The organism is Pseudomonas sp., from assembly GCF_035512415.1.
Lineage (GTDB): Bacteria > Pseudomonadota > Gammaproteobacteria > Pseudomonadales > Pseudomonadaceae > Aquipseudomonas.
In genome coordinates, this window is the sequence record NZ_DATKDZ010000004.1 from 1 (window position 1) to 113,281 (window position 113,281).

Annotated in this window: 107 protein-coding genes, 1 tRNA gene, 1 other RNA gene and 4 pseudogenes; 49 read left to right on the forward strand and 64 right to left on the reverse strand. The window is 60.0% G+C overall.

Going from position 1 to position 113,281, the window contains the following annotated elements; translation table 11 throughout:
- Window positions 1-917: pseudogene (locus VMP31_RS00760) on the reverse strand (formate dehydrogenase); the annotation flags it as partial.
- Window positions 914-1,408, reverse strand: a complete 495-nt coding sequence (locus VMP31_RS00765; RefSeq protein ID WP_325503082.1) for a formate dehydrogenase subunit gamma — start codon at window positions 1,406-1,408, stop codon at window positions 914-916. The gene VMP31_RS00765 and the pseudogene VMP31_RS00760, both read right to left, overlap by 4 nt.
- A gap of 183 nt (window positions 1,409-1,591) precedes the next feature.
- Here VMP31_RS00765 and VMP31_RS00770 point away from each other — a divergent pair, with 183 nt between their 5' ends.
- Window positions 1,592-2,683 (forward strand): substrate-binding domain-containing protein, encoded by a 1,092-nt coding sequence (locus tag VMP31_RS00770; RefSeq protein ID WP_325503084.1) that lies wholly within the window; start codon window positions 1,592-1,594, stop codon window positions 2,681-2,683.
- A 103-nt stretch (window positions 2,684-2,786) separates the two neighbouring features.
- Here the strand turns inward: VMP31_RS00770 and VMP31_RS00775 are convergent, their stop codons facing one another.
- On the reverse strand, window positions 2,787-3,641 hold the full coding sequence (locus VMP31_RS00775; protein WP_325503086.1) for an oxygenase MpaB family protein: 855 nt from the start codon (window positions 3,639-3,641) through the stop codon (window positions 2,787-2,789).
- Window positions 3,642-3,721: 80 nt separating this feature from the next.
- Between VMP31_RS00775 and VMP31_RS00780 the strand changes: the two genes are divergently transcribed.
- The 6 genes from VMP31_RS00780 to VMP31_RS00805 all read left to right on the forward strand — a co-directional run bounded on the left by VMP31_RS00780 (window position 3,722) and on the right by VMP31_RS00805 (window position 9,728).
- Window positions 3,722-4,342: a TetR/AcrR family transcriptional regulator gene (locus tag VMP31_RS00780; RefSeq protein WP_325503088.1), complete on the forward strand. Its 621-nt coding sequence runs from the start codon at window positions 3,722-3,724 to the stop codon at window positions 4,340-4,342.
- Between the two features lie 101 nt (window positions 4,343-4,443).
- The gene (locus VMP31_RS00785; RefSeq protein WP_325503090.1) at window positions 4,444-4,923 is read left to right on the forward strand and encodes a GNAT family N-acetyltransferase; all 480 of its coding nucleotides are present in this window, start codon (window positions 4,444-4,446) and stop codon (window positions 4,921-4,923) included.
- Between the two features lie 70 nt (window positions 4,924-4,993).
- Window positions 4,994-6,010 carry a class I SAM-dependent rRNA methyltransferase gene (locus VMP31_RS00790; protein WP_325503092.1) on the forward strand — a complete coding sequence of 339 codons (1,017 nt, stop codon included), beginning with the start codon at window positions 4,994-4,996 and terminating at the stop codon, window positions 6,008-6,010.
- A gap of 102 nt (window positions 6,011-6,112) precedes the next feature.
- Window positions 6,113-9,085 carry a DUF748 domain-containing protein gene (locus VMP31_RS00795; protein WP_325503094.1) on the forward strand — a complete coding sequence of 991 codons (2,973 nt, stop codon included), beginning with the start codon at window positions 6,113-6,115 and terminating at the stop codon, window positions 9,083-9,085.
- 11 nt (window positions 9,086-9,096) lie between these two features.
- The gene (locus tag VMP31_RS00800; protein ID WP_325503096.1) at window positions 9,097-9,393 is read left to right on the forward strand and encodes a DUF2845 domain-containing protein; all 297 of its coding nucleotides are present in this window, start codon (window positions 9,097-9,099) and stop codon (window positions 9,391-9,393) included.
- 35 nt (window positions 9,394-9,428) lie between these two features.
- Window positions 9,429-9,728, forward strand: a complete 300-nt coding sequence (locus VMP31_RS00805) for a DUF2845 domain-containing protein (protein WP_325503098.1) — start codon at window positions 9,429-9,431, stop codon at window positions 9,726-9,728.
- Between the two features lie 244 nt (window positions 9,729-9,972).
- On the opposite strand, the gene VMP31_RS00810 is transcribed toward VMP31_RS00805, so the two are convergent.
- From VMP31_RS00810 to rlmE, 16 genes are all read right to left on the reverse strand, one after another.
- Window positions 9,973-10,170 (reverse strand): CsbD family protein, encoded by a 198-nt coding sequence (locus VMP31_RS00810; RefSeq protein ID WP_325503100.1) that lies wholly within the window; start codon window positions 10,168-10,170, stop codon window positions 9,973-9,975.
- Between the two features lie 60 nt (window positions 10,171-10,230).
- Entirely contained in the window at window positions 10,231-10,599 is a 369-nt protein-coding gene (locus VMP31_RS00815; RefSeq protein WP_325503102.1) for a BON domain-containing protein, read from the reverse strand.
- Window positions 10,600-10,922: 323 nt separating this feature from the next.
- Window positions 10,923-13,028 (reverse strand): polyribonucleotide nucleotidyltransferase, encoded by a 2,106-nt coding sequence (gene pnp, locus VMP31_RS00820; RefSeq protein ID WP_325503104.1) that lies wholly within the window; start codon window positions 13,026-13,028, stop codon window positions 10,923-10,925.
- 208 nt (window positions 13,029-13,236) lie between these two features.
- Window positions 13,237-13,506, reverse strand: a complete 270-nt coding sequence (gene rpsO, locus VMP31_RS00825; RefSeq protein WP_275961681.1) for a 30S ribosomal protein S15 — start codon at window positions 13,504-13,506, stop codon at window positions 13,237-13,239.
- A 150-nt stretch (window positions 13,507-13,656) separates the two neighbouring features.
- The gene (gene truB, locus VMP31_RS00830) at window positions 13,657-14,574 is read right to left on the reverse strand and encodes a tRNA pseudouridine(55) synthase TruB (RefSeq protein ID WP_325503108.1); all 918 of its coding nucleotides are present in this window, start codon (window positions 14,572-14,574) and stop codon (window positions 13,657-13,659) included.
- A gap of 4 nt (window positions 14,575-14,578) precedes the next feature.
- Window positions 14,579-14,983, reverse strand: a complete 405-nt coding sequence (rbfA, locus tag VMP31_RS00835) for a 30S ribosome-binding factor RbfA (protein ID WP_325503110.1) — start codon at window positions 14,981-14,983, stop codon at window positions 14,579-14,581.
- A gap of 119 nt (window positions 14,984-15,102) precedes the next feature.
- Window positions 15,103-17,589 (reverse strand): translation initiation factor IF-2, encoded by a 2,487-nt coding sequence (gene infB / locus VMP31_RS00840; RefSeq protein WP_325503112.1) that lies wholly within the window; start codon window positions 17,587-17,589, stop codon window positions 15,103-15,105.
- A gap of 27 nt (window positions 17,590-17,616) precedes the next feature.
- Complete coding sequence (gene nusA, locus VMP31_RS00845) at window positions 17,617-19,098, reverse strand: transcription termination factor NusA (RefSeq protein ID WP_325503114.1); 1,482 nt, start codon at window positions 19,096-19,098, stop codon at window positions 17,617-17,619.
- Window positions 19,099-19,166: 68 nt separating this feature from the next.
- Window positions 19,167-19,628, reverse strand: coding sequence for a ribosome maturation factor RimP (gene rimP / locus VMP31_RS00850; protein ID WP_325503116.1), 462 nt, complete (start codon window positions 19,626-19,628; stop codon window positions 19,167-19,169).
- A gap of 303 nt (window positions 19,629-19,931) precedes the next feature.
- Window positions 19,932-20,017 (reverse strand) — tRNA-Leu (locus VMP31_RS00855).
- Between the two features lie 22 nt (window positions 20,018-20,039).
- Window positions 20,040-20,423, reverse strand: coding sequence for a preprotein translocase subunit SecG (gene secG / locus VMP31_RS00860; RefSeq protein ID WP_325503284.1), 384 nt, complete (start codon window positions 20,421-20,423; stop codon window positions 20,040-20,042).
- Between the two features lie 4 nt (window positions 20,424-20,427).
- Window positions 20,428-21,183, reverse strand: a complete 756-nt coding sequence (tpiA, locus tag VMP31_RS00865; RefSeq protein WP_325503118.1) for a triose-phosphate isomerase — start codon at window positions 21,181-21,183, stop codon at window positions 20,428-20,430.
- 65 nt (window positions 21,184-21,248) lie between these two features.
- Window positions 21,249-22,586: a phosphoglucosamine mutase gene (gene glmM / locus VMP31_RS00870; RefSeq protein WP_325503120.1), complete on the reverse strand. Its 1,338-nt coding sequence runs from the start codon at window positions 22,584-22,586 to the stop codon at window positions 21,249-21,251.
- Window positions 22,587-22,606: 20 nt separating this feature from the next.
- Window positions 22,607-23,458 (reverse strand): dihydropteroate synthase, encoded by an 852-nt coding sequence (folP, locus tag VMP31_RS00875; protein WP_325503122.1) that lies wholly within the window; start codon window positions 23,456-23,458, stop codon window positions 22,607-22,609.
- Window positions 23,459-23,466: 8 nt separating this feature from the next.
- Entirely contained in the window at window positions 23,467-25,383 is a 1,917-nt protein-coding gene (ftsH, locus tag VMP31_RS00880) for an ATP-dependent zinc metalloprotease FtsH (RefSeq protein ID WP_325503124.1), read from the reverse strand.
- A gap of 199 nt (window positions 25,384-25,582) precedes the next feature.
- Window positions 25,583-26,206, reverse strand: a complete 624-nt coding sequence (gene rlmE / locus VMP31_RS00885) for a 23S rRNA (uridine(2552)-2'-O)-methyltransferase RlmE (RefSeq protein WP_325503126.1) — start codon at window positions 26,204-26,206, stop codon at window positions 25,583-25,585.
- Between the two features lie 103 nt (window positions 26,207-26,309).
- Between rlmE and yhbY the strand changes: the two genes are divergently transcribed.
- Window positions 26,310-26,621: a ribosome assembly RNA-binding protein YhbY gene (yhbY, locus tag VMP31_RS00890; RefSeq protein ID WP_325503128.1), complete on the forward strand. Its 312-nt coding sequence runs from the start codon at window positions 26,310-26,312 to the stop codon at window positions 26,619-26,621.
- A 5-nt stretch (window positions 26,622-26,626) separates the two neighbouring features.
- On the opposite strand, the gene VMP31_RS00895 is transcribed toward yhbY, so the two are convergent.
- The 8 genes from VMP31_RS00895 to grpE form a co-directional block, all read right to left on the reverse strand.
- Window positions 26,627-27,148, reverse strand: coding sequence for a DUF4149 domain-containing protein (locus tag VMP31_RS00895; RefSeq protein WP_325503130.1), 522 nt, complete (start codon window positions 27,146-27,148; stop codon window positions 26,627-26,629).
- Entirely contained in the window at window positions 27,081-27,557 is a 477-nt protein-coding gene (gene greA, locus VMP31_RS00900; protein ID WP_325503132.1) for a transcription elongation factor GreA, read from the reverse strand. Before greA ends, VMP31_RS00895 begins: the two co-directional genes overlap by 68 nt.
- Window positions 27,554-30,775 carry a carbamoyl-phosphate synthase large subunit gene (gene carB, locus VMP31_RS00905; protein ID WP_325503134.1) on the reverse strand — a complete coding sequence of 1,074 codons (3,222 nt, stop codon included), beginning with the start codon at window positions 30,773-30,775 and terminating at the stop codon, window positions 27,554-27,556. The genes greA and carB overlap by 4 nt, the downstream gene beginning before the upstream one ends.
- Window positions 30,776-30,811: 36 nt before the next feature.
- Window positions 30,812-31,960 carry a glutamine-hydrolyzing carbamoyl-phosphate synthase small subunit gene (gene carA / locus VMP31_RS00910; RefSeq protein WP_325503136.1) on the reverse strand — a complete coding sequence of 383 codons (1,149 nt, stop codon included), beginning with the start codon at window positions 31,958-31,960 and terminating at the stop codon, window positions 30,812-30,814.
- 209 nt (window positions 31,961-32,169) lie between these two features.
- The gene (gene dapB / locus VMP31_RS00915) at window positions 32,170-32,973 is read right to left on the reverse strand and encodes a 4-hydroxy-tetrahydrodipicolinate reductase (RefSeq protein WP_325503138.1); all 804 of its coding nucleotides are present in this window, start codon (window positions 32,971-32,973) and stop codon (window positions 32,170-32,172) included.
- A gap of 72 nt (window positions 32,974-33,045) precedes the next feature.
- Window positions 33,046-34,173 carry a molecular chaperone DnaJ gene (dnaJ, locus tag VMP31_RS00920; protein ID WP_325503139.1) on the reverse strand — a complete coding sequence of 376 codons (1,128 nt, stop codon included), beginning with the start codon at window positions 34,171-34,173 and terminating at the stop codon, window positions 33,046-33,048.
- A 122-nt stretch (window positions 34,174-34,295) separates the two neighbouring features.
- The gene (dnaK, locus tag VMP31_RS00925; RefSeq protein WP_325503141.1) at window positions 34,296-36,212 is read right to left on the reverse strand and encodes a molecular chaperone DnaK; all 1,917 of its coding nucleotides are present in this window, start codon (window positions 36,210-36,212) and stop codon (window positions 34,296-34,298) included.
- A 99-nt stretch (window positions 36,213-36,311) separates the two neighbouring features.
- Window positions 36,312-36,881, reverse strand: a complete 570-nt coding sequence (gene grpE, locus VMP31_RS00930; protein ID WP_325503143.1) for a nucleotide exchange factor GrpE — start codon at window positions 36,879-36,881, stop codon at window positions 36,312-36,314.
- Window positions 36,882-37,036: 155 nt separating this feature from the next.
- Between grpE and recN the strand changes: the two genes are divergently transcribed.
- Window positions 37,037-38,710 carry a DNA repair protein RecN gene (gene recN, locus VMP31_RS00935; RefSeq protein WP_325503145.1) on the forward strand — a complete coding sequence of 558 codons (1,674 nt, stop codon included), beginning with the start codon at window positions 37,037-37,039 and terminating at the stop codon, window positions 38,708-38,710.
- Window positions 38,711-38,772: 62 nt separating this feature from the next.
- On the opposite strand, the gene fur is transcribed toward recN, so the two are convergent.
- On the reverse strand, window positions 38,773-39,177 hold the full coding sequence (fur, locus tag VMP31_RS00940) for a ferric iron uptake transcriptional regulator (RefSeq protein WP_325503147.1): 405 nt from the start codon (window positions 39,175-39,177) through the stop codon (window positions 38,773-38,775).
- A gap of 97 nt (window positions 39,178-39,274) precedes the next feature.
- Between fur and VMP31_RS00945 the strand changes: the two genes are divergently transcribed.
- Window positions 39,275-39,793 (forward strand): outer membrane protein assembly factor BamE, encoded by a 519-nt coding sequence (locus tag VMP31_RS00945; RefSeq protein WP_325503149.1) that lies wholly within the window; start codon window positions 39,275-39,277, stop codon window positions 39,791-39,793.
- A gap of 60 nt (window positions 39,794-39,853) precedes the next feature.
- On the opposite strand, the gene VMP31_RS00950 is transcribed toward VMP31_RS00945, so the two are convergent.
- Genes VMP31_RS00950 through VMP31_RS00960 form a run of 3 tightly spaced genes read right to left on the reverse strand, consistent with a single transcriptional unit; the run spans window position 39,854 to window position 42,036 of the window.
- Window positions 39,854-40,174 (reverse strand): RnfH family protein, encoded by a 321-nt coding sequence (locus tag VMP31_RS00950; RefSeq protein ID WP_325503151.1) that lies wholly within the window; start codon window positions 40,172-40,174, stop codon window positions 39,854-39,856.
- Window positions 40,167-40,601, reverse strand: a complete 435-nt coding sequence (locus VMP31_RS00955; RefSeq protein ID WP_325503153.1) for a type II toxin-antitoxin system RatA family toxin — start codon at window positions 40,599-40,601, stop codon at window positions 40,167-40,169. The genes VMP31_RS00950 and VMP31_RS00955 overlap by 8 nt, the downstream gene beginning before the upstream one ends.
- A gap of 31 nt (window positions 40,602-40,632) precedes the next feature.
- Entirely contained in the window at window positions 40,633-42,036 is a 1,404-nt protein-coding gene (locus VMP31_RS00960; protein WP_325503155.1) for a sodium-dependent transporter, read from the reverse strand.
- 166 nt (window positions 42,037-42,202) lie between these two features.
- On the opposite strand from VMP31_RS00960, the gene smpB reads away from it, so the two are divergent.
- Window positions 42,203-42,685, forward strand: coding sequence for an SsrA-binding protein SmpB (smpB, locus tag VMP31_RS00965; RefSeq protein ID WP_325503157.1), 483 nt, complete (start codon window positions 42,203-42,205; stop codon window positions 42,683-42,685).
- Window positions 42,686-42,747: 62 nt separating this feature from the next.
- Here the strand turns inward: smpB and VMP31_RS00970 are convergent, their stop codons facing one another.
- Window positions 42,748-43,377, reverse strand: coding sequence for a LysE family translocator (locus VMP31_RS00970; protein WP_325503159.1), 630 nt, complete (start codon window positions 43,375-43,377; stop codon window positions 42,748-42,750).
- A gap of 82 nt (window positions 43,378-43,459) precedes the next feature.
- Between VMP31_RS00970 and VMP31_RS00975 the strand changes: the two genes are divergently transcribed.
- The 4 genes from VMP31_RS00975 (at window position 43,460) to VMP31_RS00990 (ending at window position 46,830) form a co-directional block, all read left to right on the forward strand.
- Entirely contained in the window at window positions 43,460-44,428 is a 969-nt protein-coding gene (locus tag VMP31_RS00975) for a 2-hydroxyacid dehydrogenase (protein ID WP_325503161.1), read from the forward strand.
- Between the two features lie 28 nt (window positions 44,429-44,456).
- Window positions 44,457-45,455 (forward strand): class I SAM-dependent methyltransferase, encoded by a 999-nt coding sequence (locus VMP31_RS00980; RefSeq protein WP_325503163.1) that lies wholly within the window; start codon window positions 44,457-44,459, stop codon window positions 45,453-45,455.
- 237 nt (window positions 45,456-45,692) lie between these two features.
- Window positions 45,693-46,277: a TMEM165/GDT1 family protein gene (locus VMP31_RS00985; protein ID WP_325503165.1), complete on the forward strand. Its 585-nt coding sequence runs from the start codon at window positions 45,693-45,695 to the stop codon at window positions 46,275-46,277.
- A gap of 109 nt (window positions 46,278-46,386) precedes the next feature.
- The gene (locus VMP31_RS00990) at window positions 46,387-46,830 is read left to right on the forward strand and encodes a ketosteroid isomerase-related protein (protein WP_325503167.1); all 444 of its coding nucleotides are present in this window, start codon (window positions 46,387-46,389) and stop codon (window positions 46,828-46,830) included.
- A gap of 61 nt (window positions 46,831-46,891) precedes the next feature.
- Here VMP31_RS00990 and VMP31_RS00995 read toward each other — a convergent pair whose 3' ends face one another.
- Complete coding sequence (locus VMP31_RS00995) at window positions 46,892-47,704, reverse strand: M48 family metallopeptidase (protein WP_325503169.1); 813 nt, start codon at window positions 47,702-47,704, stop codon at window positions 46,892-46,894.
- Between the two features lie 1,312 nt (window positions 47,705-49,016).
- On the opposite strand from VMP31_RS00995, the pseudogene VMP31_RS23320 reads away from it, so the two are divergent.
- A pseudogene (locus VMP31_RS23320) lies at window positions 49,017-49,217 on the forward strand (HAMP domain-containing protein); the annotation flags it as partial.
- A gap of 129 nt (window positions 49,218-49,346) precedes the next feature.
- On the forward strand, window positions 49,347-50,075 hold the full coding sequence (locus VMP31_RS23325) for a methyl-accepting chemotaxis protein (protein ID WP_414705413.1): 729 nt from the start codon (window positions 49,347-49,349) through the stop codon (window positions 50,073-50,075).
- 17 nt (window positions 50,076-50,092) lie between these two features.
- On the opposite strand, the gene VMP31_RS01005 is transcribed toward VMP31_RS23325, so the two are convergent.
- From VMP31_RS01005 to VMP31_RS01015, 3 genes are all read right to left on the reverse strand, one after another.
- Window positions 50,093-50,710: an SOS response-associated peptidase gene (locus VMP31_RS01005; RefSeq protein WP_325503173.1), complete on the reverse strand. Its 618-nt coding sequence runs from the start codon at window positions 50,708-50,710 to the stop codon at window positions 50,093-50,095.
- A gap of 69 nt (window positions 50,711-50,779) precedes the next feature.
- Complete coding sequence (locus VMP31_RS01010; protein WP_325503175.1) at window positions 50,780-51,040, reverse strand: putative signal transducing protein; 261 nt, start codon at window positions 51,038-51,040, stop codon at window positions 50,780-50,782.
- A complete protein-coding gene (locus VMP31_RS01015; RefSeq protein ID WP_325503177.1) occupies window positions 51,040-51,222 on the reverse strand; it encodes a CPXCG motif-containing cysteine-rich protein in 183 nt (60 codons plus the stop codon). The genes VMP31_RS01010 and VMP31_RS01015 overlap by 1 nt, the downstream gene beginning before the upstream one ends.
- Window positions 51,223-51,365: 143 nt before the next feature.
- Here VMP31_RS01015 and VMP31_RS01020 point away from each other — a divergent pair, with 143 nt between their 5' ends.
- A complete protein-coding gene (locus VMP31_RS01020) occupies window positions 51,366-52,529 on the forward strand; it encodes a 1-acyl-sn-glycerol-3-phosphate acyltransferase (protein WP_325503286.1) in 1,164 nt (387 codons plus the stop codon).
- A 182-nt stretch (window positions 52,530-52,711) separates the two neighbouring features.
- Here VMP31_RS01020 and VMP31_RS01025 read toward each other — a convergent pair whose 3' ends face one another.
- Complete coding sequence (locus VMP31_RS01025) at window positions 52,712-52,999, reverse strand: hypothetical protein (protein WP_325503179.1); 288 nt, start codon at window positions 52,997-52,999, stop codon at window positions 52,712-52,714.
- A gap of 258 nt (window positions 53,000-53,257) precedes the next feature.
- On the opposite strand from VMP31_RS01025, the gene VMP31_RS01030 reads away from it, so the two are divergent.
- Entirely contained in the window at window positions 53,258-53,464 is a 207-nt protein-coding gene (locus tag VMP31_RS01030; protein ID WP_325503181.1) for a hypothetical protein, read from the forward strand.
- Between the two features lie 78 nt (window positions 53,465-53,542).
- Here the strand turns inward: VMP31_RS01030 and VMP31_RS01035 are convergent, their stop codons facing one another.
- Entirely contained in the window at window positions 53,543-54,124 is a 582-nt protein-coding gene (locus tag VMP31_RS01035; protein WP_325503183.1) for a YajG family lipoprotein, read from the reverse strand.
- A 169-nt stretch (window positions 54,125-54,293) separates the two neighbouring features.
- Here VMP31_RS01035 and VMP31_RS01040 point away from each other — a divergent pair, with 169 nt between their 5' ends.
- Window positions 54,294-54,527: a hypothetical protein gene (locus tag VMP31_RS01040; protein ID WP_325503185.1), complete on the forward strand. Its 234-nt coding sequence runs from the start codon at window positions 54,294-54,296 to the stop codon at window positions 54,525-54,527.
- A gap of 463 nt (window positions 54,528-54,990) precedes the next feature.
- Window positions 54,991-56,502: a malate dehydrogenase (quinone) gene (gene mqo, locus VMP31_RS01045; RefSeq protein ID WP_325503187.1), complete on the forward strand. Its 1,512-nt coding sequence runs from the start codon at window positions 54,991-54,993 to the stop codon at window positions 56,500-56,502.
- 340 nt (window positions 56,503-56,842) lie between these two features.
- On the opposite strand, the gene VMP31_RS01050 is transcribed toward mqo, so the two are convergent.
- From VMP31_RS01050 to VMP31_RS01060, 3 genes are all read right to left on the reverse strand, one after another.
- The gene (locus VMP31_RS01050) at window positions 56,843-57,199 is read right to left on the reverse strand and encodes a PilZ domain-containing protein (protein ID WP_325503288.1); all 357 of its coding nucleotides are present in this window, start codon (window positions 57,197-57,199) and stop codon (window positions 56,843-56,845) included.
- A 66-nt stretch (window positions 57,200-57,265) separates the two neighbouring features.
- Complete coding sequence (locus VMP31_RS01055) at window positions 57,266-57,688, reverse strand: DUF4124 domain-containing protein (RefSeq protein WP_325503189.1); 423 nt, start codon at window positions 57,686-57,688, stop codon at window positions 57,266-57,268.
- Window positions 57,689-57,758: 70 nt separating this feature from the next.
- Window positions 57,759-58,133, reverse strand: a complete 375-nt coding sequence (locus VMP31_RS01060; protein ID WP_325503191.1) for a tetratricopeptide repeat protein — start codon at window positions 58,131-58,133, stop codon at window positions 57,759-57,761.
- Between the two features lie 146 nt (window positions 58,134-58,279).
- Between VMP31_RS01060 and VMP31_RS01065 the strand changes: the two genes are divergently transcribed.
- Together VMP31_RS01065 and pyk are read left to right on the forward strand one after the other, a co-directional pair.
- On the forward strand, window positions 58,280-59,086 hold the full coding sequence (locus tag VMP31_RS01065) for a tetratricopeptide repeat protein (RefSeq protein ID WP_325503193.1): 807 nt from the start codon (window positions 58,280-58,282) through the stop codon (window positions 59,084-59,086).
- Window positions 59,087-59,367: 281 nt separating this feature from the next.
- Window positions 59,368-60,819: a pyruvate kinase gene (gene pyk, locus VMP31_RS01070; RefSeq protein WP_325503195.1), complete on the forward strand. Its 1,452-nt coding sequence runs from the start codon at window positions 59,368-59,370 to the stop codon at window positions 60,817-60,819.
- 166 nt (window positions 60,820-60,985) lie between these two features.
- Here pyk and VMP31_RS01075 read toward each other — a convergent pair whose 3' ends face one another.
- The 3 genes from VMP31_RS01075 to VMP31_RS01085 are packed head-to-tail and all read right to left on the reverse strand — an operon-like array spanning window position 60,986 to window position 63,852.
- A complete protein-coding gene (locus VMP31_RS01075; RefSeq protein ID WP_325503197.1) occupies window positions 60,986-61,759 on the reverse strand; it encodes an enoyl-CoA hydratase in 774 nt (257 codons plus the stop codon).
- Between the two features lie 31 nt (window positions 61,760-61,790).
- Window positions 61,791-62,732 carry an iron-sulfur-binding ferredoxin reductase gene (locus VMP31_RS01080; RefSeq protein ID WP_325503199.1) on the reverse strand — a complete coding sequence of 314 codons (942 nt, stop codon included), beginning with the start codon at window positions 62,730-62,732 and terminating at the stop codon, window positions 61,791-61,793.
- The gene (locus VMP31_RS01085; protein WP_325503201.1) at window positions 62,725-63,852 is read right to left on the reverse strand and encodes a GGDEF domain-containing protein; all 1,128 of its coding nucleotides are present in this window, start codon (window positions 63,850-63,852) and stop codon (window positions 62,725-62,727) included. Before VMP31_RS01085 ends, VMP31_RS01080 begins: the two co-directional genes overlap by 8 nt.
- A 383-nt stretch (window positions 63,853-64,235) precedes the next feature.
- Here VMP31_RS01085 and VMP31_RS01090 point away from each other — a divergent pair, with 383 nt between their 5' ends.
- The 4 genes from VMP31_RS01090 (at window position 64,236) to VMP31_RS01105 (ending at window position 67,522) form a co-directional block, all read left to right on the forward strand.
- Entirely contained in the window at window positions 64,236-65,759 is a 1,524-nt protein-coding gene (locus VMP31_RS01090; protein WP_325503203.1) for a fumarate hydratase, read from the forward strand.
- A gap of 254 nt (window positions 65,760-66,013) precedes the next feature.
- A complete protein-coding gene (locus VMP31_RS01095) occupies window positions 66,014-66,592 on the forward strand; it encodes a TetR/AcrR family transcriptional regulator (protein WP_325503205.1) in 579 nt (192 codons plus the stop codon).
- Window positions 66,593-66,613: 21 nt separating this feature from the next.
- A complete protein-coding gene (locus VMP31_RS01100) occupies window positions 66,614-66,913 on the forward strand; it encodes a hypothetical protein (protein ID WP_325503207.1) in 300 nt (99 codons plus the stop codon).
- A gap of 3 nt (window positions 66,914-66,916) precedes the next feature.
- Window positions 66,917-67,522 carry a DNA-3-methyladenine glycosylase I gene (locus tag VMP31_RS01105; protein ID WP_325503209.1) on the forward strand — a complete coding sequence of 202 codons (606 nt, stop codon included), beginning with the start codon at window positions 66,917-66,919 and terminating at the stop codon, window positions 67,520-67,522.
- A 177-nt stretch (window positions 67,523-67,699) separates the two neighbouring features.
- On the opposite strand, the gene VMP31_RS01110 is transcribed toward VMP31_RS01105, so the two are convergent.
- Window positions 67,700-68,392: a response regulator gene (locus VMP31_RS01110; protein WP_325503211.1), complete on the reverse strand. Its 693-nt coding sequence runs from the start codon at window positions 68,390-68,392 to the stop codon at window positions 67,700-67,702.
- Complete coding sequence (locus VMP31_RS01115; RefSeq protein WP_325503212.1) at window positions 68,389-71,043, reverse strand: sensor histidine kinase KdpD; 2,655 nt, start codon at window positions 71,041-71,043, stop codon at window positions 68,389-68,391. The genes VMP31_RS01110 and VMP31_RS01115 overlap by 4 nt, the downstream gene beginning before the upstream one ends.
- Window positions 71,044-71,380: 337 nt before the next feature.
- Here VMP31_RS01115 and VMP31_RS01120 point away from each other — a divergent pair, with 337 nt between their 5' ends.
- Together VMP31_RS01120 and VMP31_RS01125 are read left to right on the forward strand one after the other, a co-directional pair.
- Window positions 71,381-72,709 (forward strand): TrkH family potassium uptake protein, encoded by a 1,329-nt coding sequence (locus VMP31_RS01120; RefSeq protein WP_325503214.1) that lies wholly within the window; start codon window positions 71,381-71,383, stop codon window positions 72,707-72,709.
- Entirely contained in the window at window positions 72,699-73,394 is a 696-nt protein-coding gene (locus VMP31_RS01125; RefSeq protein WP_325503216.1) for a TrkA family potassium uptake protein, read from the forward strand. The genes VMP31_RS01120 and VMP31_RS01125 overlap by 11 nt, the downstream gene beginning before the upstream one ends.
- Before the next feature lie 45 nt (window positions 73,395-73,439).
- Here the strand turns inward: VMP31_RS01125 and VMP31_RS01130 are convergent, their stop codons facing one another.
- Window positions 73,440-73,781: an FKBP-type peptidyl-prolyl cis-trans isomerase gene (locus VMP31_RS01130; protein WP_325503218.1), complete on the reverse strand. Its 342-nt coding sequence runs from the start codon at window positions 73,779-73,781 to the stop codon at window positions 73,440-73,442.
- Between the two features lie 48 nt (window positions 73,782-73,829).
- A complete protein-coding gene (locus VMP31_RS01135) occupies window positions 73,830-74,342 on the reverse strand; it encodes a MarR family transcriptional regulator (RefSeq protein WP_325503220.1) in 513 nt (170 codons plus the stop codon).
- Window positions 74,343-74,424: 82 nt separating this feature from the next.
- On the opposite strand from VMP31_RS01135, the gene VMP31_RS01140 reads away from it, so the two are divergent.
- Together VMP31_RS01140 and VMP31_RS01145 are read left to right on the forward strand one after the other, a co-directional pair.
- Window positions 74,425-75,363 carry a DMT family transporter gene (locus tag VMP31_RS01140; RefSeq protein ID WP_325503222.1) on the forward strand — a complete coding sequence of 313 codons (939 nt, stop codon included), beginning with the start codon at window positions 74,425-74,427 and terminating at the stop codon, window positions 75,361-75,363.
- A gap of 20 nt (window positions 75,364-75,383) precedes the next feature.
- Window positions 75,384-76,396 (forward strand): annotated as a pseudogene (locus tag VMP31_RS01145) (DUF4917 family protein).
- Here the strand turns inward: VMP31_RS01145 and VMP31_RS01150 are convergent.
- The 4 genes from VMP31_RS01150 to VMP31_RS01165 all read right to left on the reverse strand — a co-directional run bounded on the left by VMP31_RS01150 (window position 76,393) and on the right by VMP31_RS01165 (window position 79,029).
- On the reverse strand, window positions 76,393-76,695 hold the full coding sequence (locus tag VMP31_RS01150) for a ribbon-helix-helix domain-containing protein (protein ID WP_325503224.1): 303 nt from the start codon (window positions 76,693-76,695) through the stop codon (window positions 76,393-76,395). The pseudogene VMP31_RS01145 and the gene VMP31_RS01150 overlap by 4 nt on opposite strands.
- A 113-nt stretch (window positions 76,696-76,808) precedes the next feature.
- Window positions 76,809-77,390, reverse strand: coding sequence for a DJ-1/PfpI family protein (locus VMP31_RS01155; RefSeq protein ID WP_325503226.1), 582 nt, complete (start codon window positions 77,388-77,390; stop codon window positions 76,809-76,811).
- Between the two features lie 296 nt (window positions 77,391-77,686).
- The gene (locus tag VMP31_RS01160) at window positions 77,687-78,100 is read right to left on the reverse strand and encodes a hypothetical protein (protein ID WP_325503228.1); all 414 of its coding nucleotides are present in this window, start codon (window positions 78,098-78,100) and stop codon (window positions 77,687-77,689) included.
- 158 nt (window positions 78,101-78,258) lie between these two features.
- On the reverse strand, window positions 78,259-79,029 hold the full coding sequence (locus VMP31_RS01165) for an FCD domain-containing protein (protein WP_325503230.1): 771 nt from the start codon (window positions 79,027-79,029) through the stop codon (window positions 78,259-78,261).
- 315 nt (window positions 79,030-79,344) lie between these two features.
- Here VMP31_RS01165 and VMP31_RS01170 point away from each other — a divergent pair, with 315 nt between their 5' ends.
- From VMP31_RS01170 to VMP31_RS01190, 5 genes are all read left to right on the forward strand, one after another.
- On the forward strand, window positions 79,345-81,039 hold the full coding sequence (locus VMP31_RS01170; RefSeq protein WP_325503232.1) for an L-lactate permease: 1,695 nt from the start codon (window positions 79,345-79,347) through the stop codon (window positions 81,037-81,039).
- A 76-nt stretch (window positions 81,040-81,115) separates the two neighbouring features.
- A complete protein-coding gene (gene lldD, locus VMP31_RS01175) occupies window positions 81,116-82,261 on the forward strand; it encodes an FMN-dependent L-lactate dehydrogenase LldD (RefSeq protein WP_325503234.1) in 1,146 nt (381 codons plus the stop codon).
- 138 nt (window positions 82,262-82,399) lie between these two features.
- Window positions 82,400-85,207 carry an FAD-binding and (Fe-S)-binding domain-containing protein gene (locus VMP31_RS01180; protein ID WP_325503236.1) on the forward strand — a complete coding sequence of 936 codons (2,808 nt, stop codon included), beginning with the start codon at window positions 82,400-82,402 and terminating at the stop codon, window positions 85,205-85,207.
- Between the two features lie 273 nt (window positions 85,208-85,480).
- A complete protein-coding gene (locus tag VMP31_RS01185; RefSeq protein WP_325503238.1) occupies window positions 85,481-85,759 on the forward strand; it encodes a hypothetical protein in 279 nt (92 codons plus the stop codon).
- A gap of 129 nt (window positions 85,760-85,888) precedes the next feature.
- Window positions 85,889-86,134, forward strand: coding sequence for a hypothetical protein (locus tag VMP31_RS01190; protein WP_325503240.1), 246 nt, complete (start codon window positions 85,889-85,891; stop codon window positions 86,132-86,134).
- A 61-nt stretch (window positions 86,135-86,195) separates the two neighbouring features.
- Here the strand turns inward: VMP31_RS01190 and VMP31_RS01195 are convergent, their stop codons facing one another.
- Complete coding sequence (locus VMP31_RS01195; protein ID WP_325503242.1) at window positions 86,196-89,111, reverse strand: ATP-binding protein; 2,916 nt, start codon at window positions 89,109-89,111, stop codon at window positions 86,196-86,198.
- Window positions 89,112-89,256: 145 nt separating this feature from the next.
- On the opposite strand from VMP31_RS01195, the gene ssrA reads away from it, so the two are divergent.
- Window positions 89,257-89,647, forward strand: a transfer-messenger RNA (tmRNA) gene (ssrA, locus tag VMP31_RS01200).
- A 188-nt stretch (window positions 89,648-89,835) separates the two neighbouring features.
- Entirely contained in the window at window positions 89,836-91,092 is a 1,257-nt protein-coding gene (locus VMP31_RS01205) for an integrase domain-containing protein (protein ID WP_325503245.1), read from the forward strand.
- A 187-nt stretch (window positions 91,093-91,279) separates the two neighbouring features.
- Here VMP31_RS01205 and VMP31_RS01210 read toward each other — a convergent pair whose 3' ends face one another.
- Both VMP31_RS01210 and VMP31_RS01215 read right to left on the reverse strand, forming a co-directional pair.
- Window positions 91,280-91,894: a hypothetical protein gene (locus VMP31_RS01210; RefSeq protein WP_325503247.1), complete on the reverse strand. Its 615-nt coding sequence runs from the start codon at window positions 91,892-91,894 to the stop codon at window positions 91,280-91,282.
- Window positions 91,866-92,798 carry a hypothetical protein gene (locus VMP31_RS01215; RefSeq protein ID WP_325503249.1) on the reverse strand — a complete coding sequence of 311 codons (933 nt, stop codon included), beginning with the start codon at window positions 92,796-92,798 and terminating at the stop codon, window positions 91,866-91,868. The genes VMP31_RS01210 and VMP31_RS01215 overlap by 29 nt, the downstream gene beginning before the upstream one ends.
- A gap of 1,342 nt (window positions 92,799-94,140) precedes the next feature.
- Between VMP31_RS01215 and VMP31_RS01220 the strand changes: the two genes are divergently transcribed.
- From VMP31_RS01220 to VMP31_RS01245, 6 genes are all read left to right on the forward strand, one after another.
- Complete coding sequence (locus VMP31_RS01220) at window positions 94,141-95,541, forward strand: YfjI family protein (protein ID WP_325503251.1); 1,401 nt, start codon at window positions 94,141-94,143, stop codon at window positions 95,539-95,541.
- Window positions 95,525-95,884 (forward strand): hypothetical protein, encoded by a 360-nt coding sequence (locus tag VMP31_RS01225; protein WP_325503253.1) that lies wholly within the window; start codon window positions 95,525-95,527, stop codon window positions 95,882-95,884. Before VMP31_RS01220 ends, VMP31_RS01225 begins: the two co-directional genes overlap by 17 nt.
- Entirely contained in the window at window positions 95,862-96,842 is a 981-nt protein-coding gene (locus VMP31_RS01230) for an integrase domain-containing protein (protein WP_325503255.1), read from the forward strand. Before VMP31_RS01225 ends, VMP31_RS01230 begins: the two co-directional genes overlap by 23 nt.
- On the forward strand, window positions 96,839-97,114 hold the full coding sequence (locus VMP31_RS01235) for a hypothetical protein (protein WP_325503257.1): 276 nt from the start codon (window positions 96,839-96,841) through the stop codon (window positions 97,112-97,114). Before VMP31_RS01230 ends, VMP31_RS01235 begins: the two co-directional genes overlap by 4 nt.
- 600 nt (window positions 97,115-97,714) lie before the next feature.
- The gene (locus tag VMP31_RS01240; RefSeq protein ID WP_017136943.1) at window positions 97,715-97,939 is read left to right on the forward strand and encodes a DUF2188 domain-containing protein; all 225 of its coding nucleotides are present in this window, start codon (window positions 97,715-97,717) and stop codon (window positions 97,937-97,939) included.
- A 36-nt stretch (window positions 97,940-97,975) separates the two neighbouring features.
- Complete coding sequence (locus VMP31_RS01245) at window positions 97,976-98,341, forward strand: hypothetical protein (RefSeq protein ID WP_325503258.1); 366 nt, start codon at window positions 97,976-97,978, stop codon at window positions 98,339-98,341.
- A gap of 66 nt (window positions 98,342-98,407) precedes the next feature.
- Here VMP31_RS01245 and VMP31_RS01250 read toward each other — a convergent pair whose 3' ends face one another.
- From VMP31_RS01250 to VMP31_RS01260, 3 genes are all read right to left on the reverse strand, one after another.
- Window positions 98,408-99,451: a DUF4062 domain-containing protein gene (locus tag VMP31_RS01250; protein WP_325503260.1), complete on the reverse strand. Its 1,044-nt coding sequence runs from the start codon at window positions 99,449-99,451 to the stop codon at window positions 98,408-98,410.
- 232 nt (window positions 99,452-99,683) lie between these two features.
- Complete coding sequence (locus tag VMP31_RS01255; RefSeq protein ID WP_325503262.1) at window positions 99,684-100,673, reverse strand: Fic family protein; 990 nt, start codon at window positions 100,671-100,673, stop codon at window positions 99,684-99,686.
- Window positions 100,670-101,002 (reverse strand): 5-methylcytosine restriction system specificity protein McrC, encoded by a 333-nt coding sequence (locus tag VMP31_RS01260; protein WP_414705412.1) that lies wholly within the window; start codon window positions 101,000-101,002, stop codon window positions 100,670-100,672. The genes VMP31_RS01255 and VMP31_RS01260 overlap by 4 nt, the downstream gene beginning before the upstream one ends.
- A 140-nt stretch (window positions 101,003-101,142) precedes the next feature.
- Between VMP31_RS01260 and VMP31_RS01265 the strand changes: the two are divergent.
- From VMP31_RS01265 to VMP31_RS01280, 4 genes and pseudogenes are all read left to right on the forward strand, one after another.
- Window positions 101,143-101,511: pseudogene (locus VMP31_RS01265) on the forward strand (integrase); the annotation flags it as partial.
- A complete protein-coding gene (locus tag VMP31_RS01270; protein ID WP_325503264.1) occupies window positions 101,508-101,783 on the forward strand; it encodes a hypothetical protein in 276 nt (91 codons plus the stop codon). The pseudogene VMP31_RS01265 and the gene VMP31_RS01270, both read left to right, overlap by 4 nt.
- A 598-nt stretch (window positions 101,784-102,381) precedes the next feature.
- Window positions 102,382-103,530, forward strand: a complete 1,149-nt coding sequence (locus VMP31_RS01275; protein WP_325503266.1) for a hypothetical protein — start codon at window positions 102,382-102,384, stop codon at window positions 103,528-103,530.
- Entirely contained in the window at window positions 103,527-105,491 is a 1,965-nt protein-coding gene (locus VMP31_RS01280) for a DEAD/DEAH box helicase (RefSeq protein ID WP_325503268.1), read from the forward strand. Before VMP31_RS01275 ends, VMP31_RS01280 begins: the two co-directional genes overlap by 4 nt.
- A 47-nt stretch (window positions 105,492-105,538) precedes the next feature.
- Here VMP31_RS01280 and VMP31_RS01285 read toward each other — a convergent pair whose 3' ends face one another.
- Window positions 105,539-107,206 (reverse strand): DNA (cytosine-5-)-methyltransferase, encoded by a 1,668-nt coding sequence (locus tag VMP31_RS01285; protein ID WP_325503270.1) that lies wholly within the window; start codon window positions 107,204-107,206, stop codon window positions 105,539-105,541.
- A gap of 992 nt (window positions 107,207-108,198) precedes the next feature.
- Between VMP31_RS01285 and VMP31_RS01290 the strand changes: the two genes are divergently transcribed.
- The gene (locus VMP31_RS01290) at window positions 108,199-108,636 is read left to right on the forward strand and encodes an Arm DNA-binding domain-containing protein (protein ID WP_325503272.1); all 438 of its coding nucleotides are present in this window, start codon (window positions 108,199-108,201) and stop codon (window positions 108,634-108,636) included.
- A 157-nt stretch (window positions 108,637-108,793) separates the two neighbouring features.
- On the opposite strand, the gene VMP31_RS01295 is transcribed toward VMP31_RS01290, so the two are convergent.
- From VMP31_RS01295 to VMP31_RS01315, 5 genes are all read right to left on the reverse strand, one after another.
- A complete protein-coding gene (locus VMP31_RS01295) occupies window positions 108,794-109,081 on the reverse strand; it encodes a hypothetical protein (protein WP_325503274.1) in 288 nt (95 codons plus the stop codon).
- A 270-nt stretch (window positions 109,082-109,351) separates the two neighbouring features.
- The gene (gabD, locus tag VMP31_RS01300; protein WP_325503276.1) at window positions 109,352-110,794 is read right to left on the reverse strand and encodes an NADP-dependent succinate-semialdehyde dehydrogenase; all 1,443 of its coding nucleotides are present in this window, start codon (window positions 110,792-110,794) and stop codon (window positions 109,352-109,354) included.
- A gap of 75 nt (window positions 110,795-110,869) precedes the next feature.
- Window positions 110,870-112,513: an acetolactate synthase large subunit gene (locus VMP31_RS01305; RefSeq protein ID WP_325503278.1), complete on the reverse strand. Its 1,644-nt coding sequence runs from the start codon at window positions 112,511-112,513 to the stop codon at window positions 110,870-110,872.
- 215 nt (window positions 112,514-112,728) lie between these two features.
- Complete coding sequence (locus VMP31_RS01310) at window positions 112,729-113,040, reverse strand: antibiotic biosynthesis monooxygenase (RefSeq protein WP_325503280.1); 312 nt, start codon at window positions 113,038-113,040, stop codon at window positions 112,729-112,731.
- A 41-nt stretch (window positions 113,041-113,081) separates the two neighbouring features.
- A partial coding sequence (locus VMP31_RS01315; protein WP_325503282.1) for a zinc-binding dehydrogenase occupies window positions 113,082-113,281 on the reverse strand: 200 nt, incomplete at its 5' end.

Consider the following 113,281-nt stretch of genomic DNA (forward strand, 5'->3'; position numbering starts at 1 on the left):
GTAGGCCTGCCGAAGAGGCCTTTTATCGCGGGCAGCGGCGGGCGATAACGGATAAGGCCCTTCTTGCCCTCCAGGCTCTCCAGCAGGGCCGTCTCCTCGCCGCATATGTACGCGCCCGCCCCCACGCGCACCTCCATGTCAAAGGCCTTGCCCGAGCCGAGGATGCTGGGGCCGAGGTAACCGTGGCCGCGCGCGCCTTCGATGGCGCGGGTCAGCGCGTCGTAGGCGTGCGGGTATTCGGAGCGCAGGTAGACGTAGCCCTTGTCGGCGCCCACGGCCAGGCCTGCGATAGTCATGCCCTCGATCAGCGTGAATGGGTCGCCCTCCATGAGCATGCGGTCGGCAAAGGTGCCCGAGTCGCCCTCGTCGGCGTTGCAGACGATGTACTTCTGCGCAGCCTCACAGCCGGCCACGGTGCGCCACTTGATCCCGGTGGGAAAGGCCGCGCCGCCGCGCCCGCGCAGGCCGGAGTCGAGCACTTCGGAGATAATCGCCTCTGAGCCAATTTCCAGCGCGCGCTTAAGGCCGCGGTAGCCGTCATGCTCGATATAGTCGGCCAGCGACAGCGGATCGGTGATCCCGGCGCGGGCGAAGGTCAGGCGTTCCTGGCGCTTGAGGTAGTCGATTTCCTCGGTCAGGCCGAGCCCGAGCGAATGCTCGCCGCCGTCGAGAAAGCCGGCGTCGAACAACCCGGCGACGTCGCGGGACTTGACCGGACCATAGGCGACGCGCCCGGCCGGAGTGGCGACCTCGACCAGCGGCTCCAGCCAGAACAGCCCACGCGAACCGTTGCGCACCAGACGCACCTCGATATTACGCGCAGCGGCCTCGGCGACTATGGCCCGGGCCACCTTGTCGGCCCCCAGGCTCAGGGCGCTGGCGTCACGCGGTACGTAAACGGTAATTGGCGAATTCATGGGCGCGCCTCCTGCTCTTCCACCAGCTCCAGCAGATCCTCGACATCGACCCGACCGTGCAGCTCGCCATTGAGCATGGCGTTCGGCGCACAGGCGCAGTTGCCCAGGCAGTACACCGCCTCCAGAGTCAGGCTGCCGTCGGCGCGGGTCTCGCCCAGTTGCAGGCCGAGTTTTTTCTGCAGCTCATGGGTCAGCGCCTTGGCCCCCATCGACTGGCAGGCCTCGGCCTGGCACAGCTTCAGGTGCACACGCCCCGGCGGGCTGGCGCGAAAATCATGGTAGAAGCTGACCACGCCGTGCACCTCGGCACGCGACAGGCACAGATCTTCGGCGATCAGCGCCAGCACCTCGGGCGGCACCGCGCCAAGACGATCCTGAATATCGTGAAGAATGGGCAGTAGCGCACCCGGTTCGTCGCGGTGCGCCGCCAGCACCTCACGGGTGACGGCCTGGTACTGCGGTAAGTCGGCGTGCTGGGCAAGCTTGGCCATGTTCGAGGCTCCGGCCGCTGTGCGGGGTGGCGGCCAACCACCGCCGAAATGATCCGGCGAGCGATTGAGCGACCTCTCAGGCGCACAACATATGAAATTGAGTTCTTATTTGTAAGGCATGAAAATCACGGAAAGCCAAGCTAACATGCGGATACGCCCGATCAAATATGAAGCAGAGAACATATGATCCGTATCGAAATCCAACCGCGCTGGCGCTTTCACCAGACCGATGGCAGCAGCCTCGATCCCCAGGGCCTGAGCCTGCTGCAGAACGTCCACGACTGCGGCAAGCTGACCGAGGCCGCCGCCCGCAGCGGTTACTCCTACCGGCATGCCTGGAACCTGCTGGGCAAGTGGGAAGCCTTCTTCGGCAGCCCGCTGATCGCCCTGGAGCGCGGCAAGGGTGCGCACCTCACCAGCCTAGGAGAAAAACTGCTGCGCGCCGACCAACGCATCCGCGCACGCCTGACCCCGCAACTGGACAACCTCGCTGGCGAGCTGGAAGTCGAACTCAACCGGGCGCTGCAGGAAACCCGTCCCGGCCTGCGCATCCACGCCAGCCATGGCTTCGCCGTGGCGGCGCTGCGCGAATGGCTGGAACAGGACAACCGCTGGCAGTGGGAGCTGCAGTTTCGCAGTGGGGTCGAGGCGATGCTCTCGCTGCAACGCCGCGACTGCGAGCTGGCCGGCCTGCACGTGCCGGCCGGGCCGCTGGGCAGCCTGAGCATGGCGCGCATCCAGCCCTGGCTGCGCGCCGAGCACCGGGTAATCACCTTCGTCGTGCGCACCCAGGGGCTGATCCTCGCCCCCGGCAACCCGCTGGGCATCACCGGCCTGGCCGACCTGCAGCGCAGCGGCTTGCGCCTGGTCAACCGTGAACAGGGCTCGGGCACGCGCATGCTGCTGGAAAGCCTGCTGCAACAGGCGCAGATCGACAGCGCCGGGATCAACGGCTTCCACAATGAGGAATACACCCACGCCGCAGTGGCCGCCTACGTCGCCAGCGGCATGGCCGATGTCGGTTTCGGTGTGGAGGCAGCGGCGCGCATGTTCGGCCTGGCCTTTATCCCCATGGCCCGCGAGCACTACTGTTTGCTCTGCCATCAGGACAGCCTGGCGCTGCCGGCCATGGGTGCCCTGCTTGAGGTGCTGCAACACCCGGAATTCCAGGCGCGCATCGGCCAGCTGCCCGGCTACGCCCTGAGCCGCCCCGGCGAGGTGTTGCCGCTAAGCCAGGCGCTGGAGCTATGGAGCCGCGAGAGCCTGCTGGAGTAGTTTTTTAGACGCGTGTTGCAAGGCGATAAGCCGTAGGTTGGCGTTGAGCGCAGCGAAGCCCCACCGCCAGTGACATGTCTCGTGGGCTTCGCTGCGTTGCGCCTCAACCCAGCCCTTGAGCCCTGCACATCGCGGCGTGCGCCTGGGGGAAATAGCGCCAGCGTTGTGGTAGCACCTTCCACAGGTTCCGGACCACAAAGGCCAGGCCCTTCAGACGCCGCTGGTCCTTCGCGGTCCACGGCAGTTCCAGACGCTGGCGCAGGTCCACAGGCAAGGTGCCCACCGCCAGCCAGCGTGCGCCACGGTCGAATATGGGCCGCAGAACCCACCACAGCGGGCCACGCATCCAGGGGTAGGGAGGCGGCAGATTCGGGTTGCCGGCGAGAAACCAGCGGGCCACTTCGGTCATTTCCAGGCGGTTATCGAGCATGCCTTGCCAGTAAACCCTGAACGCCGCGTAGTCAGCCGGCACGGTCGCCATCGGCAACCCGTAGAGGGCATACCACTGGATCGACTCCTGATAGAGACGCTCCTGCGTGGCCTGATCCAGAGGCGTGCCAAAAACGGCCTGCATGGCGATCTGCCCTTCGAAGAAGGTGGCATGGGCCCAGTAGAAGAGCTCCGGGCTGAGGGCGTGATAGCGCTGACCATGGGCGTCCACGCCCTTGATCTGGCGGTGCCAATCGCGGATCTGCTGGCCGGTCGCCGTCGCCTGCTTGCCGCCATAGACCACCGCGAGAATCGGTGGAATAGAGCGAAACAGGCGGTTCCAGGGATTGAGGAACAGGTCGGAATGATCCTGCACGCCAGCGGCGAGGCTCGGGTGCAGGTTCTGCAACAGGCCGACGCGGCTGATCAGTAGCAGCCCGCGCAGATCACCGAAACATCGCCACGTCAGCGACTCCGGCCCCAGGGGTTGTATCTGCTGCTCGGTTGGAATGGAACAGGTGGCCTGCATGCTCGGTCGCTCCCATGCGATTGTGTGCCACCGATGTTAATGCGAGTATTGGCTCGCATTAAATTCGCAATGGAGCAGTCATGCGCAAGCGACCCGGCCAACAACGTTCGCAACAGATGGTGGATATCCTTCTGGAGGCCAGTGGCCGGGTGATCGCACGTCAGGGGCTGGCCAACCTGACCACCAACAGGGTGGCCGCCGAGGCAGACGTGAGCATTGGCTCGCTGTACCAGTACTTCGCGAACAAGCAGGAGTTGCTGGAGGGGCTGCTCGAACGCATGGCGCTGGACATGACGCGCCTGATCGATGCGCGCATGACGCAGCTGCTGGCAGCCGATGTCAGAACGGCGGTGAAGATGTTGTTGGGCGAAATGCTCGCATTTATCCGCGGCGGCGACGGCCGCTACCTGGAGGTGGTGCGTCACTGGCAGCAGCTCCAAACCCTGCGCGTGGTTGATCGGCTGGAACAGCACCTGTCTGAGGTGTGCCGACGCTATCTGCTGCGCCATGTTCGCGAGTACCCCATCGAAAACCCCATCCCGGTACTGTTCGTGATCATCAACGGCACCCTGATGACGCTGGTTCGTTACCTGGCGCTGGATAACCCACCCCTGAGCGAAGAGGAATTGATCGATAGCCTGACCGATATGCTGGCCGCCTACCTGGCCTGCGCGGCAGGCCAGCGCCCAGCACATGGGTAGCTCGCCGGAGAGGATCAGGGGGCACCCGCGTAACCGTTACCATAAGCTCGGCGGCGCAAACGCCCCGAGACAAGTAAAACCAGACCTTTCAGGAGTACTCCGTGACCTTTGACATTCGCCAGGCCGTGCCCAGCGACGCCGCGCTTATCCATACCTTTATCACTGACCTGGCGATCTACGAGAAGGCCGAGCACGAAGTGCTGGCCAGCGTCGCCGATATCGAGCAAAGCCTGTTTGCCGAGAGCTCACCCGCCCATGCGCTGATCTGCAGCCGCGACGGCGTACCGATTGGCTATGCGGTGTATTTCTTCAGCTACTCGACCTGGCTCGGCCGCCAGGGCCTGTACCTGGAAGACCTGTATATCGCCCCCGAACAGCGCGGTGGCGGTGCCGGCAAGCAGCTGCTGCGCCATCTTGCGCAACTGGCCTGCGCCCGCGGCTGCGCGCGCCTGGAGTGGAGCGTGCTGGACTGGAACGAGCCGGCCATTCAGTTCTACCAAAGCCTGGGGGCCAAGCCTCAGGACGAGTGGATTCGCTATCGCCTGGCCGGCGAGGAGCTGCGCAGCTTCGCCGAAGGCTAAGACTATGCCGGGCAAACCCCGACGCTTTTCTTGCTAAACTGCGCGCCTTCCTTTTTCCGAGTCGCCGCGCATGCCTGCTCTCGACCAGGCGCTGCGCGCCGCCCTCACCCACCGCCAGCCCCTGCTCGCAGAGCTGCACAGCCAGGGCACCAACTGCTACCGCCTGTTCCACGGCAGCCAGGAAGGTGCCGGCGGCCTGACCATCGACCGCTACGGCCGGCAATTGCTGGTGCAAAGCTTTCACCAGCGCCTTGAGCGCGACCAGTTGCTGCAGCTGGCCGAGCAGTGTCAAGCCAGCCTCGGCGAGCAACTGCTGCTGGTCTACAACGACCGTTCCCAGGGCAATTCGCGGGTCGACCGCAGCGACCCGGTCTATCAGGCCACAGCCGAGGCACTGGAAGACCTGGTCGGCCATGAATGGGGCCTCAACTACCGCATACGCGGCCGCCACGCCGGGCAAGACCCGCTGCTGTTTCTCGACCTGCGCAACGCCCGCGGTTGGGTCAAACAGCACAGCGCCGGCAAGTCGGTGCTCAACCTGTTCGCCTACACCTGTGGCGTCGGCCTGAGCGCCGCGGCCGGTGGCGCGCGGGAAGTGCTCAATCTGGACTTTGCCGAGGGCAACCTGGCGGTGGGCCGCGAGAATGGCGCGCTCAACCCCGAGCTTGCGCCCATGCAGTTTGTTCAATCGGACTATTTTCCGGCGATCCGCCAGCTGGCCGGCCTGCCGATCAATGCGCGGCGCGGGCAGAAGCTGCCGCACTACCCGCGCCTTGAACAGCGCCAGTTCGACCTGGTGCTGCTCGACCCGCCCGCCTGGGCCAAGAGCGCTTTCGGTACGGTCGACCTGCTGCGTGACTACCAGAGCCTGCTCAAGCCGGCGATTCTCGCCACCGCCGCCAATGGCGTACTGATCTGCTGCAATAACCTGGCAAAGGTCACCCTGGCCGACTGGCGCGAACAGGTGCTGCGTTGCGCGGAAAAGCTCGGCCGCCCGGTGCGCGACTGGCAGGTGCTGGCACCGGCGGCGGACTTCCCCTCCCTGGATGGCCAGCCGCCGCTGAAAACCCTGATCCTGCAGTTCTGATCGACCCCGCAGAGGCATAGAAAATCCCCCGCAGGGCCTCTGTGGAACCCGATGGGCATGCCATACTCCAAGGCATTTCTCGTCGGGATAGATGACGTTCTTATGCTTAAAGGATTAAAGCGCGCTGCCAGCGCAATCGTTATTGCCGTTGCCCTCTACAGCCTGCTGGGCTTTCTGATTTTGCCCGGCATCGGTCTGCGCATCGCCAACCAGCAACTGGCCCAGTACGCCGAAGTACCTGCCACGTTGCAACGCCTGCAACTCAACCCCTTCAGCCTGGAACTCAGCCTGTGGGGCCTGCAGATCGGCGAAGCCGAGCAGCAGCAGATCGCCTTCGAGCGCCTGTACGCCAACCTGCAACTCGACAGCCTGTGGACCGGCGTATTGCACCTGGCCGATATCGAACTGGATAAGCCGCACAGTGAAGTGCTGTTTGGCAAGGACGGTCGGCTCAACCTGACCCAGCTGTTCAAGCTGCCCAGCAGCCCGCAACCTGCGACTGAAGAGCCGGCCAGTGATCCGTTCCCACTGCGTATCGCGCGGATCAAACTCAGCGGTGGCAACGTTCACTTCCAGGATCTGCGGCCCAGCGAGCCCATCGAGTTTGTCTACGACGACCTCAGTTTCGAACTGCACAATCTCAGCACCCTGCCCGACGACAGTGCCGAGATGACTCTTATCGCCACCGGCCCCAAAGGCGGGCGCATCGACTGGACCGGCAACCTCAGCCTGGTCCCGATCAGTTCCAGCGGCAGCCTGAAAGTCACTGACGGCAAGCTGAAAGCCATCTGGCCCTATGTGCGCGATGCCGTACCGCTGGTCCTGGAGGACGGCAGTATCAACCTCAGCAGCGACTACAGCCTGAACCTGGCCAAAGGCACCGAGCTGCTGCTGAACAACACCCAGCTCAGCGTCAGCAACTTCGCCATCAAGAGCCCGGCGGGCAAACCGCTGCTGCGCCTGGAAAGCCTGGATATCAGCGAAACCAGCGTGGACCTGGTCAAACAGCAGATCATCGTCGGCAAGATTCGTAGCCAGAAACTGGAAACCTGGGCCGCCCGCGAGGCCGATGGCCAGCTCGACTGGCAGAAGCTGCTGGCCAGCCAGCCGGCCAAACCGGCTGCCGCGGCAAATGAGAGCGGTACAACAGCGACAGCATCCGAGCCGGTGAAAGACACGACCACCGCGGAGCAATCGGCTGCTCTGCAAACAGCCAGCGCCGGCCAGCCAGAAGCGCCGAGCAAACCCTGGCAGGTACTGCTACGCGATACGCAACTGCGCGACTATAAAGTGCATCTGGCCGACCGCGTACCGGAGCAGGCGGTGGCCATCGAGCTCGGCCCGCTCAACCTCGACCTGCAGGACTTCGACAGCCTCGGCACCTCGCCCTTCAAGCTCAAGCTGGATACCGGCGTCGGCAAGCAGGGCAAGCTGCAGGCCAGCGGCCAGGTCCAGCTGAGCCCGACCACGGCCAGCCTGAATGTCATCAGCAGCGCCATCGACCTGCGCGTGGCCCAGGCCTACCTCAGCCCCTTTGTGCGTATCGAATTGCGCAGCGGCCTGCTCGGCAGCGACCTCGACGTCCAGCTGAACGGCACCGAGCCCCTGGCCCTGAGCATCAGCGGCAAGGCCCAGGTCAACCAGCTGCATAGCCTGGACACCCTCAAGGAGCGCGACTTCCTGCGCTGGCAACAACTCGACCTGCTCGGCCTGAACTACCAGCACGGCACCAGCCTGAGCATCGACAAGGTGCAGCTGGACCAGCCCTATGCGCGCTTTATCATCAACGAAGACCTCAGCACCAACGTCAGCGACCTGATCATTCCGCAACCGGCCGCGCCGCAAAGCGCTTCCACCCCAGCGGCCAAGCCACTGGCGATTCGTATCGGCGAAATCAGCTTCAAGGACGGCTCGGCCAACTTTGCCGACTTCAGCCTGACCCCCAACTTCGCCACCGCCATCCAGCAGCTCGAGGGGCGTATCGGCACCCTCGACAGCCAGACGCAGAAACCCGCCAGCGTGGATATCGCCGGCAAGATCGACCGCTACGCCCCGGTCAGCGTCAAGGGCCAGCTGAACCCCTTCGATCCGCTGGACAGCCTGGATATCCATACCCAGTTCAAGCAAGTCGAACTGACCACCCTGACCCCCTACTCCGGCAAGTTCGCCGGCTATCGCATCCGCAAGGGCCGGCTCAACCTGGATCTGCATTACCAGATCAGCAAGGGCCAGCTGACGGCGGAGAACAGCGTGGTAGTGGAACAGTTACAGCTCGGCGAGCGCGTCGACAGCCCCAGCGCGGTGGACCTGCCGATTCGCCTGGCGGTGGCCCTGCTCAAGGACAGCGAAGGCAAGATCGCCATCAACCTGCCGGTTAGTGGCGACCTGAATAGCCCGCAATTCAGCGTGATGCCGATCGTCTGGCAAACCCTGCGCAACCTGGTGCTGCGCGCAGCCCAGGCCCCCTTCAAGTTTATCGGTGGGCTGGTCAGCGGCGGCACCCAAATGGACCTGAGCACCGTGCATTTCGCCCCTGGCAGCAGTGCCATCGACGAGGAGGCGCAAAGCGCCCTGAAAACCCTAGCCAGCGCCCTGCAGGCGCGCCCCGCCCTGCGCCTGGAGGTCGAGGGCATGAGTGCCCAGAGCAGCGACGGCCCTCCCCTGGCCGAGCAGCGCCTGCAGCGCGAATACCAGAGCATCTACTACCGCATCCTGCAACGGCGGGGCGATGCCGTGCCGGCGGAAACCAGCCAGTTGCAGGTACCCGAGGATGAACAGGGCGCACTGCTCGAAGGCATTTACCGCGCCCGCCTGAAGCAGCAGCCGCCAGCCGAATGGAAGGAGCTGGACAACGACGAACGCGTGGCCAAACTGCGCGAGGCCGTGATGCAGTCCTGGGGGCAGAGCCAGTTGTTGCAACGCCAGCTGGCTCAGACCCGAGCCGCGGCAATCAAGGACTATCTGGTCGATCAGGGCGGACTGGCGGGCGAGCGCATCTACCTGCTCGATGTTAGTCTGGGCCAGGCAGACAGCGATGGCCGCGTGGCCACGCCACTGCATCTGGACAGCGAATAAGGTAAGCCCCCATGCGTCGCTCACTGGCAATCCTGACCCTGCTCGCGCTCTGCACCCCATTTGCGGCCTTGGCCGACACCCTGCGCTGCGGCAGCCAGCTGATTTCCGTAGGCGACCGCAGCTTCGAGGTGCACCAGAAATGTGGCGAACCGGCCTTCCGCGACCTGGTCGGCTATAGCCTGGGGGCCTATGAGCGGCGCGAATACAAGATCGAGGAATGGGTCTACGGCCCCGACAACGGCATGCTGAGCATCCTCACCTTCGAGGGTAACCGCCTGCGCTCGATCGAGCGCAGGCGCAACAACTGAACCCTGTTGGTCATCACTCTGGATATGGATCACCCATGCAACGACTGCTCAGCGCCCTGCTGATACTCCTGCCCTTCTGCGCCCAGGCCTCTTCGACCCTGCGCTGCGACAATGGCCTGATCAGCACCCAAGACTCGACCAGCGTGGTCAGCAGCAAATGCGGCGAGCCCCTGGCCCGCGACTTTCTCGGTTACCGCGAGGTGATCGACGAGTACGGCTTTCGCAATGAGGTCAGCGTCGAAGAATGGTCCTACGGCCCGCGCAACGGCATGTACTACTACCTGCGTTTCGAAGGCAATCGCCTGATCAAGATCGACAGTAAGCGCGGTAATTAAATGGCTATGTACCCGTTATGCGTTGCACCGCGGTCTCTTGGAGGAGGCGCGACTCCGCGGCAAATGCTCCCCTCACCCTAACCCTCTCCCCAGAGGGGCGAGGGGACTAATCCGCGTAAGCCGGGCAATCGTGCAACAGCTAACGACAACATAGCCATTAAATACGCCCCGCATCTGGCTAAGCCCCAGACACACCAAGGCCCCGCGGGCAGAGCCGGCGGGGCCTTGTTAGTGCGGGTTGCGCTTACAGCTTGCTGCTGAAATCACGCAGCTCGTCCTGAGCCTTTTCCTTGGTCCAGCCGTAGCGCTCTTGCAGCTTGCCGGCCAGGTACTCGGTATGGCCTTCGGCGACATCCAGGTCGTCATCGGTCAGGTTGCCCCAACGCTCCTTGATGCGACCATTGATTTGCTTCCACTTGCCTTTGATTACATCGGAATTCATTTGTCTGTCCTCATCGTTGAGTGACGCCGAACCGACACGGCACGGCGCGCATGCATTGCCTTATTGCGAGGTTTTCAGGCCGTCGGCGGAGACTGCAGTCACGCCTTTGATCTCGCCAGCCTTGGCAACTGCCAGCTCACGCTCGGCATCGCTGGCCACAACTCCAGAGAGCGCTACCACGCCCTTGTTGGTCTCAACCTTGATGTCCATACCGCTCAGGCTGGACTCGGCGAGAAAGGTCGACTTCACCTTACTGGTGATCCAGGTATCAGTCACCGCTTCCCCGGCCTGATCCATGCTGCTGGTTTCTGCCACTTGAAGCGGCTGCAGCGCGGAGTTGTCGGTGGCAAAAGCAGCACCAGCCAGGGACAGACCGAGGACGCTCGCGCTAACGGCGGCAACAACAAAATGGCTTATTGGCTTTTTCATGGGTAGGGCTCCTGTTTCATTCAAAATCATCTGCAGCCATTCCACGCTGCAGTTTCAACAGAACTATCGCAACTCCTGTGCCAAGTTAAAAAATAATTTAAATTCATATAAATCAATAGCTTGTAAATAAAAGCAAAAACCCTCGTTCGTGCAATCTGCATGCTTTTGCATTTGCACCAAGGCATATTGCACGGCCCGACCTGCGGCAGATCGCCACCACGGCTTATTGGCCGAATAACCTGAGCAAACTCGCGCTCACTGCATATTCCAGGCAAAAAAAGAGGGCCCCGAAGGGCCCTCTAGTTCAGCTTAAAGCGCGGTGATTAAACGCCCGACGCCTTGGCAGCAGCAACATCTTTGATCGACAGCTTGATACGGCCGCGGTTGTCCACGTCCAGTACCAGTACTTCAACTTCCTGACCTTCTTTGAGAATGTCAGTCACCTTCTCAACCCGAGCGTCGCTCAGCATCGAGATGTGCACCAGGCCATCTTTGCCCGGCAGGATGTTGACGAAGGCACCGAAGTCGACGATGCGCTCAACCTTGCCGACGTAGATCTTGCCGATTTCAGCTTCCGCGGTGATGCCCAGTACGCGCTGACGCGCGGCCTCGGCCGCTTCCTTGGTTTCGCCGAAGATCTTGATGGTACCGTCGTCTTCGATATCGATCGAAGCCTTGGTCTCTTCGCAGATGGCACGGATGGTCGCGCCACCTTTGCCGATCACGTCGCGAATCTTGTCCTGGTCGATCTTCATCGCGATCATGGTCGGTGCGTTGGCCGACAGTTCGGTACGCGACTGAGCAATCACCTGGTTCATCTGGCCGAGGATATTCAGGCGCGCTTCCAGGGCCTGGCCCAGGGCGATTTCCATGATTTCTTCGGTGATGCCCTGGATCTTGATGTCCATCTGCAGCGCGGTCACGCCCTTGGCGGTACCGGCTACCTTGAAGTCCATATCGCCGAGGTGATCTTCGTCACCGAGGATGTCGGTCAGTACAGCGAACTTCTCGCCTTCCTTGACCAGACCCATGGCGATACCAGCAACCGGTGCCTTCATCGGTACACCGGCGTCCATCAGCGCCAAGGAAGCGCCACAAACGGAAGCCATGGAGCTGGAACCGTTGGACTCGGTGATTTCCGATACCACACGAATGGTGTACGGGAACTCGTCAGCGCTCGGCAGCATGGCGGCCACGGAACGGCGGGCCAGACGGCCGTGACCGATTTCGCGGCGACCGGTAGCGCCCATGCGACCACACTCACCAACCGAGTACGGCGGGAAGTTGTAGTGCAGCATAAAGGGGTCTTTCTTTTCGCCTTCCAGGGTGTCGAGCAGCTGCGCGTCACGCGCGGTACCGAGGGTAGCAACCACCAGGGCCTGGGTTTCGCCACGGGTGAACAGCGCCGAACCGTGGGTCTTGGCCAGCACACCGACTTCGATGTTCAGACCACGCACGGTACGGGTGTCACGGCCATCGATACGCGGCTTGCCGTTAACGATGTTCTCGCGCACGGTGCGGTATTCGATTTCGCCGAAGGCGTCTTTGACTTCGCCAGCGGACGGTTGGCCTTCATCGCCTGCGAACTTGGCAACGATTTCATTGCGCAGCTCACCCAGACGGGCATAACGCTCGTGCTTGACGGTGATGGTGTAAGCCTGGGAGATCGCCTCGCCAAACTCGCCACGGATGGCGGCCAGCAGTTCGGTGTTCTCCGGCTTCGGCTGCCAGTCCCAGGTCGGCTTGGCGGCTTCGGCTGCCAGCTCGGTAACAGCCTGGATCACAACCTGGAATTCGTCGTGGGCAAACAGTACGGCACCCAGCATCTGGTCTTCGGTCAGCTCTTTGGCTTCGGATTCAACCATCAGCACGGCGTCTTTGGTGCCGGCTACAACCATGTCCAGGCTGGAGGCTTTCTGCTGCTCATACGTCGGGTTCAGCAGGTAGCCGGTTTCCGGGTGGAAGGCTACGCGTGCGGCACCGATAGGGCCGTTGAACGGGATGCCGGAAATCGCCAGGGCAGCCGAGGTACCGATCATCGCAGCGATGTCCGGATCGGTCTTCTTGCTGGTGGAGATCACGGTGCAGATAACCTGCACTTCGTTCTGGAAACCTTCTGGGAACAGCGGACGGATCGGACGGTCGATCAGACGCGAGGTCAGGGTTTCTTTCTCGGAAGGACGGGCTTCACGCTTGAAGAAACCGCCAGGGATCTTGCCGGCTGCGTAGGTTTTTTCCTGGTAGTGCACGGACAGCGGGAAAAAGCCTTTGCTTGGGTCGGCGGTCTTGGCACCGGTTACGGCGACCAGTACAGCGACATCGTCGTCAACGGTGACCAGCACTGCGCCGGAGGCTTGACGGGCGATACGGCCAGTCTCGAGGGTTACGGTCGATTGACCGAACTGGAACTTCTTGATTACCGGGTTCACGGTGTTTTCCTTCTCTTTGTTGCCCTTGGGGAAAGCGGTTTATTCATCTGCTGCGCGGATAACAGCGCCAACAGGTACTACTGAATTCTGTGGCGGCCTGGGGTATCGGACCCACATAGCGCCAAAACAACTGCAACAGAAACGCAAAAGCTGGAAGCAGGGATAATCCCACTTCCAGCTTCGGCAGTCAGCTACGCATAAGCATTGCTTAGCGACGCAGACCCAGGCGACCGATCAGGGCGCTGTAACGACTAACATCCTTGCCCTTCAGGTAATCCAGCAGCTTACGACGCTGGTTAACCATACGGATCAGGCCACGACGCGAGTGGTGGTCTTTACCGTTGGCCTTGAAGTGGCCTTGCAGCTTGTTGATGTTGGCGGACAGCAGTGCAACTTGCACTTCCGGGCTACCGGTGTCGCCAGCAGCTTGCTGGTAGTCAGTTACGATCTGGGCTTTTTCTTCAACGCTGAGTGCCATGTGGGCAATCCTCTCAGTTAGGCAACTGCCGAAACAGTCGCAATAGGCCGGGAATCGCTTCCCGTGTTTTTAAGTGAGGTATGACCGCGCCTATTAACAGCCACCCTCGATACACGCAGACCAGAGCCGAAACCCCTGCCTGCGCTACGGTCATGCTGACCGAATCAAACGACGCGGCGCAATGCGCCCGTCTTCGCTCACTTCACCGATGCCGATAAAGCGACCATTGTGATCCTGCACCCGTACCATGCCAAACTTCGGCGCTTCCGGGGCGCGTACCGGCTGCCCTTGCAGCCAGTAGAACGAACTGTGCTCGGAGAACTGCAGCAACGGCCAGTGTTGCAGGCCACTGTCGGACGGCAACAGAAACTGATCGACCGCCTCGTTGCCACCTTCGCCATGCACGCGCTCCAGCTCTTCGAGCGTTACGGTGCGGCTCAAATCGAAGGGGCCGGCCTTGGTTCTGCGCAGCTCCGCAACGTGGGCACCGCAACCGAGCAGTTGGCCGATATCTTCGACCAGGGTACGGATATAGGTGCCCTTGCTGCAATCGACCGCCAGGCGCGCCTGCTCCGCCTCACAGCCCAGTAATTCCAAGCGCGCAATAGTAACAGAACGCGGCTCGCGCTCCACTACTTCGCCTGCACGGGCCAGCTTGTACAGCGGCTGGCCATCGCGCTTGAGCGCCGAGTACATCGGCGGTATCTGGCTGATTTCACCACGAAAACGCGGCAGAACAGCTTCGATATCGGCGCGACCAACGGTCACCGGACGACGCTCCAGCACTTCACCTTCAGCATCGGCGGTGGTGGTCGTGACGCCCAGCTGCATCAGGGTTTCGTAACCCTTGTCGGCATCAAGCAGGTATTGGGAGAACTTGGTCGCCTCACCGAAGCACAGCGGCAGCACGCCGGTGGCCAGGGGGTCGAGGCTGCCGGTGTGGCCGGCCTTCTCGGCATTGAGCAACCAGCGCACCTTCTGCAAGGCGGCGTTGGAGCTAAAGCCCTTGGGCTTGTCCAGCAGGATGATGCCATCGACAGCACGGCGAATACGTTTGACCTGAGCCACGCGCTTACTCCTTGGCCTCAGGTTCATCATCGTGCTGACGGTCTTCGCTGACCGCACGCTCGATCAGGGCGGACAGCTGGGCACCGCGGATCACGCTTTCATCGTAATGGAAGCGCAGGTTGGGCACGCTGCGCAGCTTCATCGCCTTGCCCAACTGCATGCGCAGGAAGCCGCTGGCATCGTTGAGCACCTTGATGCTCTGCACCACGGGATCAACACCCTCCTCCGGCTCGCCGCCCATGATGGTGACAAACACCTTGGCATGGCTGGAGTCACGGCTGACTTCTACGGCGGTGATGGTCACCAGGCCGCCAAGACGCGGGTCCTTGATTTCCATGCGGATCAACTGCGCCAGTTCGCGCTGTATCTGGTCGCCGATGCGCTGGGCCCGGCTAAATTCTTTGGCCATTTCTACTACCTTCACTCGCCACGACGCTGCTAAGAGCATCGGACCTAAAAGCGGCAAACGCCCGGCCACGTATAAACGGGGCCGGGCGCTGCATATTGCAACTCGCTGCTACATGCCTGTTACAGGCTGCGAGCCACTTGGACTTTCTCGAACACTTCGATCTTGTCGCCGACCTTGACGTCGTTGTAGCTCTTCACGCCGATACCGCACTCCATGCCGTTACGCACTTCGGAGGCATCGTCTTTAAAGCGACGCAGGGATTCCAGCTCGCCTTCGAAGATCACCACGTCGTCGCGCAGTACGCGGATCGGACGGTTACGGTGAACCGTACCCTCGACCACCATACAACCGGCAATCGCACCAAACTTCGGCGAACGGAACACGTCACGCACTTCGGCGATGCCCAGGATGTTCTCGCGAACATCGCTGCCGAGCATGCCGGTCAGGGCTTTCTTGACGTCTTCGATGATGTCGTAGATCACGTTGTAGTAACGCATATCCAGACCTTCCTGCTCGACGATCTTGCGTGCGCCAGCATCGGCCCGCACGTTGAAGCCGAACAGTACAGCGTTGGAGGCCAGCGCCAGGTTGGCATCGGATTCGGTGATACCACCGACGCCGCCACCGACCACACGCACTTGCACTTCATCGTTACCCAGGCCGCCGAGCGAGCCTTGCAGCGCTTCCAGGGAACCACGGACGTCGGATTTGAGGACGATGTTGAGCGTCTTCTTCTCTTCCTGACCCATGTTCTCGAAGATGTTTTCCAGCTTGCCGGCGTGAGCACGGGCCAGCTTCACTTCGCGGAACTTGCCTTGACGGAACAGCGCCACTTCGCGGGCTTTCTTCTCGTCGGTCAGTACGCTCATGTCGTCGCCAGCATCCGGAGTGCCGTCCAGACCGAGAATCTCGACTGGGATCGACGGACCGGCTTCTTTGATCGGCCTGCCGTTCTCATCGAGCATGGCGCGGATACGACCGAAGTTGGAACCGATCAGCACCATGTCACCTTGACGCAGGGTACCGTCCTGAACCAGCACGGTAGCAACCGGACCACGACCTTTATCGAGGCGCGATTCAACCACAACACCACGGCCCGGGGCCGATGGAGTGGCTTTCAGCTCGAGAATCTCGGCTTGCAGCAGTACGGCTTCGAGCAGTTCGTCAACACCGGTACCGACTTTCGCCGATACAGAGACGAACGGCGTCTCACCGCCCCACTCTTCCGAAGTCACGCCGTGTACCGACAGTTCGCTACGAATGCGATCGAGGTCAGCACCTGGCTTGTCGATCTTGTTCACCGCAACAACCAGTGGAACGCCAGCAGCCTTGGCATGCTGAACGGCTTCAATGGTCTGCGGCATCACGCCGTCGTCCGCCGCAACCACCAGGATCACGATATCGGTCGCCTTGGCACCACGGGCACGCATCGCGGTAAACGCGGCGTGGCCCGGGGTGTCGAGGAAGGTAACCATGCCGCGCTCGGTTTCTACGTGGTAGGCACCGATATGCTGGGTGATACCACCGGCTTCGCCAGCAGCCACCTTGGCACGACGGATATAGTCGAGCAGCGAGGTCTTACCGTGGTCAACGTGACCCATTACGGTGACGACCGGCGCACGAGCAATCGCTTCGCCTTCGAACTTGAGGGACTCGGCCAGCTGCTCTTCCAGAGCGTTGTCGCTGACCAGCTTGACCTTGTGGCCCAGCTCTTCGGCGATCAACTGGGCAGTTTCCTGGTCCAGTACCTGGTTGATGGTCACCGGGGTGCCCATCTTGAACATGAACTTGATCACTTCAGCGGCTTTAACCGACATCTGCTGAGCCAGATCGCCCACAGTGATGGTTTCGCCAATCGCCACATCACGTACCACAGGGCCGGTAGGGCTCTGGAAACCGTGAGCGTTGCGCTTCTTCAGCTTGCCCTTGCCACGACCACCGCGACGGAAGCTATCGTTTTCTTCGTCAACGGTACGCGGCGCAACCCGTGGAGCTGGGGCCTTTTCCTTGACGGATGGGCGATGCTGGGTGGTCTTGCGCTCGCCGCCACGACGGTCGGCGTCGTCATTGCGCGGTTTGTCCGGGCGACGCTGCTCATCTTTCTTGCGTTCTTCAACGGCCGGAGCGGCAACCACTGGCAGCTCTACGGCGGCAGCCGGTGCTGCAGCGGCCGGCGCTTCAGGCGCAGAACCAGGGCGCGCAGCTTCTTCGGCGGCGCGACGCTTGGCTTCTTCTTCCGCCTTCAGGCGTGCTGCTTCCGCCACAGCGCGCTGCTCGGCCAGCTCACGCTGCTTCTCAGCTTCTATCTCTTCAGGGCTGCGCTTGACGAAGGTCTTCTTCTTGCGCACTTCCACACTGATGGTCTTGCTGCCAGCCACACGCAGGGTGCTGGTGGTCTTGCGCTGCAAGGTAATCTTGCGCGGCTCTTCCACCTTCTTGTCGCCGTGGCTGCTCTTGAGATGGGCCAACAGGGCCTGCTTCTCGCTGTCGGTTACCGCTTGCTCAGCACTCTTGTGCGGCAAACCTGCCTCACTCATTTGCTGCAGCAGGCGTTCAACCGGCGTATTGACCACTTGGGCCAGTTCTTTCACCGTGACTTGCGTCATGTATTTCTCTCCTCAGGCCGCAACTACTTACTCGAACCAATGGGCTCGGGCGGCCATGATCAACTTGCCGGCACGCTCAGCGTCGATACCGTCGATGTCGAGCAGGTCATCAATCGACTGCTCGGCCAGGTCTTCGCGGTTAACAACGCCGCGCACTGCCAGTTCATGCGCAAGCGCCTTATCCATCCCCTCAAGCGAGAGCAAGTCTTCGGCTGGGTGGGCATCTGCCAGCTTTTCCTCGTTGGCGATGGCTTTAGTCAGCAGGCGATCTTTGGCACGAGCGCGAAGCTCGCTGACGATATCCTCGTCAAAACCATCGATGCTGAGCATTTCTTCCATCGGTACGTAGGCAATTTCTTCAAGGCTGGTGAAGCCTTCTTCGACCAACACCTGGGCCAGTTCTTCGTCGACTTCCAACTCGTCGATAAAGTTCTGCAGGATGTCGCCTGTTTCCGCCTGCTGCTTGGCCTGGATGTCCGCCTCGGTCATCACGTTCAGGGTCCAGCCAGTCAACTGACTGGCCAGGCGCACGTTCTGACCGCCGCGGCCAATGGCCTGAGCAAGGTTGTCTGCGCCAACGGCGATGTCCATGGCATGGGCATCTTCGTCGACAATAATGGCGGCCACTTCAGCCGGCGACATGGCGTTGATGACGAACTGCGCGGGATTGTCATCCCACAGCACGATATCAACACGTTCGCCCGCCAACTCACCGGAGACCGCCTGCACGCGCGAACCGCGCATGCCGATACAGGCACCCTGCGGGTCAATACGCTTGTCTTTGGAACGCACGGCCAGCTTGGCGCGCGAACCTGGATCACGGGACGCGCCCATGACTTCGATCAGCTCTTCGGCGATTTCCGGCACTTCAATGCGGAACAGCTCAATCAGCATTTCCGGCGCGGTACGCGACAGAATCAGCTGCGGGCCGCGGTTCTCGGTGCGGATTTCCTTGAGCAGGGCGCGCAGACGCACACCGACGCGGAAAGTCTCGCGGGAGATGATGTCTTCACGGGCCAACAGCGCCTCGGCGTTGTTACCCAGGTCGACGATCACGCTGTCGCGGGTGACCTTCTTCACGGTGCCGGAGATGATTTCCCCCAGACGCTCGCGATAGGCTTCAACCACCTGCGCACGCTCGGCCTCGCGGACTTTTTGCACGATGACTTGCTTGGCGGTTTGCGCCGCGATACGGCCGAATTCGATCGACTCGATCTTCTCTTCCAGCACATCGCCGACTTTTGCGTTGGCTTCAACAGCCCGCGGCATGTCGGTGGTGACCTGGTGGGCCGGGTCGTCGAAATCGCTTTCCTCTACCACTGTCCAGCAGCGGAAAGTTTCATAGTTGCCAGTCTGGCGATTGATCACCACCCGCAACTCGACTTCATCTTCAAAACGCTTCTTGGTCGCCGTGGCCAGGGCCAGTTCCAGCGCTTCAAAAATCACACTCGCCGGTACGCCCTTTTCGTTGGATACCGACTCAACAACCAGCAGTACTTCTTTGCTCATCGTACGCCTCGCCTTTCGCAATCCATTGGATCCTGCGCAATCTGCGCAGCTTTCGCGGGATCCGCGTCTCAATCAAATCTGGGGATAATGTTGGCCTTGTCGATCAAGTCGACCGGCAACAGGAATTCGTGGTCATCCACCTGCACCACCACATCCTGCTCTTCCACGCCGCGCAGAAGGCCTTGAAAGTTGCGTCGCCCTTCGAAAGGCGAGCGCAGCTTGATCTTTACCTGCTCACCCGCGTGAGCGGCGAACTGTTCAAGCGTGAACAGGGGACGGTCCATACCCGGTGAAGACACCTCGAGGGTGTACTCGGCACTGATTGGGTCCTCGACATCGAGAACGCCGCTGATCTGCCGACTGACAATTTCACAGTCTTCGATCAGCACGCCGTCAGGCTGTTTATCAATATAAATTCGCAGCAGGGAATGCCGCCCCTGCGACAGGAACTCGACACCCCAACATTGATAGCCAAGAGCCTCGACTACCGGGGCCACCAAGGCCTGCAACTGTTCTAGCTTGCTCGACACCTGAACCCCTCGCGCATGCTGTGCAAATAAAAAATGGGCGAAGCGCCCATCATCGAACCGCCCTCTAAAGGCCGGCAAAGCTGTCACCCAGCTAGCAAAAAGCCCCTGAAAAGGGGCTCCGCTACATCTGATTGCGGGGGGCTGGACTTAACCAGCCATCTTCGGGAAACCTCCCCGAGGAGCGACCTTGTTGCTCTATCCCGCATCAAAGCTGGGGCCGGATTATACGACTGAACCCTATAAGGGGTCAACCGAAGCTCCAGCAACAAGAAAGCCCGCATGTAGCGGGCTTTCTTGTTTAATTGGTACCGAGGAGGGGACTCGAACCCCTACAGCCTATGGCCACTACCACCTCAAGGTAGCGTGTCTACCAATTCCACCACCTCGGCAAAATCGTTTACTGCTTACTACTTACTGCTGCTCTGGGGCCTGAGGTACATCCGCCGCTTCAACAGCCGGCGTAGTGGCTTCCAAAACCGGTACATCTTCAACAGCCGGCTTGGCCTGCTGAACTTCCAGGACTGCTGGATCAGGCAAACCAACCTGAGCCATACCATCAGCTTTGTCTTTAGCTACGTAAGCTAAGCCCAAGCTAGTCATGAAAAAAGCGGTGGCGAGTATAGCAGTAACGCGACTCAAAAAGGTAGAGGAACCTTGGCTACCAAAAACAGTAGCGGAAGCACCCGAACCGAAAGACGCGCCAGCATCGGCACCCTTACCCTGCTGCAACAGAACCAGTGCAACCACACCGATCGCACCCAGCAGATGAAAAACTACTACGACTGTTTCCAGCATCATGTCAGCTTCCTGCGGCGCGACAGATCGCACCGAACTCATCCGCATTCAGAGAGGCTCCACCCACAAGCCCCCCATCGATATCCGGCATACCGAACAACTCGGCAGCACTGGCGGCCTTCACACTGCCGCCATAAAGAATTCTTACCCTGCCAGCCAACTCGGCATCTTGCGCCGCAAGCTGACTGCGAATCGCTGCGTGCACCTCCTGGGCCTGCTCAGGCGAAGCCGTCAACCCGGTGCCTATCGCCCAAACCGGCTCATAGGCAATTACGGCACGCTCAAACACCTGCACACCCAGCTTGCCCGCAACAGCAGCTAACTGCCTCGCCACCACCGCCAGCGTTTCGCCTGCCTCGCGCTGCGCCAGGGTTTCCCCCACACACAACACCGGAGTCAAACCGCACGACTGCGCCGCAGCAAACTTGCGCGTGACAACCTCGTCAGAATCGCCCAGCAAAGAGCGGCGTTCGGAGTGCCCCACCAACACCAGCGAGCAACCCGCATCCAGCAACTGGAACGCGGCAACCTCACCGGTCAAGGCACCCTGCTGCGGCTCAGTCGCACAATCCTGTGCACCTACCACAACCGCCTTGCCTGCCAACTCAGCGCTCACCTGAACAAGGTGCACACTGGAGGGAAACACTGCTATCTCGACATCATCAGGCAACACCTGACGACTTAGACCGTTGATCAGCTCTGCGACGCTGGCGCGGGTACCGTGCATTTTCCAGTTACCAGCTACCATTGGGCGACGCATGCTTTACCTCGTCGGTCAAAGAGGGCGCAGATGTTACCCAACGGATTCAGGACTGGCAAGCCGAATCAAGCACATACCTGTGCAACAACCTTAGCCAATTCATCGGCATAGCCGCGTACCTGGCCTTCATCGTCACCTTCAACCATGACTCGCACCAGCGGTTCGGTACCGGATTTGCGTAGCAGCACCCGCCCGCGCCCTGCCATCTGCTCGGTCACGCGCGCACTCGCTTCCTGCACGGCAGCATGCTCAAGCGGATCGACACCCCCAGCGAACCGCACGTTGATCAGCACCTGAGGGCACTTCTGCATGCCCTGGCGCGCCTCGCCAAGGGACTGCTCACGACGCTTGAGCGACATCAGCACCTGCAGCGCCGCGATAATCGCATCCCCCGTGGTGGTGTGCTGGAAGCACACCAGGTGACCCGATCCCTCACCGCCCAGCAGCCAGTTGCGCGCCAGCAGCTCGGCAATCACATAACGATCCCCCACCTTGGCCCGCACAAAAGGAATACCCAGATCGGCCAAGGCCAACTCCAGGCCCAGGTTGCTCATCAAGGTGCCGACCACGCCACCCTGCAGCTTGCCGCGCTCGTGCAGATCCCGAGCAATGATAAACAGCAGCTCATCACCATCGACCAGGGTGCCGGTGTGATCGACCATCAACACCCGATCGGCATCACCATCGAAGGCGATACCCAGATCTGCATGACGCGCCACCACCTCGGCCTGCAGCGTCTCCATATGGGTAGAGCCGCAACCGGCATTGATATTCAGCCCGTCCGGCTGCGCCGACAGCACATGCACCTCAGCCCCCAGCTCGCGAAATACGCTGGGTGCCACCTTGTAGGCCGCGCCATGGGCACAATCGAGAACAACCTTCAGCCCGGCGAAACTGGTATTGCTCGGCACGCTGCTCTTGCAGAACTCGATATAGCGCCCAGACGCATCATTGATGCGCGAGGCCTTGCCGATGTGTGTCGACTCCACCACGGTCATCGGCTGATCAAGCAACTCCTCGATCATCAACTCGACCTCGTCCGGCAGTTTGGTGCCCTGACTGGAGAAGAACTTGATGCCGTTATCGTCATAGGGGTTGTGCGAGGCGCTGATAACGATCCCTGCGTCGGCCTGGAAGGTGCGCGTCAGGTAGGCAATGGCCGGAGTCGGCATGGGGCCGAGCAACTGCACATCGGCACCGGCTGCAGCCAGGCCGGCCTCAAGTGCCGATTCGAACATATAGCCGGAAATCCGCGTGTCTTTGCCGATCAGAATGCGGCACTTGCCCTGCTTGCGAAAGGCCATGCCCGCCGCCCAACCCAACTTGAGCATAAAGTCCGGAGTGATCGGAAAGTCGCCAACACGCCCACGGATACCATCGGTACCAAAATATTTTCTCGCCATGACTCGGATTCCTTGAATACTTATTCGGCCGCTTCAACTGCGGCCAGCATGCGCACCACATCAATAGTTTCGGCCACATCATGGACCCGCAGGATATGCGCGCCCTTGGTTATGGCCAGGGCGGCCAGGCCCAGGCTGCCATACAGCCGCCCGCCGACCTCATGCCCGAGAACCTTGCCGATCATGCTTTTGCGTGAAACCCCGACCAGCAGGGGCCGCCCAAGACCATGCAAGAGCTCCATATGCTTGAACAGACTGAGATTGTGCTCCAGGGTCTTGGCGAAACCAAAGCCCGGATCAAGGATCAGCCGCTCAACGGCGATTCCGGCTGTCGCACAAGCTGCCATGCGCTCAGCAAGAAAATCGCGCACCTCGACCAGCACATCGGCGTACTGAGGATTCTGCTGCATGGTGGTCGGCTCGCCGCGCATATGCATCAGGCACACCGGCAGGCCACTATCGGCTGCCGCATCCAACGCCCCATCACGCTGCAGCGAACGTACATCGTTGATCAACCCTGCACCCAGACGCGCGGTTTCGCGCATCACCGCCGGCGTCGAGGTGTCCACCGAGATAATCACATCCAGCTCGGCGGCAATCGCCTCAACCACAGGCGCAACTCGCTCCAGCTCTTCGACCGGGGAAACCGCACGGGCACCCGGGCGGGTCGACTCGCCGCCAACATCAATCAGCGTCGCACCCGCCTGCAGCATCGCCTCAGCATGGCGCAGAGCCGCATCGCGCTGACTGAAACGACCGCCGTCAGAGAAAGAGTCGGGGGTTACGTTGAGAATGCCCATCACGTGTGGGCGGCTTAAATCAAGAAACCGGCTGCCACAGGGCAGCCGGTTAAGGGTGGGTGCAGCAGGCATGTAGAACCTTAGTGCTCGGCGGCAGGGCCACCAATTGGTTTTTCTGCGGACTCGGCGACTTCAACAGGCGCGGTGGGCGTACCGTTATTATCGTCGCCACCCTGCCAGCCCTTGGGCTCGCGCGGCGCAAGGCCATTCATGATGTCCTCGATCTGCTCGGCATCAATGGTCTCGTACTTCATCAACGCTTGCGCCATGGCATCGAGCTTGTCGCGGTTTTCTTCCAGCAGACGACGAGCCGTGCTGTAGCAGCTATCGATGATGCTGCGTATTTCCTGATCGATCACCTTGGCGGTTTCGGCCGAAACATTGCTCTGATTGCTGCCCATGCTGCGCCCAAGGAACACTTCGCCCTCTTCTTCGGCATACATCATCGGGCCAAGCTTTTCCGACAAGCCCCACTTGGTGACCATATTCTTGGCCAGCTGGGTGGCGCGCATGATGTCGTTGGAAGCACCAGTGGTGACGCCCTCGAAGCCCAGGGTCATCTCCTCGGCGATACGGCCGCCGAACAGCGAGCAGATCTGACTGGTCAGAGCACGCTTGCTCAGGCTGTAGCGATCTTCTTCCGGCAGGAACATGGTCACACCCAGGGCGCGACCACGGGGAATAATCGACACCTTGTAGACCGGATCGTGCTCGGGCACCAGGCGACCAACGATGGCGTGACCCGCCTCGTGGAAGGCGGTGTTGAGCTTTTCCTTGTCCGACATGACCATGGTCTTGCGCTCGGCACCCATCATGATCTTGTCTTTGGCCAGTTCGAACTCCTTCATTTCCACCACACGCTTACCAGCGCGGGCGGCAAACAGGGAGGCTTCGTTGACCAGGTTGGCCAGATCGGCACCGGAGAAGCCCGGCGTACCACGTGCAATCACGGCCGGCGCGACGTCTTCGCCCATCGGCACTTTGCGCATATGCACTTTGAGAATCTGTTCGCGGCCACGGATATCCGGCAGCCCCACCACCACCTGACGGTCGAAACGACCCGGACGCAGCAGCGCAGGGTCGAGCACGTCAGGACGGTTGGTCGCGGCGATAACGATGATGCCGTCATTCATTTCGAAGCCGTCCATCTCCACCAGCAACTGGTTGAGGGTCTGTTCACGCTCGTCGTGACCGCCACCCATACCAGCACCACGATGGCGACCAACGGCATCGATCTCATCGATAAAGATGATGCACGGCGCATGCTTCTTCGCCTGCTCGAACATGTCGCGCACCCGGGATGCACCAACACCGACGAACATCTCGACGAAATCAGAACCGGAAATGGTGAAGAACGGCACCTTGGCTTCGCCCGCAACCGCCTTGGCCAGCAGGGTCTTACCGGTACCCGGCGAGCCAACCATCAGCACGCCGCGTGGGATACGCCCGCCGAGACGCTGGAACTTGCCCGGATCACGGAGGAATTCCACCAGTTCGCCAACTTCTTCCTTGGCCTCATCGCAACCGGCGACGTCGGCGAAGGTGGTCTTGACCTGATCTTCGGAGAGCAGGCGCGCCTTGGACTTGCCAAAGCTCATCGGCCCGCCCTTACCGCCTGCGCCGCCCTGCATCTGGCGCATAAAGAACATAAATACGGCGATGATCACCAGGATCGGGAAGCTGGCCACCAGCAACTGAGTCCAGATGCTCTGCTGCTCAGGCTGCTTGCCGACGATTTCGACATTGTTGTCGATCAGGTCCTTGATCAGGCCGTTGTCCTGGATCGCCGGACGCACGGTCTCGAAGGAAGAACCATCACCACGGATGCCGCTGATAATAAAGCCGTCGACGGTCACTCGCTTGACGGAGCCGTCCTGGACCTGCTGGATAAACTCCGAGTAGTTGAGTTTGTTCGACTCACTCGGGCTGGAAAAATTGTTCATCACCGTCACCAAAACGGCGGCGATGATCAGCCACAGGACCAGATTCTTTGCCATGTCGTTCAATTAGCTACCCTCTGCAGCAGGCCTCGTCTCGAAGCGTGCTTCGCATGACGACCAGTTATGTATCAGTCTAACTTACTACACAACGCCCACACCTGGCAGACGCCGTCTGTAACCCTTTATTTGCCTGCAACCCGCAGCACCTTGGCATACCGGCTTGGACCGGCCTGACGGCGCATGGTTGCATGCCTACTTAAAGCCCGCGGAAACCGCGCGCCAGCATATATTGCTCGCGGGAGCGGTCACGCGAGGACAGAGGCTTACGCATCTGCACCTTGTCGAACAGCTGCCGCACCTGCTTGTGGTACAGATCGAAACCTTCACCCTGGAAGATCTTGATCAGAAAATCACCACCCGGGCGCAATACCCGAGTCGACAAATCCAGGGCCAGCTCGCATAGGTACATCGCGCGCGGCTGATCTGATTCCCTTACCCCACTCATATTGGGGGCCATATCGGAAATCACAAGGTCTACCGGCTGATTACCGATCGCCTCAAGGATCTGCGCGAACACTGCATCATCAGTGAAGTCACCCTGGATGAAATTGACATCGGGGATGCTGTCCATCTCCAGAATATCGGAGGCGATCAACCGTCCCTTGTCGCCGATCACTCGACTGGTGACCTGCGACCAGCCACCCGGCGCGGCTCCCAGGTCGACCACGGTGATGCCTGGGCGCAGGATGCGATCCTTTTCCTGGATCTCCAGCAGCTTGTAGCTGGCGCGCGAACGATAGCCGTCCTTCTGCGCCATTTTCACGTAGGGGTCGTTGAAATGCTCTTTCAGCCAACCTTGACTGGTCTTGGAACGGGCCACGCAACACCTCGAACTTTACAAAGCATGAATATCTGGGCGGCCCCGAGAGCGCTCGGGTAAACTGATCGCCGTTTTTTACCAGATTAAATGCAGGAATCAGATTATGCCGCTCACTCAAGAGCAGAAGAAACAATTCAAATCTATCGGCCACCACCTGAAACCCGTATTGATAGTGGCCGACAATGGTTTGACCGAAGGCGTGCTGGCCGAACTGGAGCGCGCCCTGAGCGATCATGAACTGATTAAAGTGCAACTGCGCATCGTCGAGCGCGAGGCTCGCCTGGCGGCCATCAACGAGCTGTGCAAGGCCGGCAAGAGCGAACTGGTGCAGGTTATCGGCAAGATGGCGCTGATTTACCGCAAGAACCCCAAGCCGAACAAGAACCTGTCGAATATCCACCGCCATCACGGCTGACAGCTTCAGGCTGTATGCCTCTTGCCCTTGCGGGAGGCATGCAGTTTAGCGCCGGTGCCGCCCGGAACGGGCTGCAACACCAGCAGCAAACCGCAGAAAGCCATTACCAGATAGCTGAACATCAGCCAGAGCCCAGCCGTCTCGGGCATAAGACGCTGCGCGCCCAGATAGCTGGCGGCCATCAGCAGCACCACCAACAGTAACTGCCCACGCATATCCCGCCACAGACTCGCCAGCCCTTCACCACGCACCAGTACCAGCACCTGCACACCGGCACAAGCCGCCGCGAGCCCCACCAGCAGTGGGCGCAGAGCACTGCTCAACTCCTCGACCAGCAGCGAGGCTAGACCGGTTTTGGCGATGGCCGGCAACAACAGAAAATGCAGCAACCAGAGGCCACCCACCCAGAGGGTCTGGGCCAGCAGCCAGCTGATTGCCCCGGCATCGCGCGCAGCGGGCTTAGATATGACGAACCTCGACGATCTCGTACTCGACGGTGCCGCTGGGCGTCTTGACCACGACCACATCACCCTCTTCCTTGCCGATCAGGGCGCGTGCAATCGGCGAGCCGACCGACAGCTTACGCTGTTTGATATCGGCCTCGTCTTCCCCCACGATCTGGTAAGTCACGCTTTCGTCGGTTTCGACGTTAGCGATCTCCACGGTGGTGCCGAAGATCACCTTGCCGGTGTGCTCGATGGTGGTGACATCGATCACCACGGCATTCTGCAGACGGCCTTCGATATCGCGCACGCGCGCCTCGACCATGCCCTGCTGCTCACGGGCGGCGTGGTATTCGGCGTTTTCCTTGAGGTCGCCCAGCTCGCGCGCCGTGCCAATGTCCTGGCTCAGCTTGGGGCGTACCACCTTGGTCAGATGAGCGAGCTCTTCTTCCAGGGCGCGCGCGCCCTGGACGGTCATCGGGTATTTAGTCATGCCTTGAGTCCTGCATGCAGGTCCTGCAGGCGGCGCACGGTCTTCTCGGGACCGAACTTCAGCGCTTCACAGATCGCCTGACCCGCCGCAATGGTGGTGGTGCAGTAGATCTTGTGCTGCAGGGCGTTACGACGAATCGAGTAGGAGTCGGCAATCGACTGACGCCCCTCGGTGGTGTTGATGATCAGGGTGACTTCGTCATTCTTGATCATGTCGACCACATGCGGACGACCTTCGGTGACCTTGTTGACCCGGCGTACTGGCAAACCAGCGGCCTCGATCAACTTGGCGGTACCGGCGGTTGCCACCACTTCAAAGCCCAGACCGATCAGGTCGCGAGCGACGTCAGCCACCAGCGGCTTGTCGTCGTCACGCACGCTGATAAAGGCCACGCCTGCGTTCGGCAGCACTTCGCTAGCGCCCATCTGGGCCTTGGCGAAGGCTTCACCGAAGCTGTCGCCGACACCCATGACTTCACCGGTAGACTTCATTTCTGGGCCGAGGATCGGGTCGACGCCGGGGAACTTGGCGAAGGGGAATACCGCTTCCTTGACGCTGTAGAAGTTGGGGATGATTTCCTGGGTGAAACCGACTTCGGCCAAAGTCTTGCCGGCCATTACCCGGGCACCGAGCATCGCCAGGGAGATGCCGATGCACTTGGAGACGAAGGGCACGGTACGCGAGGCGCGTGGGTTGACTTCGATGACGAAGATATCCTCGCCCTGCACGGCCATCTGCACGTTCATCAGGCCGATCACGCCGAGTTCCAGGGCCATTTTCTTGACCTGATCACGGATCTCGTCCTGGATATGCGCCGGCAGCGAATACGGTGGCAGCGAGCAGGCCGAGTCACCGGAGTGCACGCCGGCCTGTTCGATGTGCTGCATGATCGCGCCAATTACCACGGTCTCGCCGTCGCAGATGGCATCGATATCGACTTCGATGGCGCAGTTGAGGAAGTGGTCGAGCAGCACCGGGCTGTCGTTCGACACCTTCACCGCTTCGCGCATATAGCGCTTGAGTTCTTCTTCCTGGTAGACGATTTCCATCGCCCGGCCGCCCAGTACATAGGACGGACGCACCACCAGCGGATAACCGATAACCTTGGACGCAGCCAGGGCCTCTTCTTCGCTACGCGCGGTGCAGTTCGGCGGCTGACGCAGGTGCAGGCGCTGGACCATCTGCTGGAAGCGCTCGCGGTCTTCGGCACGGTCGATGGCATCCGGCGAGGTGCCGATAATCGGCACGCCAGCTTCTTCCAGGGCACGGCAGATCTTCAGCGGGGTCTGGCCGCCGTACTGCACGATCACGCCTTTGGGCTGCTCGACGCGGACGATTTCCAGCACGTCTTCCAGGGTTACCGGCTCGAAGTACAGGCGGTCGGAGGTGTCGTAATCGGTGGAGACGGTTTCCGGGTTGCAGTTGACCATGATGGTCTCGTAACCGTCTTCACGCAGCGCCAGTGCGGCGTGTACGCAGCAGTAGTCGAACTCGATGCCCTGGCCGATACGGTTAGGCCCGCCACCGAGAATCATGATCTTGTCGCGCGTGGACGGCGCAGCCTCGCACTCTTCCTCGTAGGTCGAGTACATATAGGCGGTGTCGCTGGCGAACTCGGCGGCGCAGGTGTCGACACGCTTGTACACCGGCAGCACTTTCAGCTTGTGACGATGGCTGCGCAGGCTCTTCTCGGAGATGCCGAGCAACTTGGCCAGGCGGATATCGGAGAAGCCTTTGCGCTTGAGCTTGTACATCTGATCGCGGTCGATGCTGGCCAGGCTCAGGGTCTTGATCCGCTCTTCGTCCTTGATCAGATCTTCGATCTGCACCAGGAACCACTCGTCGATACGGGTCAGCTCGAACACTTCAGCAACCGTCTTGCCGGCACGGAAGGCATCGGCCAGGTACCAGATGCGGTCGGCGCCCGGCACGATCAGCTCGCGCTTGAGGGTGCTTTCCGCTTCCGGATCGTTCAGGTCGAGCATCGGATCGAAGCCGGACACGCCAACTTCCAGGCCGCGCAGGGCTTTCTGCATGGATTCCTGGAAGGTACGGCCGATGGCCATCACTTCGCCGACGGACTTCATCTGCGTGGTCAGACGCGCGTCGGCCTTGGGGAACTTCTCGAAGGCGAAACGCGGGATCTTGGTCACGACATAGTCGATGGCCGGCTCGAACGAAGCAGGGGTGCGGCCGCCGGTGATGTCGTTGGAGAGCTCGTCGAGGGTGTAACCCACGGCCAGCTTGGCGGCGATCTTGGCGATCGGGAAGCCGGTGGCCTTGGAGGCCAGCGCCGAGGAACGCGACACCCGCGGGTTCATCTCGATGACAACCATACGGCCAGTGTTCGGGCAGATGCCGAACTGCACGTTGGAACCGCCGGTTTCCACACCGATCTCGCGCAACACCGCAAGCGATGCGTTACGCAGGATCTGGTATTCCTTGTCGGTCAGGGTTTGCGCCGGGGCCACGGTAATCGAGTCGCCGGTGTGCACGCCCATCGGATCGAAGTTTTCGATGGCGCAGACGATGATGCAGTTGTCCTTCTTGTCGCGGACCACCTCCATCTCGTATTCCTTCCAGCCGATCAGCGACTCGTCGATCAGCAGCTCGCTGGTCGGCGACAGATCGATACCGCGGGCACAGATTTCTTCGAACTCTTCGCGGTTGTAGGCGATACCGCCGCCGGTGCCGCCCATGGTGAAGGACGGACGGATGATGCAGGGGAAGCCAACCTTCTCCAGCACGCCGTAGGCTTCTTCCATGTTATGGGCGATGCCGGAAACCGGGCAGGCCAGGCCGATGTCTTTCATCGCCTTGTCGAAGCGCGAACGGTCTTCGGCCTTGTCGATAGTGTCGGCGTTGGCACCGATCATTTCCACACCGAACTTTTCCAGTACGCCGTGCTTTTCCAGATCCAGCGCGCAGTTCAGCGCGGTCTGGCCGCCCATGGTCGGCAGCAGGGCGTCCGGGCGCTCCTTCTCGATGATCTTGGCCACGGTGGACCACTTGATCGGCTCGATATAGGTGGCGTCAGCCATGGCCGGGTCGGTCATGATGGTGGCCGGGTTGGAGTTGACCAGGATGACCCGGTAACCCTCTTCCTTCAGCGCCTTACAGGCTTGTGCACCGGAATAATCGAACTCGCAGGCCTGGCCGATAACAATCGGGCCGGCACCGAGGATCAGGATGCTTTTGATATCTGTACGTTTTGGCATAGCGGTTACTCGAATCCTTGGGTCGGTCGGCGAGGTTTAGCGGCGCTTGGCCATGGCTTCGATAAAACGGTCGAACAGCGGGGCCACATCGGCTGGGCCGGGGCTCGCTTCGGGGTGACCCTGGAAGCTGAAGGCGTCCTTGTCGGTACGCTCGATACCCTGCAGGGAACCGTCGAACAGCGACTTGTGAATCGCCCGCACATTGCTCGGCAAGCTGGCTTCATCCACGGCGAAACCGTGGTTCTGGCTGGTGATCATCACCACACCTGTGTCCAGGTCCTGCACCGGGTGGTTGGCACCGTGGTGGCCGTGGCCCATTTTCAGGGTCTTGGCACCGGAGGCCAGGGCCAACAGCTGGTGGCCGAGGCAGATGCCGAATACCGGGATTTCGGTTTCCAGCACGTCCTTGATGGCCTGGATCGCGTAGTCGCAGGGCTCGGGGTCGCCAGGGCCGTTGGACAGGAACACGCCATCGGGATTCAGCGCCAGCACCTCAGATGCCGGGGTTTGCGCCGGCACTACAGTGACGCGGCAACCGCGCTCGACCAACATGCGCAGGATGTTCAGCTTGACCCCGTAGTCGTATGCGACCACATGGTAAGGCAGCTCGCTGGCTGGAATTTCAGGGTGGCTGTCGTCTTTCAGATTCCACACACTGGAACGCCACTCGTAGCGCTCGGTGCAGCTGACCACTTTGGCCAGGTCCATGCCTTTAAGGCCGGGGAAGCTGCGCGCCAATTCCAGGGCTTTCTCTTCGGTGGCGTCATCGCCAACCAGAATGCAGCCGTTCTGCGAACCCTTCTCGCGGAGGATGCGGGTCAGGCGGCGGGTATCGATACCGGCGATGGCGACGGTGCCATTTTCCTTCAGGTACTCATCCAGTGGCTGCTTGTTGCGCCAGTTGCTGGAGGTCAGCGGCAGATCACGAATGATCAGGCCGGCGGCCCAGACCCGGTTGGACTCGGCGTCTTCCGGCGTGGTGCCGGTGTTGCCGATATGCGGGTAGGTCAGGGTGACGATCTGCTGGGCATAGGAAGGATCGGTAAGAATTTCCTGATAACCGGTCATGGCGGTGTTAAAAACCACCTCACCAATAGTCTGGCCATCGGCACCGATGGCCTCGCCGCGAAAAATACTGCCATCAGCAAGAGCCAAAATGGCAGGTTTAAGGGCTGGCTTACTCAAGAAAACCTCCGAAGATCGAAACGTGAAGCAAACGCAGATTGTAAAAAAGCGGGATGACGTATCAACCGTCACCCCGCTTTTTTATCTGATTCATTCTGCGCAACTTTAGTGGACACACTAAAGCAGAAAGCTTACAGGAAAGTGCCTTTTTGGTCCACCGCCAGTTGCGACTATGTTCCAGTTAAAAACCATTCCTGCGACACAATGCCTCAGTTGAGGCCCAGAACGTCCTGCATGTCGTACAGGCCCGGCTGCCGCTTGTGCAGCCACAGCGCCGCGCGCACCGCACCTTTGGCGAAGGTCATACGGCTCGACGCCTTGTGGGTAATTTCCACCCGCTCGCCATCGGCGGCGAACAGTACGGTGTGATCGCCCACCACATCACCTGCGCGCACGGTAGCGAAACCTATGGTCTCGCGCTCGCGGGCACCGGTCTGGCCTTCACGGCCGTAGACCGCAACTTTCTGCAGATCGCGACCCAGGGCATTGGCCACCACTTCACCCATACGCAGGGCGGTACCGGACGGCGCATCGACCTTATGCCGGTGGTGAGCCTCGATGATCTCGATATCCACCTCGTCGCCCAGCACCCGTGCCGCGGTGTCGAGTAACTTCAGGCACAGGTTGACGCCAACGCTGAAGTTGGCGGCAAAGACGATGGGAATCTGCTTACCGGCCTCGACCAGCAACTGCTTCTCCTCCGGGGAAAAGCCGGTGGTGCCGATAATCATGGCCTTGCCGGCCTGACGGCAGACTTGCAGATTCTTCAGGGTGACCGATGGATGGGTGAAATCGATCAGCACATCGAATTGATCGAGCACCGCATTCAGATCACCGGACAGATTGACGCCAATCTTGCCCTGAGCGACCAGCTCACCCACATCGACACCAACCAGGCTGCTATCGGCACGATCAATCGCCGCGCTCAGTTGCGCACCGTCGGCCTGCTGCACCGCCTCGATCAGGGTCTTGCCCATGCGCCCGGCGGCGCCCATTACTGCGATACGTTGCATAGCTATCAGCTCCAAGCTGTCGCCCCAGGCTGCAGCCGCCGCTTAGCGGCCAGCGCAGCCTGACAGCGGGATTTACAGGTCGCCAAAGAAGCGCTTCACGCCCTCGAACCAGCCATTGGCCTTCGGCGAGTGCGAGCTGTCGCCCTCCAGGGACTTGCGGAACTCGTCCAGCAGTTCACGCTGACGCTTGTCCAGGTGCACCGGGGTTTCCACCACCACCTTGCACATCAGGTCGCCAGCACCGCCACCGCGCACCGGGGCCACGCCCTTGCCGCGCAGACGGAACATCTTGCCGGTCTGAGTCCCTTCGGGAATCTTCAGCTTGACCCGACCATCCAGGGTCGGCACTTCCAGCTCGCCGCCCAGGGCCGCATCGGCGAAGCTGATCGGTACTTCGCAGTACAGGTGCTTGCCGTCACGCTGGAAGATCGCGTGCTCGCGCACATTCACCACCACATACAGATCGCCCGCCGGGCCACCCATGGCACCCGCCTCGCCTTCGCCGGACAGGCGAATGCGATCACCGGTATCGACGCCCGCAGGCACCTTCACCGACAGGGTCTTGTGCTCTTCCACCCGGCCATGGCCGTGGCAGGATCCGCAAGGATCGGTGATCATCCGGCCGCTGCCGTGGCAACGTGGACAGGTCTGCTGCACCGAGAAGAAACCCTGCTGCATGCGCACCTGGCCGATACCGCCACAGGTGGTACAGGTCACCGGACTGGTGCCCTTCTTCGCCCCCGAGCCATCGCAGGTCTTGCAACCCACCAGGGTCGGCACGCGAATGGTTACCGTGGTGCCACGCACCGCCTCTTCCAGGTCCAGCTCCAGGGTGTAGCGCAGGTCACTGCCGCGCTGCGCGCCGCCCCGCTGACCACCGCGACCGCCGCCACCGAAGAAATCACTGAATACATCGCCGAAGATATCCGAGAAGTTCGCCCCACCCGGACCGCCACCACCGCCACCCATCTGCGGGTCGACCCCGGCATGGCCGTACTGATCGTAGGCCGAGCGCTTGCCGGCATCGGAGAGCACTTCGTAGGCCTCGTTGGCCTCCTTGAACTTCTCTTCCGAGGCTTTATCGTCGGGATTACGGTCCGGGTGATGCTTCATGGCCAGGCGGCGGTAGGCTTTTTTCAGCTCCGCTTCGCTGGCACCGCGCTCGACACCGAGCACCTCGTAATAGTCACGTTTAGCCATAAGTCTTCAATACCTTCAAATCGTCTGCTCCAGACACGCCAACGCGGGAGCAAGCTCCCGCGCGGCGAAACATGCCGGCCGCGACTCGCGTCACGCCCGGCCAGAGCGGCATAAGCTCGCGCTTACTTGTTTTCCTTGACCTCTTCGAACTCGGCGTCGACTACGTCGTCCGCTGCGTCCTTGGCTTCTTCGCCGCCTGGGGCTTGAGCGCCCGGCTGCGGCTGCTCGGCGTACATCTTCTGCGCAAGCGGTGCGGTCACTTCGGACAGCGCGGCCATCTTGGCGTCGATATCCGCCTTGTCGTCGCCCTTGATCGCCACTTCCAGCGCGCTCAGTGCGGTTTCGATGGCAGCCTTCTCGTCGGCAGTAGCCTTGTCGCCGGCCTCAACGATCATCTTGCGGCTGGCGTGAACCAGCTGATCGCCCTGGTTGCGTGCGGTCGCCAGCTCTTCGAACTTGCGATCTTCCTCGGCGTTGACTTCGGCATCACGGACCATCTGCTGAATTTCTTCTTCAGACAGACCGGAGTTGGCCTTGATCACGATGGACTGAGTCTTGCCGGTCGCCTTGTCTTTCGCGCCGACGTGCAGGATGCCGTTGGCATCGATATCGAAGGTGACTTCGATCTGCGGTACGCCACGCGGAGCCGGCGGAATCTCGGCCAGGTCGAATTTGCCCAAGGACTTGTTACCACTGGCTTGCTTGCGCTCGCCCTGCAGTACGTGAATGGTCACGGCACCCTGGTTGTCGTCGGCAGTCGAGAACACTTGCGATTTCTTGGTCGGAATCGTGGTGTTTTTCTCGATCAGCGCAGTCATCACGCCGCCCATGGTTTCGATACCCAGGGTCAGCGGCGACACGTCGAGCAGCAGCACGTCTTTCACGTCGCCCGACAGTACCGCGCCTTGGATAGCAGCACCCATGGCTACAGCTTCGTCCGGGTTGACGTCTTTACGCGCTTCTTTACCGAAGAAATCGGTAACCAGCTTCTGCACCAGCGGCATGCGGGTCTGACCGCCAACCAGGATCACGTCGTTGATCTTGCTGATGTCGATACCGGCGTCTTTCAGGGCGATGCGGCAAGGCTCGATGGTGCGCTGCACCAGGTCTTCAACCAGCGATTCCAGCTTGGCGCGGGAAATCTTCACGTTCAGGTGCTTCGGACCGGTGGCGTCTGCAGTGATATACGGCAGGTTGACATCGGTCGACTGGCTCGAGGACAGCTCGATCTTGGCCTTCTCAGCGGCTTCTTTCAGGCGCTGCATGGCCAGCGGGTCACCCTTGAGGTTCATGCCGCTTTCTTTCTTGAATTCGTCAACGAGGTAGTCGATCAGACGAATGTCAAAGTCTTCACCGCCGAGGAAGGTGTCACCGTTGGTGGCCAACACTTCGAACTGGTGCTCACCGTCGACTTCAGCGATTTCAATTACGGAAACGTCGAAGGTACCGCCACCCAGGTCATAAACGATCACGGTGTGATCGCCCTTGGCCTTGTCCATACCGTAAGCCAGAGCGGCTGCGGTCGGCTCGTTGATGATTCGCTTGACGTCCAGACCAGCGATACGGCCGGCGTCTTTGGTGGCCTGACGCTGGCTGTCGTTGAAGTAGGCCGGCACGGTGATCACCGCTTCGGTCACTGGCTCGCCGAGGTAGTCTTCGGCGGTCTTCTTCATCTTCTTGAGAATTTCAGCCGAGATTTGTGGCGGTGCCATTTTCTGGCCGTTCACTTCAACCCAGGCGTCGTTGTTGTCAGCTTTGACGATCTTGTACGGGACCATCTGGATGTCTTTCTGCACGACTTCTTCGTCAAAACGACGACCGATCAGACGCTTCACCGCGTACAGGGTGTTGTGCGGATTGGTCACTGCCTGACGCTTGGCCGACTGGCCAACCAGAATTTCGCCATCGTTGGCGTACGCGATGATCGACGGCGTGGTGCGCGCGCCTTCAGCGTTTTCAATAACTTTGGCCTTGCCGTTTTCCAGAACCGAGACGCACGAGTTGGTGGTCCCCAGGTCGATACCGATAATTTTACCCATCTTCACTCTCCCGAAACTTTGATAATCCCGCAGCTGATCGTTGTCAGCAGCGGTAGCACTAAAACGCTTGACTGTTTAATGGGGGCAGCGCGGCGAATTTCAAGCCTGCTCATCGATCGATGGTGGCGCTTGTACCGGTGCCTTGCTGACCACCACCATGGCGGGGCGCAACAAACGACCATTGAGCATGTAGCCCTTCTGGAACACCTTGAGCACGCTGTTAGGCTCGACGTTGGTGCTTTCCTGCATCGCCATCGCCTGATGGTGTTCGGCGTTGAACGGCGCGCCGTGCGGATCAATGGCTTCCAACTGGTGGCGCTTGAGAGTGTCGCCGAACAGCTTGAGCGTCAGCTCCATGCCCTCACGTACGGCCTTGATCGCCTCATCATCCGGATTCGACAGCTCAAGGCCGCGCTCCAGGCTATCCACCACCGGCAACAGGTCGTTGGCGAATTTCTCCAGAGCGAATTTGTGCGCCTTCTCTACATCCTGCTCGGCGCGGCGGCGCACGTTCTGCAGATCGGCAGCCATGCGCAGCGACTGATCCTGCGCAGTGGCCAGTTGCTCTTCCAGCGCTTGCACGCGGGCAACCAGGTCATCACCCGCAGCCGCTTCGGCAGCTGTTTGTACATCGGGGTTCTGCGTATCCAGGGTCTGTTCGTCAGCCATGCGTCTCTCCTCTTAAAAACCGACGCGAGCCTCAACTCACGTGCCTGACCGCTATATGGGGCCAAAAAATGTGGTTTCAAGGACAGCAGATGGATTGTCAGCCCACAAAAAAACACTGTATAAATAACCAGACATGAACTTGGGAGGCCCTCGCCATGCTGGTGCACCTGTCCGTACACAACTACGCCATCGTTGAACATCTTGATCTGGAGCTGGACGCTGGCATGAGCGTGATCAGCGGCGAAACCGGTGCCGGCAAGTCGATCATGCTCGACGCCCTCGGCCTGTGCCTGGGCGACCGCGCCGACAGCGGCGTGGTCCGCCCCGGTGCGGACAAGGCGGATATTCTCGCCAGCTTCGACCTGTCCGACATCCCCGAAGCCCGCGCCTGGCTGGCCGAACGCGATCTGGACAATGACGGCCCGTGCATCCTCCGTCGGGTGATCACCGCCGAAGGCCGTTCGCGCGGCTATATCAACGGCGCGCCCTGCCCCCAGGGCGACCTCAAGGCCCTGGGCGAGCGCCTGATCGATATCCACAACCAGCACGAACACCAGTCACTGCTCAAGGCCGACACCCACCGCCGCCTGCTCGACGAATACGCCGGCAGCCAGGAGCTGGCGCGCCAGGTGCAACTGGCTGCCCAACGCTGGAAACAGACCAAGAGCGAACTGCAGCGCATCTCCAGCATCGGCGACGAACAGCGCGCGCGCCATCAACTGCTGAGCTATCAGCTGGAAGAGCTCGACAATCTGGCCCTGGGCGAGAACGAGCTGGACAACCTGGAGCAGGAACACAAGAACCTGACCAACGCCGAAAGCCTGCTCAGTGCCTGCCGCCTGGTAATCGAGCAGTGCAGTGAGAATGACGCCGGCAACGTGCTCTCGGCGCTAACCAGCAGCCTTAACCGCCTCGGTGCCTTCCAGGGCCAGCCCGGAGCCTTGAGCGAAGCCACCAACCTGCTGGCCAGCGCGCAGATCCAGGTGGAAGAAGCGGTCGGCGAGCTGAACCGCTTTCTCGACCACTTCGACGCCGATCCCGAACGCCTGCAGCAGATGGAAGAGCGCCTGGACGCGATCTACACCCTGGCGCGCAAGCACCGTATTCAGCCCGGCGAGCTGATCGCCATGCAGCAGCAACTGTTTGAAGAACTGGAAAGCCTTAACGCCGACGACCAGGCCGCCGAACGCCTGGGCGAAGAGCTCGGTGCCTTCGAGCGCCATTACCAGGAAAAGGCCACGGAACTGAGCGCACTGCGCAATAAAGCCGCCAGCGCGCTGGCCGCGGCGGTGGAACTGGAAATGCAGAACCTGGGCATGCCCGGCGGGCGCTTCAGCATCAAACTGAGCGCCAACCCCAACAGCGAGCCGCACCCCAACGGCCTGGAGCAGCTGGAATTTCTGGTCAGCGCCAACCCTGGACAACCGCTGAAGGCCCTGGCCAAGGTCGCCTCGGGCGGCGAACTGTCGCGCATCAGCCTGGCGATCCAGGTGATCACCGCACAAACCTCGCGGGTACCAACACTGGTCTTCGACGAAGTAGACGTTGGCATCGGCGGCCCCACCGCCGAAGTGGTCGGCCAGCTGCTGCGCCGCCTCGGCGAACGCGGTCAGGTACTGACCGTCACCCACTTGCCGCAAGTCGCCGCACAAGGGCATCAACACCTGTTCGTACACAAGGTGCGCGACAGCGATGCCACCCGCACCGCCGTGAGCAAGCTAAGCTCCACGCAGCGGGTCGAGGAAATCGCCCGCATGCTCGGCGGCGTCGACCTCACCGAAGAGTCCCTGGCCCACGCCCGACAGATGGTCGGCAGTGTCCAGGCCTGATCGAGCAGACCGCAGAAAGCACAAAGGCGACCCTAGGGTCGCCTTTGTTATGCAGCAGTCAATCAGGTTTTCTTGCGCACGTAGAGCACAAGATTGTGATCGACCAGTTCGAAACCGTGCTCTTTGACGATTTCTTTCTGACGTTTTTCGATCTCGACATCGAAAAACTCGATCACCTCGCCCGAATCGACACAGACCATATGATCGTGATGACCACCGTCGGCCAATTCAAATACGGCGTGGCCGCCATCGAAGTTGTGCCGCACCACCAGACCTGCGGCCTCGAACTGGGTCAACACGCGATAGACGGTGGCCAGCCCCACGTCATCACCAGCCTCCATCAGTGCCTTGTAAACATCCTCTGCACTCATGTGACGCTGACCGGCGGAGTCGAGCATTTGCAGAATCTTGACCCGTGGCAGGGTCACTTTCAGGCCAGCCTTGCGTAGTTCGCTATTTTCAACCATGGTCTGCTTTCTCACGGAAGCGGCTTCGCAGCTTCCTTTATTGCGGGTATGATCCGGGTTTATATTGCCCAGCCAAGATAGTGGAAGTCGCCCACCGATGCAAAAAACCAAACTCCTGCTGACCAGCCTTACCCTTACAGGGCTATTCGCACTCGCCGGTTGTTCATTCCCCGGGGTTTATAAAATCGACATCCAACAGGGCAATGTCGTGACGCAAGACATGATAGACCAGTTGCGCCCGGGAATGACCCGCCGACAAGTGCGGTTTATCATGGGCAACCCACTGCTCACCGACACCTTCCACAGCAATCGCTGGGACTATCTGTACAGCATCCAGCCCGGTGGCGGACATCGCCTGCAGGAGCGCATCAGCGTCAACTTCAGCGCTGACGATCAGCTGGTGGGCCTGTCCGGTGACTTTATGCCGGGCGTCAGCCGCGATCAGGCCATCCTCGGCGAAGACAGCGGCGTGACCACACCACAAGCCACACCGCGCCCGGCAGTAGAAGACAAACCAGCCCCCGGCTCGCTGCTGGAACAGATCCAGCGCGAAGTCGACAGCGTGCAGAGCGTCCCGGTACCGACCCCAGAACCGCTGGAAACCAGCCCGCAGTAGCAGCAACGCATAAAAAAGCCCGGACACTTCCGGGCTTTTTTATGCGCGGTAAACCGCTCGTTACATCTCTTCGTCATCCGCCTTGGCTTTGGCCGCCTTGGCCGCCCGCTGCTTGCGCACCTCTTTCGGGTCGGCAATCAGCGGACGATAGATTTCCACCCGCTCGCCGTCTTCCAGCACGCGCTCATCGGGCTTGGCAACCGCCTTTCCGAAGATACCCAGCGGGCTGTTGTGCAGATCCAGGTCCGGGAAGTGCGCCTGCATTCCCGACTGCAGCGCTGCCTGGCGCACCGTGGTGCCGTGAGGCAGGCTCAGGCGCAGCAACTTCTGCTTGTCGGCCAGGGCATAGACCACTTCGACCACAATGCTCTGCTTATCCATATAGCTGTTTGGCCCTTTGACAGAAGGCATCGACCAGGGTGTTGGTCGCCTGATTGAACAACGGCCCGAGGGTAGCCCGCACCAGCGGCCCGGCATAGTCGAAGGTCAGATCCAGGCTGATTTTGCAGGCCTTGTCACCCAAGGCTTTGAACTCCCAATGCCCATACAACTGAGTGAACGGCCCCTCGACCAGGGTCAGCTTGATCAGCTCGCCAGACACCAGCGTGTTGGAGGTCACAAAGCGCTGGCTCATACCGCCCTTGGCCACCGCCAGACTGGCGCGCATATGGGTCTCGCTGACCTCCAGCACCTCGCTGGCCGAACACCAGGGCAGAAACTGCGGATAGCTGGCGACATCGTTGACCAGATCGAAAAGCGCCTGGGCCGGATAAGGCAATAAAGCCGAACGCTGAATATGGGTGCTCATAACGCTATGGTTTCACTCAGATAGCAGGCTGTCACTTGCTCAGCTCCGCAATAAAGACGATCAATACGCCAACAGGGGCGACAACGCGCACCAGCCAGTACAGCAGATTGAACAACAGGGGGTTCTTGATCGCCAGTTCATCGCGTACCGCCTCGCGGTTCATCGCCCAGCCGGCGAACAGGGCAAAGGCCAGGCCGCCCAGAGGCAGGAGGATACGGCTGGTCAGGTAGTCGATGCTGTCGAAGAAGTTGCGCCCGCCCTCGGCACCCCACTGGTAAAAGTGGAAACCGTCCTCGGCAAAGACAAAGAACTTGGCCTCCGCGCCAATATTGAACGACAGCACAGTGCCCATGCCGACCACCCAGCAGAACAGCGCCAGCACACTGGTTACCAGCGCCCGGCTGCGCCCGCTGCGCTCGACAAAATAAGCCACCGCCGGCTCGAGCATGGAGATCGACGAACTCCAGGCGGCTATCGCCACCAGAACGAAGAACACCAGGCCCATAATCTGGCCGAAAGCGATAGAGCCAAAGGCAATGGGCAGGGTCACGAACATCAACCCTGGGCCGCCGCCCGGTTCCAGGCCCGCGGCGAAAACGATGGGAAACAACGCCAGACCGGCCGTCAGAGCCACCAGGGTATCGAGCAGACCAACGGCGAGTACCGTGCTGCCGATTGAGGCCTTCTTCGGCATATAGGCACCGTAGACCATGATCGAGCCCACACCGACGCTGAGGGTGAAGAAGGCATGGCCCATGGCCGCGAGAATACCGTCCTGCACCTTGCTTGGATCGAAGTGAAAGAGGAAATCGAAGCCCTGCATAAAATGCCCGGTGGTCAGGCTGTAGCCGAGCAGCACCAGCAACAGCACGAACAGCAGCGGCATCATGATCCGCAGGCTGCGCTCCAGACCGGCCACCACACCATTGCCGATAACGATGGCGGTCACCAGCATAAACAGGCTGTGCCACAGGGTCAGCCGCCAGGGATCGCTGGTCAAACCACCGAAGGCGGCTCCCGCCCCCTCGGCGCTGATCCCGCGAAAATCACCACTGCCCATGCCGAAGATGTAATCCAGCGACCAGCCGGCTACCACACTGTAAAAAGACAGAATCAGCAAGGCCGCCACCAGCCCGACCAGCGCTGCCAGTGACCAGTGCTTCGATGCACCCGCCTCGAGCGCCAGGCTCTTCATGGCGTTGACCGGGCTCTGTCGGCCGCGGCGACCAATCAGGGTTTCCGCCAGCATGATCGGCACCCCGACCAGCACGATGCACAGCAGGTACATGGCCACGAAGGCACCGCCGCCGTACATCCCGGTCATATAGGGAAATTTCCAGATATTGCCCAGGCCAACGGCCGAGCCGGTCGCGGCAAGAATAAAAACCCACCGGCTGGCCCAGGCACCGTGTATCGAGACCTTGTCGTTCGCCATGTTCGGCTAGCCCGCTCTGCTTGAAAAAGATCGCGCATTGTCGGGGATTACCCGGAACGGCTCAAGCGCAGCCGAAATAGCCAGTAGCCATGACGAGCGCAATCCCGCGTTTTGCCCTGCTCAGCACATGGCGCCCGCGCCACTGACTCCCTATAATGCGCGCCCTATGGCTAAACAAAAGAAACACCCGCAAGGCACCATCGCCCAGAACAAGAAGGCGATGCACGATTACTTCGTCGAATCCAGGTTCGAGGCAGGCTTGGTCCTGGCCGGCTGGGAAGTGAAAAGTCTGCGCGCCGGCAAGGCTCAGTTGGTCGACAGCTATGTGCTGCTGAAGAACGACGAAGCCTGGCTGATGGGCTGCCACATCACCCCACTGACGACGGCCAGCACCCACGTGATCGCCGACCCGATACGCACCCGCAAGCTGCTGCTGAACAAACGCGAACTGGACAAACTGTTCAGTGCCGTACAGCAGAAGGGCTACGCCTGCGTGGCGCTGTCGATCTACTGGAAAGCGCATTTGATCAAGTGCGAGATCGCCCTGGCCAAAGGCAAGAAGGACTTCGACAAGCGCCACACCGAGAAGGAGCGCGACGCCGACCGCGAAGTGCAGCGGGCTATGCGCAGCAAAGGCAAAGACGACTGAACAGGTTATGTACTACAAAAAGCGCCCCGCTAATGCGGGGCGTTTTCGTTAAAGCGCTCGATTTAACGCAGTTCAGTAAAAGCCAGCTTGACGCCCAGCCCCACCAGCACGGTGCCCATCAGCCGGTCGAACCAGTGGCCCATGCGTGCGAAACCGGCGCGTACCCGCTGGTGGCTGAACAGTTGCGCGACCATGCAGAACCACAGCGCGGTCGCCACGGCCAGGTAAACCCCGTAGCCCGCCTGCACCGGCAGCGGCGTATGCGGGTTGATCACCACGGTAAACAGCGAGAGGAAGAACAGCGTGGCCTTGGGGTTCAGACCATTGGTCACAAAGCCAGCGACAAAGGCGGCTCGAGGCGAACGCACAACCTCGCCCAAGCTCAGCTCGGCCTCATCTGGACGGGCCGGCTTGGCGCGCAGCGCCTTGATGCCGATATACAGCAGGTAAGCGGCGGCCAGCCACTTGAGGGCATTGAACAGCACGATCGACTGCGACACGATCAGGCCGATGCCCAGCAGTGAATAGGCCACATGGATAAAGATCCCGCAGCCCACTCCTATCGCACTGAAGATGCCGGCACGCCGCCCATGGGCGACACTTTCGCGCACCACAATGGCGAAATCCGGCCCTGGACTGGCCACCGCAAGCAGGTGGATCAGGGCCACAGCTAAAAACTCAGTCCAGTACATGGGGGCGGCTCCGCGCGGCGAAATGATTCTGCTAGGCTCGCCACCTTACCCCCAGCCCAGACTTGCAGGATAGATACAGCTGATGAGTAACAGTCCCCGCGCGGTATTTCTCGACCACAGCTCCCTCGACCTCGGCGACCTCGACCTCTCGCACCTGAAGCAGTGCTTTGCCGAGCTGCAGCTGTACCCTCAGAGCAGCAGCAAGGCCGAGGCCATCGAGCGCCTGCAAGGCGCTCAGGTGGCCATCAGCAACAAGGTGCCACTCGACGCAGAGGTGTTTGCCGCCTGCCCCGACCTCAAACTGGTACTGGTCGCCGCCACCGGCACCAACCCCTTCGACCTGGCCGCCGCCCGCGCCCATGGCGTGGTGGTCAGTAACTGCCAGGGCTACGGCACACCTTCGGTGGCTCAACACACCCTGATGCTGCTGCTCGCCCTGGCCACCCGCCTGCCCGACTACCAGCAGGATGTGCGCGCCGGCCGCTGGCAGCAGGCGCGGCAGTTCTGCCTGCTCGACTACCCAATCATCGAGCTGCATGGCAAGACCCTCGGCCTGCTCGGTCACGGCGAACTGGGCAGCGCGGTGGCCAGGCTGGCCGAAGCCTTCGGCATGCGCGTGCTGCTCGGCCAGTTGCCGGGCCGCCCGCCACGGGCAGACCGTTTGCCGCTGGATGAGCTACTGCCGCAGGTCGATGCCCTGACCCTGCATTGCCCACTGAACCGCGACACCCTGAACCTGATCGGTTCCCGCGAACTCAGCCTGATGAAACCCACGGCCTTTGTCATCAATACTGCCCGCGGCGGCCTGGTCAACGAACAGGCTCTGGCCGATGCCCTACGCGCTGGCCATCTGGGCGGCGCTGCCACCGACGTGCTGACCCAGGAACCGCCGCAGGATGACAACCCGCTGCTCGCCGCCGATATCCCGCGCCTGATCATCACCCCGCACAGCGCCTGGGGCAGCCGTGAAGCGCGGCAACGCATCGTCGCGCAGATAAGCGAAAATGCTCTGGCATTCTTCAATGGCGCAGCCATCCGCGTAGTCGGCTAAGCTACGCGACTTTTTTCGAGGAGCACCTATGGACCCGCGAAGCGAAGTACTGCTGCGCCAGGCTGAACTGTTCAAGGGCCCGCTACTGCTTGCCGGCCTGCCGGCCGACGACCTGCTCGGCCAGCTGCCCGAGGCCCATGGCTGGAGCTGGCACGCCGGCGAACAGAGCCTGCTCGAGACGCGTTTTGCCGGGCGCTGCCACTTCGGCACTCTTCCGCCTGCGACCGACTTCGCCGCCGCGGTGGTGTTCCTACCCAAATCCCGCGAACTGAGCGAATACCTGCTCAATGCCCTGGCTGCACGCCTGGACGGGCGCGAGCTGTATCTGGTCGGCGAAAAACGCGCCGGTATCGAGCGCGCCGCCAAACACCTGACCGCCTTCGGCCAGGCGCGCAAGCTCGACAGCGCCCGCCATTGCCAGCTCTGGCAGGTACGGGTGACCCAGGCACCGGCAGTGCCGGATCTGCACAGCCTGGCGCAACGCTATCAACTGCCGCTCAGTGACGGGCCACTGACAGTGATCAGCCTGCCCGGGGTTTTCAGCCATGGCCGCCTGGATCTGGGCAGCGCCCTGCTGCTGGAGCATCTGGACAACCTGCCGAGCGGGCATCTGCTGGACTTCGGCTGCGGAGCCGGGGTGCTGGGCGCAACACTGAAACGCCGTTACCCGGACAGCCAGATCACCCTGCTGGATGTCGACGCCTTCGCCGTCGAAAGCAGCCGCCTGACCCTGGCCGCCAACGGCCTGCAGGCCGAGGTAATCAGTGGTGACGGCATCGATGCTGCCTCCGCGGGCCTGAGCGCCATCCTCAGCAACCCACCCTTCCATCAGGGCGTGCATACCCACTACCAGGCCACCGAACACCTGCTGCGCCAGGCCAGCCGACACCTACAGGCCAAGGGCGAACTGCGCCTGGTGGCCAACAGCTTTCTCAAATACCCGCCACTGATCGAACAACACCTCGGCCCCTGCCAGACCCTGGCCGATGCCAAGGGTTTTCGCATCTACCGTGCGGTGAAAAACTGACTTGCCCAATACCCACCTAGCGGGCAGAATGCGCCCGTCCTAGGGGAGTAGTCTCCCGCGAGCGCCAGCTCGCCCGGCACCCGTCAACATACTTGCTCCGCAGAGCATGGCGCGTGCGACCCAAGGCCCACTCAGAGGGGCCTGCGGTTTGACCAGACCTATGACACGCACACCTTACCCGGGGCGGGAAGGCTGTACGTGTCATAGCCGTGTCGACCCGCCCCTTAGGAAAGCCTGATGCTCGAATCCCTGTTTGTTCCAACCTTTATCGTTGCCTTGGCCGAAATCGGCGACAAGACGCAGTTGCTCGCCCTGCTTTTGGCCGCACGCTTTCGCAAGCCCTGGCCGATCATCTGGGGCATTGTGGTCGCCACCCTGGCCAATCATTTCGCCGCTGGCGCTATCGGCAACTGGGTTGCCAGCTTTTTCTCCCCCGCCACCTTGAGCTGGACTCTTGCCGCCAGCTTTGTTGCGGTGGCCCTGTGGACCCTGATCCCCGACAAGCTGGATGACGACGAAAGCTCCAAACTCAAGCGCTACGGCCCGTTCCTGACCACCCTGATTGCTTTCTTCCTTGCAGAAATGGGCGACAAGACCCAGGTCGCCACCGTGATGTTGGCGGCGCAATACCCGCACTTCGTGCTGGTCATACTAGGCACCACCCTGGGCATGCTGATCGCCAACGTGCCGGTGGTGCTGGCTGGCAATTTCGCCGCCGAACGCCTACCCCTGACCCTGATTCGCCGCCTGGCCGCCACGGCCTTTGCAGCCCTGGCCGTCTATGCCGGCTATCAGGCGCTGGTCTTCAGCGGCCTGGCATGACAATAGCCCGACGCCACCTCGCTGGCGTTTCGGCCAATCGGAATATCCCCTGACGCTGGTAAAGTGCGCCGAATGTTGCTCACCATAGCCAGCAGTCAGGGAGACGAACATGTCGCTGGATGACCGGAAAAAGGTGGTACGCCACCACATTGATCTGTCGTGGAACAAAGGCCGCCTGGCCTTGGCAGAACAGCTGCACAGCAGAGACTTTCTCTACAAAAGCTCCTTTATCGGCCGTCCGCTCAGCAGCCCGGCCTTCATCCAGATGGTGCTCGACATCCGCCACGCCATGCCCGATCTGCAGGTGGTCATCGAAGAGTGCATTGCCGAAGACTACAAGGTGGTCACCTGGAGCACCCTGATCGGTACCATCCAGAAACCCGCCCTGGGTTACCCGCCAAGCGACAAGATCCTGAGTATCTCGGCCATGGCCTTCTGGACCCTTAACCCGGCCAACGAAATCCAGGAAATCTGCACCATGTTCGATATGGAGAGCTTCCGCTCGCAGCTCAACCTGGCCACGCAGCCTTTTGCCGCCAAAGCCCTGCCCTAAGCACAGCACAGCACAAACAATAAAGCCCTCATCAGAGGGCTTTATTACTACTGCGGGCGGTTTAACGCGCCTGTTCGTAGAGCGGCATCACCTTGGGGATAGCGGCCTGCAAAGCAGCGATCCGGCTGCTCGACGAAGGGTGAGTGCTCATAAACTCAGGCGGTGCGCCGCCACCGGCACGCGCCATCTTCTGCCACAGGCTAACAGCCGCATTAGGGTTGTAACCGGCACGCGCCGCCAGCTCCAGCCCCAGCAGATCGGCTTCATTCTCATTACCACGGCTGTTAGGCAAGGTCAGGCTGTACTGCGCCACGGTATCGGCCATGGCCATACCGCCCTCGCCCAGACCGAGCAAGGCACCCGCGCCCTGCTTGGCCAGAGCCACGCCATACGCCCGGGACATCGCCTCGCGGCTGTGCTCACGCAGGGCGTGGGCCATTTCGTGGCCCATGATCGCGGCGATTTCATCGTCAGTGAGCTGCAGCTTCTCGATGATCCCGCTGTAGAAGATGATCTTGCCACCCGGCCCGCAGTTGGCGTTCAGCTCGGGGCTTTTGATCAGATTGACTTCCCACTGCCACTGCGCGGCATCGGGGCGGAAACGCGGAGCCTGCTTGATCAGCCGACTGGCGACCGCCTGCAGACGCTTGGCATTCGGGCTGGTCTTGTCCAGCACCCCCTTGCTCGATGCCTCGCCCAGCGTCTGCTTATAAGACTGGGCATACATCTGATTGACTTCCTGGGACGACAGCATGCTGAACATGTACTGCTTGCGTTCGACCCCCACCGCACCACCGCTGGTGGTATTCACCGCCTGGCATCCCGCCAGTAACAGGGCCATGCTCAGGGCGCTAAGGGATAACAATTTGGCCATGGTAAAACTCCTCGAGAAAACCGCTACATCCTAGGCTGCCGCCCCCGGGCAAACAACCACTAACTTGCTCTATGCCGGCCGGCGAACTATAGGGTTTATCTGCCCCTTATCGCGGGGCAGATAAAACGGCAATAGAACCTGACTACACACGGCGATTAAGGATTATCTCCGCCCCGGCCGATAAGCCATTACCGGCATTGCTATTACGTGTGGAGCATCCATGAACTTTCGCTCGATCCAGACGACCATTGCCACCCTGGCCGGGGCTTGCATCCTCGCTATAGTCACCGCGTTGATCCTCTACGCCCTGTATGCCAGCGACCGCACCCAGACGCAGACCCAGGCACGCACCCAGGTATTGCTCGAGCAGCTTATCGAGCAGCGCCTGAGCGCCCTGGCCCAGACCCAGGTCCTGCAGATCCAGCGCGAACTGGAATACCCGCTGGCGATCACCGCCGAGCTGGCAAATAGCAACCGCCTGCTGGGCTTGACCGGCGCAGACGGAACCGCCCTGCTCTCGGTGAGCCGTGAGGAAATGCTCAACCTGGCCCGCGAAACCCTGGTCCAGCACCCCAAACTGTTGAGTACCTATATCGGCTGGGAGCCCAACGCCTTCGACAACAGCGACGATATCTATGCCGGCAGCCAACAGCCGGGCATGTCCGACGCCGGGCGTTTCGTGCCCTGGTGGTACCGCAATGACGATGGCAGCCTGGCCCTCGACCGCCTGAATGACCTGGAAGATGAAAAATTGCTGCCCACCGGCGTGCGCGCCGGCGAGTACTACCTGTGCCCAAGGGACAGCAAACAGGCCTGCGTGACCGACCCCGCACCTTACGAAATGGGCGGCAAGACGGTGATGCTGGCCTCCTTCGTCAACCCGATCCTGGTCAATGACCAGTTTATGGGCATGGCCGGGGCCGATCTGGCGGTCAACTTTATCCAGGAGCTACTGATCAATGCCGACCGCCAGCTCTATGACGGTGCCGGTGAGATGTCGCTGATCTCCAATAACGGCCGCCTGATCGCCTCGACCCAGGCCCCCGACAAACTCGGCAGCCCGGCCACCGAGGTACTCGACGCCAACGAACTGGAAAACCTCAAGCGCCTGGTGCCGGGGCAGATCATCTATGACACCGACCATGCAACCGACTCCGCCGACAGCCATATCGAACTGTTTCTGTCTTTCGCCGTCGGCAACACTGCGGCGCGCTGGACCCTGATGCTGGTTCTGCCACTCGAGACGGTGATGGCCGAACTGCAACTGCTGCACGACGACCTGAGTGCCCAGCGCCAGGCCGACACCCTGAACATGACCCTGGTCGGCCTGCTGATTGCCGCGCTCGGCCTGCTGCTGATCTGGCTGGTCAGCCGCGGGATTGCCCAGCCGCTAAAACGCATGGTGGCCATGCTCGACGATATCGCCCAGGGCGACGGCGACCTCACCCACCGCCTGCAGGTCGATCGTACGGACGAACTGGGCGATATCGCCAAGGGCTTCAATACCTTCCTGGGCAAACTGCAAAGCATGATCACCCAGGTGGTCGGCTCGGTGCAGAAGGTCAGCGACTCGTCCGAACACACCGCCGACATCGCCATCCGCACCAACCAGGGCGTGCAGAAGCAACTCTCGGAGATCGAGATGGTCGCCACCGCTGTGCACCAGATGACTGCCACCGCCCAGGATGTGGCGCGCAATGCGACCCATGCGGCCCAGGCAGCCAACCACGCAGACCAGGCGGCCAACCAGGGCAAACAGACCGTCCAGCATACCGCCGATGCGATTGCCGCACTGGCCGAGGAAATCGGCCGCGCGGTGACCGTGGTACAGACCCTGGCCAAGGACAGCGAAAACATCAACGCCATTCTGGTGGCAATTCGCGGCATTGCCGAACAGACCAACCTGCTCGCACTCAACGCCGCCATCGAGGCTGCGCGTGCCGGCGAACAGGGTCGCGGCTTTGCTGTGGTAGCCGACGAGGTGCGCAACCTGGCGCAGAAAACCCAGCAGGCCACCGAAGAAATCCAGAGCATGATCCAGCAGCTGCAGCAAGGCACCCGTGAGGTGGTGAGGGTGATGGAGGACAGCCAGGGCAAGACCGAGATCAGCGTGCAGCAGGCCAACCAGGCGGCCACAGCACTGGAGTCGATCACCCAGGCCGTTTCGGTAATCAACGACATGAACACCCAGATCGCCAGCGCGGCCGAGGAGCAGAGCGCGGTGGCCGAAGACATCAACCGCAACGTCACCAATATCGGCCAGGTGGCCAATGAGGTGGCCAGCGGTGCCGACGAAGCCAGCCAGGCCAGTGCCGAGCTGACCAAACTGGCCGAGCAGCAGCGCCGCCTGATCAATCAGTTCAAGGTTTAAGGGCCGCTGCAGGCAAATCAGGCCGGGGTCAGGCACTCCGGCCCATCGAGTTTGGGATCATTGACCAGATTGGCCAGCACCCGCTCGCGCAGTTGCGGCTGCGGCCGCGCCAACAGCGCCAGCAGGTCGCTGTGCGGCGTATCGGCGGCCAGCCAGGCCGCCTGATCCGCCTCATCCAGAATCAACGGCCGGCGCTGACTGGCCGCCGCCTGGGTCACCACCGCCGCGCTCAGGTAAACGCAGCCGTCCACCGGATAGGCTTCCCACAGGGCCGCGAAATACAGTGGGCTCGCCTCCCCCGTCAGCCAGTAGGGGCGCTTACGCGCCGAGCCACGCCACTCGTAGAAGCCGTTAGCCGGCAGCAAGCCGCGACGCAGGCGAAAGGCCTCGCGAAACATTGGCTGATCCGCCAGGGTTTCCGCCCGGGCCTGGGCCGGGGTCTTGCTCAGATCGGTCAGCCAGGGCGGCGTCAGCCCCCAGCGCACCCGCGCCAGTTGCCGCGCGCCCTCGACGTTGCGCACCAGCAACACCTGGGCATTGGGCGAAATGCTCCAGTGCGGTAACTGGTCAGCGGGGAAACCGGGAATGGCCGCAAAGGCAGGCGTCCAACGGAACAGGGCAAAGCGTCCACACATGGGGCAACTCGAGGGGCAGTCAGGATAAAGGGGCTAGGTGTGCCGGCGCAGCGTGCCGGCAGCGGCCGCTCAGCAGAGCAGCGTGCCCTGAAAGCTCTCCGGCTCTTCGCCGGGGAGGGGTTGCGCGGCATTGTACGCGGCGATCAGGGCTTGTGCGCTCTGCGCCTGCTCATCCTCAACCAGCACGGCGAGCAGACCGCACGCCGGCAACTCGCCCACCGCCCCGGCCAGATGCTGCCCCGTCAGATGGGCCTCGATGCCTTCGCTGGCAAGCATGCTCAGCAGCAGCTCACCCTCCATCAGGTCCTGCGGCTCATAGACTCGCTGCATCAGTCATCCTCCCCGCGCACATCCAGCGTCCAGTCTTGGCCATCGGTGTGCAGCGAAAAAACGATGGGCCGGCAGCACACCGAGCAATCCTCAATATACTCCTGATCCCCGGCCGACAGATCCAGCACGGCCTCGACCTGCTCACCGCAGTAAGGGCATTGATAACCCTGGCTTTCCAGCATCGCAGCCTCCGTGTGACTTGGGCGTATAATCGCCGGTCTATAGCTGGCCCGACAGCGGGCGAACAGCATTGCTTGCAGCCATGCGCGACTTGACCCAGCGCTGCCTGGGCTCCTTCACAGCCAACCACGACATAGAGAGCATGATGGGCGAATTCGATGCCATCCGACCTTACGCCGACGCCGAAGTCCCTGCCGTTCTGGCGCGCCTGCTGGCGGACGATGTGTTTCTCGACATCCTGACCCAGTTTCGCTTCCCGCGCCTGGCGGCTCCATTGGGCTGGCTGCTTAAACCACTTATAGCCTATCGCCTGCGCCTTGAGTTCCGCGATGTTGATTCGGTCGCCGCGCTGCAGACTCGAATCGAAACCTATGTCGACCGCACCATTGAGCGCGCAACCGACGGTGTGACCTACTCCGGCATCGAGCATCTGCAGGCCGGCAGCGCCTATCTGTTCCTCGCCAACCACCGCGATATCGTCATGGACCCGGCGTTCGTCAACTACGCGGTGTACCACGCCGGGCTGCCCACCCCGCGCATCGCGATTGGCGACAACCTGCTGCAAAAGCCCTTCGTCAGCGACCTGATGCGTCTGAACAAGAGTTTTATCGTGCACCGTTCGATCAGCGGGCGGCGGGAAAAGCTGGCGGCCTACCAACTGCTCTCGGCCTATATCAACCACTCGATCCGCACGGACAATGAATCGATCTGGATTGCCCAGGCCGAAGGCCGCGCCAAGGACGGCGACGACCGTACCGATTCGGCGATCCTCAAGATGTTCCATATGAGCCGCAAGGGCGAAGCCTTCGCCGAGGTGATCGGCTCACTGCGCCTGACCCCTGTGTCGATCAGCTACGAATACGACCCCTGTGACCAGGCCAAGGCCCGCGAACTGTTTATCCGCGCCAGCAGCGGCAGTTACAGCAAGGCCGCGGGTGAAGACGACCAGAGCATCGCCCTCGGCATCACCGGCTATAAAGGTCGCGTGCATGTGCACTTCGGCAGCGTGGCCAGCCAGGGGCTGGAGGACAGCAAGCAACTGGCCGCCGAGATGGACCGCCAGATCCTCAGCGGCTACCGGCTGTTTCCCGTGCACTACCTGGCCTACGCCATGTGGGCCGAGCGCGACCCGGAGCTGCACGTACCCAACATCGCGGAGCTGTTTTCGCCCACCGAACTGGCGACGGCCCAAGCCGAGTGGAACAAGCGCCTGAGCAGCTGCCCGAGCGAACAGCAACCCTTCCTCATCCTGCAATACGCCAACCCGGTGCGAAATCAGTACCGGATCAAAGCCGGCCTGCCGCTCTAGCAGGCCACACAGCCAGCGTCTGCTGCAGGCGCTGGCGGGTTAACAGACCGTTGGAAAATGTAGGCGAGGCAGGCAAGACAAGGCAAAAACGGCCGAAAAGCGGAGTTTACGTGTTGTAAATGAGCATTTTGAGGCCGTTTTTAACGCAGTATTGCCAACGCAGGTAGTTTTTCAACGGCCTGTTAGAGACCGGTACTGACCCAGGACAACAGCAGCGCCAGACCCAGGGTGGCGTAGCCGAAACCGCTGAAGAAGCGATTCAGACGCAGCGTTGGTTCATCGAAGGCGCAGGCCGGACCGGCCATGTTGTCCATCTCGCTGCCGGCGATCAGGCGCGCCATCGCCCACTGCTCACGCAGGCGGGTAGCCAGCAGCAGCCAGGCACCGGCCAAGCCGAAGAACAGGGCCAGACCGTTGAGCATCTGCCCCGGCTGACCAAGAAATAACGACCAGAGTGTCTGCATAGACATGATCGACCTCAATTTCCTGTAGCGATGCGGCGATCCGCCGCGGCTGAAATTCATCACGCCCGAATAGGTTCTCGGGCCGCCAAAATACGGCGCGGAGTCTACCTAAGGGACTTTGCAGCAGGGCTGCTTTCCGACGAACAGCAAGAAAGATGACCAGCCGGTCTAAACATTGTCACAAGCCTGGTCTATGGTCTAACACTTGCTCTGTGCGCATCTTGCACCGAGCCGGAACAGAACCCGCCACGGAGGAACAGGCCCATGCTGCATGCTCAACCCCAGGATCGTGACTACCTGATTGACTCACTAGACGAAGTGGACGCCGTCATCGACGAACTGTCCTTTAATGTGCAAGACCACAACTGGCTGGTGTATTGCGCCCTCGGCGGGCACGAGCACTACGCCCTGCCGGAAATCGACGAGCAGACCGGCATCAGCCTGCCAGAGCTTTTCAGCCAGGCTGCCTGAACCCGGCCACGTAAACCCCAGCCCCATAAAAAACGCCCGGACGAGTCCGGGCGTTTTTTATGGGCGTAATCGCCGCCTTTACTGCTGAAGCATTTGCCCGATGGTCGGGTCCTGGAATGCGCGGGTCAGGGCGTCGCTCAGCACGTCGCTGATCAGCTTGGTATTGGTTGCCTGGTTCGGGGCCATACCGAAACGCTGATTAAGCGAAGCACCGTAGCGGCCGCTGTAGCGCCGGCTGCTGTTCTGCACATCGGAGCGGAAGGTTGCGGTGATATTCGCCTCGGTCACATACAGGCCTTCTTTCGGCGACTGGTACTTCAGCTCGGCGAGGGTCAGGGTCAGCTGCGGCGCGTTGTAGGCATTGGCGGTAGGGGTAAAGCCGAGCAGGCGGACGGCCGCTTCGGCCTGGGCCTGCAGCTTGGGCAGGATGTCCTGGCCGGTAACGCTGATGGCACTGGTTTCCGGGTAGAGGCCGCCACGGGTCCCCAGCACCGGCGACGGCCGACCGTCGGCCACGCGTACTACCACTGGCTGGCCCTGGCCGACCGCCGTCAATGGGCTGTTGATCTTGGGTTGCGGGCTGAGTTGTTGCGGGCTGTGGGCGCAGCCAACCAGGGTCAGGCTGGCAACAGCCACCAGGCCAAGCAGTAGACGATGCATGCTCATCTCTCCAATAAAAGGGGCGAAAGTGGCGCGCAGTATAACCGCGGCGCAAACGCCTGACAGCGCTGCTTTTTGGAACCTTTTGCGGCGCAACTGGTTCCCGTCACAGCCTTGTCACGTGGCCGTGGCATAAGACTTTAGTCGTCCCAAGCGTGAGTCATTCGCCATGTTTTCACTGTTTGCCTTGTTCGCCCCAGCCCGCCCTCTGCGCGCTTTCGCCCTGCTTAACAGTCACGGTATTTGTCGCTCCCTGCGTCAGTCAGCCCAGGCCCCACTAGGCGCGGGCTGGGTCGAGGTCACCCAGGTCAACCTCAGCTGGCTCGATCAGCCCCTGCCTGGCAGCGCAATAATTCCCCAAGTCGGAGCCCAGGCACGCCCCCGCAACGCGCTGCCGGCCTGACCGACGGAAGAAGAAAAGTCACACCAGGCGATCAATTTCCCCGCTTTGCCCTTATAATCTCGCCCCGATTATAAGGACGCCTCCTGATCGGGCCTTGCCCTCGCGCCGATGCCGCATTGATCGGCCGCCGCCCCAGAGAGTCGCCCACTTCGCGCTGCCCCTCCGGTTGCCGCCTTCGCCCATAACGTAAACGCCTGCAGCATGGCTGCGGCTGCTTTGCGCGGGCACAAAGGCAACCCCCACGCAGACGTGCTTTTTGAGGTTCACGGCTCCAAAAGAGCGTGAAAAAAACGGTTTTAAAAACTTCACAAGAGTGTGGCGAAAATGAACGATCTTGCGGCAGGCATCAGCTTCCTGGGTCTTACTCCTTTTTATCCAGAGCATCTCGGCGACTTCTGATCGGCCGTGTTTTATGCACAGGCCTTCTAACGTCTATTGAGTGCTGGTTTGCGGAGAAGTAGTAATGGCGCAGAACGATTACGAAACGATGGATGTGGTGCTGGTGGGAGCCGGCATCATGAGCGCGACCTTGGCCGTGCTGTTGAAGGAACTCGACCCCGGCATCAAGCTGGAAGTGCTCGAGATGATGGACGCCGGGGCATTGGAAAGTTCCAACCCCTGGAACAACGCCGGTACCGGCCATGCAGGCCTGTGTGAGTTGAATTACACGCCGGAAGCGGAAGATGGCTCGATCGACATCAAGAAGTCGGTAACCATCAACACCCAGTTCGAGGAGTCCAAGCAGTTCTGGGCTTACCTGGTCGAAAAAGGTCGCTTCGGCACGCCTCAGTCCTTTATCAACCCCATTCCTCACCTGAGCTTCGTACGCGGCCAGAAAGGTATCGACTTCCTCAAGAAGCGCTTCAAGGCGCTGAATGTGCACCATGCCTTCGCAGACATGGAATACACCGAGGATCGCGCCACCCTGCAAGAGTGGATGCCGCTGATGATGCCGGGCCGCGATGCCAACGAGCCGATTGCAGCCACCCGCGTCATGGCCGGTACCGACGTCAACTTCGGCAACCTGACCAAGAGCCTGCTGGATCATATTGGCCAGCAGTCGGAAGCCAAAGTCACCTGCAGCCAGAAAGTCGTCGGCCTTGCTCGCAACGGCCAGGGCTGGCGAGTCAGCGTCAGTGACCAGCAGAGCGGCCAGCGCCGGGAAATCCAGGCCAAGTTCGTCTTCCTCGGCGCTGGCGGCGCGGCCCTGCCGCTGCTGCAGATGTCCGGCATTGAGGAAGGTAAAGGCTTTGGTGGCTTCCCGGTCAGCGGCATGTGGCTGCGCTGTGATAACCAGGAAGTGGTTCAGCAGCACCAGTCCAAGGTCTATAGCCAGGCTGCTGTCGGCTCGCCGCCCATGTCGGTGCCGCACCTTGATACCCGCATGGTAGACGGCAAAACCTCGCTGCTGTTCGGCCCATACGCCGGCTTTACCACCAAGTTCCTCAAGCGCGGCTCGTTCCTCGATCTGCCGCTGTCGATCCGCTTCAACAATATCGGCCCGATGCTGGCGGTGGCCCGCGACAACTTCGACCTGACCCGCTACCTGGTCAAGGAAGTGCTGCAATCCGAAGCCCAGCGTCTGGAAACCCTGCGTGGTTTCTACCCCCTGGCCAAGGCCGAGGACTGGAGCCTGGAGGTGGCCGGCCAGCGCGTGCAGATCATCAAGAAGGACGCCAAGAACGGCGGCATCCTGCAGTTCGGTACCGAACTGGTAGCGGCCAAGGACGGCACCATCGCCGCCCTGCTCGGTGCCTCGCCAGGTGCCTCGGTGACGGTGTCGATCATGCTTGACCTGATCCAGCGCTGCTTCCCCGAGCAGGTCGCCTCGGCGCAGTGGCAGACCAAGCTGGCCGAGATCTTCCCAGCCATGGGCAAGGTGCTGGCCAACGATGCCGAGCGCTACCGCGAAGTACAGGCCCGTTCCGATGCACTGCTGCAACTGGAACCCCTGGAGCAGCCGGTCAACGCCTAAGCTGGCCCCATAAAAAAACCGCCTTTCGGGGCGGTTTTTTTATGGCCGATAACAATAACGCTTTTGTAGGAGATCCCCCATCGTCCAGACGCCGCGCTGTCGCGCAGCAAACTGGAGGAAATTGCGTATTTCGGCTTGTAGGTACCCGTAGGAGCGGGCCATGCCCGCGATGCGTTTCGCGGGCATGGCCCGCTCCTACAGGTCTTTGTGCGGATTTAATTTCTATATATAAAACAATGAGTTATTTCTTTCTTGATAAGAGAGTGATTGGCTCAAAGCAGCAGGAAAGGTGGGGCCTCGGTGCACACGGCGCAGCCTACGGGTGGTGTATTAGCTTGGCTTAAGCGGACGCCGCCAGGGGGTGGAAGCTGAAGTAGTGACGCAGAGCGTCGACCATTTCCACGTAATCGGCGGGCGGGGCTACCAGGGCAAAACCCGAGTCGTAATAACCTGGGGTGACATCCTCACGGCTCCACTGGCAGGTGGCGGAGAAGTCGATAAAGTGCGGTTCGAGCTGGCCGGGAATTTTCAGGCGCATATCGAAACGCGCCCCGATCAGCAGCGGCAGCTGGCTGATCAGCAGCAGGCCGTCCAGGGACACATTGCCGATGTAGCCCATCGGCTTGTCGGTGATGCGATTGAACACCTTCAGGTAGTACGGCAACTGATGGCGCTCGATGCGGCGCTGAACGTGCATAGACATAGTGGCAAATCGCTATAGATGGCCATTGAGTATGGCCCCACTACTGCGGGTAAACCAGTTTCAGGAGCAGCGCTCTGACACCCGGTCACGCAACTGACGACGAGTGGTATCGAGTTCCTCATCGCTGAGGTAGTTACGCTGGCCGTCTGCGGTTTCCTGGTAGTAGCGCAGGCCTTCGGGAATCTCCGCGAGCATGCGCCGCAGTTTGCTGCATTCGTTCGCCCGCTCGGCCCGGCTCTGGGCCGCCGCTGCCGAAGCCTGAGCCTGCTCTTCGCGGCGTGCGTCATAAAAGCGGCTGGCTCGGGCTTCACGCTCGCGGGTCAGCTCGTCACGCTCGACCACCTGGGGCTTGACTTCAATAACCTCGGCACCCGCCGCGGCGGGGCGCTGGCCGAAATGCACCTGACCATTGGCATCGGTCCAGCGATAGATTTCCGCTGCCGCCAACCCCGGCACGAGCAACAGGCATAACAATGCACGCATGGAATCCCTCCCGATCAAGTCCCAAGCTTAATGCCCGGCCCGGCTGGCCTTGGCGCTCGTCGACCAGCGGTCAAGGGGTTGCAGCAGAGACCTTGGCCGGTTCGACCGGGCTATCATGCCCAAGCTGGCGCAGGGTTTCCAGGCGCGCGCGGGCGCGGTAGGCATATTCGCTGGTGGGGTAGCGGGCGATGATGAACTGGTAGGTCTGCAAGGCATCGACAAACAATGCCTGACGCTCCAGACACTGCCCGCGCAGCAGGGAAATCTCCGGCTGTATATAGCTGCGCGAACGGCTGTAGCGCTCGGCCTTGGACAGGTAGAGCATCACTTCCTCACACTCACCACGCTCATAGGCCTGATAAGCGTTGTTCAGATTGCTGTCCAGGCGATGGCGACTGCACCCCAGCACACTCAACAGCAGCACCACGATCACTAGAATTCGCATAGCCTTCTCCTCTATGGGCAGTGTATCGACCGCCGGGGAAAATTCTTCAGGCCCATATCCTCCGATGGGTCTTGGCCGCCCTGGCTGGCCCGGCCACCCGCGCCTGGCTAGACTATCGCGACCCGGCTATTCGCCCTGGAGTTGTCATGCCCATCGTTCACCGCCTGCTACCCTTGGTCTGTCTCGGCCTGCTCAGCGCCTGCTCCCCCACCACCCCGCTGTTTATCGCCCAGGTGGCCACCCATGAAGTGGTGGAATACAAGACCCTGAAGAATAACCGCATGCTCGCCGCCATCGAAGAGGAAGGCGACCTGTTGACCTACAGCGCCCAGGCCATCCGCGATAGCAAAAGCGAAAAGGCCGAACAACTCTACCTGACCGGCTACCACGACGAGAATCTCAGCACCGAAGTCCGCGCCATCAGCCTGTACCAGAGCGGCCTGCTCTATATGAACCGCTTTAACGAACAGCGTGATGACAACAAGGCCCTCAACTACTTCTCCCAGATACTTAACGAATTCCCCGCCAGCCGCGCGGCCGAACGGGCCGAGGCGCGCATCGTGATGATCCGCCAACGCGCCAATGAACCGGTGCAAAAGACTTCACGCGAACTGCTCGCCCACTGGAAACCCAACCAGCAACTCGATCTGTACAAGCCCAGTCTCGACCCGGACATGACCCTGCTGTCGCGCCGCGCCGTATTGAAGAACCGCGTCGACGAAGCCGAGGAGCTCTATCTCCTGGCCTTGAGCGACGCCGGCATCCCTGCCGATATCAAGGAAAAAGCCCTCTACCAGCTCGCCCTGATGTTCCTGGCTCCTGACAACCCCAACGCCAGCCGCGACAAGGCCATCACCTACCTGCGCCGGCTGCTGGTGCAGTACCCGCAGAGCGAACTGAACATCAAGGCCGCCCGCCACCTGGATCAGGCGCTAAACCGCGGCACGCTGTAGAACACCCAAGAGGCCGGCGCATAAATGCGCAGCAACCCGATCCAGTAGGGTGCGCTGTGCGCACCGAGCAATCTGCGCATTGCTGAGCAATGCCACCCCAGACCAAGGGCTTTGCCAAAAGCCGCGGCTTACGCGGGTAGGCACTGGCACCCACCCCGCTGCCTACAACACCGACTACTTACCCGCACAAAAAACCAGTTGCCGAGGTAGTGCAGAGGAACAATGACTACAGAGTTGCGCCATAGTAGCCTCGTGCTCATTCGCAACTCAGGAGTCAGTGCATGACCATTCGCCGCACCAAAATCGTCGCTACCCTCGGCCCGGCTAGCAACTCGCCCGAAGTCCTCGAGCAACTGATTCTCGCCGGCCTCGATGTGGCCCGCCTGAACTTCTCCCATGGCACCCCTGACGAGCACAAGGCGCGCGCCAAACTGGTACGCGACCTCGCCGCCAAGCATGGCCGCCATGTTGCCCTGCTCGGCGACCTGCAAGGTCCGAAGATTCGCATCGCCAAATTCGCCGACAAACGCATCGAACTGAAGGTCGGCGACCACTTCACCTTCTCCACCAGCCACCCGCTGACGGCCGGCACCCAGACAATCGTCGGCATCGACTATCCGGATCTGGTCAAGGACTGCGGCGTCGGTGACGAGTTGCTGCTCGACGACGGTCGCGTGGTCATGCGCGTTGAAAGCGCCACCGGCGACGCCCTGCATTGCGTCGTGCTGATTGGCGGCCCGCTGTCCGACCATAAAGGCATCAACCGCCGCGGTGGCGGCCTGACTGCCCCGGCCCTGACCGAAAAAGACAAAGCCGATATCAAACTGGCCGCCGAGATGGAGCTGGATTACCTGGCCGTATCCTTCCCGCGCGACGCTTCGGATATGGAGTACGCGCGTAAACTGCGCGACGAGTCCGGCGGCACCGCCTGGCTGGTGGCCAAGATCGAACGCGCCGAAGCCGTAGCCGACGACGAAACCCTCGACGGCCTGATCCGCGCCAGTGACGCAGTGATGGTGGCCCGTGGCGATCTGGGCGTGGAAATCGGCGACGCCGAGCTGTGCGGCATCCAGAAGAAAATTATTCTGCACGCGCGCCGTCACAACAAGGCGGTGATCACGGCCACGCAGATGATGGAGTCGATGATCCAGAACCCGATGCCGACCCGCGCCGAAGTTTCCGACGTAGCCAACGCCGTGCTCGACTACACTGATGCGGTGATGCTCTCAGCGGAAAGCGCCGCCGGTGCCTACCCACTGGAAGCGGTGCAAGCCATGGCGCGCATCTGCCTGGGCGCGGAAAAGCACCCGACCAGCAAGAAGTCCAGCCACCGCATGGGCACCGAGTTCGAGCGCTGCGACGAAAGCATCGCCCTAGCGGCCATGTACACCGCCAACCACTTCCCCGGCGTCAAGGCGATCATCGCCCTCACCGAAAGTGGCTACACCCCGCTGATCATGTCGCGCATCCGTTCTTCGGTGCCGATCTTCGCCTTCTCCCCGCACCGCGAAACCCAGGCCCGTGCGGCCATGTTCCGCGGCGTCTACACCGTGCCCTTCGACCCAGCGGCGCTGCAGCCCAGCGAAGTCAGCCAGGCGGCGGTGGACGAGCTGCTCAAGCGCGGCGTGGTACAGGCCGGCGACTGGGTGATCCTGACCAAGGGCGACAGCTACCACACCATCGGCGGCACCAACACCATGAAGCTTTTGCATGTAGGCGAAGCGCTGGTGTAATTAACGCCAAACGCCAGATGCACAAAGGCCGCTCAATTGAGCGGCCTTTTTGTTGGCTCTGTTTCACCATGCCTGGGCGCAATAATGCGTTGCAGGCGTAGGATGGGTGGGGCCGCCTAGGTGCTAACCCATCGACCAATTGATGGGTTAGCACCCATCCTACGCACTACGCGAACTTGCTGAAATCCGGCGTGCGCCGCTGCATAAAGGCGGTCAGCGCTTCGATGGCTTCCGGCGAACGCAGGCGTTGGCCGAATAGCGCCCCCTCCTCCTCGATCACCCGGCGCAGCTCCTCACGCCCCGGCGCGCGCATCAGGCGTTTGCTGTCCGCCACCGCTGCGGGGGCGAGCTGTTGAAAGCGCAGGGCCATTTCCCGGGCCTTGGCCAAGGTTGCTGCACCGCTCTCCAGGACCTGATTGGCGATGCCCCAGGTGGCGGCCTGCTCGCCGGTAAAACTTTGCCCGAGCAGCAACAGTTCGGCCGCGCGGGCGTGGCCGAGCAGACGCGGCAAAATCAGGCTGGAGCCGTATTCGGGGCACAGGCCAAGATTGACGAAGGGCATCTTCAGGGTCGCATCGCTGCTGACATAAACCAGATCGCAGTGCAGCAGCAGGGTCGTGCCAATGCCCACCGCCGGGCCGTTGACAGCAGCCACCACCGGCTTGCTGAACTCGAACAGCGCCTGCATAAACTGGAACACTTCGCTGTTCAGTCCGGTGGGCGGTGCCTTGATAAAGTCGGCCACATCATTGCCGCTGGTAAAGCAGCTTTCGCCACCGGTGATCAGCACGGCGCGTACGCTTTTATCCTGATCGGCCTGCACCAGCACTTCGGCCATGCCGCTGTACATGGCGCGGGTCAGGGCATTCTTCTTGTCCGGGCGGTGCATGCGCAGGGTCAGCAAGCCCTGCTCGCGCTCAACCAGTAGATGCTCGCTCATCGTCTATCCTCGCAGAGCCGCCACGCCGCCATCAGCGGGCGTGGGGCAGAAAAACGTCGGCGAAGACCTGGTTGCGCGGTAGACCCGCCAGATAAAGGCGGCGTGCAAAGGCTTCGACGCTCGTCGGGTGGCCGCAGAGTAAGGCGATGGTTTGTCGTGAAACAAGGCGCAGTTCGGCCAAAGCAGCCGCCAAGTCGGCCGCCGCAATCAGTTCGACCTGCACCTGGGGATGGCTGGCAGCCAGTTCGCCCAGGCTGTCGGCCAGGTAATGCTCGCCAGCCTCATGGGCCAGGTGCAGAACCCGGATAGTGCCCTGATGATCCTGGCGCAAGGCTTCGCGCAATACCCCGTAGAGCGGGGCCAGGCCGGTGCCGGCGGCCATCAGCCAGAGCGGGCGATGTTGCCAGTCGGCGTCGTAGTGCAGGGCCCCGCCGCGCAACTCGCCCAGACGCACGGCATCGCCTGGCTGAAAATGCCGGGCGGCGTCGCTAAAGGCCCCGCTCAGCCGGCAGTCCAGATGGAACTCCAGCCAGGGGTCTTCCGCCGGCAGGCTGGCCAGCGAATAGGGCCGGGCAATACCGCTCTCCGTCCATAGCACCAGGTGCTGGCCAGCGCGATAACGCAGTGGTTGCTGCGGAGCCAGGCGCAGGCGCAGCACCGTCGGGCTCAGCCAGTCGCACGCGGCAATCCGGGCAGGCCGGCCATCGCGCTGCGGGTCGAACACCTCGACCGCCAGATCATCGACAATCCGGCACTGGCAGGCCAGCCGCCAGCCCTGCTCGCGGCTGGCCTGATCGAGGGCCTCGGGCTTGGCATCCAGGGGCTCGCCACGCACGCAACGCACCAGGCAGGCATGGCAGCTGCCGGCCCGACAGCTGTAGGGCACAGCGACCCCGCCATCGAGCAAGGCATCCAGCAGGTTACGGGCTACCTCGACCTGCAGGCACCGCTCGGCGACCCGCAAATCAGGCATCGGCATCCTCCCAGGTCGCGGCGCAACGGTTACGGCCGTCGCGCTTGGCCTGGTACAGGGCAAGGTCGGCGCGTTGCAGCGCCTCTTCGAGATCGTCGTGCTGGTTCAGCAAGGTCATACCTATGGAAACACTCAGGCTGACTACCTTAACCCCTAACGGCTCAGCACGGCTGAAGGCTTCACGCAAACGCTCGCAACAGGCGGTGAACTGGTCGGCGTCGGTATTGGGCAACAGCAGCACAAATTCTTCGCCGCCGTAGCGGGCGATCACGTCACCTTCGCGCAGGCAGGCCCGCGCCACCGCGGCAAAGGTCTGCAGCACCCGGTCACCGGCGGCATGCCCGTACACATCGTTGATCCGCTTGAAGTGATCCAGATCGAGCAGGGCCAGGCCATGCTGACGGTCGCGGCTCAGCCCGTGCAGCTCGTGTCCGGCCAGGCGCAGAAAGTGCCGGCGGTTGCACAGGCCGGTCAACTCGTCGGTGGCGGCCAGCTCTTCCAGCTGGCGCATCATGCCGCGCAGGGTGTCCTGGTGCGCCTGCAGGGCAAAGCGCCGCTGGCGCATACGCTGACGCATGGCCTGGGCATAGCTGGCAAACAGGCTCAGCCACAACAGCACGGCGGCCAGCACGCTCACCTGGAGAATCGCCACCCGCGGCTCGGCCAATTGATAGTTGAAGGCTTCGTAGAGGTTCAGGCCGGCAAAGCCGAAGAAGGCGAACAGCGCGCAACGGGCGAACACCCTGGGCGGCAGCTGGAACACGCCGAACAGCAGGATGAGCATATAGATCACCAGCATGCTGCCGCGCCCGTCGCTGAACAGCCCCAGCAACAGGGTCAGCCAGGCCAGCGCAAGGAGGACCTGCGGCTCGGTCAAACTGGGGTCGGCAAAACGCAGATTCTGCCGGGTAAGGAACAGGCCGAGAAACACCAGCTGGCTGACCACGGCCAGCGCCAGCAGCAACAGGGTGCTGCCCAGGGAGGCCTGGAACAGGCCATTGACAAAGGCCACCCCGCACAACAGCGCAGTCAGGGCATAGCTCGCCGCTGCCATGCCGAAACGCTTCAGCAGCAGATGTTGTAACGTTCGCTGAGTGACCCTTTGGCTGATTAGGCTCACGGGCTCCGTCCCATACTGGCATCTAGCCGCCACTCTACCCGCGTGCTCAGGGAATGCCTAGGCTCTATTGACGCAAGGTTGCAAAGGCCCGATGTAGACCCTGCAGGCCCCGTCGCTTCTGGCTCGACGCGCAGCGCCAGTGGGCGATCAGCGACCAAGGTCGGGGCCTGGCGGCTGTCCGCATCGGCTGACGCACGTTATACTGCCGCGCCTTTTTTAAGCTCGCTGTTTTACTTTAAGAGCACTTTAAGAGCACCTTGAGAGCACTTTAAGTGCATCTCCAGAGCGCCTTGAAAGCACCTTGAAAACCAGCGCTAGGCCATGACCCAGCGCCGCGCAAAGTCCCTGCCCTACTCCTCCCCCTACAAAAAGGAGCGCCCAGCATGACCGTGATCAAGCAAGACGACCTGATCCAGAGCGTCGCCGACGCCCTGCAGTTCATCTCCTATTACCATCCCGTGGATTTTATCCAGGCCATGCATGAGGCCTACCTGCGCGAAGAATCGCCAGCGGCCAAGGACTCCATGGCGCAGATCCTGATCAACTCGCGCATGTGCGCCACCGGTCATCGGCCGATTTGCCAGGACACCGGCATCGTCACCGTATTTATCCGCGTCGGCATGGACGTGCGCTGGACCGGCGCGACCATGAGCGTCGACGACATGATCAACGAAGGCGTACGCCGCGCCTACAACCTGCCGGAAAACGTCCTGCGTGCCTCGATCCTGGCCGACCCGGCCGGCGCGCGTAAGAACACCAAGGACAACACCCCGGCCGTAATCCACTACTCCATCGTCCCTGGCGATAAGGTGGAAGTGGACGTCGCAGCCAAAGGCGGCGGCTCCGAGAACAAATCGAAGATGGCCATGCTCAACCCGTCCGACTCGATCGTTGACTGGGTACTCAAGACCGTGCCGGAAATGGGCGCTGGCTGGTGTCCACCAGGCATGCTCGGCATCGGCATCGGCGGCACCGCCGAGAAGGCCGCGGTAATGGCCAAGGAAGTGCTGATGGAGCACATCGACATCCACGAACTGCAGGCCCGCGGCCCTTCGAACCGTATCGAAGAACTGCGCCTGGAACTGTTCGAGAAGGTCAACCAGCTGGGCATCGGTGCCCAGGGTCTGGGCGGCCTGACCACCGTGCTCGACGTCAAGATCATGGATTACCCGACCCACGCCGCTTCACTGCCGGTGTGCATGATCCCCAACTGCGCCGCTACCCGTCACGCCCACTTCGTGCTCGACGGCACTGGCCCGGCCGAGCTGGAAGCGCCGGACCTGTCCGCTTACCCGGAAATCGTCTGGGAAGCGGGCCCGAGCGCACGCCGCGTCGATCTCGACACCATCACCCCGGAAGATGTGCAGAGCTGGAAGCCGGGCGAAACCGTGCTGCTCAACGGCAAGATGCTCACCGGCCGCGACGCCGCGCACAAGCGCATGGTCGATATGCTGAACAAAGGTGAAGAGCTGCCGGTGGACCTCAAGGGCCGCTTTATCTATTACGTCGGCCCGGTCGATCCGGTGCGCGAAGAAGTGGTAGGCCCAGCCGGCCCGACCACCGCCACGCGGATGGACAAGTTCACCCGGCAGATCCTCGAAAGCACTGGCCTGCTCGGCATGATCGGCAAATCCGAACGCGGCCCGATTGCCATCGAAGCGATCAAGGACAACAAAGCCGTGTACCTGATGGCCGTCGGCGGCGCCGCCTACCTGGTCGCCCAGGCGATCAAGAAGTCGCGCGTAGTGGCCTTCGCCGAACTGGGTATGGAAGCTATCTACGAGTTCGACGTAAAAGACATGCCAGTCACCGTAGCCGTCGACACCAAGGGCGAGTCGGTGCATATCACCGGTCCAGCGATCTGGAACAAAAAGATCCACGACAGCCTGGCGGTCGAAATCAAGTAAGCGCTACACCGTTACCCCGCAAACCCGGCCTTGTGCCGGGTTTGTTGTTTTTAGACATAGTGCAGGCAGCGGGTTTCTTTCGACCCGTTCAACCGTTGGTCACCACCTGACGTCGGCAAAAAGCGGCATGGCTAACCGGCAGATGCTCTTCTCACCTTGACCGATTAGGATGGTCGTCCTACGATTAGGACCACCGATTAGGTCAACCGTCCTAATCCAACGATCAGGGCGATAGGCACACCTGGATGGCTGACATGACTACCCGCGCGTGCATTGTTTCCGAGGCAGACAAACTGTTCTATGAACGGGGCTATGAACACACTTCCTTCGCCGACATCGCCGATGCTGTGGGCATCTCTCGTGGCAACTTTTACTACCACTTCAAGAGCAAGGACGAGATTCTAGATGCCGTCATCGGGAAGCGCATGACGAGCACATCAGAGATGCTTCAGGCATGGGAGGGCCAGAGCAGCTCTCCCTCCGAGCGCATCAAGAGCTTCATCCTTATCGTCATCACGAATCGGGCGCAGATAATCCGCCATGGCTGCCCAGTTGGCACGCTATGTAGCGAGTTGGCAAAGATTGGCCATCCCGCGCAGCCGCAATCCAACCAGCTGTTTGCCCTGTTTCGCACTTGGCTGTGCCAGCAATTCGCTCGGCTCGGGCATGAGGCGGACGCCGATTCGCTAGCGATGCACGTGCTGGCGTTCAGTCAGGGCATTGCATTGCTTGCCCATGCATTTCAAGACGAGCTCTTTGTTGAGCGGGAGGCCGAGCGCATGTGCGCATGGCTTGATGGCATCGCTAACGAGGCAATTACCAAGATCGGATGATCACTTTAGGGAGGGCCGCTTATGTTCATCGTATTCCTAAGATTTTCAGCTGAGCGTGATAAGGCAGGTCAGCTAATACAGGCTCACAAGGATTGGCTAAAACGCGGATTCGACGATGGCATTTTCCTCTTGGCCGGCAGCCTCCAGCCGCAGGCTGGAGGGATGATTCTGGCGAGCGGAATTACGCTAGCCCAGCTTGAGAAGCGGGTCAGTAGCGACCCATTCGTAGCTGAAGATGTAGTGCAAGCAGAAATCGTGGCAGTGACCCCATCGAAGGCGGATATACGCTTGGAGTTCTTGCTGTCGGATATGGGTAGCTGAAGCATGAACAGGACGATCATTGGCTCCGATGGCTTACATCGCTGCCGCTGGTGCGCGGCAGCACCGGAGTTCCTCCAGTATCACGACACGGAATGGGGCTTTCCTGTTGCCGACGACATGCGCCTGTTCGAGAAGATCAGCCTTGAGGCATTCCAGTCGGGCCTCAGCTGGCGCACGATCCTGGCCAAACGCGAAAACTTCCGCGCAGCATTCCATGGCTTCGATTTCCAGCGGGTTTCCCAGTTCGACGACAGCGATGTAGAGCGGCTACTGCAAGATCCCGGCATCGTCCGCCATCGCGGCAAGATTGAGGCTGTTATCAACAATGCGCGCCGCGCCTGTGACCTCGTTGAAGCGGAAGGATCATTAGCCTCGTTCTTTTGGCACCACGAACCTAAGAATGCAGGCTCGATTGAACCACAGAGCGCCTCGTCTTCTGCCGAGTCGGTGGCGCTATCCAAGGAGCTGAAGAGGCGAGGCTGGAAGTTCGTGGGGCCTACGACTGTTTATGCGTTCATGCAGGCCATGGGACTTTTTAACGACCATGCAACCGAATGCGCGATCAGGGTAGAAGCTGAACGTGCGCGGCAATGCTTTAAGAAGCCTTAGGTATAGATTTATCTCCGTAGCGTGAGTGAGCAGTGTAGTGGGACGCCAGCCTTCTTCGAAAGCTGACAGTAGTGAACGGAAGCTATTTGGCCGAGAGCAGCCCTACGACCTAATCATCCCGCGTCAGCACTTCCAGCCGCCCGATCTCGAAGATCAGCTTGAAGCCAGACTCGCCCCTTACAAATCCAGCAATCGATAACCAACCCCGGCCTCGGTGACGATAAATTGCGGAGCGGTGGGGTCATCGCCTAGCTTCTGCCGTAGATGGCCGACCACGACGCGCAGGTAGTGGCTGTCATCGGCATGGCTGGGGCCCCAGATATCCTTGAGCAGTTGCTGCTGGGTCACCACCCGGCCGAGATGGCGGGCGAGCATGGCTAGCACGGCATATTCCTTGGGCGTCAGCGCCACCTCGGTGCCGGCCAGGCTGACCCGCCGGTAGGCGAAGTCGAGCGAAAGCGCCCCGCTGCTCACCACGGCCTCCTGCTGGCTACCGCCAGCGGCCTGGCGCAACAGGGCACGAACCCGGGCGAGAAACTCCTGAATACCAAAAGGCTTGGTGACGTAGTCGTTGGCTCCGCCATCCAGCGCCAGCACCTTCTCGCTCTCGCTGGCGCGTACCGACAGCACCATGACCGGCACCTGTGACCAGGCTCGCAACTCGCGCAATACCGCCTGGCCGTCCATATCCGGCAAGCCCAGATCGAGCACCACCAGATCCGGCTTGCCCAGCGCCGCCTGTGCCAGGCCATCACGACCATTGCCACCCTCAAGCACCCGGTAGCCCTGGGCGCTGAGGCTGATGCGCAGGAACTTGCGGATCTGCGCTTCATCATCGATAACCAGAACGCAGGGCTGCACGCTGCTCATGCCGATTCCTCTTCCATCAGGGGCTGTGGATGCAGCGGTAGATGCAGGGTCAGGCTGGCACCCTGGCCATCCAGGCCCGCGCCGACACTGACCCGCCCGCCGTGCGCGCCCACCATGCCCTGGCAGATCGCCAGGCCCAAACCAGTGCCTTGCCCGCCCCGGTCGCCGCGTGCGGCGGTATAGAACATGTCGAAGATTTTCTTGCGTTCATGCTCGGGAATCCCCGGCCCCTGATCGCTGACGACAAGGCGCAGCTCGGCCTCGTCCGCCTCCACGCCAATGCGTAAACGCCCCTGGGGCGGCGAAAAGCGCGCGGCATTTTCCAGCACATTGACCAGGGCCTGCTCGATCAACGCGGCATGAGCGTAGAGCAACGGCAGCTCGGCCGGCACCTGAATCTCGACCTGCAAAGGTGCCAGCACCGGACGCAGGCGTTGCACCGCGCCGGCGACGATATCCGCCGGGGCCACCCAGTCGCGCTCCAGCTTGAGGCTGCCATGGCCCAGGCGGGTCATGTCCAGCAGGTTCTGGATATAGCGATCCAGGCGCTCAGCCTCATCGCGCGTGCCTTCCAGCAGCTCGCGACGATCCTCCAGGGGGATCTGTTCGCCGAGCGCCAGCAGGCTGTCGATGGAGCCGCGCATGGCGGTCAGGGGCGTACGCAAATCATGGGACACCGAGGCCAGCAGCGCGCTGCGCAATTCCTCGGTCTGGCCGTGCAGGCGCGCGGCCTCCAGGTCGGTGGCCAGTTGCGCCCGCGCCAGGGCCTGGGCCAACGGCTGGCCAAGGGCGGCAATCAGCCGGCGCTGCTCCGGGGCCAGCGCACTGCCATGCCGGGGGCTGACGCCGAGCAGGGCCAGCGGGCCGTCTTCGCCCACCAGGGGCCACCACCACCAGCGCCCGGCGGGCAAGGTGGCGCTGCCCAGGCCCGCGGGTTGTTCATGCTGCCAGGCCCAGTCGGCGGCGGCGCGCTCCTGTTCGGCAAGAGGCCGCTGCAAACCGGCTTCGACTTTCCATTCGCCGTCATGACTGCGACCCAGCAGGCTGATATCCACCTCACGCCAGAGCGCGAACTGCTGCATGGCCGCCGCCAGCACGGCCTGACGGTCGGTGGCGGCGGTGAGCTTGCGCGACAGTTCCAGCAGCGCCGTGGTTTCCGCCTGGGTCTGGCGCAGGGCCTGCAGCTGGCGGCGCTGACGGCTGGCCAGGTTACCCGTGAGCCCGGCCACCAGCAGGAAGAACAGCAGGTTGAGCACATCCTCCTGACGCGCGATGCTCAGGGTCAGGGTTGGTGGGATAAACAGAAAGTTGTAGGCCAGAAAGGACAAGCCGGCGCAGGCCAGTGCCGGGCCCAGGCTGCTGCGCACCGCCACCACCAGCACGGCGGCGAGAAAGATCAGGGAAATATTCGGCAGCTCAAGCACCCGCGACAGGCCCAGCGCGACCCCTCCCGCCAGCAGGGTGGCCAAGGGGGCCAGCAGGTAATCCTGCCAGGCCAGCGGCGGGCGGCTGCGGTGGCGCGCAGGAGCGCGATCGGCTTCGGTGTCGAGGACGCTGATTTCCAGGCCCTGGCCCTGGGCGAGCAAACGCTCGGCCAGGCCGCGGCCAAGCCAGCGCCGACGCACGCGCTGGCGGCTGCGGCCCACCAGAATCAGGCTGGCGCGGCGCTCGCCGGCATGTTCGATCAGGGTGCGCGCCACCGCCTCGCCGCGCAGGTCGACCACTTCGCCACCGAGGCGCTCGGTCAGTTGCTGGGCGGCTTGCAGATAGCCGAGGCTCGTCTCGTCGCGTTTGCCGCCGGTCGCCACATGCACCACGGACCAGGGCAAGTGCCGGCGCTCGGCCACCTGGCAAGCATGCCGCACCAGGCGCTCAGCCTGCCCATCGCCGTCTATCCCGACCAGCAAGCGACCACGCACCGCCGGGGCGGCGCGGCCCTGCAGACGATAGCGCTGATGCAGGTCGGCATCGACCCGAGCGGCGGCAGTCTGCATCGCCAGTTCGCGCAGGGCGGTCAGGTTGGTCTGGCTGAAGAAGGCGTCGATGGCCGCGCGCGCCTGCTCCGGCACCTGGACCTTGCCCTCACGCAGGCGTTCGAGCAGCTCCCGCGGCGGTAGATCGATCAGGAGGATTTCATCGGCTTCCTGCAGTACCCAGTCCGGGACGGTTTCCGCCACCTGCACGCCGGTAATATCGCGCACCCGGTCATTCAGGCTCTCCAGATGCTGCACGTTGACCGTGCTGTAGACGTCGATGCCAGCGGCGAGCAGTTCCTGCACATCCTGCCAGCGTTTGCTGTGGCGGCTGCCGGGGGCGTTGCTGTGGGCCAGCTCGTCAACCAGTACCAGCCTGGGCGGATTGGCCAGGATGCCGTCGAGGTCCATCGCCTCGCTGGCCACACCCCGCTGCTGCGCACGCAACAAGGGTTGCTGCGGCAGGCCGGCGAGCAGGGCCTCGGTTTCGCCACGGCAGTGAGTGGCCACCACCCCGACGCGCAGGTCGACGCCCTGGCGCAGCAGCGCATGCGCCGCCTGCAGCATGGCGTAGGTCTTGCCGACACCGGCGGCGGCTCCGAGGAAGACCTTCAGCCGGCCGCGCCCAGTCCGGGGCAGGTCATCCAGCGGGGCGGCGGGGCGCGGGGCATCACTCATGCAACTGACTCGGTGTTTATCGATGGCGAATTGTCGGCCTGCATACGCCTGAGCGCCAGCAGATTGCAGTACGCAGACATTTTCCCGGAGCCAGGCGTAAAGGTTCGATACGCCTGGCTCGAAGGGGCGTAAAAAAACCGTAAATTTTCACCGTACAACCCGCCCAGCAACAGCGGGCTGGCTTGAATCGGGAGTAGCATCGGCCATCGAAACCAGCCCCCGGCAAGCGCCCGCGGCCCCGACCTAGACGGAAAAACAGCGGCAACAGCGCCAGCCGAACCACCTCGAGAAGCCTCCGCATGCACGCAAGTCCTCGCCCGTTACTGGCGACCGTCAAATGAAAAGCCGCCTTCATCCCGCCCGGGCGGTAGCGCTGGTGTTTCTGGTGGTGATACTGCTCGGCAGCGCCTTGCTGATGCTGCCGATAGCCCACACCGAAGGCAATCCGGTGCCCTGGGTAACCGCCTGGTTTACCGCGGTATCGGCCGTTTGCGTGACCGGGTTGGTAGTGGTGGACACCGGCACCTACTGGTCGCCCTTTGGCCAGGCGGTGATCCTGCTGCTGTTCCAGCTGGGCGGCTTCGGCATGATGACGGTGGCGACCCTGCTCGGCCTGATGGTCAACCGCTCCTTTCGCCTACGCACCAAAATGATCGCCCAGTTCGAGGCGCGCTCACTGGGCCTGGGCGATCTTGCCAGCGTGGCTCGGCTGGTGCTGGTGGTGACCTTTGCCATGGAGTTGCTTATTGCCCTGGTGCTGACCCTCAGGTTGCACCTGAGCTACGACCTGCCCTGGGCTGAAGCGGTGTGGAGCGGCCTGTTCCATGCGGTATCGGCATTTAATAACGCCGGTTTCTCGATTCATCCCGACAGCCTGATGCGCTATGCCAGCGATGCCCTGATCCTGCTGCCGGTGATGACGGCGATTGTCATCGGCGGTATCGGCTTCCCCGTGCTGCATGACCTGCGCAACCGCTTGCGCGATCCTCGCCACTGGTCACTGCATACCAAGCTCACCCTGGCGGGCACGGCCATCCTGCTGCTGGGCGGTTTTTTCAGCCTGCTGCTGTTCGAGTGGTCCAACGCGGCCACCCTCGGCCCCATGCCGCTGGCCGATAAAGTGCTCTCGGCAGCCTTTGCCTCAGTTTCGGCGCGTACCGCCGGGTTCAACTCGCTCGACATCGCTGCCCTGACCCATGAGAGCTGGGCGCTGCACTATTTTCTGATGTTTGTTGGCGGCGGCAGCGCGGGTACCGCAGGCGGCGTCAAGGTCGGCACGGTCGCCATCCTGGCCTTGCTGGTCATCGCCGAGATACGCGGCCACAGTGACAGCGAGGCGTTCGGCCGCCGAGTCGGTGCCTCGGCGCAGCGCCAGGCCATCACCGTGCTGGTGCTGGGCAGCGCGATGATCGTGCTGGGCACCCTGGTGATCCTGCGCGAAACCGACTTCCCCACCGACCAGGTCATCTTCGAAGTTATCTCGGCCTTTGGCACGGTCGGTCTGTCCACCGGCATCACTGCCGATCTTCCCGAATCGAGCCAGCTGATGCTGACGTTGCTGATGTATATCGGCCGAGTCGGCACCATCACCCTTGCGGCATCGCTGGCCCTGGGCGAGCACCGCATGCCCTACCGCTACCCAGAGGAGCATCCAATTGTTGGCTAAGTTTCTGTTTACCGAGCAGTTTGCCTTTTCCAAGGGCGATAGCGTGGTGGTGATCGGCCTCGGCCGCTTCGGCAGCTCCGTGGCCCAATCCCTGATGCGCCTGGGTCACGATGTCATGGGCATCGACCGCGGCGCCGAACCCGTGCATGAATGGGCCGATTTGCTGACTCATGCGGTCCAGGCCGACTCCACCAACCTGATGGTCTTGCGCCAACTGGGCGTTGCCGATTTTGCCCACGCCATCGTGGGTATCGGCACCGACCTGGCCGCCAGCCTGATGACCATCATGACGCTGACCGAACTGGGTATTAAGGATATCTGGGTCAAGGCCCTGACGGCCGAGCATGGGCAGATAGCCCAGCGGATTGGCGCGCACCATGTGGTCTACCCAGAGGCGGATATGGGGGAGCGGGTCGCGCACCTGATTACCGGGCGGATGATGGACTTTATCGAGTTCGATGACGGCTTTGCCATCGCCAAGATCCACGCCCCGCTACCGAGCCACAACAGCACCCTGGCTGACTCCAATATTCGGGAAAAATATGGCGTCACGGTGGTCGGGCTCAAGCGCGCCAACCTGGACTTCCAGCACGCCACGCCCAGCACCCTGATCCTGCCGGGCGACCTGCTGATCGTATCCGGCTCGACCCATCTGATTCAGAAGTTTGCCGGCCGCGCGCACTAGCGCTATTCCCCGCCATCGCCTGGCCCGGGGGCCCGCCCGGCCTGGTCAGTCGTCGCGCGTCAGCACTTCCAGCAACTCGATCTCGAAGATCAGGTTGGAGTTGGGCTTGATATGGGCACCGAACTCGCGGTCGCCATAACCCAGGTGGGCGGGGACGAAGAGTTTGCGCTTGCCGCCGACGCGCATGCCCATCATGCCGATATCCCAACCCTTGATCACCCGACCGGTGCCGATCACGCACTGGAAGGCCTTGCCGCGATCATAGGAGGAGTCGAACTTGCTGCCATCTTCGAGAAATCCGTTGTACTGGGTGGTGATCAGCGCACCTTTGACCACTTCCTTGCCGTCACCCAGCTGAATATCTTCGATCACCAATTCGTTGCTCATCACTCACCTCTTCTTGTCCCCACCGACCTGCGGCGGGGTTGTTGAATATTACTCGGCAGCCGGTTCCAGCACCGCCAGCAGCTCGGATAGCCGCGCCTCCAGTTGCGCCAGCTCGGTGGCGGCAATTGGGGCCAGCAGCCGCGCTTCGTTGGCCACATGCGCGGTTACCGCGCGGTCAATCAGCTCCAGCCCGGCCGGGGTCAGCTGCACCAGCATGCTGCGCGCATCGCTGGGATTGGCTATACGACTGACAAGTCCAGAGGCTTCAAGTTGCTGCAACTGCCGGGTCATGGTGCCGGAGGTGATCATCAGGGTCGAGAACAGGGTAGTCGGAGCCAGGCGGTAAGGCTCGCCGGAGCGGCGCAAAGTGGCCAGCACATCGAACTCCCAGGCCGTCAGGCCAAAGCTGCTGAACAGCTTGTCCAGCTCGCGCCGCAGCAGCGATGCGCAGCGCCCAAGCCGGCCGATCACGCCCATCGGGCTGACATCCAGGTCAGGCCGCTCGCGGTGCCACTGCTGAAGAATTGCATCGACCGCATCCATCTGTCGCTGGACTGCCATTGGCTTACCTCTGGAAATTTATCTTGAACTCAAGACAAGTTGCTATTAGCCTCGCATTTTATCTTGAATGCGAGACAAATGCATGAACAGCTCAGCATCGCGTAGCACCTGGCTGGATGTGCTGATCACCGCGCTGGCACCGGCCATCTGGGGTTCGACCTATATCGTCACCACCGAGATCCTGCCGCCGGACCGGCCCTTTACCGCGGCACTGCTGCGCGCCCTGCCCGCCGGCCTGCTGCTGGTACTGTACAGCCGCTACCTGCCCCGGCGCAGTGAATGGCCGCGCCTGCTGGTGCTGGCGGCGCTGAATATCGGCTTCTTCCAGGCGCTGCTGTTTGTCGCCGCGTACCGTTTGCCGGGCGGCTTGGCGGCGGTGGTCGGGGCGATTCAACCGCTGCTGGTGATGGGCCTGGTGTGGTCGATGGATCGTCAGCGGCCGGCGTCTATTGCGGTCGCCGCCAGCGTGATAGGTATCGCCGGGATGGCCGCCCTGTTGCTCGCGCCGGGTACAAGCTGGGACTCGATAGGGATTGCCGCCGCCTTTGTCGGCACCGCCTGCATGGCCAGCGGCACTTACCTGACGCGGCGCTGGCGACCGACTGTGCCGCTGCTGGCCTTTACCGGCTGGCAGTTGCTGATTGGCGGTCTGTTCCTGCTGCCGGTGGCTTGGCTAATCGACCCACCGTTGCCGCAACTCAGCCTTATGCAGTGGCTGGGTTACACCTACCTGTCACTGTTCGGCGCACTGCTGGCCTATGTGCTGTGGTTTCGCGGTATCGCCCGGCTGGCACCGGTGGCGGTGTCTTCTCTGGGCTTGCTTAGCCCCCTGGTGGCGGTGCTGCTGGGCTGGGCATTGCTGGGGCAGAGCATTACTGGCGTGGCGCTGCTGGGGCTGATTGCGGTGCTGGGCAGCATCCTGGCGGTGCAATGGGCCGCAGCGCAGGCATCGGTAAAAGCACCAGCAGCCAGCCCGGCTAAACCGGAAGTTGCCGCGCCCCATGTTAAAGTCGCGCCCTGATCCCAAGGCGACAACTAGCGATTATGGAACTCCCGGCATTTACTGGCGAACTGGAAGACTGGAGCACCCTGAACAGCAGCATCGGTTTTCCCGAGCTGCTGATCGGCAACGGCGCGAGCCTGGCGGTATGGCGCAAGTTCGCCTACTTCTCGCTGTTCGACGAGGCGCAGACCACTCGTAATCGCCCGCTTAGCGCGACCGAGCTCAGCGTGTTCCGCGCCCTGGACACCAGCAACTTCGAGCAGGTGCTTAGTGCGCTGAAGAACAGCATCCGGGTCAATGCTGCGCTGACCATCAATTCGTCGTCACCACGCCATCGCTACTTCGCCATCAAGGAAGCGCTGATCCACGCCGTGCGCTCAGTGCATATTCCCTGGAGCCAGATGCAGGCTGACAGCCTGGCGCGGATCAATAACGCGCTTAGCCAGTACCAGACGGTGTATTCCGGCAATTACGACCTGCTCACCTACTGGGCCGTTATGCAGGCCCCGAGGCGTTTGAAGATATGTTCCGCGGCGCGGACTCGACCTTTGCACCCGGCGACTGCCAGCGCCATGGCAACGCCACACGCATGCTCTACCTGCACGGCGGCATGCACCTGGTGAAGAACATCGACGGCAGCACGCGCATTCTCAATTCATCGGAAAGCACCCTGCTGGCCAGTTTCGCCATCAACCAGCTCGGCGATATTCCGCTGTTCGTCAACGAAGGCAGCAGCGCGGACAAGCTCAAGGCCATCCGCAGTTCCGACTATCTGTTGTTCTGCTACAGCCAGCTGGCACAGCCCAAGGACAAGCTGTGCATCTTCGGCCACAGCCTCGGCGCGCAGGACCAGCACCTGATCCAGGCCTTGCAACAGGCCGGGCTGAAAACCCTGGCGATATCGATCTACCCGCACAACCCGCTGTTTATTGCGCAGCAGAAACAGCACTACGCCAGCCTGTTCGCCGAACAGGATGTGGAGCTGCGTTTCTTCGATGCGCTAAGCCACCCGCTGGGTGACCCTGCATTGCGCATCGCGGCTACAGCTTAAGACTGGATCGCCCGTACCAAAGCCAGTTCAGCCGGAACACGGCGCTGGCTCAGGTAACGGGTGCAGCTGACGCGCAGAAAAGACGCGAAATTCACCACCTCGCCGCGGTAGTCCATCACCTCGTCATACAGCTTGGTAATCAGCTGATTGGTGGTCATGCCATCGACTTCGGCGATTTCGCGCAGGATGTCCCAGAACTGGTTTTCCAGGCGTAGGGTGGTGACCACGCCACGAATACGCAGCGAGCGGGCGCGGGACTCGTAGAGAATCGGATCGGCTTTGACATACAGCTCGCACATGGCGGCTCCTCGACAACAGGGGCCTGCAAGCAGGCCCTCACATGCGTAGCCCGGATGCAATCCCTTGCAGGCGATCCCCGGATTTCATCCGGGCTACGGGCTTACCCAGACATTTATAGCGTGATCTGCGTACCCAGCAGGCCAAGGAACGCCGCCAGCCAGTTGGGATGCGCCGGCCAGGCCGGAGCGGTGACCAGATTGCCCTGCACATGGGCCTGATCCACGGCGATATCCATATAGCGCCCGCCTGCCAGAGTGACTTCCGGACCACAGGCCGGGTAGGCGCTGCATTCACGGCCCTCAAGCACGCCGGCGGCGGCAAGTAACTGCGCGCCATGGCAGACCGCTGCGATGGGTTTTCCGGCCTTATCGAAGGCCTGCACCAGCGCCAGCACTTGAGCATTCAGGCGCAGGTACTCCGGGGCGCGGCCGCCGGGAATCAACAGGGCGTCGTAATCCTCGGCCTTGACCTGGGCGAAATCGAAGTTAAGGGCAAAGTTATGCCCAGGCTTTTCGCTGTAGGTCTGCTCGCCTTCAAAATCGTGGATGGCGGTGCGTACGCTCTGCCCGGCGGTCTTGTCCGGGCACACCGCGTGCACCTGGTGACCGACCATCAGCAGGGCCTGAAACGGCACCATCACTTCGTAGTCTTCGACGTAGTCGCCGACCAGCATCAGAATCTTCTTCGCTGCCATGTGCCTGCTCCCTTTCTGAATTGAGAAGCACAGAGTGTTGTTCAGATCAGGCAGACGCGGGTAATAACCTGGTACTACAGGGCAAATGACGGATAGACGGTCAGCGGAAAAATGGGCAAAGCGAGTAGGTTGGGTTGAGGAGCAAGGCGACGAAGCCCAACGAGACATGCCACTGCCCGTTGGGCTTCGCTGCGCTCAACACCAACCTACCTGCATGCATCACACATACCAATGCATGCAACACCTAAGGTGTGTACATGCTGGGCTTGATCAAGAAGCCCAGCGCGGTGTCTGGATTACTCCAGCACTTCCTCATCACGCAGCAGTACATAGGTGCAGCCGCTGTCGTCTTCCAGGTAGTCGTGCACGTAGAACATCAGCACTTCACCCTGGCCCGGCTGGGCGGCCACATAGTCACCGATGTCGGCGGTGAAATAGTCTGTCGAGCCTGGCTTGGCTTCGCATTCGATGCGCGCATTGATAAACAGCTCAGGCGCGCTTTCGCCGAAATAGTCCTCGCGCTCCGCCGCATCCCAATCGGCCGGAGCCTCGAACGCGCCGCAGAACAGCACCTTGGCATCACCCAGATCCACTTCCTCGGCTTCCGGGTCCTGTTCATCTGCGCGGTAGACCGTGCAGTCCTGCGCTTCAGGGTTTTCCAGGATGGCCAGACGGGCCGCCAGTTGTTGCTCAGTATCCATAGGGGGCATAACTATCTCCGAGCGTTTTGGCGTTTAAGTGTCTGACAGAAGGCTTGCTACAACAGAGCCTGAGCTTGCCGGGTTTGTTCACCCTTAGCGAGTAAAAATCTAGCCACGGAAACCGTTTGTCACCACACAACCGGACATAGCCCGCGTTTACCCCGACGTTAACGCGTGCCGCCCCGGCGCTGCGCCCGCTCTTCGCGGCGCACCTGTAGCTGCACTTCGGCCAGCACTTCCTGCACATAGTCGATATGCCGGTTGGACAGCGCCCGGGCGTCTTCGGCGCGGCCGTCGATAATCGCCTGGTACAGGGTGCGGTGCTGTTCGATCAGCATGTCGCGGGTTTCATCGCGCTGGGCATACATGCCGCCGATATTGGTCACCACGTTGCGTTTAAGCAGGTCGAATAGCCCGCGAATGGTGTGCAGCAGCACGGCGTTATGGCTGGCCTCGGCAATTGCCAGGTGGAAGTTGGCATCGGCTGCACCTTCTTCGGCGCGGGTCACCTTGCCGCTGCGGCTGTAACAGTCCTGCAGCGCGGCGAAGGCGTCCGCCAGGCGCTGGCGATCCAGTTCGGTAGCCCGTTGCGCGGCATAGAAGGCGCAGGAGCCTTCCAGGGTGTGGCGAAATTCAAGCAGATCGCGCTGGGCGTCCGGGTTGCTTTCCAGCAGGTGCAGCAGCGGGTCGCTAAAGGTTGAGCCGAGGGAGTCGGCGACATAGTTGCCCCCGCCCTGGCGGCTGACCAGCAGGCCCCTGGCCGCCAGTTTCTGGATCGCTTCACGCAGGGATGGCCGCGACACGCCGAACTGCTCGGCCAGCACCCGCTCGGCCGGCAGGCGCTCACCAGCCCTGAGCGTGCCCTCGAGAATCATGGTTTCCAGCTGGCTGACGATATCGTCCGACAAACGGCGCTGGCGCACCTGGCCTACTTCCATAACCCACACTCCAATGGTTTTACCACCTGACTACGGCCTTTCCAGGGGCCTTTGTGCAAGCCTATAGCGCCGCCATAAGCCTTACAAGGCGCAGTCATGCGACCAAAGTAGCAGGTCAGGCGATTGACAGCCGCGCGTCTGCACTTTTACCCTGAGCACGCCACTTTGTAAATTGGTCTTACCAATTTAACTCGGCAAAAACAATTCCAAGAAAACCAAGAGGTCTCTCCCATGCCGGCCAATAACCGCCTACTCGCCGTACCGCTGCATCCGCATCCACTTATGCGCACCGCGCAGCGTTAAGGAGAGACCACCATGTCGACTGGTTTTCTTGCGTTACTCGCTTTCTCGCCCATTCTGCTGGCGGCCGTTCTGCTGGTAGGCCTGCGCTGGCCGGCCAAGCACGCCATGCCCCTGGTTTACCTGGTCACCGCCTGCGTCGGCCTGTTTGCCTGGGATATGAGCTTTAACCGCGTGCTGGCGTCCACCGTGCAAGGGTTGCTGATCACCCTCGGTTTGCTGTGGATCATCTTCGGCGCGATTCTGCTGCTCAACACCCTCAAGCATTCCGGCGGCATCACGGCGATTCGCGCCGGTTTCGCCACCATCAGCCCGGACCGGCGCATTCAGGCGATCATCATTGCCTGGCTGTTCGGCTGCTTTATCGAGGGCGCTTCCGGCTTCGGCACCCCAGCCGCCATCGCCGCACCGCTGCTGGTGGCCATCGGCTTCCCGGCCATGGCTGCGGTAATGCTCGGCATGCTGGTACAGAGCACGCCGGTGTCCTTCGGCGCGGTGGGTACGCCGATCATTGTCGGGGTCAATACCGGCCTGGACACTGCCACCATCGGCGCGCAACTGGTTGAACAGGATTCGTCCTGGGCGCAGTTTCTGCAGCTGATCACCAGTGAAGTGGCGATCATTCACGCCATTGTCGGCACCGTGATGCCGCTGGTGATGGTGCTGATGCTGACGCGTTTCTTCGGCACCGAGAAAAGCTGGAAAGCCGGTTTTGAAGTACTGCCGTTCGCCATCTTCGCCGGCCTGGCCTTTACCATTCCCTACGCCCTGACAGGCGTATTCCTCGGCCCGGAATTTCCGTCGCTGGGCGGCGGCTTGATTGGTCTGGCAATTGTTACCAGCGCCGCGCGCATGGGCTTTCTGCTGCCAAAAACCACCTGGGATTTCGCCCCGGCGGACAAGTGGCCAGCCGAGTGGCTGGGCACCGTGGAAATGAAGCTCGACCAACTCACCGCCAAACCGATGAGCGCCCTGCGTGCCTGGCTGCCTTATGTACTGGTGGGCGTGCTGCTGGTGATCAGCCGGGTATTCCCCGAAGTCAGCGCCGCGCTGAAAGGCGTGATGCTGAACTTCCCCGACCTACTCGGCGAAACAGGTATCAGCGCCAACTTCCAGCCGCTGTACCTGCCAGGCGGGATTCTGGTGGCCGTGGTGATCGCCACCTTCTTCTTCCACGGCATGAAGCTGCGCGACCTCGGCTCGGCGGTCAAGGAATCCTCGGGCGTGCTGCTGAGCGCCGGTTTCGTCCTGCTGTTTACCGTGCCGATGGTGCGCATCCTGATCAACTCCGGGGTCAACGCCGCCGAGCTGTCGAGCATGCCGATTCTGATGGCGCGCTGGGTGGCCGATAGCGTGGGCGGTATCTACCCGCTGCTGGCCCCGAGCATCGGCGCGCTGGGTGCCTTTATCGCCGGCTCCAACACCGTCAGCAATATGATGTTCAGCCAGTTCCAGTTCGGCGTAGCCAGCAGCCTGGGTATCTCCAGCGCGCTGATTGTCGCAGTGCAGGCCATTGGTGCCGCCGCCGGCAATATGGTCGCGATCCACAACGTGGTTGCAGCTTCGGCCACGGTTGGCCTGCTCGGCCGCGAGGGCAGCATCCTGCGCAAGACGATCTGGCCTACCCTGTACTACGTGCTGTTTACCGGCCTGATCGCGCTATTTGCCGTGTATGTGCTGGGCGTCAGCGACCCGCTGATGGCAGGCTGATAGCCGGTGTGGGCGCGCGGACAACTAGGCGCGCCCAACCCTTGTAACAACCCTCTTTCTCCACCTGGGTGATTCCATGATCATTTCTGCCTCCACCGACTACCGCGCCGCCGCCCAACGCCGGCTGCCGCCGTTTCTGTTTCATTACATCGACGGCGGTGCCTACGCCGAGCACACGCTCAAGCGCAACGTTGCCGACCTGGCCGATATCGCCCTGCGTCAACGCGTGCTGCGCAATATGTCGGAACTGAGCCTGGAAACCCGCCTGTTGGGCGAAACCCTAAGCATGCCGGTGGCCCTGGCTCCGGTCGGCCTGACCGGCATGTACGCCCGCCGTGGTGAAGTGCAGGCCGCCAAGGCCGCCGCCGCCAAGGGCATCCCCTTTACCCTGTCCACCGTTTCGGTGTGCCCGATTGAAGAAGTCGCGCCGGCCATCGACCGGCCGATGTGGTTTCAGCTGTATGTGCTGAAAGACCGCGGCTTTATGAAAAACGCCCTGGAACGGGCCAAGGCCGCCGGCGTGACCACCCTGGTATTTACCGTCGACATGCCGGTACCGGGCGCGCGCTACCGTGATGCCCACTCGGGCATGAGCGGCCCGAACGCGCCGCTGCGCCGCATGCTGCAAGCCATGACCCACCCGAGCTGGGCCTGGGATGTCGGCTTGATGGGCAAGCCCCATGACCTCGGCAATATCTCCGCCTACCGTGGCAACCCCACGGGCCTGGCCGACTATATCGGCTGGCTGGGCAACAATTTCGACCCGTCGATCAGCTGGAAGGACCTGGAATGGATTCGTGAATTCTGGGACGGCCCGATGGTGATCAAAGGCATCCTCGACCCGCAGGACGCCAAGGACGCAGTGAGCTTCGGGGCCGACGGCATCGTCGTCTCCAACCACGGCGGCCGCCAGCTCGATGGCGTGCTCTCCAGCGCCCGCGCCCTGCCGGCGATTGCCGATGCGGTGAAAGGCCAGCTGGCGATTCTCGCCGACTCCGGTATCCGCACCGGCCTGGATGTGGTGCGCATGATCGCCCTCGGCGCGGACACGGTGATGCTCGGCCGCGCCTTTATCTACGCCCTGGCCGCCGCCGGTGGCGCGGGGGTAAGCAACCTGCTGGACCTGATCGACAAGGAAATGCGCGTGGCCATGGTGCTGACCGGGGCCAAATCGATCAGCGAAATCAATGCCGATTCGCTGGTGCGTGAACTGGGCCGCTAAAAGCGCCTTGGCTGTTATTGCCTCTCCCTCCGGGAGAGGGCAAGCACACAACCGCGCCCGCGCCGTCCCTCACCCCCGGCCCCTCTCCCAAAGGGAGAGGGGAGACAACTCGCACTACTGCCGATCACCGGAGCCCCCATGAGCCTGCCCAGCGCCTTTCTCACCGCCGTCGAGCGTCTGATCCCCGCGGATCGACGCTTCGACGACCCGCTGTCGACCCTGGCCTTCGGCACCGATGCCAGCTTCTACCGGCTGATTCCCAAGCTGGTGGTGCGCGTCGAAGCGGAGCTGGAAGTGGTCGACCTGCTCAAGTTGGCCAGCGCTCATCAGGTACCGGTGACCTTTCGCGCCGCCGGCACCAGCCTATCCGGCCAGGCCATCAGCGACTCAGTGCTGATCGTGCTGGGGGATAACTGGAATGGCCGGGAAGTCCGTGGCCAGGGCAGCCAGATCCGCCTGCAACCTGGGGTGATCGGCGCGGCAGCCAACGCCGTGCTCGCGCCCTTTCAACGCAAGATCGGCCCTGATCCGGCGTCGATCAACGCCTGCAAGATCGGCGGCATCGTCGCCAACAACGCCAGCGGCATGTGTTGCGGCACCGCACAAAACAGCTACCACACCCTGGCCGGCATCCGCCTGGTACTGGCCGATGGCACGGTGCTGGATACCGAAGACCCGCTCAGCGTCACGCGCTTTTTCGCCACCCATGCCGAGTTGCTCGAAGCGCTCGCCGAGCTGGGTAAACAGACCCGCGCCAATAGCGCGCTGGCAGCCAAGATTCGCCATAAATACCGCCTGAAAAACACCACCGGGCTGTCGCTTAACGCCCTGGTGGATTTCGACCAGCCGCTGGATATCCTCAGCCACTTATTGGTCGGCTCCGAAGGCACCCTGGGTTTTATCAGCGCGGTGACCTACAACACCGTGCCCGACCACCCGCACAAGGCCAGCGCCCTGCTGGTGTTCCCCGATGTGGAGAGCTGCTGCCGCGCGGTCACCCTGCTCAAGCAGCAGCCGGTGTCCGCTGTGGAGCTGCTGGATCGACGCAGCCTGCGCTCGGTGCAGGACAAGCCCGGCATGCCGGAGTGGGTCAAGGGCCTGTCCAATAGCGCCTGCGCCCTGCTGATCGAATCCCGCGCGGCCAGCCAGAGCCTGCTGCATGAGCAGCTGCAACTGATCATGGCCTCCATCGCCGACTTCCCCCTGGAAAAGCAGGTGGATTTCAGCGAAGACCCGACCGTCTACAACCTGCTGTGGAAGATCCGCAAGGACACCTTCCCCGCTGTCGGCGCGGTACGGCAGACCGGCACCACGGTGATTATCGAGGACGTGACCTTCCCCATCGAACAGCTGGCCGAAGGCGTCAACCGCCTGCTCGCGCTGTTCGACAAGCACGGCTACGACGAGGCGATCATTTTCGGCCATGCCCTGGAAGGCAACCTGCACTTTGTATTTACCCAGGCCTTCGAAACGCCTGAGCAGATCGCCCGCTATTCGGCCTTTATGGACGACGTGGCGCAGCTGGTAGCGGTGGAGTTCGGCGGCTCGCTCAAGGCCGAGCACGGCACCGGGCGCAATATGGCACCCTTCGTTGAGCTGGAATGGGGCGCGGACGCCTACCAGCTGATGTGGCAGATCAAGCGCCTGCTCGACCCGCAAGGCATTCTCAACCCGGATGTGATCCTCTCCGAAGACCGCGATATCCACCTGAAAAACCTCAAGCCGTTGCCAGCCGCCGACGAGATCGTCGACAAGTGCATCGAGTGCGGCTTTTGCGAGCCGGTGTGCCCGTCCAAGGGACTGACCCTGAGCCCGCGTCAGCGCATCGTGATCTGGCGCGATATTCAGGCCAAGCAACGCGCCGGCATCGACACCCGCGAGCTGGAAGCGGCCTATCAGTACCATGGCATCGACACTTGCGCCGCCACCGGCCTGTGTGCCCAGCGCTGCCCGGTGGGCATCAATACCGGTGATCTGGTGCGCCAGCTGCGCGCACGCGATGCCAATAGCCCGCGTAGCGCCGACTGGCTGGCGAATAACTTTCGCCGCGCCATGCAGGGCGCTCGGGTGATGCTGCATGTGGCCAATGGCGCACGCATGGTCATGGGCGCGCCCCTGCTTAGCCGCACCTCGGCAGCGCTAAGCAAGGCCAGCCAGGGCAAACTGCCGCAGTGGACCCCGGCCATGCCGCAACCGCTGCAACGCCTGCACCTGCCCAAGGCCAATGACGATGCGCGACCACGGGTGGTCTATCTGGCCGCCTGTGTATCCCGCGCCATGGGCCCGGCAGCTGGCGATAGCGAACAGCTGCCGCTGCTCGACAAGACCCGCGCCCTGCTGGAGAAAGGCGGCTTTCAGGTGGTGTTCCCGGATGATCTGGACAACCTCTGCTGCGGTCAGCCCTTTGCCTCCAAGGGCTACAGCGAGCAGGCCGAACGCAAGAAGCAAGAGCTGATCGACGCCCTGCTCAAGGCCAGCCGTGGCGGCCTCGACCCGATCTATTGCGACACCAGCCCTTGCACCCTGCGGCTGATTCAGGATGGCCTGGACGCACGCTTGAAACTGCACGACCCGGTGAAGTTTATCCGCGAGCAGTTGCTCGACAGGTTGACGATTACCCCGCAGGACAAACCGGTGGCGGTGCATGTCACCTGCAGCACCCAGCACCTGGGCGAGGCGCAGGGACTGATCGATATCGTGCGCCGCTGCACTAGCGAGGTGGTTATTCCCGAAGGCATCCACTGCTGCGGCTTTGCCGGTGACAAGGGCTTTACCACCCCGGAACTGAACAGCCACGCCTTGCGCAGCCTGAAATCGGCGGTGCAGTACTGCGAGGAAGGCATCAGCACCAGCCGCACCTGCGAAATCGGCCTTAGCCAGCATGGCGGTATCGACTATCACGGGCTGGTGTATCTGCTGGATCGGGTTAGCAGCGCTCGGACCTGAGTCCACGCTGTAACCAGCACGCCCCCACCCAACACGGGGGCTCGGCCATGGCCGCATAAGCAGCGCTGGCCCCATGCATCGCTCGGCGGCGCATCAGCTTCTGCCCCTCACCTGTCTAAGCAGTAGCCTAAAAAACCTGAACTCAGCTCAACCCCCTAGGGTCATCTACTGTGAGCCCAGTAAATGAGCTCAGTACCTTCTCGGTGACGCGCTTGCACTCGTGATAAGCCTGTCCCGAAAACTAAAAACAGCTAATAACTGAAGGACATTCCAATGAAAGGATTTTCCCTGTGTAGCATTGTCACCATCGCCATGCTGGCTTCACCGGCCTTTGCCGAAGACACCTGCACCCTCGGCATGCAGAAGCTCTCAGATAACAAGGCCGCTCTCACAACCATGGCCTCGCCCCTCAAGGAACAGGTCGAAGAGCACATGAAGGCCGCCGAAGAGGCACAGCGTATGGGTGACAGCGAAACCTGCGGCACTCATGCCGAAAAAGCCTTGCAGCTGCTGCAAGGCCCTAACAAAGATGGTGCCGCCGAAGCGAATTGAGTCGAGCTGAAAGGGCTGGCAGAGTCGATCACTAGGTTTGTCGGCCACCAGCCCCACCACTCATCGCTTTTCTGCGCTTTTGCGCCACGCCTTCTAGAGTTAAAACTCCACCCTAGAAAGGAGATTGCCATGCATCGTTTAGCTGCTTTCCTCACCGCTGCTCTGCTCAGCACCTCGCTCTGGGCCATGCATTGCCCGGCCGATATGGCCAAGATCGATGGGCTGCTGAAATCCAACCCGCCCGCCGATGCCGCGGTGCTCACCAAAGTGCAGCAGCTGCGCGCAGAGGGTGAAACCCTGCACAAGGCCGGCGACCACGGCCAGTCGGTCAAGGTACTGGGCGAAGCCCTGCAACTGCTCGAAGCCAGCGAATAACCCCAAGGCCACCTGACTCGGGCCTGCGCGCCCTCTCCGGCGACAGGCCCAGCCTGGGCACTTACAGGCCGTGGGCCAGCAGGCTCAGGGCCAGTCGACGTACCTGAGCCAGATCGATGGGCTTGGCCAGACAAGCCTGCGCGCCACGCCGGCGCGCCTCGGCAAATACTCCTTCAGCGGCGGCGGCACTGATCACCAGCACGGGCACGGCGTGCAGTCGTGGGCTGCGCCGCATGGCATCCAGCACCAGCAGGCCATCGCCATCGGGCAGGTCCAGATCCAGCAGCAACAAGGTCGGCGTGCAGACCTCCAGCTCGGCCAGGGCACGCTGCACTGACCCCGCACCACGCACTTCGGCGAATTCACGCAGCGCTTCCTGAACCACCTTCAGGCAGGCGGGATGATCCTCGACGCACAGCACCTCGGCCAGTTGCCGCGGTGCCGGGGCCGTAACTTCGATGCTGGCGGCGCTCTGCACACCCGGTGCCGCCGCACTGGGCAGGTCGATCCAGAACCGGCTGCCCCGCCCCGGCGCACTGCTGAAACCCATCTCGCCGCCCATCAGGCTGGCCAGCTCACGGCACAGCACCAGGCCGATACCGGTGCCGGGAATACTCGAATTCTCTCGCCCCAGACGCTGGAACGGCTGGAACAGATTGGCCTGCTGCTCAACACTCAGGCCCGCGCCATTGTCCTCGACCCAGAGCCGTACACAGTTCGAACGCACCTCATAGCCCAGGTTGACCAAGCCCTGCGGGCTGTTGTACTTGATCGCATTGGACAACAGGTTGAGCAGCACCTGGCGTACGCGGCGCACGTCGGCCTGCACATAAAGCCCCGCATCGGCCTCGGCCAGCACCTGCAGCTGCAACTGGCGCTGCTGCGCCTCCGGCTGGACCAGTTCGGCGCAACCGCGCAACAGCGCACAGACTTCCACGGGCTGCAGGTTGAGCTGCTGACGGCGGCTTTCGATACTCGACAGGTCGAGAATATCGTCGACCAGCGAGGTCAGGTGACGGCTGGCATTGACGATCTCGCGGGCGTAATCGCCCTCCTGCTGGGCCTCCGGCTTGTCCTGCACCTCCATCTCGATCAACTGGCCGAAACCGTAAATCGCATTGAGCGGTGTGCGCAGCTCATGGCTCATGCTGGAAAGGAAACGGCTCTTGGCCTGGCTGGCGGCCTGGGCATCCAGGCTGGCGCGGCGCAGGTCATCCTGTACCTGCTTAAGCCGGGTGATGTCGACGTGGGTCCCGGCAATCCGCAGCGCATGGCCCTCGGCATCGCGTTCCAACACCTTGCCGCGGCTGAGCAACCAGGCGTACTCGCCGCGGGCATCGGCGTAGCGGTATTCGGCCTCAAAGTGATCCTCGCCGCTTGTGACGAACAGCTGACGCAGATGGCGAATGCGCTCCAGATCGTTGGGGTGCACACGCTGGTTGAACTCGCTGAAACCCATGCGCTCGTGGGCCAGGCCGAACCGTCGGAGAAAATGCTCGCTGAGCTTGATGGTCATGCTCGCGGCATCCACCTCCCAGAGACTTTCGGTGGTGCTTTCCAGCACCAGTTGGAGAATCCGCTGCGCCTCGCAACGCTCGCTTTCGCTGGCCTGCAACTGTTCGCCGGTGTGTTGCACGGCTTCGGCCATGCTGCTCAACTCGTCGATCTGGCTGGGCGGTGCGGCGGGGTGGTAATTGCCCAGGCCCAATTGCCGCATCATGCCGACGATGCCATCAATCGGCTGCACCAGCTGCTCGCTCAAGCGTCGCGAACGCAGCCACATCAAAGCGAAGAACAGCAGGTAGAACAGCACCAGGCCGGCGATCAGCAGATAGCCGATATGCAGATAGCGCTGCGCCAGGCGATTGGTTTCGCTAAAGATATTTTCCTCGTCCACCACCAGCAGCAGACGCCAGCCGGTCTGCGGAATCTCGCTCCAGGCGATCAGCTGCTTGCGCCCGCCCAGCATGACCTCCTGCACCGAGCCCTGGCCTTTGCTTATCGCCTGTAGCAAGGGCTGCATTTCGGCGCGCTTACCCAGGTTGAAGTCCTCGGGCTTGAGCACTTCGCGGCGCACCGCCTCGGCATAGGAATACTCGGTCAACTCGCGCAGGCCGAAATCGGCCTCGCCCGCCTGCGGCAACGCCATGATGTTGTGATCATGGCTGACCAGCATGGCATAGCCCTGCCACGGCACATCCAGCTCGCCGATCTCGCCGAGCATCTGCCCGACCGTGATATCCAGCCCCACCACCCCTTCGAGGAAGTCGCCGCGATACACCGGTGCCACCGCCGACATCATCCAGCCCAGGCCTGCCGGGTCGAGGTAGACATCGGTCCAGGCCACCTTGCGTTCGGGATTGTGCTTGGCATCCGCCAGGTAATAGAAGTTGTAATCCGGTATCACCATGTCGTGGGGATACTGCTCGGGGGTTATAAAGAAGGGGTAGATGCGGTTGTAACTGTCCCAGCTGTTGAAATAGCAGGCCGCCACCAGCGGATTGGCCGCCTGCAGCGAGCGCATCAACGGGTCGAGCTGCGACAGCCGCAACGCTTTGGCATGGTCCTGCTCAGCCAGCGGCGTGCTATTGGCATAGAAAGAGGCCGCCCGGCCGTCGTCACTGCGGCTGTAAAACACCCCGCTGTCGGTCACCGCATGGCGCGTTCGCTCCAGCACATCGGGCTGATGAGCATCGTTCTGCAAGGCATGCACCGCCGCATCGCGAAAGATCTGCACCTGCGCCTCGACCGCCCGTAAACGGCTGTCGATCACCTGCCCTTCACGGGCCACTGCCGTGGCCAGGTCCTCCAGCGCACTCTGCTGCAGGTGGTCAATCTGCGCATCGCGAATCGCCGCATTGCTCAGCAGATACACGGCGATCAACACCGACTCGACCAGCACCAGCGGAATCAGAGCACTCTGCACAAAGGCACGCCAGATCCACTGACGCAGGGGGTAACGCGATGCGCGTGGCATATGAGGGTCTCATCCTAAAGACAGGCAGACAGCCAAAGTGCTAATCATAGCTGGCCACAGCGCCCAGGTCGCTTGGCCATTGCCGGGTCGACGCTAAGGAACCTTTGGCGTACACTCGCGTCTTAGCTACAGCTACACAGGTTTTGGGGCCGATTAGGATTCGACGCCGGTAGTGAAACTCTAGGTGCATGCCGACTTGGTAACAGAAGTCGTAAATCCACTGTTGCAACTTTTATAGTTGCCAATGACGAAAACTACGAGGGCTACGCTCTCGCTGCGTAAGCGGCGCGACTAGTCCTTCTGGTAGCTTCGGCTCCAGCGATCACTAGGGGATGCCTGTAAACCTGAAGTGATTGTCATGCAGAACAGGATCGCCGCGTAGTACGTTGTGGACAAAGCGGCTAAAACTTACACAACTCGTCCAAAGCACCCTGCCCGTCGGGCGGCTGCGGATTAACTTAATAGACACGGCTAAGCATGTAGTACCGAAAGCGGAACACTGGCGGACGGGGGTTCAAATCCCCCCGGCTCCACCATTACAGCATCTAAAGACGTCCACGGACGTCTTTTTTTGTGCCTGAAGCCCAGTAAAATCAATAACTTACGTGCTACTGGCATCTGCCGAGGTTTTCCAAGTTCTTGTCCATTTGGTATTCCAAATTGCTTACCAAGGCATCCGGTGCTATTTTTTGGAATACCAAAAACGGCGTCAGAGGTAGCTCTCATGCCTGCTCCAGCCCTCCGCCTTTCCGACCGTCAGCTCAAGACAGTCAAGGCGAAAGACAAGGATTACGTCCTCAGCGACGGCAACGGCCTCCAGCTCCGGGTCAGGAGCAACGGCTCGATGCTCTGGAACTTCAACTACCGCGATCCGGTAACCAATAACCGTATCAATATGGGGCTCGGCCCGTACCCCGATCTCTCGCTGGCGAACGCCCGGAAGAAAGCGGTTGAGGCTCGCGAGCTACTCGCACAGGGGATCGACCCCAAAGTTCAACGCGATGAGCTCAAGCAAGCGAAACGAGCGGAGACGGAACACACGCTCGAGAATGTAGCCACCGCCTGGTTCGAGCTGAAGAAGGATTCCGTCACGCCGGCGTATGCCGAAGACATCTGGCGCTCGCTCACGCTGCATGTATTTCCAGACCTGAAAACAACGCCTCTCTCGCAGATCAGCGCGCCAATGGTCATCAAGCTTCTTCGCCCGATCGAGGCCAAAGGCAGTCTGGAGACAGTCAAGCGACTGAGCCAACGGCTCAACGAAATCATGACCTACGGGGTCAACTCCGGGCTGATTTTCGCCAACCCCCTCAGTGGTATCCGGGCGGTATTCAAGAAACCGAAAAAACAGAACATGGCGGCGCTACGACCTGAAGAGCTGTCCGAGTTGATGATGGAACTCGCCAACGCCAGCATCAAGCGCACGACCCGCTGTCTGATCGAATGGCAGCTGCACACCATGACCCGCCCTGCCGAAGCGGCCACCACCCGATGGACCGATATCGACTTCGACAAACGCATCTGGACCATCCCAGCGGAGCGCATGAAAAAGCGTCGTCCACACACCATCCCGCTGACCGACCAGGCACTCGCGCTACTGGAAACACTCAAGCCCCACAGCGGCCACCGGGAGTACGTGTTCCCGGCGGATAGAAACCCGCGCACCCATGCCAACAGCCAGACCGCCAACATGGCGTTGAAACGCATGGGCTTCCAGGACCGCTTGGTCAGCCACGGCATGCGCTCCATGGCCAGCACCATCCTGAACGAGCATGGCTGGGATCCGGAGCTGATCGAGGTCGCGCTGGCGCATGTCGACAAGGACGAAGTCCGAAGCGCTTACAACCGGGCGGACTACATCGAACGCCGACGTCCGATGATGGCCTGGTGGAGTGAGCACATTCAGAAAGCGGCCACGGGCAGTTTGTCGGCATCCGCGATCAATAAAACCAACGACCACAACGTCGTGCCTATACGTTAAGTGCTCACCGGATGACGCAGCTAGTCGCCCCTGTACTACCAAGCAGGTCACAAAATTAAGGAAATCTGAAAAAGCCCGCTCTTTACGAAATAGCAGACTTGTAAGCCTCATGGTTAATGGGCTTCATTTTTCGAAGCGGAGCTTTTTCAGATCCCCCTTAACCCTATAAGTAGGGTGGAAACCAGTATTACTTACTGATACTGCTCCGGTCAGCCTCCATCTTTTCGATACTCGACTTATCGAGATGATCGAACATGGTGGCTAGATTTTTTTTGATCAGATAAAGAGACAACATCAAAAAGCAAACAGCCACCACTACGGTAAAAAGGCATAGCATAACAGCTGGAACTGACTCAAATAAACCGACTGTCAATTGCGATATTGACGCTATAAAGCTTGATGAAATTGTATAAAAAATAATATTACTCAATCTACGCAACGGGTAGTAAAGCGACGAATAATATTCCGCACCATTTAACTTAAGTCCATCCAACCACTTTTCTTCATAGCTATCAGAATCATAAACCTCCTTCTTCATATTAACTATAATAAACGTTTTAGCCGACATCAAAAATCCACCCAACGCTAAAAATCCAGTGAATAAACTTCCACGAAGATTTCCAGAGTAAAACTCAAACATCTTTGCAGTAGTACCCGGCTCAAGCCATATAAACCCCAATATATTGGCCGGGGCAGAGACTACAAATACAATGGCGACATAGAGGGCCACAGAAATCACTAATGCAACCGGTACAACCCATCGTTCTTTATGGTTATTCGACAACTTTTTTTGAGAAAACATGAGCGTACTCCGTTTCGCATTTATCCTTAAGTGCCTTAACCAGACTGCATTCTCTAAGTTTTTTTGGATTAAATGTTATCAACCCAAGAATGAAATCGTCGTAGGACATTTCCCCATAATTCACAGGGACGTCCATAATTTTCACGGATACCGGCTCGTCTTGATCATCAAGCACTTCAATCCTCGCAGTTTTTTCTTTAACTGTCGACATCATGTTTTGAATGCCCTTGATAATAAGATTTGAATCCACCGAGCTATCAAATCGAACATCGTGCCTTGCTTTAGCTACTAACCCATGCAATGGGGAGTCATTGCTGACGCACGCCTCAACAGAAGCAATCTCATACTTAAAAGAGCGTATTTCTTTATATTTAGCCAGCACCTTTTCAATATCGCGCGACTGCACCAACATCTCAAAAGCCAAACCATGGAAAAACCTACTATTTATCGCTTTAACTTGCTTCCTTGGAGCATCTTCGGCCAGCGCATCTAATTCAACCTTCCTTTTTTCCTCAAGCTGCCGCCTGTACAGCGATGCAATCATCGACGCAAAATTAGGCAAGGTGCAGGCACCGTAATGGTATTGATAAAGCCCAAACCCGTTGAGCTTGTTGATGACAAGAAAGTTAAACTCAGCAATTTTCTCCAAATTAGCAAGCTCGGATATCTTGACTTTCATTTCTCCCTTTTCATTTACTAGCGATGCAAATTGCTTTTGATTCTTAATGGTAATTACAACACCATAGAAAAACTTATCATCACTATCCAATATTATTCTTCGAGCGTTACCAGACTTAATAGCGAACTCAACATTAGCGCCAACAAGAGACGACAAGAAAGCATTGAGCTCGATATCGCTTTTCTGCGCCGAAAATGAAAACCCGTAGTTTTTTGAAATGTACATCCGAACTCACATCCTTATGGACTGGTGCAGCCGGTCGTTCGCGCCTACTCAGCAGAATAGATATGAAACGCCTAGCCCGCACCAGTCAATTTTTGATGGCAAAGCGTCATCATACGTCAGTCGGAACCACTACTGAAGATGACTCGCGGATAGCGCCACCATCAATGCGACAAACTTCTTGCAGGTTACTGCAGGCAAGGCGCAAGCACATCACGAACAGCCCCTCAATAAGTACTGCAAGATGGTGGCGGTACGCCTGATTCACGCCTTTACCGATCACATGCTGGTTGACCTTCAAGAGCAAAATCGTCCAGGACTAGTCGGGTAGCCGCAGTTGACGCCCCAGATGCTGGAGCAGCTCTGTTGCGACACCGGCGACACTGGCGACAACCCCGCCATAGTTGGCGTGCAGCATGGCGACAGCAGTGGCGACTGTCGCCGTATCGCCTGAATGCTTGTGCTTTTCCGGCAAAGCCCCTGCCCGTGGGAAGGCTCCGCATTCCCACGGGCAGGGGCTCACCTTAAAAAGACGACGGACGGCAAATCGTCCATTTGACACCACTCATGACCAAGGGCTTCCAGCACCCGCTGATTGGCGCAAGCGACTGCGCGCAACGCGGTTGACCCAGCCATACGCGGGCGATAGAAAGAAGCCGCAAAGCGCTGTCGTTGACAGCAACCCAGGTAGCCAGAACCTTTGAGGCTACGCCACACGGTGGTGGTTCTGCCCAAGTGCGATTAGCGTTCGGAAGCTCGCACGGTCACTCTGCCCGAGTGATGAATGCCCACTTCACACCGTGCCCATTGCGGCAGTACACACCTGCTCAGCTGTTCTGCAGCCACCTATCCCATTGGCCGTTAAATTTGCGCCAACCCGCGCCCGTCTCTTTCTCCCAGAAAGAGACGGGCGCTCCTACCCTTGCTGCAACCCACGCAGTACGAAGCATTGCGGCAATTCCCCGCGTGACAATCGGCGTGACAAACGTCGAAGTCACCAGCAACAGCGCTGCCGATGATGGTGCCGCAGGCCACGGAATGGACTGCACCTGACTGACAGTCAGGCATGCCCCGGTCATCGCATCGCTGCCTTCACCCGACTCAGGATCTCGCGGCGCCGGTCTCGTCAGCCGGTGCAGCCTCCACCCGCCCACCGCTATCGGTGTTCAGGAGGCCAGATCATGAGATGCCCAAGCTCTCGGGATGCGATCCCCGGACGCAGAGAGCCGCCAGTCCCGCGTCAGTGGACAACCCTCACAGGCCGCAGGGGCCTTGATCCCTGATAACACTCAACAACCGTGGCGGGATGAGTGAGGGCGAAGTCGACAACTTCAGGAGAATGGCGATGCAACCGTGTGAAGCGTTCGAGCCACCACAACCCTTGCTCGAGTACCAGCAGGCGCCACTGCCCTATCCGGTCGAAGCGCTCGGGGATCTGTTGGGCCCCGCGGTCGAGCGACTGGCCGAGGTGATCGGCGTGCCCTGCGCCATGGCCGCGCAATCGGTGCTGGCCAGCGCGGCTCTGGTGAGCCAGGGTCATGCCAATGTCCAACTCGATGGTCGAACCTATCCACTGTCCCTCTACCTGCTGACGGTGGCGTCCTCGGGAGATCGCAAAAGCGCGGTGGATCAGCTGGCACTGAAGGCGGCGCGCGAGTGGGAGCGACAGCAGTGGACCCTGTACACGGAAAAGCTCAAAGCTTATCGCGCCGCTACCCGCATCATGAGCAAAGCCAAAACCTCAAAGAAACCCTCGGCGGCGGAAGGCGCTGAGCTATCCGAACCGGTGCCGCCAAGACTGATCATTGCCGAGCCCACCATCGAGGCCCTGGTCAAAAGCCTGTGCCATGGCCTGCCCAGCATGGGCTTGTTCAATGATGAAGGGGGTCAGTTCCTGGGTAGCAGCACCATGAGCAAAGAGAACCTGCTCAAGGCGATCACCACCTTGTCGACGCTGTGGGATGGCAGCCCAATCGACCGGGCCCGTTCCATGGCCGGCGAAAGCCTGCGCGCCTATGACCGCCGCCTCAGCCTGCACCTGATGCTGCAGCCCTACCTGGCCAACCAGCTGTTCAAAGACCCGGTGATCAATGGCCAAGGCATCCTTGGCCGTTGCCTGATCAGTTGGCCCGAGCGCCTGGCCGGCCAGCGACTCTACAAAGCGATAGACCTGACCCGAGATGCCAACGTCCAGCGCTACCAGCAGCGGATCACCGCCCTGCTGCAAAAGCCCTGGTCGCGTCACCAGGATGGCGCACTCAACCCCGCCACGCTGGAACAGACGCCCCGTGCCCGACGTGCCTGGATCGATATTCACGACACCATCGAGTGCCAGTCGGGCGAGTTCGGCGAGCTGGCCGGCGTCCAGCCTGTCGCGGGCAAGGCCGCAGCGAATGTGCTGCGCATCGCGGGTGTACTGGCCATGGTTGAAGAGACCCGTCAGTTGGACGAAGCAAACATTCAGCGCGCCTCCACACTGATGGATTACTACCTGGCCGAGATTCAGCGCCTGACCGAACAGCAGCCGGTCAACAGCCTACTCGAGGAAGCGGATCGGCTGCTGCGCTGGCTGCTGCAGAAAGGCTGGACCCACTTCACCGTCCGCGACGTCAATCGCAACGGTCCTCGTTTTGCCCGCAAGAGCAGCCGCCATACAGCCACTTTATTCGTCGAGCTGTACACGCATCGCTGGCTGAGCAGCCGCGATGGTAGAACCTTCGAGATCCGCCATGTTCCGCCTCAATGACGCGGTGCGCCGCTACCAGGCGCAACATCGATCGCAGCCGGAACCGCGGCCTGTCGCCGCCGCTGTCGCCACCCTGTCGCCTCGCGCCCGGCCAGAAACGGCGCGGGTTGTCGCCACTGTCACCGCCGTCGCCACACCGCCGTTGGAGCCTGCCCACATCGCCCTGCTGATCGCGCAATTGCGTGAGCAAGGCGCGCACCTGCAACACCAGGCGAACGCCCTGCTGATCCGCCCGACACACTGGCAGCAAGCGAGCAGGCTCAGCTCCCACTGGAAAGCCCTGCTGCTTTTTCTGCAAACACACGAAAACGGTGACGACCATGGCCTTGGTCGGTCGGCGTGATGGTCGCAACTTCGGCTACGGCCGCCAGCTGAGCTACGCCGGCCCACAAGCGCTCAAGGATCTGTTTGCCGGTGGCCACTTCGCTACGGTCAAAGCACATGGCGACCGCTGGCAGGCGTTCGTGCGCTGGTGTCGGTCAGAGCATGGCCCCGGTTACAACGATGCGCGCCAGATCGATCGGCAGACGCTGCAAGACTACGCCGCTTACCTGCGCCAGCAGATCCAGCAAGGTGAACTCTGCATCGCTACCGCGCAGAACCGCCTGAGCAGCGTCAACCGCACCCTCGCTGCGCTGCGCGGTGATCAGGACGTGAGGCTTGCCAGTCCGAGCCAGGCGTTAGGACTGCAGCGTTCGAGCGTGCGCACCCGCGCGCCGGATGGTCATGACCGCCAACAACTGCGGCAAGTGCTTGAGCGGCTCGGCGAACAGCAACACGAGCGGGTGGCCGCGATTGTCCGTCTGGCCCGAGCCACCGGCATGCGCCTGCGTGAAGCAATCCTGGCCGACCTGCCACGCTTGCAACGCGAAGCCGAACACTTGGGCCGCATCAACATCCAGGACGGCACCAAGGGGGGCCGTTCGGGGGCCTCGGCGCCACGCTGGATCGCAGCCAATGAAGAGGTGAAGGCGGCGCTGCAGTCGGCTCGCCATGCGGCGCCGACCGGCAGCCGCAACCTGCTGGCCCGAGACGAAAGCTACGCCCTGTTCCTGCAACAGACCGTGCTACCCGCCCGCGAAACGCTGCATGAACAGGGGCTGAAGGGTTTTCATGAACTGCGCGCGGCCTACGCCTGCGAGCGCTACCAACAGCTCACGGGCCACGCCGCACCCGTCAATGGCGGCCACTGCCATCGTATTGACCGCGACCTTGATCAACAGGCGCGGCAACAGATCAGCCTTGAGCTCGGGCATAACCGGATTGATGTGGTTGCGGCCTACATTGGAGGTCGGGCGTGACCAAGCCCTTTGATATGGCGCTGTTTCTGAGCGGCGTACTGACCGGCTCGAAGGTCACCCAGCAACGCCACCTCCGCCAAGCCCGAATCATGCAAGCGGCCATTCAACAGCGATGGCAACGCGACAATCCCTGGACTTGGCAGCGCAAGCATGTGCGCTGGTTTTTCACGCAGCACCTGAAAGACCATTCCGACGCCAGCCGGTATTACTACCGACTTACCGCTCTATTGATCTGGAAGCGATTGGGGCGTGACCGAGAAAGGCTGATCTAATTCTCGAATCGTGGATATTCGCTTGAGATAACCCTGCTCGAAAAACACCGTAGCAATCGCAAAAAACGCCCCATATTGGCTGGTCGCGACAGGCAACAATCGGCTGATTCTGATGAAAAAGTCGGTTTCTGAGAGAGCTGCTTTTCGGCAGCTCAAAAATCGCTCAATTTCAGCGTTGCCACGTAAAAACCAATACAGTTCCGTCTTCTGAACGAACCAGATTTCAACGTCGCGAACGCTCTTTCATGGGCAAAAATCGCGACGGGACTTTTTCAACAGAATCGGCCAAAAGCAGACTGTCCTGCAGCGGGGGTAGTCCAACAGCCTGTCGACCACCTTGGCGTACATTTCTGCATTCCCTAAGCCCAAAGACTAGCTAGCCTGATCATCCTTTTTTCATGGATACAGTAAAGGAGCAGCCGCGTCGCGAACCGGCGAGGCACTCCTGCTTCTGCGCGTAAGCTTGAGGAAGACAGGCCGATTCGCCGAGACAAAAACACAACATACATGCACTAATTATCGATCTAGTACTACATGTTGTATTTCTCCGTTTCGCTGCTACCTTCTACTAGGCAGGCAACCCACTAGTAGAGGTGTTCCATGGCAGGCAAAAATCAGCACGTAGTGAAACGTGATGAAGGCTGGGCGGTTCGGGGTGAGGGCAATACTAAAGACACCTCCCACCATCGGACTCAAAAGGAAGCTGCTGACGCGGCTCGTCAGATAGCTCAAAACCAAAAAAGCGAGGTGCTCATCCACGGCCGGGACAACCTGATCCGTGAACGTGACTCCTATGGCAACGACCCTCATCCTCCCAAGGGCTGATTACGACCTCACACCGCCTCCGGAAGGAGGCGCATCTTGGGTTTCAATGAGGTATTCGGTATGAAGATCGTAACGGTGGTTCACGTGCACCTGAATCGAATCGGCTCTACCCGTGGCGGGTTTGGAAGTCATAAGCGACTGACCACCTATGCAGAAGCATCGGATGCAGAAATCGAAACCCTTCGAGATCTAGTGATTTCGATTGCCGAACAAAATGGTGAGGCACCTGGGTCTCTGAACGACCTTCGCCATGAACGGCAAAGCGGCCACCCTCCCCAGGTTAAGGTCTTCAACATTCATGCGCCTAGCACTTCATTCAGCGAGCCCGATGCATATTGCGAAGCCTTCCCAGCGCTCAAGGCTGACAACCGGCTCTTCAAGCTAGAAGAACTGCCAAGCTGAGACACGAAGGGTTCGAAGGGTTCATTATTGCTTATCCCCTTCCGCCTGCTGGCCACGCTCGATTCTTTAGGAAAGCTTGCGGCCGATTCGGAACAAAGCGTCCTCCAGCCACTGGTTGAAAACGCCCTGTGACGCCGGAATCAGCAGTTTTCTTTCCTCTATGTTTTCCTCACTGCGGTGCGGCATGGTCATCGACGATGCAGGGGTGGTTGGCGGCTCTGCATAGACCTGGTGAGAAATTCCGTAGATCCCCAGCTGGAACCAGCCTCCTTTACCTCGGCTAATCAAACCAAAAGCTTCTTCCGCAAAGCGTTTTAGCCGGCTGGGCGAGATGTAATAGGAGGCAAAATATTCGCCGCCCTTTCCTGGGGCTGCCAGAGAAATAGAGAGCCAGCTCATCCCATTATCGTGATGCCTCCAAGAGACCTCCTCCGCATCTAGGCCGGTGATGTCTCCCTCGTTAAATGACTTGTAACCACCCTTGATAGAAACCAAGCCCGCCTGAGAAAACTTGAGGAAGAATTCATCATGCTGGGTGTGCATGCAACGCAACGTACCCGAGAGAATGGGCTGCGGCAGAAACACGAGCTCTAGGCGATCTTCACGAGGCCGGCTATTCCAATTTCGGCTGTTGCTACGATTCTGCAGGTGCTGAACGAACTCCTGTTCGGAAATGGCACTGCGACTGGCCGCAAGTTGGCTTAGCCCCTGGATGATTTTGTCTGAGAGATCGCGATCACCTGTGAAGGTGGAACGGAAAAGGCCGTCGACGTAATCGGAAACCTCCCAGTGAAAGCGCTTTTGATCATCCTCGACCGGAACCTCTTCCAGAAAAGCCAGGATGGGTTTATTGGCAGCTTTGGCGCGATGGAACTCCTGCTGAGTGACGGACTCACCTGTGTTGGTTTTGAAGCCGAACTCCGCGCCAAGAATCAGCACCACTACGTCGGCCTGGTCAACCTCAGTCATGCATGCGACTTCAGAGGAATAGGGTCTTGCACCAAAATCCTCACACATCACTGGGGTGTGCCCCAACAGTGAAACTGCTTTTTTGGCGGCCGCACGATAGTGCTCAAAATTCCGTACTACAGAGCTGATAAACACGTTCATAGCAGTCCCCATCACAAATAGGCCACATCCGTTTCGCCTCATCATACCGGCTGCTTTACTCGAAGTGACAGCAGCCGAAAAAAGCTAGCCGCGTTGCGAAGAAGCGAGCCTTTGAGCAAAACGGGAATAGCAAGATATCGGCTACCGACAAGGCTCGAAGCTTCAATAGTGGGAAGACAGCCATGAATCGCCCCTAGTTTCGTAGACGCCTTCAAGCCTCAAGGCAATGCCATCATCCCGAGACACGACGGTACTGCTGTACCGGACTTCTGGGCGACGCGGGGTCGGTCATTTCGATCAGGCCAGCCTGTAAAGCTGGCTTGAGGTAGTTCTTGGTAAATGTCGGGCGGTGCGACAAGCCCAAGCGCTGCATCAGCTCATTGGACTTAAGCGCAACCCCCAGTGGGAGTACCTGCAGTAAGCGCGCTACTTGATCGCTTACTTGATCGCTTACTTGATCGCTATGACTGGTTTCAACCAGCGCCTCGCGCAACGCTTCCAGCATAAACTCAACAAAAGGCGTCGCCTCGGCGGCCTGGTCCGCTGCAGCCAATGCCGCGTAGTAAGCCTCCTGCTGTGCACAAATCACTGTTTCTACCGGTAGGTAAGCCAACACCGGCCGCCACTGACTGAGAATCAAGGTCTGCCACAAACGCCCCATGCGGCCATTACCGTCGGCAAAGGGGTGGATAAACTCAAACTCGTAATGAAACACGCAACTGGCAATCAACGAGTGCCATTCAGTCCCGCCTAGCCAGCGCAGTAGATCCTGCATCAAAGCCGCAACCCGGCTGGCCGGCGGTGCCATGTGCAACAAGCGCCCCCCGCGATAGATTCCCACTCCGCCCTGGCGATAACGCCCGGCATCGTCGATTAGCCCCTGCATTAACAGTCCATGGGCAACCAGCAGATCGGCTTGGTTGTCCGGCTGCCAGCCAGGCATGGCGTCATAGGCAGCAAAGGCATTGCGCACTTCCTGAATTTCTCGCGGCAGCCCCAACACCCGCTTGCCGTCGAGCACCGCCGTTACCTGCTCCACGCTTAGGGTGTTGTTCTCAATGGCCAGCGACGCCTGGATAGTGCGGATGCGGTTGCCCCTTCGCAGTTGCGGTGTCAACGCCGCGTCCCGTTGCGCCGTGAGCAGCCCCACCCGCTCACTGATCTCGGCGACCAGTGCCAGCATGTGTGGGGTTACGGTTAACGGCGGCTGATACTGACTCATGCACTCATTTCCAGCGGGGTTTGGGAATAGCCTGCCTGCCGCAGAGGAATACCGGCGGATTCCGCGCCCTGCAAGCGGTCTTTATCCAGATCAAAGGGCAACACCCACAGGTTCATGCCGTTCCCATAATCGAAAACGGGCAATGCTTCCTCCAGCCCAGACCAACACGGATAGATCAGCACCAGCTTCGGCACGTCTGTGCCGTTGCGGTACTTATGACCATAGGCAAACAACTGATAGAAATCGCCCTGACTGAGGTCGTAGGCTTCTTCGATAAAGGAGCAGCCCGAGATGCTCAGAACAAGCGGTGATGCAGCAATGGTTCGCAATTGGAACTCCACTTCCTGTCAGTTCTAGGTCAGGCCAGCAAAATAAGGGCGTGCCGGTCGAGGGTTACTCGAGGCTATTCGTTTCTACGACAGAGAAGCAAGCAACCGATACCCTTCGCACGCGAGCCTGCTTGAGGGGCTCGGCGCCGCGCTGGATCGCGGCCAATGAAGCGGTGAAGACGGCGCTGCAGTCGGCTCGTCAGGCGGCGCCGACCGGAAGCCGCAACCTCCTGGCCCGAGAACAAAGCTACGCCGCGTTCCTGCAACGGACCGTGCGACCCGCCCGCAAAACGCTGCACGAACAGGGGCTGAAGGGTTTTCATGAACTGCGCGCGGCCTACGCCTGCGAGCGTTACCAACAGCTCACGGGCCACGCCGCCCCCGTCAATGGCGGCCACGGCTATCGCCTTGACCGCGACCTTGATCGACAGGCGCGGCAACAAATCAGCCTTGAGCTCGGGCATAACCGGATCGATGTGGTTGCGGCCTATATTGGAGGTCGAGCGTGACCAAGCCCTTTGATATAGCACTGTTCCTGAGCGGCATACTGACCGGCTCGAAGGTCACGCAGCAACGCCACCTCCGCCAAGCCCGAATCATGCAAGCGGCCATTCAACAGCGATGGCGACGCGACAATCCCTGGACCTGGCAGCTCAAGCATGTGCGCTGGTTTTTCAATCAGCACCTGAAAGACCATTCCGACGCCACCCGGTATTACTATCGCCTCACCACCCTATTGATCTGGAAACGGTTAGGGAATGACAGAGAAAGGCTGATCTAACGCTCGAATCGTGCGCACAGATTCTGATCCCTAGAAACGAAAAAACCGGCTTATTAGGCCGGTTTCTTCACCCGAGGCTAAGGCTGAACTTAATCGGCCCGCTATGGATTGAGTCGTGAGCGGAGTCTTACTCAAATCCGAGCATGATTCAAGATGAGCCGGAATGAGGCAAATTGGATCCTGACAAAGGGCTTAGCCAAACTGCAAGCTATCGCTAGCTGCTTCTCTCCCTAGGTCTCCCTAGGCCCGCTCCCTTGGTGGCATTGATCGAGTGGCATACATAGTGGATGCCATGCTTAGCTTCGCTTAGGATTAGGTATGCCTTCTCCAGGAGGAGGTAGTGGGGAGTAGGTTGCTAGGCCTCGTAGTTGCTCTGAGCAATTATCAAGGCGCCTGCAAACAAGCACGATAGGAGACGGCTGTGGTTTTTAGTTCAAATGAAAGGAAGAACAAACTTAGTGAGTTAATGAAGGATCCAGCGAAGGCGCAGGGCTCACAAAAGTTATATTACAAGAACGTAACACAGTCGTTTCAAGTATACAGAATCGATTTAGACCATCTTATATATAATAGACATAACGGACGCATTGAGGCAGAAATGCTTACATGGGAGCAGGAGCACTCAATTACCCCGGACCATTATGATGACAAGCTTCACAACTTGATAGGTGAGTTCTTGTGGACCTCCAGCAGGTCTAGAAATAAGCAGACACTATTAGACCTGGAAGAAAAGCAGCAGCAGCGCCCAGGCATTGTAAGTTTAGATGGTGTGATTATTGACGGTAACCGCCGAGCAATGTTGCTCCGACGGCTTGCATCACAGAAAAACCTTGGAAAGCAGTACTTTGATGCAATCATATTACCTGACGCATACGATGAAAATCAGAGGGAAATTGTACGTCTCGAAACACAGTACCAGTTAGGGGAAGACTCTAAGGTTGAGTATGGACCATTGCAGAAATATCTGCATGCTAGAAGACTTCACAATGATTTGGGAATATCGACGGAAGAGATAGATAAATTGATGGGGCAGCAATCGGGTAATGCGGCCAAGCTTCTAGAAATAATGGATTTGATGGATGACTATCTTGAACACATTGGATGTCATCGACTGTACACGATGCTAAAAGATTCCGACGGAACGAAAGAAGGAATGTTCGTTGATCTCTATTATGATCTGAAAAGGTTGAAGAATGGTGGTGCTAAGGTTCCATGGGCATTCGATGCTGAAGTGGACTGCTTGGCATTGAAGATGATTCAATTTGATTTTATTCGCCTTGGCGAATTTTCTGATGCGAAAAAAGTTTATAGAGAAATCTCCCATCAGAGCAAAGGAAACAATTTTTTCTCCCATCAAGAAATATGGTCTGCATTCAGTGAGGCTCATGAGCGTGATATAGATCCGATAACCGCTGAAACGCCCGCGCTTGAAGAATTCGTGATCCAGAATCCAGATTATGAGGGTAAAATTGAGGCAGCTAGGGCGCGTGAAAATACCTGGAAAGCAAAAGCCCAAGGGCCAATGAAAGGGAATTTCAAGAAGAACAGCCACTCTCTTGAAATCAAAGCCACTGAGCTTCAGCCCAAAGAATATTTAGAGCGCGCGAAGGCGCTCTTGGAAAAAATTGATATAGACGGAATAGCTTTAGTTGCTGATCTATCGAACGGTCAGCTGGTAATGGATATAAATCGGCTGTCGTATCAGATGAAGAAGAAATTTGAAAAAACAGAGAGGACTATAAATTGATCACGCTGGGATATGATCCAGTAGAGTCTATTCTACTTGTCTACGGCGCAGATGCCGGGCTTCTACGGCGGCCATTGGTACAAGGCTACCTTAAAGAGCATGGCGGTAGTATCTCTTCTGATTCGATCATATCTATACCCTCCACTCCGGATAACCTATCTTCCCGCTATCAGAGCCTCTCAAAAATTTTACTTCGCTTTGGTTATGAGCTAGAGGCGACTGGTCATGCGTCAGAGGCGTTAGAAAAAGTTGCGGATGAAGAGCAAGATTTTTTAGACTTTTCAAATAGAGCAGCAGATATTTGGGATAGACAAATAGATACCGATGAGTTTAAAGAATTTATCTCAGTGGTAGAGGCGGCCTGTCCCGGCAGGACGTTCTATCGAAAGCAGCTTCTGTCTGCATATCATCTCGCTTTTTCGCAGAATGTCTGTAATTTTTCTGTACCAGGAGCAGGAAAAACCTCAGTCCTTTATGCTGCATATGGATACCTTAGGGGCCTTCCTCAAGATCATCGAAAGTCGATTAATCGGTTATTGATTGTTGGCCCTTTATCATCCTTTAAAGCATGGGAAGACGAGTATGAGCAGATATTTAACCAGCGCGCCCTAATAAAAAGGGTCTCGGGTAGTATGCCTTCTGCTGAACGAGGAGATTTCCTACGCGGAATAACATATGGCTCAATGGATGTAGAGATTGTGCTGACCTCGTACCAGACCCTAGCATCTTCCGAAGTAGATTTTCATGCGTTCTTAAATAAAGATAGTTGTCGAGCGATGATGGTACTGGACGAGGCTCACTATATAAAAAATGGAGAAGGTACTTGGGCGGCTGCCGCATTGAGATTGGCCGACCTGGCATATTCACGTGTTGTTCTTACAGGCACCCCTGCGCCGAATGGCTATGAAGATTTATATAATCTAATAAAGTTCATTTACCCGAAAAGAAATATTATAGGTTTCCCTTTGGCCTCGCTAAGAGCAATGTCTTCCGGGACTATGGACAGAGCAATTCCGGAGCTAAAGTCGAAGATTAGGCCTTTTTACACTCGGATAAAGAAAATTGATCTAGATCTTCCGTCTGCAATAGAACAGAAAATTTTCGTTAAAATGGAGCCTGAACAAGAGGAAATTTATAGAAGAATAGAAAGGAAAATACTCCCCTTACTTAAGAGGGACTTTGGAAATTCGGAATCGATTGTTCGTGTAAAAGCGAGATTGATGCGTTTAAGACAGGCGAGTGTCAATCCAGAGTTGCTGCTAAAGCCCTTGGAGGATGAGAGGCTTCTGGAAGTAGACTCAAGAGAGTTTTCTCTTGACGAGCTTAAGCTTGCAGCTCTTATTAAGAGTTTTGAGTCCTCAAAAAAGTTGGCACGTATAAAATATTGTAGAAAACTTATAGAAAAAATTCTGACGGAGCAGGGAAAGGTTCTAGTTTGGTCTTATTTCTTAGGAAATTTGGAGATGCTAAGACTCCAGCTATCTGATCTCGCACCATTTGTAGAGGTTCTTACGGGAGGCACGCCAGTTTCGACTGGTGAAAGTGAAGAATATCTTCTTGGCACTCGTGAAGAAATAATTGATAGATTTCATCGAGTACACTCTCGCGCTATATTAATTGCTAACCCTCAAGCGGTTGGGGAGTCTATATCTCTACATAAAGCTTGCCGCTCAGCTATATATTTTGACCGGGATTTTAACGCCGGACGTTATATACAGTCTAAAGATCGAATCCATCGATATAACCCGTCCGGAGGCGACGAAGTCACCTACTATCACATTCTATCGCCCAATACAATAGATGAGAATATAGATATCCGTTTGACTCTTAAGGAGCAGCGACTCATGGATTTGGTCGACTCCGACGAGATCCCCTTGTTCGCTGAACCAGCAACTGACGCTATTGACGACATTACGGCGATAATTGAGTCATATGAGAAAAGGCGCGCAAATAACACCTGACATTTTGAGTAACTAAGCCCTATGTATTATTTGAAATAGGGCCGTGTCTACATATGCGTGGATATTATTGGTTGTAATCCAATTGTTTTCGCTCTGTTCTCAATTTCGTTGTTTGCGGTGGCGCAAACTAAAACCCCCGCAAGTATCAAGTGTGCATTCTTACTGAGCTTCGTTAGGCCTGGTAAAGAAGCGGCATCATCTTTATATTGCGCTCGTATAAGCTCGGACACTAGATCGGAGGGGGCGGGCTCTCGCTCTTCGAGTCTACTGATCATTGAGGCGCCCGCCTTGCTTAAGGTGTCAAGCAGGCTAAATGGATGTGTTCCGCTTGGTCCGGAATGATTCCAGACCCGTTGTAGATTGCAGAAGTCTACGGATTTCAGTTGGTCCGTTAAGCTTGAGATTTCTTCTAATATGGCAGCATTGGTAATAGGTGATAACCGACTAAGTAAGAAAGAGAGGGCGTCATTATTTAGCTCAAGCGAATGAATAGATTTCGAAGTTCCAAAGAAAAATGCGGTTCTCCACCGAGGCTCCTCACCAATAAAGGAGTTTCCGAGCTCGAATCTGACGCCGCTTTTCAGGCGGAGACTAGGAATTGCAAGCCTAAATGTTCTGTTCTTTGGGTAGCGAATGCCCGGCTTTTCAGGTTTAGCACTTTGCGAAAGTGGGTGCGGTGAAGTGAGACGCTTTGAAAAACTTGTAAGGCTAGGAACCTCACTCGCTTTTCTATTCAACATGGCTTGCGCTATGTAGTAGGAAAATGCGGGTGGAACAGCATTTCCTACCATCTTTATTTTTTGCCCATAGGTTTCACCGTAAAACTGAAAATTCACAGGGAACCCTTGAAGCGCTGCGCGCTCTCTTATAGTCAGTCTACGGAGATTATTAGGGGACAGCGGGGGTTCAATAACAATACTTTCTCTTGAAACACGTGTACAGGTTGCAGTGATTGTTCGGACGCTTCTGTTTAAAGGATCCGGGAATGCCATGGAGTTATATACTGGGTGACAAATTTTTCCTGCTCTGTTTATCCGGACTTCTTCAGCGCTAAGAACGTCCTCTACAACATGATCCCGCAATTCATTTTTATTGATCTGTATTCCATAAATTGGGTCTAATATGTTTTCTTCAGACAGTGCGACTATCACTTCCCCTAGAGTTCTTTTAGGGAGATAAGCTCCGTAACTTTCGAGCAATTTAAAATCTATGTTGCCGGCTATACAACGCTTTCTTCTTTGAGGAAGACCAAAGTCTTCCATATTGATTACCTTGGTGGCAATATTGAGATGCTTAAACCTCTCCAATTTGCCACCTTCTTTAAGCTCATGCTCGATAACCTTAGCTACTCTCGGGACATTCTCCATGGCCCATAGCTTTGGTTTTATATGATCAACAATACTTAGAAATTTTATAATATCTTGTAGGCCATCGGCTAAATCACCATTACCACCGCGATTAGAGTATGAGAACTGAGTGCAGGGGGGGCTGCCTACTATGATATCAACGTTGGGTGGTAATTCACTTAGATCGAGACGTCGAATATCTACCGTCTGAGCTTGATGTTGATTGTTCTTAAAATTTGTCTCGTTCGCCAGCCCCCATCTTTCGTAGGAGGCAATTACATCAATTCCCGCCAAACGTAGACCAAGCGACCACCCACCAACACCTGAGTACAGGTCAATGGCTCGAAAATTTTTCAGTGCATTGGGCATGCTTAACTCCTTCATGTGCCCAGGTTTCGCTGGGGGGGGGATTGAATCCTATCGCGAGTCTTGGGACAAGATCTAGCTTCTTGAGAGAAACCTTGAGGATGGTGTCCCGAATCGGGACACCGATAAGCGCAAGCCGAACCGCAATTAGCTGTTCTTGGTCGAGATGGATCGCGAAACTTGTTGTTCAGCGCAGGAAAGGTTCGCCTGTAATACGCCTGTAAGGCACAGAGCCCCCACCTAGTCTCTGATTGGTATTGAAAAGTCAGCTTTCAAAAAATGTATTTAGCCGCTTAGCTAGATTTTTTCGTCATCACTCAGCAAGTGCTACCCCACTCGTTAGCAAATTACTTACCGACCCTTCTTCCGAGCCTTGGCTGTGGAGGCCTGGAGCCAAGAGTGATGCCCTACCGTGAGGTTACCGCTAGTCACCTACCATGCCTTTCTTGCGCGCGCATTCTTACCTGAGTGGCCATCATTGCACAATCAGCAGAGCAAATCGTTATAGGCCCGTTGTTGTAGGCCCGTTCGCAATCTCAGCCTCCTGTGGTGCACGATTGAATTCTTGGCAGAGGCACCGTATCCGCTTTCGACAGCTTGTTGAGGCGGACGTACATCAGCCGGCCTCCTTGTCAAAGCACGCGACCGTATTTGTATTCCAACCGGTATTCCAAAAAAAGATTAAAAACAATATAAATATTTATAAATCAACAGCTTATCAAGCTAATTCAAATTACCCCGGCCCACCAAATACCCTTCCAAGGAAGGACCAGGAAAGCCGTAAAGCCTAGAGAAATCAAAGCTTACGGCTTTTTTATTGCCCAGATCTTTCCACCTACTCCCAGGGCATCCCACGGTTGGATGGGGCACATATGGGGGCATAAAACGCTCATCAGCTCGCTCGGAGAGGATGTGCCCCAACGCCGTTGAAAGACACCGACTGCCGCAACGCCAAGCCCCAGGACAAGCCGTAGCGCCTGTATGACGAACAGGGTTTGTACCTGGAAGTGCAGCCCAATGGAGGCCGTTACTGGCGCTTGAAGTACCGTTTTCTGGGAAAAGAAAAGCGCCTGGCGCTTGGCGTTTATCCAGAGGTCGGCCTGCAGGAGGCCCGGCGCAAGCGTGGTGATGTTCGTGTCCAGCTCGCAGGTGGCCATGACCCATCGCTGCAAAGACGCATGGCCAAGGTGGTCAGCCAGCTCGATCACCAGCACACCTTTGAGTCGGTTGCCACTCAGTGGCTGAGTATTCGCGAGTCCTCCTGGGCCCCTGAGTACACACGCACGGTGCGGCAGTGCCTTGAACTCAACGCTTACCCCTGGCTGGGAAAACTACCCATCAGCATCAGCATCAGCACTCCCATGCTGGTCGAAAATCTGCGGCGCATTATCAAGCGTGGCGCTCGCGAGACGGCGCGTCGTGTTGCCCTCTGATCTATAAGCAAATTTTCGAACTCGTCGAAGCTGCCGGCATCACCCCACCCAACCAGATTGGGAATCTCTCACGCACGCTCCCAGCCAAGCGGGTGAAACACTTTGCTGCCGTGACCGATCCTGAAAAACTCGGAGCACTGCTCAAAGCACTGGATAGCTACAGCGGAACGATGCCTGTTTGTTGTGCGTTAAAACTGGCCCCCGTTTCAGTTGCCACTGCCTCGCGCAACGGCTCCAGCTCGGTCACCCGCTCGGAGAGTGAGCGGCTGCAGGCAATCATCTGTTTCGGCTCCGGCCCTTCGTTCAGGCCATCGCATGGCTCGCCGCGCAGCTCACGGATAGATTTCTCCATCACCACGCTGAACAGTTTGCGCATGCTCCTAACGTCCTGCTGGGCCAGGCCCCAGGCGGTGGTGATGTTCATACCCGACAGGTGCTTTTGCATCTGCCGGCTAACGCCCCACACCTCGCCCACTGGCACCGCCTTCAATAACGCCTGTTGCTGCTCTAACCGTGTGGCGGCCACCACGCCGCTTTAGCTGTGCTTCTTCGCCGCCCAGTTGGCCAGCTTAGTCAGGGTTTTGGTGGTGGACACCCTTACCCCAACCGGCATGCCGGTGAGCCGCTCCACCTCAGTCTTGATTAACTGCCCATAGGCCGCCAACGACCGGTGCGCACCGGTAAGGTCCAAGAAGCTCTTATCGATGTAAGCGCCTCATACGCTCAGACACACATATTTGATCTCCAGGTAATCTTCGATACCGTACTTGGAGCCTTCACGACCCAAGCCCGAGGCCTTGATGCCGCCGAACGGCGCGACTTCGTTGGAGATCAGCCCGGTGTTGACGCCGACCATGCCGTATTCCAGGGCTTCAGCCACGCGGAACACACGAGCCAGGTCGCGAGCATAGAAGTACGAGGCCAGGCCGAATTCGGTGTCGTTGGACATCGCGATCACGTCGGCTTCGTCTTTGAAGCGGAACAGCGGTGCCAGTGGGCCGAAAGTCTCTTCCTTCGCCACGGCAGCGTTGTTTGGCACGTTGATCAGGATGGTTGGCTCAAAGAAGTTGCCTTCGATGGACTTGCCGCCGGAAAGCACGGTGGCACCTTTGGAAACCGCGTCAGCGATATGTTCTTTAACCTTGGCCACGGCTTTTTCGTCGATCAGCGGGCCAGTGGTGATGCCGTCTTCCAGACCGTTACCGATTTTGAGTTTGGCCACCGCCACTTTCAGTTTCTCGGCAAACGCGTCGTAGACCGAATCCTGAATGTACAGGCGGTTGGCGCAGACGCAGGTCTGACCGTTGTTGCGGTATTTCGAAATGATCGCGCCTTCAACGGCCTTATCCAGGTCCGCATCGTCGAACACGATAAACGGTGCATTGCCGCCTAGTTCCAGGGACACTTTCTTAATGTCCTTGGCGCACTCAGCCATCAGCTGGCTACCGACTTCGGTCGAGCCAGTGAAAGACAATTTACGCACAATCGGGTTGCTGGTCAGCTCGCTGCCAATGTCACCTGCGCTGCCGGAGACCACGCTGAACACGCCAGCAGGAATGCCCGCACGCTGGGCCAGTTCAGCCAGAGCAAAAGCCGAGAATGGCGTTTGCGAGGCCGGTTTGAGCACCATGGTGCAACCGGCGGCCAACGCCGGTCCGGCTTTACGGGTGATCATCGCGGCCGGGAAGTTCCACGGGGTGATTGCTGCGGTCACACCGATCGGCTGCTTGATCACGATCAGGCGCTTGTCTGGCTGGTGGCCCGGAATCACGTCACCGTAGATGCGCTTGGCTTCTTCGGCGAACCATTCGATAAAGGAAGCGGCGTGGACGATTTCGCCCTTGGCTTCGGCCAATGGTTTGCCTTGTTCCAGGGTCATCAGGCGAGCGAGGTCGTCCTGGTTTTCGATGATCAGTTCGAACCAGCGGCGCAGCTTGTTTGCACGTTCTTTGGCGGTCAGTGCGCGCCAGGCCGGCAGTGCGTTGTCAGCAGCTTCGATGGCACGGCGGGTTTCGGCAGCGCCCATTTTCGGCACGGTGCCCAGAATTCCCCCCGTTGCCGGGTTGTTGACCTTGATCGTCTGACCATTGTCCGCATCAACCCACGTGCCATTGATGAAGGCTTGCTGGCGGAACAGCTGAGTGTCTTTGAGTTGCATGATGAACTCCGATTTCAGGACAGAAAGACTGGCGGCAGCGCAATGCCGCCATTAAGACAAACGTGTCTCGAGAGATCAGACCAGAGCGCTTCTTCTCTTGAGCTCAGTGTTGAGAATGAAGTCATTTTCCGAGTAGTCGACCGGGCAATCGATCACGTGCACGCCCGGCTCGCTGATGCAACGCTGCAACAGTGGCAGGAAGCCGTCAGCGCTTTCCACGCGATGGCCCTTGGCACCGTAGCTTTGCGCATACATGACGAAATCCGGGTTGCCATAGTCCAGGCCAAAATCGGTGAAGCCCATGTTCGCCTGCTTCCAGCGGATCATGCCGTAGCCGTTGTCGCGCAGGATGATGACCGTCAGATTCATCTTCAGACGTACCGCCGTCTCCAATTCTTGGCTGTTCATCATGAAGCCACCGTCACCACACACCGCGACCACCGGCCGATCCGGGCAGACCAGGTGCGCAGCCATCGCCGACGGCAGGCCCGCGCCCATAGTCGCCAGAGCGTTGTCCAATAACACCGTGTTGGGTTTGTGGGCTTTGTAATTGCGCGCGAACCAAATTTTGTAGATGCCATTGTCCAGCGCAACGACGCCTTCGGACGGCAAGGCACGACGCACGTCAGCGACGAAGCGCTGCGGGTAGATCGGGAAGCGGTTGTCGTCAGCTCCCTCGATGACGTGTTCTTCATTGGCTTCGCGGATCGCCATCAGCCGGCTGAAGTCCCAATGTTCCGGAATACTCAGCGCTTCGCCGATCTGCCATACGGCGTTGGCGATGTCACCGACCACTTCGATTTGCGGGAAGTACACAGGGTCAACTTCGGCCGAGCGGAAGTTGATGTGGATCACTTCGGTACCGCCACGAACCATAAAAAACGGCGGCTTTTCGATGACATCGTGGCCTATGTTGACGATCAGATCGGCGGCCTCGACAGCGCGATGAACGAAGTCACCAGCGGACAGCGCGGCATTGCCGAGAAAGCGCGGATGACGCTCATCCACCACACCCTTACCCATTTGCGTGGTAACAAACGGGATACCGGTATTGTCGATCAGCTGCTTGAGAACCTTGGCAGTCATCTTGCGATTGGCACCGGCACCAATCACCAGGATTGGACTGCGTGCGGCCTGAAGTTTCTGCACGGCGGCGTCGATGGCCTTGTGCTCTGCCAAGGGACGACGGTGCAGACTTGGCGGGACCGGCATACTTTCAGTCTGTTCGGCAGCGATATCTTCAGGTAACTCCAGATGCACAGCGCCGGGCTTTTCTTCTTCAGCCAGGCGAAAGGCTTCACGCACCCGTGATGGAATGTTGTCGGCGGACGCCAACTGATGGGTGTACTTGGTCAGCGGCTGCATCATGCCGACCACATCGAGAATCTGGAATCGGCCCTGTTTGGACTTCTTGATCGGTTTCTGGCCAGTGATCATCAGCATCGGCATGCCGCCCAGATACGCGTACGCACCCGCGGTTACCAGATTAGTTGCACCCGGACCCAAGGTAGCCAGGCTTACGCCGGTCTTGCCGGTCAGCCGGCCATAGGTGGCCGCCATGAAACCCGCGGACTGCTCATGGCGAGTCAATATCAGCTTGATACTGGAGCGGCGTAGCGACTCCAGCAGATCCAGGTTTTCTTCACCGGGAATACCGAAAACATACTCGACACCTTCGTTCTCCAGGCATTGCACAACGACATCCGCAGCCTTGGCCATTTCACCACCTCAATATGAGTGAGCGCTTGCGCGCAAGTTAAAACGTTTCATCAGCAGCAAACGATTCCACACCGATGGTGCCAAGGTCGCATCAGCCTGACCCTGTTCTGGACAGTGGGGCGGTTGGCATGGCTGGCGGTCATTTTTACCAGGTGGTGCCGGGCCAGTGAGCTCAAACGTCACTTGACCCAATGAGTCCTCGTAATGTGAAAGTCTTAGAAAGCAGCATTCCCCATGGAAAATGCCGCTCCCTCAATGTGATAGACCGTCGGCTCTTCCGAGAAGTACTCCTCTAAACCTGCCATGAACTCCTGGTGGTCATCACTCGCTTCGAAGCCCTTATGGTCCTCGAGCGAGCGCCAGCGCACGATGAGGTTGAGTACCTGGGGCGTTTCGATGCCTTTGGCGAGCATGTGGCCGCCGTAACCCGTTGCGCGCTTGAGCAACGGTTCGACGTCGGCAAATGCACGTTTGAAATTCTCAATGCGTTCTTTGTGAACCGGGAGCAGAGCGATTTCGTAAATCATGGCGTCCTCCAAAAATGACGTAGAAAGTTAAAAGTACGCACTTACGGGATGAGCGAAGGCTCGACTGCAATCGCGATTTTTCCCCGAAGACCGTTGTTTGGGCTCTCCAGCCGCGCATGGGCGAGCCCAAGGTCGGCCAGCGAATAGACCGCGCCAACGTGCGGGCGCAGCTGACCGCGCTCTACCAATGTGCTCAACTCATCCAGCTTGCCGCGATTTTGTCGGGTGAACACGAAGTGAT

Bases quoted from the DNA above. Each gene is read 5' to 3' on its own strand.
- VMP31_RS01140 (WP_325503222.1), top strand. From the start codon at position 74,425: ATGAACAGCTCAGCATCGCGTAGCACCTGGCTGGATGTGCTGATCACC.
- VMP31_RS01225 (WP_325503253.1), top strand. From the start codon at position 95,525: ATGTTCCGCCTCAATGACGCGGTGCGCCGCTACCAGGCGCAACATCGA.
- VMP31_RS01240 (WP_017136943.1), top strand. From the start codon at position 97,715: ATGGCAGGCAAAAATCAGCACGTAGTGAAACGTGATGAAGGCTGGGCG.
- VMP31_RS01185 (WP_325503238.1), top strand. From the start codon at position 85,481: ATGAAAGGATTTTCCCTGTGTAGCATTGTCACCATCGCCATGCTGGCT.
- greA (WP_325503132.1), bottom strand. From the start codon at position 27,557: ATGACTAAATACCCGATGACCGTCCAGGGCGCGCGCGCCCTGGAAGAA.
- VMP31_RS00780 (WP_325503088.1), top strand. From the start codon at position 3,722: ATGCGCAAGCGACCCGGCCAACAACGTTCGCAACAGATGGTGGATATC.
- VMP31_RS01015 (WP_325503177.1), bottom strand. From the start codon at position 51,222: ATGCTGGAAAGCCAGGGTTATCAATGCCCTTACTGCGGTGAGCAGGTC.
- VMP31_RS01075 (WP_325503197.1), bottom strand. From the start codon at position 61,759: ATGAGCGAGCATCTACTGGTTGAGCGCGAGCAGGGCTTGCTGACCCTG.
- fur (WP_325503147.1), bottom strand. From the start codon at position 39,177: ATGGTTGAAAATAGCGAACTACGCAAGGCTGGCCTGAAAGTGACCCTG.
- VMP31_RS00970 (WP_325503159.1), bottom strand. From the start codon at position 43,377: ATGTACTGGACTGAGTTTTTAGCTGTGGCCCTGATCCACCTGCTTGCG.
- mqo (WP_325503187.1), top strand. From the start codon at position 54,991: ATGGCGCAGAACGATTACGAAACGATGGATGTGGTGCTGGTGGGAGCC.
- VMP31_RS01250 (WP_325503260.1), bottom strand. From the start codon at position 99,451: ATGAACGTGTTTATCAGCTCTGTAGTACGGAATTTTGAGCACTATCGT.
- VMP31_RS01215 (WP_325503249.1), bottom strand. From the start codon at position 92,798: ATGTACATTTCAAAAAACTACGGGTTTTCATTTTCGGCGCAGAAAAGC.
- VMP31_RS01195 (WP_325503242.1), bottom strand. From the start codon at position 89,111: ATGCCACGCGCATCGCGTTACCCCCTGCGTCAGTGGATCTGGCGTGCC.
- VMP31_RS01205 (WP_325503245.1), top strand. From the start codon at position 89,836: ATGCCTGCTCCAGCCCTCCGCCTTTCCGACCGTCAGCTCAAGACAGTC.
- VMP31_RS01130 (WP_325503218.1), bottom strand. From the start codon at position 73,781: ATGAGCAACGAATTGGTGATCGAAGATATTCAGCTGGGTGACGGCAAG.
- VMP31_RS00945 (WP_325503149.1), top strand. From the start codon at position 39,275: ATGCAAAAAACCAAACTCCTGCTGACCAGCCTTACCCTTACAGGGCTA.
- VMP31_RS00980 (WP_325503163.1), top strand. From the start codon at position 44,457: ATGGACCCGCGAAGCGAAGTACTGCTGCGCCAGGCTGAACTGTTCAAG.
- gabD (WP_325503276.1), bottom strand. From the start codon at position 110,794: ATGCAACTCAAAGACACTCAGCTGTTCCGCCAGCAAGCCTTCATCAAT.
- VMP31_RS01055 (WP_325503189.1), bottom strand. From the start codon at position 57,688: ATGCGTGCATTGTTATGCCTGTTGCTCGTGCCGGGGTTGGCGGCAGCG.
- VMP31_RS01285 (WP_325503270.1), bottom strand. From the start codon at position 107,206: ATGCCCAATGCACTGAAAAATTTTCGAGCCATTGACCTGTACTCAGGT.
- VMP31_RS01220 (WP_325503251.1), top strand. From the start codon at position 94,141: ATGCAACCGTGTGAAGCGTTCGAGCCACCACAACCCTTGCTCGAGTAC.
- VMP31_RS00990 (WP_325503167.1), top strand. From the start codon at position 46,387: ATGTCGCTGGATGACCGGAAAAAGGTGGTACGCCACCACATTGATCTG.
- VMP31_RS01230 (WP_325503255.1), top strand. From the start codon at position 95,862: ATGGCCTTGGTCGGTCGGCGTGATGGTCGCAACTTCGGCTACGGCCGC.
- VMP31_RS01065 (WP_325503193.1), top strand. From the start codon at position 58,280: ATGCCCATCGTTCACCGCCTGCTACCCTTGGTCTGTCTCGGCCTGCTC.
- VMP31_RS01190 (WP_325503240.1), top strand. From the start codon at position 85,889: ATGCATCGTTTAGCTGCTTTCCTCACCGCTGCTCTGCTCAGCACCTCG.
- VMP31_RS00895 (WP_325503130.1), bottom strand. From the start codon at position 27,148: ATGTGGTCGTGGTCAAGACGCCCAGCGGCACCGTCGAGTACGAGATCG.
- VMP31_RS01295 (WP_325503274.1), bottom strand. From the start codon at position 109,081: ATGCAAAAGCACCTGTCGGGTATGAACATCACCACCGCCTGGGGCCTG.
- VMP31_RS01310 (WP_325503280.1), bottom strand. From the start codon at position 113,040: ATGATTTACGAAATCGCTCTGCTCCCGGTTCACAAAGAACGCATTGAG.
- VMP31_RS01025 (WP_325503179.1), bottom strand. From the start codon at position 52,999: ATGTCTATGCAGACACTCTGGTCGTTATTTCTTGGTCAGCCGGGGCAG.
- rpsO (WP_275961681.1), bottom strand. From the start codon at position 13,506: ATGGCACTCAGCGTTGAAGAAAAAGCCCAGATCGTAACTGACTACCAG.
- grpE (WP_325503143.1), bottom strand. From the start codon at position 36,881: ATGGCTGACGAACAGACCCTGGATACGCAGAACCCCGATGTACAAACA.
- VMP31_RS00790 (WP_325503092.1), top strand. From the start codon at position 4,994: ATGCCTGCTCTCGACCAGGCGCTGCGCGCCGCCCTCACCCACCGCCAG.
- VMP31_RS01275 (WP_325503266.1), top strand. From the start codon at position 102,382: ATGCTTACATGGGAGCAGGAGCACTCAATTACCCCGGACCATTATGAT.
- VMP31_RS00985 (WP_325503165.1), top strand. From the start codon at position 45,693: ATGCTCGAATCCCTGTTTGTTCCAACCTTTATCGTTGCCTTGGCCGAA.
- VMP31_RS00770 (WP_325503084.1), top strand. From the start codon at position 1,592: ATGATCCGTATCGAAATCCAACCGCGCTGGCGCTTTCACCAGACCGAT.
- VMP31_RS00805 (WP_325503098.1), top strand. From the start codon at position 9,429: ATGCAACGACTGCTCAGCGCCCTGCTGATACTCCTGCCCTTCTGCGCC.
- VMP31_RS00955 (WP_325503153.1), bottom strand. From the start codon at position 40,601: ATGAGCACCCATATTCAGCGTTCGGCTTTATTGCCTTATCCGGCCCAG.
- VMP31_RS01095 (WP_325503205.1), top strand. From the start codon at position 66,014: ATGACTACCCGCGCGTGCATTGTTTCCGAGGCAGACAAACTGTTCTAT.
- VMP31_RS01060 (WP_325503191.1), bottom strand. From the start codon at position 58,133: ATGCGAATTCTAGTGATCGTGGTGCTGCTGTTGAGTGTGCTGGGGTGC.
- VMP31_RS01040 (WP_325503185.1), top strand. From the start codon at position 54,294: ATGTTTTCACTGTTTGCCTTGTTCGCCCCAGCCCGCCCTCTGCGCGCT.
- secG (WP_325503284.1), bottom strand. From the start codon at position 20,423: ATGCTGGAAACAGTCGTAGTAGTTTTTCATCTGCTGGGTGCGATCGGT.
- VMP31_RS01105 (WP_325503209.1), top strand. From the start codon at position 66,917: ATGAACAGGACGATCATTGGCTCCGATGGCTTACATCGCTGCCGCTGG.
- yhbY (WP_325503128.1), top strand. From the start codon at position 26,310: ATGCCGCTCACTCAAGAGCAGAAGAAACAATTCAAATCTATCGGCCAC.
- VMP31_RS01170 (WP_325503232.1), top strand. From the start codon at position 79,345: ATGTCGACTGGTTTTCTTGCGTTACTCGCTTTCTCGCCCATTCTGCTG.
- VMP31_RS00960 (WP_325503155.1), bottom strand. From the start codon at position 42,036: ATGGCGAACGACAAGGTCTCGATACACGGTGCCTGGGCCAGCCGGTGG.
- VMP31_RS01165 (WP_325503230.1), bottom strand. From the start codon at position 79,029: ATGGAAGTAGGCCAGGTGCGCCAGCGCCGTTTGTCGGACGATATCGTC.
- VMP31_RS01255 (WP_325503262.1), bottom strand. From the start codon at position 100,673: ATGAGTCAGTATCAGCCGCCGTTAACCGTAACCCCACACATGCTGGCA.
- folP (WP_325503122.1), bottom strand. From the start codon at position 23,458: ATGCCTGCTGCACCCACCCTTAACCGGCTGCCCTGTGGCAGCCGGTTT.
- VMP31_RS00765 (WP_325503082.1), bottom strand. From the start codon at position 1,408: ATGGCCAAGCTTGCCCAGCACGCCGACTTACCGCAGTACCAGGCCGTC.
- VMP31_RS01090 (WP_325503203.1), top strand. From the start codon at position 64,236: ATGACCGTGATCAAGCAAGACGACCTGATCCAGAGCGTCGCCGACGCC.
- VMP31_RS01115 (WP_325503212.1), bottom strand. From the start codon at position 71,043: ATGAGTGATGCCCCGCGCCCCGCCGCCCCGCTGGATGACCTGCCCCGG.
- VMP31_RS01080 (WP_325503199.1), bottom strand. From the start codon at position 62,732: ATGCCTGATTTGCGGGTCGCCGAGCGGTGCCTGCAGGTCGAGGTAGCC.
- VMP31_RS01155 (WP_325503226.1), bottom strand. From the start codon at position 77,390: ATGGCAGCGAAGAAGATTCTGATGCTGGTCGGCGACTACGTCGAAGAC.
- VMP31_RS01020 (WP_325503286.1), top strand. From the start codon at position 51,366: ATGGGCGAATTCGATGCCATCCGACCTTACGCCGACGCCGAAGTCCCT.
- VMP31_RS23325 (WP_414705413.1), top strand. From the start codon at position 49,347: ATGGTCGCCACCGCTGTGCACCAGATGACTGCCACCGCCCAGGATGTG.
- VMP31_RS01210 (WP_325503247.1), bottom strand. From the start codon at position 91,894: ATGTTTTCTCAAAAAAAGTTGTCGAATAACCATAAAGAACGATGGGTT.
- smpB (WP_325503157.1), top strand. From the start codon at position 42,203: ATGGCTAAACAAAAGAAACACCCGCAAGGCACCATCGCCCAGAACAAG.
- VMP31_RS01100 (WP_325503207.1), top strand. From the start codon at position 66,614: ATGTTCATCGTATTCCTAAGATTTTCAGCTGAGCGTGATAAGGCAGGT.
- VMP31_RS00995 (WP_325503169.1), bottom strand. From the start codon at position 47,704: ATGGCCAAATTGTTATCCCTTAGCGCCCTGAGCATGGCCCTGTTACTG.
- VMP31_RS00775 (WP_325503086.1), bottom strand. From the start codon at position 3,641: ATGCAGGCCACCTGTTCCATTCCAACCGAGCAGCAGATACAACCCCTG.
- pyk (WP_325503195.1), top strand. From the start codon at position 59,368: ATGACCATTCGCCGCACCAAAATCGTCGCTACCCTCGGCCCGGCTAGC.
- VMP31_RS01150 (WP_325503224.1), bottom strand. From the start codon at position 76,695: ATGTGCGAGCTGTATGTCAAAGCCGATCCGATTCTCTACGAGTCCCGC.
- recN (WP_325503145.1), top strand. From the start codon at position 37,037: ATGCTGGTGCACCTGTCCGTACACAACTACGCCATCGTTGAACATCTT.
- dapB (WP_325503138.1), bottom strand. From the start codon at position 32,973: ATGCAACGTATCGCAGTAATGGGCGCCGCCGGGCGCATGGGCAAGACC.
- nusA (WP_325503114.1), bottom strand. From the start codon at position 19,098: ATGAGCAAAGAAGTACTGCTGGTTGTTGAGTCGGTATCCAACGAAAAG.
- VMP31_RS00800 (WP_325503096.1), top strand. From the start codon at position 9,097: ATGCGTCGCTCACTGGCAATCCTGACCCTGCTCGCGCTCTGCACCCCA.
- dnaK (WP_325503141.1), bottom strand. From the start codon at position 36,212: ATGGGTAAAATTATCGGTATCGACCTGGGGACCACCAACTCGTGCGTC.
- VMP31_RS01010 (WP_325503175.1), bottom strand. From the start codon at position 51,040: ATGCAGCGAGTCTATGAGCCGCAGGACCTGATGGAGGGTGAGCTGCTG.
- dnaJ (WP_325503139.1), bottom strand. From the start codon at position 34,173: ATGGCTAAACGTGACTATTACGAGGTGCTCGGTGTCGAGCGCGGTGCC.
- carB (WP_325503134.1), bottom strand. From the start codon at position 30,775: ATGCCAAAACGTACAGATATCAAAAGCATCCTGATCCTCGGTGCCGGC.
- rbfA (WP_325503110.1), bottom strand. From the start codon at position 14,983: ATGGCCAAAGAATTTAGCCGGGCCCAGCGCATCGGCGACCAGATACAG.
- VMP31_RS01110 (WP_325503211.1), bottom strand. From the start codon at position 68,392: ATGAGCAGCGTGCAGCCCTGCGTTCTGGTTATCGATGATGAAGCGCAG.
- VMP31_RS01120 (WP_325503214.1), top strand. From the start codon at position 71,381: ATGAAAAGCCGCCTTCATCCCGCCCGGGCGGTAGCGCTGGTGTTTCTG.
- VMP31_RS01005 (WP_325503173.1), bottom strand. From the start codon at position 50,710: ATGTGTGGACGCTTTGCCCTGTTCCGTTGGACGCCTGCCTTTGCGGCC.
- VMP31_RS01180 (WP_325503236.1), top strand. From the start codon at position 82,400: ATGAGCCTGCCCAGCGCCTTTCTCACCGCCGTCGAGCGTCTGATCCCC.
- infB (WP_325503112.1), bottom strand. From the start codon at position 17,589: ATGACGCAAGTCACGGTGAAAGAACTGGCCCAAGTGGTCAATACGCCG.
- VMP31_RS01050 (WP_325503288.1), bottom strand. From the start codon at position 57,199: ATGCACGTTCAGCGCCGCATCGAGCGCCATCAGTTGCCGTACTACCTG.
- VMP31_RS01305 (WP_325503278.1), bottom strand. From the start codon at position 112,513: ATGGCCAAGGCTGCGGATGTCGTTGTGCAATGCCTGGAGAACGAAGGT.
- VMP31_RS01030 (WP_325503181.1), top strand. From the start codon at position 53,258: ATGCTGCATGCTCAACCCCAGGATCGTGACTACCTGATTGACTCACTA.
- VMP31_RS00975 (WP_325503161.1), top strand. From the start codon at position 43,460: ATGAGTAACAGTCCCCGCGCGGTATTTCTCGACCACAGCTCCCTCGAC.
- VMP31_RS00795 (WP_325503094.1), top strand. From the start codon at position 6,113: ATGCTTAAAGGATTAAAGCGCGCTGCCAGCGCAATCGTTATTGCCGTT.
- VMP31_RS00950 (WP_325503151.1), bottom strand. From the start codon at position 40,174: ATGGATAAGCAGAGCATTGTGGTCGAAGTGGTCTATGCCCTGGCCGAC.
- VMP31_RS01135 (WP_325503220.1), bottom strand. From the start codon at position 74,342: ATGGCAGTCCAGCGACAGATGGATGCGGTCGATGCAATTCTTCAGCAG.
- VMP31_RS01035 (WP_325503183.1), bottom strand. From the start codon at position 54,124: ATGCATCGTCTACTGCTTGGCCTGGTGGCTGTTGCCAGCCTGACCCTG.
- lldD (WP_325503234.1), top strand. From the start codon at position 81,116: ATGATCATTTCTGCCTCCACCGACTACCGCGCCGCCGCCCAACGCCGG.
- ftsH (WP_325503124.1), bottom strand. From the start codon at position 25,383: ATGGCAAAGAATCTGGTCCTGTGGCTGATCATCGCCGCCGTTTTGGTG.
- VMP31_RS00815 (WP_325503102.1), bottom strand. From the start codon at position 10,599: ATGAAAAAGCCAATAAGCCATTTTGTTGTTGCCGCCGTTAGCGCGAGC.
- tpiA (WP_325503118.1), bottom strand. From the start codon at position 21,183: ATGCGTCGCCCAATGGTAGCTGGTAACTGGAAAATGCACGGTACCCGC.
- VMP31_RS00810 (WP_325503100.1), bottom strand. From the start codon at position 10,170: ATGAATTCCGATGTAATCAAAGGCAAGTGGAAGCAAATCAATGGTCGC.
- VMP31_RS01160 (WP_325503228.1), bottom strand. From the start codon at position 78,100: ATGCCCCCTATGGATACTGAGCAACAACTGGCGGCCCGTCTGGCCATC.
- glmM (WP_325503120.1), bottom strand. From the start codon at position 22,586: ATGGCGAGAAAATATTTTGGTACCGATGGTATCCGTGGGCGTGTTGGC.